108 protein-coding genes and 2 tRNA genes (1 of these 110 running past the window's edge) are annotated in these 113,654 nt (G+C 62.2%); 54 read left to right on the plus strand and 56 right to left on the minus strand.

The window, feature by feature from the left end; translation table 11 throughout:
* Positions 1–434 precede the first annotated feature (434 nt).
* On the plus strand, positions 435–1,043 hold the full coding sequence (locus GO014_RS14540; RefSeq protein ID WP_343030976.1) for a CDP-alcohol phosphatidyltransferase family protein: 609 nt from the start codon (positions 435–437) through the stop codon (positions 1,041–1,043).
* Here GO014_RS14540 and GO014_RS19660 read toward each other — a convergent pair.
* The 9 genes from GO014_RS19660 to GO014_RS14580 form a co-directional block, all read right to left on the minus strand.
* On the minus strand, positions 994–1,305 hold the full coding sequence (locus GO014_RS19660) for a chloride channel protein (protein WP_425482088.1): 312 nt from the start codon (positions 1,303–1,305) through the stop codon (positions 994–996). The two genes, GO014_RS14540 and GO014_RS19660, sit on opposite strands and share 50 nt — an antisense overlap.
* A 3-nt stretch (positions 1,306–1,308) precedes the next feature.
* Positions 1,309–1,506 (minus strand): hypothetical protein, encoded by a 198-nt coding sequence (locus GO014_RS14545; protein ID WP_157291057.1) that lies wholly within the window; start codon positions 1,504–1,506, stop codon positions 1,309–1,311.
* A 110-nt stretch (positions 1,507–1,616) separates the two neighbouring features.
* The gene (locus GO014_RS14550) at positions 1,617–1,877 is read right to left on the minus strand and encodes a hypothetical protein (RefSeq protein WP_157291058.1); all 261 of its coding nucleotides are present in this window, start codon (positions 1,875–1,877) and stop codon (positions 1,617–1,619) included.
* Between the two features lie 186 nt (positions 1,878–2,063).
* On the minus strand, positions 2,064–2,903 hold the full coding sequence (locus GO014_RS14555) for an alpha/beta fold hydrolase (RefSeq protein ID WP_210252461.1): 840 nt from the start codon (positions 2,901–2,903) through the stop codon (positions 2,064–2,066).
* The gene (locus GO014_RS14560) at positions 2,900–4,021 is read right to left on the minus strand and encodes a branched-chain amino acid ABC transporter permease (protein WP_157291059.1); all 1,122 of its coding nucleotides are present in this window, start codon (positions 4,019–4,021) and stop codon (positions 2,900–2,902) included. The genes GO014_RS14555 and GO014_RS14560 overlap by 4 nt, the downstream gene beginning before the upstream one ends.
* Positions 4,022–4,034: 13 nt before the next feature.
* A complete protein-coding gene (locus GO014_RS14565; protein ID WP_157291060.1) occupies positions 4,035–5,054 on the minus strand; it encodes a branched-chain amino acid ABC transporter permease in 1,020 nt (339 codons plus the stop codon).
* 7 nt (positions 5,055–5,061) lie between these two features.
* On the minus strand, positions 5,062–5,778 hold the full coding sequence (locus GO014_RS14570) for an ABC transporter ATP-binding protein (RefSeq protein ID WP_157291061.1): 717 nt from the start codon (positions 5,776–5,778) through the stop codon (positions 5,062–5,064).
* Positions 5,778–6,548 carry an ABC transporter ATP-binding protein gene (locus GO014_RS14575; protein WP_157291062.1) on the minus strand — a complete coding sequence of 257 codons (771 nt, stop codon included), beginning with the start codon at positions 6,546–6,548 and terminating at the stop codon, positions 5,778–5,780. Before GO014_RS14575 ends, GO014_RS14570 begins: the two co-directional genes overlap by 1 nt.
* Before the next feature lie 80 nt (positions 6,549–6,628).
* A complete protein-coding gene (locus GO014_RS14580) occupies positions 6,629–7,819 on the minus strand; it encodes a substrate-binding domain-containing protein (RefSeq protein ID WP_157291148.1) in 1,191 nt (396 codons plus the stop codon).
* A 216-nt stretch (positions 7,820–8,035) separates the two neighbouring features.
* Here GO014_RS14580 and GO014_RS19025 point away from each other — a divergent pair, with 216 nt between their 5' ends.
* The 15 genes from GO014_RS19025 to dxs all read left to right on the plus strand — a co-directional run bounded on the left by GO014_RS19025 (position 8,036) and on the right by dxs (position 24,909).
* The gene (locus GO014_RS19025; protein ID WP_116589967.1) at positions 8,036–8,593 is read left to right on the plus strand and encodes a helix-turn-helix domain-containing protein; all 558 of its coding nucleotides are present in this window, start codon (positions 8,036–8,038) and stop codon (positions 8,591–8,593) included.
* A 5-nt stretch (positions 8,594–8,598) separates the two neighbouring features.
* Positions 8,599–9,993 (plus strand): sigma-54 interaction domain-containing protein, encoded by a 1,395-nt coding sequence (locus GO014_RS14590; protein WP_157291063.1) that lies wholly within the window; start codon positions 8,599–8,601, stop codon positions 9,991–9,993.
* 170 nt (positions 9,994–10,163) lie between these two features.
* Positions 10,164–10,946 (plus strand): 3-hydroxybutyrate dehydrogenase, encoded by a 783-nt coding sequence (locus GO014_RS14595; RefSeq protein WP_343030983.1) that lies wholly within the window; start codon positions 10,164–10,166, stop codon positions 10,944–10,946.
* Positions 10,943–11,701, plus strand: coding sequence for an ABC transporter ATP-binding protein (locus tag GO014_RS14600; protein ID WP_116589965.1), 759 nt, complete (start codon positions 10,943–10,945; stop codon positions 11,699–11,701). Before GO014_RS14595 ends, GO014_RS14600 begins: the two co-directional genes overlap by 4 nt.
* Positions 11,694–12,431, plus strand: coding sequence for an ABC transporter ATP-binding protein (locus GO014_RS14605; RefSeq protein ID WP_157291065.1), 738 nt, complete (start codon positions 11,694–11,696; stop codon positions 12,429–12,431). The genes GO014_RS14600 and GO014_RS14605 overlap by 8 nt, the downstream gene beginning before the upstream one ends.
* A 40-nt stretch (positions 12,432–12,471) precedes the next feature.
* Positions 12,472–13,668 (plus strand): ABC transporter substrate-binding protein, encoded by a 1,197-nt coding sequence (locus tag GO014_RS14610; protein WP_207785279.1) that lies wholly within the window; start codon positions 12,472–12,474, stop codon positions 13,666–13,668.
* Between the two features lie 98 nt (positions 13,669–13,766).
* Positions 13,767–14,654: a branched-chain amino acid ABC transporter permease gene (locus tag GO014_RS14615; protein WP_116589963.1), complete on the plus strand. Its 888-nt coding sequence runs from the start codon at positions 13,767–13,769 to the stop codon at positions 14,652–14,654.
* Position 14,655: 1 nt separating this feature from the next.
* Positions 14,656–15,636: a branched-chain amino acid ABC transporter permease gene (locus GO014_RS14620; RefSeq protein ID WP_157291066.1), complete on the plus strand. Its 981-nt coding sequence runs from the start codon at positions 14,656–14,658 to the stop codon at positions 15,634–15,636.
* Positions 15,637–15,707: 71 nt separating this feature from the next.
* A complete protein-coding gene (locus GO014_RS14625; RefSeq protein ID WP_116589961.1) occupies positions 15,708–16,421 on the plus strand; it encodes a CoA transferase subunit A in 714 nt (237 codons plus the stop codon).
* Positions 16,421–17,077, plus strand: coding sequence for a 3-oxoacid CoA-transferase subunit B (locus GO014_RS14630; RefSeq protein ID WP_157291067.1), 657 nt, complete (start codon positions 16,421–16,423; stop codon positions 17,075–17,077). The genes GO014_RS14625 and GO014_RS14630 overlap by 1 nt, the downstream gene beginning before the upstream one ends.
* Entirely contained in the window at positions 17,074–18,246 is a 1,173-nt protein-coding gene (locus GO014_RS14635; protein ID WP_157291068.1) for an acetyl-CoA C-acetyltransferase, read from the plus strand. The genes GO014_RS14630 and GO014_RS14635 overlap by 4 nt, the downstream gene beginning before the upstream one ends.
* Before the next feature lie 166 nt (positions 18,247–18,412).
* Positions 18,413–18,826, plus strand: a complete 414-nt coding sequence (locus GO014_RS14640) for a VOC family protein (protein ID WP_157291069.1) — start codon at positions 18,413–18,415, stop codon at positions 18,824–18,826.
* Between the two features lie 467 nt (positions 18,827–19,293).
* On the plus strand, positions 19,294–20,991 hold the full coding sequence (locus GO014_RS14645; RefSeq protein ID WP_157291070.1) for a L,D-transpeptidase family protein: 1,698 nt from the start codon (positions 19,294–19,296) through the stop codon (positions 20,989–20,991).
* Between the two features lie 199 nt (positions 20,992–21,190).
* A complete protein-coding gene (mepK, locus tag GO014_RS14650) occupies positions 21,191–22,840 on the plus strand; it encodes a peptidoglycan L,D-endopeptidase MepK (protein WP_343030977.1) in 1,650 nt (549 codons plus the stop codon).
* Positions 22,841–22,980: 140 nt separating this feature from the next.
* Complete coding sequence (dxs, locus tag GO014_RS14655) at positions 22,981–24,909, plus strand: 1-deoxy-D-xylulose-5-phosphate synthase (RefSeq protein WP_157291071.1); 1,929 nt, start codon at positions 22,981–22,983, stop codon at positions 24,907–24,909.
* Between the two features lie 36 nt (positions 24,910–24,945).
* Here the strand turns inward: dxs and GO014_RS14660 are convergent, their stop codons facing one another.
* On the minus strand, positions 24,946–25,407 hold the full coding sequence (locus tag GO014_RS14660; protein WP_157291072.1) for an Lrp/AsnC family transcriptional regulator: 462 nt from the start codon (positions 25,405–25,407) through the stop codon (positions 24,946–24,948).
* 149 nt (positions 25,408–25,556) lie between these two features.
* Here GO014_RS14660 and GO014_RS14665 point away from each other — a divergent pair, with 149 nt between their 5' ends.
* Both GO014_RS14665 and GO014_RS14670 read left to right on the plus strand, forming a co-directional pair.
* Positions 25,557–26,267 (plus strand): aspartate/glutamate racemase family protein, encoded by a 711-nt coding sequence (locus tag GO014_RS14665; RefSeq protein ID WP_157291073.1) that lies wholly within the window; start codon positions 25,557–25,559, stop codon positions 26,265–26,267.
* Between the two features lie 84 nt (positions 26,268–26,351).
* The gene (locus GO014_RS14670) at positions 26,352–26,579 is read left to right on the plus strand and encodes a flagellar basal body rod C-terminal domain-containing protein (protein WP_157291074.1); all 228 of its coding nucleotides are present in this window, start codon (positions 26,352–26,354) and stop codon (positions 26,577–26,579) included.
* 7 nt (positions 26,580–26,586) lie between these two features.
* Here the strand turns inward: GO014_RS14670 and GO014_RS14675 are convergent, their stop codons facing one another.
* On the minus strand, positions 26,587–26,850 hold the full coding sequence (locus tag GO014_RS14675) for a DUF2312 domain-containing protein (RefSeq protein WP_061907597.1): 264 nt from the start codon (positions 26,848–26,850) through the stop codon (positions 26,587–26,589).
* A gap of 268 nt (positions 26,851–27,118) precedes the next feature.
* Between GO014_RS14675 and GO014_RS14680 the strand changes: the two genes are divergently transcribed.
* From GO014_RS14680 to GO014_RS14690, 3 genes are all read left to right on the plus strand, one after another.
* Positions 27,119–27,664, plus strand: coding sequence for a DUF1036 domain-containing protein (locus GO014_RS14680; RefSeq protein WP_343030978.1), 546 nt, complete (start codon positions 27,119–27,121; stop codon positions 27,662–27,664).
* Positions 27,661–29,100, plus strand: coding sequence for a pyruvate kinase (gene pyk, locus GO014_RS14685; protein WP_157291076.1), 1,440 nt, complete (start codon positions 27,661–27,663; stop codon positions 29,098–29,100). The genes GO014_RS14680 and pyk overlap by 4 nt, the downstream gene beginning before the upstream one ends.
* 125 nt (positions 29,101–29,225) lie before the next feature.
* The gene (locus GO014_RS14690) at positions 29,226–29,915 is read left to right on the plus strand and encodes a L,D-transpeptidase (RefSeq protein ID WP_157291077.1); all 690 of its coding nucleotides are present in this window, start codon (positions 29,226–29,228) and stop codon (positions 29,913–29,915) included.
* A 742-nt stretch (positions 29,916–30,657) separates the two neighbouring features.
* Here the strand turns inward: GO014_RS14690 and GO014_RS14695 are convergent.
* The 3 genes from GO014_RS14695 to ykgO all read right to left on the minus strand — a co-directional run bounded on the left by GO014_RS14695 (position 30,658) and on the right by ykgO (position 34,148).
* Positions 30,658–30,867, minus strand: a complete 210-nt coding sequence (locus GO014_RS14695) for a hypothetical protein (protein ID WP_157291078.1) — start codon at positions 30,865–30,867, stop codon at positions 30,658–30,660.
* Between the two features lie 591 nt (positions 30,868–31,458).
* The gene (locus tag GO014_RS14700; RefSeq protein ID WP_157291079.1) at positions 31,459–32,721 is read right to left on the minus strand and encodes an O-antigen ligase family protein; all 1,263 of its coding nucleotides are present in this window, start codon (positions 32,719–32,721) and stop codon (positions 31,459–31,461) included.
* Positions 32,722–34,022: 1,301 nt separating this feature from the next.
* Positions 34,023–34,148, minus strand: coding sequence for a type B 50S ribosomal protein L36 (ykgO, locus tag GO014_RS14705; protein ID WP_046105532.1), 126 nt, complete (start codon positions 34,146–34,148; stop codon positions 34,023–34,025).
* 182 nt (positions 34,149–34,330) lie between these two features.
* On the opposite strand from ykgO, the gene GO014_RS14710 reads away from it, so the two are divergent.
* A complete protein-coding gene (locus GO014_RS14710; RefSeq protein WP_157291080.1) occupies positions 34,331–34,834 on the plus strand; it encodes a response regulator in 504 nt (167 codons plus the stop codon).
* A gap of 17 nt (positions 34,835–34,851) precedes the next feature.
* On the opposite strand, the gene GO014_RS14715 is transcribed toward GO014_RS14710, so the two are convergent.
* The 9 genes from GO014_RS14715 to GO014_RS14755 all read right to left on the minus strand — a co-directional run bounded on the left by GO014_RS14715 (position 34,852) and on the right by GO014_RS14755 (position 46,803).
* Positions 34,852–35,871 (minus strand): ABC transporter ATP-binding protein, encoded by a 1,020-nt coding sequence (locus GO014_RS14715; protein ID WP_104893079.1) that lies wholly within the window; start codon positions 35,869–35,871, stop codon positions 34,852–34,854.
* Positions 35,871–36,857, minus strand: a complete 987-nt coding sequence (locus tag GO014_RS14720; RefSeq protein WP_116589946.1) for an ABC transporter ATP-binding protein — start codon at positions 36,855–36,857, stop codon at positions 35,871–35,873. Before GO014_RS14720 ends, GO014_RS14715 begins: the two co-directional genes overlap by 1 nt.
* Position 36,858: 1 nt before the next feature.
* The gene (locus GO014_RS14725; protein WP_116589945.1) at positions 36,859–37,779 is read right to left on the minus strand and encodes an ABC transporter permease; all 921 of its coding nucleotides are present in this window, start codon (positions 37,777–37,779) and stop codon (positions 36,859–36,861) included.
* The gene (locus GO014_RS14730) at positions 37,779–38,702 is read right to left on the minus strand and encodes an ABC transporter permease (RefSeq protein WP_116589944.1); all 924 of its coding nucleotides are present in this window, start codon (positions 38,700–38,702) and stop codon (positions 37,779–37,781) included. The genes GO014_RS14725 and GO014_RS14730 overlap by 1 nt, the downstream gene beginning before the upstream one ends.
* A gap of 182 nt (positions 38,703–38,884) precedes the next feature.
* Positions 38,885–40,459 (minus strand): peptide ABC transporter substrate-binding protein, encoded by a 1,575-nt coding sequence (locus GO014_RS14735; RefSeq protein WP_157291081.1) that lies wholly within the window; start codon positions 40,457–40,459, stop codon positions 38,885–38,887.
* 313 nt (positions 40,460–40,772) lie between these two features.
* Positions 40,773–40,931 carry a hypothetical protein gene (locus tag GO014_RS14740; protein WP_157291082.1) on the minus strand — a complete coding sequence of 53 codons (159 nt, stop codon included), beginning with the start codon at positions 40,929–40,931 and terminating at the stop codon, positions 40,773–40,775.
* On the minus strand, positions 40,928–42,211 hold the full coding sequence (locus tag GO014_RS14745; RefSeq protein WP_157291083.1) for an acetyl-CoA C-acetyltransferase: 1,284 nt from the start codon (positions 42,209–42,211) through the stop codon (positions 40,928–40,930). The genes GO014_RS14740 and GO014_RS14745 overlap by 4 nt, the downstream gene beginning before the upstream one ends.
* Before the next feature lie 13 nt (positions 42,212–42,224).
* Positions 42,225–44,186, minus strand: coding sequence for a 3-hydroxyacyl-CoA dehydrogenase NAD-binding domain-containing protein (locus tag GO014_RS14750; protein ID WP_157291084.1), 1,962 nt, complete (start codon positions 44,184–44,186; stop codon positions 42,225–42,227).
* 151 nt (positions 44,187–44,337) lie between these two features.
* A complete protein-coding gene (locus GO014_RS14755; RefSeq protein ID WP_157291085.1) occupies positions 44,338–46,803 on the minus strand; it encodes an acyl-CoA dehydrogenase in 2,466 nt (821 codons plus the stop codon).
* Between the two features lie 369 nt (positions 46,804–47,172).
* Between GO014_RS14755 and GO014_RS14760 the strand changes: the two genes are divergently transcribed.
* Both GO014_RS14760 and GO014_RS19440 read left to right on the plus strand, forming a co-directional pair.
* Positions 47,173–48,888 (plus strand): long-chain-fatty-acid--CoA ligase, encoded by a 1,716-nt coding sequence (locus tag GO014_RS14760; RefSeq protein ID WP_157291086.1) that lies wholly within the window; start codon positions 47,173–47,175, stop codon positions 48,886–48,888.
* Positions 48,885–49,277 carry a MerR family transcriptional regulator gene (locus GO014_RS19440; protein WP_343030979.1) on the plus strand — a complete coding sequence of 131 codons (393 nt, stop codon included), beginning with the start codon at positions 48,885–48,887 and terminating at the stop codon, positions 49,275–49,277. The genes GO014_RS14760 and GO014_RS19440 overlap by 4 nt, the downstream gene beginning before the upstream one ends.
* On the opposite strand, the gene GO014_RS19665 is transcribed toward GO014_RS19440, so the two are convergent.
* From GO014_RS19665 to GO014_RS14780, 3 genes are read right to left on the minus strand one after another with little or no spacing between them, the layout of a single operon-like run.
* Positions 49,274–49,543 (minus strand): UvrB/UvrC motif-containing protein, encoded by a 270-nt coding sequence (locus GO014_RS19665; protein ID WP_210252462.1) that lies wholly within the window; start codon positions 49,541–49,543, stop codon positions 49,274–49,276. The two genes, GO014_RS19440 and GO014_RS19665, sit on opposite strands and share 4 nt — an antisense overlap.
* A 3-nt stretch (positions 49,544–49,546) precedes the next feature.
* Positions 49,547–51,112 carry a cisplatin damage response ATP-dependent DNA ligase gene (locus GO014_RS14775; protein WP_157291087.1) on the minus strand — a complete coding sequence of 522 codons (1,566 nt, stop codon included), beginning with the start codon at positions 51,110–51,112 and terminating at the stop codon, positions 49,547–49,549.
* Positions 51,109–52,110: a ligase-associated DNA damage response exonuclease gene (locus tag GO014_RS14780; protein WP_157291088.1), complete on the minus strand. Its 1,002-nt coding sequence runs from the start codon at positions 52,108–52,110 to the stop codon at positions 51,109–51,111. The genes GO014_RS14775 and GO014_RS14780 overlap by 4 nt, the downstream gene beginning before the upstream one ends.
* A 161-nt stretch (positions 52,111–52,271) precedes the next feature.
* On the opposite strand from GO014_RS14780, the gene GO014_RS14785 reads away from it, so the two are divergent.
* The gene (locus tag GO014_RS14785) at positions 52,272–53,279 is read left to right on the plus strand and encodes an alpha/beta hydrolase (protein ID WP_157291089.1); all 1,008 of its coding nucleotides are present in this window, start codon (positions 52,272–52,274) and stop codon (positions 53,277–53,279) included.
* Positions 53,280–53,362: 83 nt separating this feature from the next.
* On the opposite strand, the gene GO014_RS14790 is transcribed toward GO014_RS14785, so the two are convergent.
* The 5 genes from GO014_RS14790 to GO014_RS14810 form a co-directional block, all read right to left on the minus strand.
* Positions 53,363–56,269, minus strand: a complete 2,907-nt coding sequence (locus tag GO014_RS14790) for an insulinase family protein (RefSeq protein ID WP_157291090.1) — start codon at positions 56,267–56,269, stop codon at positions 53,363–53,365.
* 114 nt (positions 56,270–56,383) lie between these two features.
* The gene (locus GO014_RS14795) at positions 56,384–56,740 is read right to left on the minus strand and encodes a ribbon-helix-helix domain-containing protein (protein ID WP_157291091.1); all 357 of its coding nucleotides are present in this window, start codon (positions 56,738–56,740) and stop codon (positions 56,384–56,386) included.
* A 26-nt stretch (positions 56,741–56,766) separates the two neighbouring features.
* A complete protein-coding gene (locus tag GO014_RS14800) occupies positions 56,767–57,360 on the minus strand; it encodes a DJ-1/PfpI family protein (protein ID WP_157291092.1) in 594 nt (197 codons plus the stop codon).
* 84 nt (positions 57,361–57,444) lie between these two features.
* Positions 57,445–58,419, minus strand: coding sequence for an aldo/keto reductase (locus tag GO014_RS14805; RefSeq protein WP_157291093.1), 975 nt, complete (start codon positions 58,417–58,419; stop codon positions 57,445–57,447).
* Positions 58,420–58,523: 104 nt separating this feature from the next.
* The gene (locus tag GO014_RS14810) at positions 58,524–59,189 is read right to left on the minus strand and encodes an FCD domain-containing protein (protein WP_133244553.1); all 666 of its coding nucleotides are present in this window, start codon (positions 59,187–59,189) and stop codon (positions 58,524–58,526) included.
* Between the two features lie 248 nt (positions 59,190–59,437).
* On the opposite strand from GO014_RS14810, the gene GO014_RS14815 reads away from it, so the two are divergent.
* A complete protein-coding gene (locus GO014_RS14815; protein ID WP_157291094.1) occupies positions 59,438–60,718 on the plus strand; it encodes a Gfo/Idh/MocA family oxidoreductase in 1,281 nt (426 codons plus the stop codon).
* Between the two features lie 73 nt (positions 60,719–60,791).
* On the opposite strand, the gene GO014_RS14820 is transcribed toward GO014_RS14815, so the two are convergent.
* Positions 60,792–61,247: a heme-binding beta-barrel domain-containing protein gene (locus GO014_RS14820; RefSeq protein ID WP_157291095.1), complete on the minus strand. Its 456-nt coding sequence runs from the start codon at positions 61,245–61,247 to the stop codon at positions 60,792–60,794.
* 241 nt (positions 61,248–61,488) lie between these two features.
* On the opposite strand from GO014_RS14820, the gene GO014_RS14825 reads away from it, so the two are divergent.
* Both GO014_RS14825 and GO014_RS14830 read left to right on the plus strand, forming a co-directional pair.
* The gene (locus tag GO014_RS14825) at positions 61,489–62,280 is read left to right on the plus strand and encodes an ATP-binding cassette domain-containing protein (protein WP_157291096.1); all 792 of its coding nucleotides are present in this window, start codon (positions 61,489–61,491) and stop codon (positions 62,278–62,280) included.
* Positions 62,280–64,826, plus strand: a complete 2,547-nt coding sequence (locus GO014_RS14830; protein ID WP_157291097.1) for an ABC transporter permease — start codon at positions 62,280–62,282, stop codon at positions 64,824–64,826. Before GO014_RS14825 ends, GO014_RS14830 begins: the two co-directional genes overlap by 1 nt.
* A gap of 4 nt (positions 64,827–64,830) precedes the next feature.
* On the opposite strand, the gene GO014_RS14835 is transcribed toward GO014_RS14830, so the two are convergent.
* Entirely contained in the window at positions 64,831–65,709 is an 879-nt protein-coding gene (locus tag GO014_RS14835) for a LysR family transcriptional regulator (protein ID WP_157291098.1), read from the minus strand.
* A gap of 107 nt (positions 65,710–65,816) precedes the next feature.
* Here GO014_RS14835 and GO014_RS14840 point away from each other — a divergent pair, with 107 nt between their 5' ends.
* Both GO014_RS14840 and GO014_RS14845 read left to right on the plus strand, forming a co-directional pair.
* Positions 65,817–66,440 (plus strand): class I SAM-dependent methyltransferase, encoded by a 624-nt coding sequence (locus GO014_RS14840; protein WP_157291099.1) that lies wholly within the window; start codon positions 65,817–65,819, stop codon positions 66,438–66,440.
* Between the two features lie 129 nt (positions 66,441–66,569).
* A complete protein-coding gene (locus GO014_RS14845) occupies positions 66,570–68,093 on the plus strand; it encodes a helicase HerA domain-containing protein (protein ID WP_157291151.1) in 1,524 nt (507 codons plus the stop codon).
* On the opposite strand, the gene GO014_RS14850 is transcribed toward GO014_RS14845, so the two are convergent.
* Positions 68,094–68,960: an aldose 1-epimerase family protein gene (locus GO014_RS14850; protein ID WP_157291100.1), complete on the minus strand. Its 867-nt coding sequence runs from the start codon at positions 68,958–68,960 to the stop codon at positions 68,094–68,096.
* A 155-nt stretch (positions 68,961–69,115) separates the two neighbouring features.
* Between GO014_RS14850 and hrpB the strand changes: the two genes are divergently transcribed.
* Positions 69,116–71,566, plus strand: a complete 2,451-nt coding sequence (gene hrpB / locus GO014_RS14855) for an ATP-dependent helicase HrpB (RefSeq protein WP_157291101.1) — start codon at positions 69,116–69,118, stop codon at positions 71,564–71,566.
* A 54-nt stretch (positions 71,567–71,620) separates the two neighbouring features.
* On the opposite strand, the gene msrB is transcribed toward hrpB, so the two are convergent.
* The gene (gene msrB / locus GO014_RS14860; RefSeq protein ID WP_157291102.1) at positions 71,621–72,025 is read right to left on the minus strand and encodes a peptide-methionine (R)-S-oxide reductase MsrB; all 405 of its coding nucleotides are present in this window, start codon (positions 72,023–72,025) and stop codon (positions 71,621–71,623) included.
* A gap of 104 nt (positions 72,026–72,129) precedes the next feature.
* Between msrB and GO014_RS14865 the strand changes: the two genes are divergently transcribed.
* Entirely contained in the window at positions 72,130–72,744 is a 615-nt protein-coding gene (locus GO014_RS14865; protein ID WP_157291103.1) for a pyridoxamine 5'-phosphate oxidase family protein, read from the plus strand.
* Positions 72,745–72,909: 165 nt separating this feature from the next.
* Here the strand turns inward: GO014_RS14865 and GO014_RS14870 are convergent.
* From GO014_RS14870 to cpdR, 3 genes are all read right to left on the minus strand, one after another.
* A tRNA-Val gene (locus GO014_RS14870) sits at positions 72,910–72,984 on the minus strand.
* A gap of 46 nt (positions 72,985–73,030) precedes the next feature.
* A tRNA-Val gene (locus tag GO014_RS14875) sits at positions 73,031–73,105 on the minus strand.
* A gap of 151 nt (positions 73,106–73,256) precedes the next feature.
* The gene (gene cpdR / locus GO014_RS14880) at positions 73,257–73,616 is read right to left on the minus strand and encodes a cell cycle two-component system response regulator CpdR (protein WP_046105558.1); all 360 of its coding nucleotides are present in this window, start codon (positions 73,614–73,616) and stop codon (positions 73,257–73,259) included.
* A gap of 218 nt (positions 73,617–73,834) precedes the next feature.
* Here cpdR and GO014_RS14885 point away from each other — a divergent pair, with 218 nt between their 5' ends.
* Entirely contained in the window at positions 73,835–74,731 is an 897-nt protein-coding gene (locus GO014_RS14885; protein WP_343030980.1) for an N-formylglutamate amidohydrolase, read from the plus strand.
* 320 nt (positions 74,732–75,051) lie between these two features.
* Positions 75,052–75,846 (plus strand): inositol monophosphatase family protein, encoded by a 795-nt coding sequence (locus GO014_RS14890; RefSeq protein ID WP_157291104.1) that lies wholly within the window; start codon positions 75,052–75,054, stop codon positions 75,844–75,846.
* Here GO014_RS14890 and GO014_RS14895 read toward each other — a convergent pair.
* Positions 75,843–76,781 carry an alpha/beta fold hydrolase gene (locus tag GO014_RS14895; protein ID WP_157291105.1) on the minus strand — a complete coding sequence of 313 codons (939 nt, stop codon included), beginning with the start codon at positions 76,779–76,781 and terminating at the stop codon, positions 75,843–75,845. The two genes, GO014_RS14890 and GO014_RS14895, sit on opposite strands and share 4 nt — an antisense overlap.
* A gap of 438 nt (positions 76,782–77,219) precedes the next feature.
* On the opposite strand from GO014_RS14895, the gene GO014_RS14900 reads away from it, so the two are divergent.
* Entirely contained in the window at positions 77,220–77,675 is a 456-nt protein-coding gene (locus tag GO014_RS14900) for an Hsp20 family protein (protein WP_116589916.1), read from the plus strand.
* Between the two features lie 134 nt (positions 77,676–77,809).
* Here GO014_RS14900 and GO014_RS14905 read toward each other — a convergent pair whose 3' ends face one another.
* A complete protein-coding gene (locus GO014_RS14905; protein WP_157291106.1) occupies positions 77,810–78,160 on the minus strand; it encodes an ArsR/SmtB family transcription factor in 351 nt (116 codons plus the stop codon).
* A gap of 45 nt (positions 78,161–78,205) precedes the next feature.
* Here GO014_RS14905 and GO014_RS14910 point away from each other — a divergent pair, with 45 nt between their 5' ends.
* From GO014_RS14910 to hpt, 6 genes are all read left to right on the plus strand, one after another.
* A complete protein-coding gene (locus GO014_RS14910) occupies positions 78,206–78,718 on the plus strand; it encodes a DUF6428 family protein (protein ID WP_210252463.1) in 513 nt (170 codons plus the stop codon).
* A gap of 25 nt (positions 78,719–78,743) precedes the next feature.
* Positions 78,744–79,976: an arsenite efflux MFS transporter ArsK gene (arsK, locus tag GO014_RS14915; RefSeq protein ID WP_157291108.1), complete on the plus strand. Its 1,233-nt coding sequence runs from the start codon at positions 78,744–78,746 to the stop codon at positions 79,974–79,976.
* A gap of 102 nt (positions 79,977–80,078) precedes the next feature.
* The gene (gene dps / locus GO014_RS14920) at positions 80,079–80,552 is read left to right on the plus strand and encodes a DNA starvation/stationary phase protection protein Dps (RefSeq protein ID WP_157291109.1); all 474 of its coding nucleotides are present in this window, start codon (positions 80,079–80,081) and stop codon (positions 80,550–80,552) included.
* Positions 80,553–81,054: 502 nt separating this feature from the next.
* Positions 81,055–85,785: a glutamate synthase large subunit gene (gene gltB, locus GO014_RS14925; protein WP_157291110.1), complete on the plus strand. Its 4,731-nt coding sequence runs from the start codon at positions 81,055–81,057 to the stop codon at positions 85,783–85,785.
* Between the two features lie 111 nt (positions 85,786–85,896).
* Complete coding sequence (locus GO014_RS14930; protein WP_116589910.1) at positions 85,897–87,324, plus strand: glutamate synthase subunit beta; 1,428 nt, start codon at positions 85,897–85,899, stop codon at positions 87,322–87,324.
* A 241-nt stretch (positions 87,325–87,565) separates the two neighbouring features.
* A complete protein-coding gene (hpt, locus tag GO014_RS14935; protein ID WP_116589909.1) occupies positions 87,566–88,108 on the plus strand; it encodes a hypoxanthine phosphoribosyltransferase in 543 nt (180 codons plus the stop codon).
* A gap of 14 nt (positions 88,109–88,122) precedes the next feature.
* On the opposite strand, the gene GO014_RS14940 is transcribed toward hpt, so the two are convergent.
* Together GO014_RS14940 and GO014_RS14945 are read right to left on the minus strand one after the other, a co-directional pair.
* Positions 88,123–88,746 carry a class I SAM-dependent methyltransferase gene (locus GO014_RS14940; protein ID WP_343030981.1) on the minus strand — a complete coding sequence of 208 codons (624 nt, stop codon included), beginning with the start codon at positions 88,744–88,746 and terminating at the stop codon, positions 88,123–88,125.
* The gene (locus GO014_RS14945; RefSeq protein ID WP_425482087.1) at positions 88,743–90,281 is read right to left on the minus strand and encodes a UxaA family hydrolase; all 1,539 of its coding nucleotides are present in this window, start codon (positions 90,279–90,281) and stop codon (positions 88,743–88,745) included. Before GO014_RS14945 ends, GO014_RS14940 begins: the two co-directional genes overlap by 4 nt.
* 135 nt (positions 90,282–90,416) lie before the next feature.
* Between GO014_RS14945 and GO014_RS14950 the strand changes: the two genes are divergently transcribed.
* The 4 genes from GO014_RS14950 to GO014_RS14965 all read left to right on the plus strand — a co-directional run bounded on the left by GO014_RS14950 (position 90,417) and on the right by GO014_RS14965 (position 94,434).
* Positions 90,417–91,166: a GntR family transcriptional regulator gene (locus tag GO014_RS14950; RefSeq protein ID WP_157291112.1), complete on the plus strand. Its 750-nt coding sequence runs from the start codon at positions 90,417–90,419 to the stop codon at positions 91,164–91,166.
* Between the two features lie 19 nt (positions 91,167–91,185).
* A complete protein-coding gene (locus GO014_RS14955; RefSeq protein WP_157291113.1) occupies positions 91,186–91,620 on the plus strand; it encodes an RbsD/FucU family protein in 435 nt (144 codons plus the stop codon).
* 79 nt (positions 91,621–91,699) lie between these two features.
* Positions 91,700–92,551 carry a fumarylacetoacetate hydrolase family protein gene (locus GO014_RS14960; protein ID WP_157291114.1) on the plus strand — a complete coding sequence of 284 codons (852 nt, stop codon included), beginning with the start codon at positions 91,700–91,702 and terminating at the stop codon, positions 92,549–92,551.
* A gap of 296 nt (positions 92,552–92,847) precedes the next feature.
* On the plus strand, positions 92,848–94,434 hold the full coding sequence (locus GO014_RS14965) for an L-aspartate oxidase (protein WP_157291154.1): 1,587 nt from the start codon (positions 92,848–92,850) through the stop codon (positions 94,432–94,434).
* Here GO014_RS14965 and GO014_RS14970 read toward each other — a convergent pair whose 3' ends face one another.
* From GO014_RS14970 to GO014_RS14985, 4 genes are all read right to left on the minus strand, one after another.
* Positions 94,435–95,310 (minus strand): c-type cytochrome, encoded by an 876-nt coding sequence (locus GO014_RS14970; RefSeq protein ID WP_157291115.1) that lies wholly within the window; start codon positions 95,308–95,310, stop codon positions 94,435–94,437.
* A gap of 70 nt (positions 95,311–95,380) precedes the next feature.
* Entirely contained in the window at positions 95,381–95,791 is a 411-nt protein-coding gene (locus tag GO014_RS14975) for a thioredoxin family protein (protein ID WP_157291116.1), read from the minus strand.
* Positions 95,792–95,803: 12 nt separating this feature from the next.
* Positions 95,804–96,520 (minus strand): cytochrome c biogenesis CcdA family protein, encoded by a 717-nt coding sequence (locus tag GO014_RS14980; RefSeq protein ID WP_157291117.1) that lies wholly within the window; start codon positions 96,518–96,520, stop codon positions 95,804–95,806.
* 85 nt (positions 96,521–96,605) lie between these two features.
* On the minus strand, positions 96,606–97,550 hold the full coding sequence (locus tag GO014_RS14985) for a carbohydrate kinase family protein (protein ID WP_157291118.1): 945 nt from the start codon (positions 97,548–97,550) through the stop codon (positions 96,606–96,608).
* 189 nt (positions 97,551–97,739) lie between these two features.
* Between GO014_RS14985 and GO014_RS14990 the strand changes: the two genes are divergently transcribed.
* The 3 genes from GO014_RS14990 to GO014_RS15000 all read left to right on the plus strand — a co-directional run bounded on the left by GO014_RS14990 (position 97,740) and on the right by GO014_RS15000 (position 100,541).
* The gene (locus GO014_RS14990) at positions 97,740–98,318 is read left to right on the plus strand and encodes a TRAP transporter small permease subunit (RefSeq protein ID WP_116589897.1); all 579 of its coding nucleotides are present in this window, start codon (positions 97,740–97,742) and stop codon (positions 98,316–98,318) included.
* The gene (locus tag GO014_RS14995) at positions 98,318–99,706 is read left to right on the plus strand and encodes a TRAP transporter large permease (protein ID WP_157291119.1); all 1,389 of its coding nucleotides are present in this window, start codon (positions 98,318–98,320) and stop codon (positions 99,704–99,706) included. The genes GO014_RS14990 and GO014_RS14995 overlap by 1 nt, the downstream gene beginning before the upstream one ends.
* Before the next feature lie 121 nt (positions 99,707–99,827).
* Positions 99,828–100,541, plus strand: a complete 714-nt coding sequence (locus GO014_RS15000) for an SDR family NAD(P)-dependent oxidoreductase (protein ID WP_157291120.1) — start codon at positions 99,828–99,830, stop codon at positions 100,539–100,541.
* An 8-nt stretch (positions 100,542–100,549) separates the two neighbouring features.
* Here GO014_RS15000 and GO014_RS15005 read toward each other — a convergent pair whose 3' ends face one another.
* Both GO014_RS15005 and GO014_RS15010 read right to left on the minus strand, forming a co-directional pair.
* Positions 100,550–102,172 (minus strand): ABC-F family ATP-binding cassette domain-containing protein, encoded by a 1,623-nt coding sequence (locus GO014_RS15005; protein ID WP_157291121.1) that lies wholly within the window; start codon positions 102,170–102,172, stop codon positions 100,550–100,552.
* A 169-nt stretch (positions 102,173–102,341) separates the two neighbouring features.
* On the minus strand, positions 102,342–103,445 hold the full coding sequence (locus GO014_RS15010; RefSeq protein ID WP_157291122.1) for a TRAP transporter substrate-binding protein: 1,104 nt from the start codon (positions 103,443–103,445) through the stop codon (positions 102,342–102,344).
* A 255-nt stretch (positions 103,446–103,700) separates the two neighbouring features.
* On the opposite strand from GO014_RS15010, the gene GO014_RS15015 reads away from it, so the two are divergent.
* The 3 genes from GO014_RS15015 to GO014_RS15025 are packed head-to-tail and all read left to right on the plus strand — an operon-like array spanning position 103,701 to position 105,431.
* Positions 103,701–104,093 (plus strand): COG4315 family predicted lipoprotein, encoded by a 393-nt coding sequence (locus GO014_RS15015; RefSeq protein WP_157291123.1) that lies wholly within the window; start codon positions 103,701–103,703, stop codon positions 104,091–104,093.
* A gap of 31 nt (positions 104,094–104,124) precedes the next feature.
* Positions 104,125–104,631, plus strand: coding sequence for a sigma-70 family RNA polymerase sigma factor (locus GO014_RS15020; RefSeq protein WP_343030982.1), 507 nt, complete (start codon positions 104,125–104,127; stop codon positions 104,629–104,631).
* Entirely contained in the window at positions 104,628–105,431 is an 804-nt protein-coding gene (locus GO014_RS15025) for an anti-sigma factor family protein (RefSeq protein WP_157291124.1), read from the plus strand. The genes GO014_RS15020 and GO014_RS15025 overlap by 4 nt, the downstream gene beginning before the upstream one ends.
* On the opposite strand, the gene GO014_RS15030 is transcribed toward GO014_RS15025, so the two are convergent.
* From GO014_RS15030 to eda, 5 genes are all read right to left on the minus strand, one after another.
* Positions 105,428–106,600, minus strand: a complete 1,173-nt coding sequence (locus GO014_RS15030) for an alpha-hydroxy acid oxidase (protein WP_157291156.1) — start codon at positions 106,598–106,600, stop codon at positions 105,428–105,430. The two genes, GO014_RS15025 and GO014_RS15030, sit on opposite strands and share 4 nt — an antisense overlap.
* A 176-nt stretch (positions 106,601–106,776) precedes the next feature.
* Positions 106,777–107,463, minus strand: coding sequence for a molybdate ABC transporter permease subunit (modB, locus tag GO014_RS15035; RefSeq protein ID WP_157291125.1), 687 nt, complete (start codon positions 107,461–107,463; stop codon positions 106,777–106,779).
* On the minus strand, positions 107,463–108,164 hold the full coding sequence (gene modA / locus GO014_RS15040) for a molybdate ABC transporter substrate-binding protein (RefSeq protein WP_157291126.1): 702 nt from the start codon (positions 108,162–108,164) through the stop codon (positions 107,463–107,465). Before modA ends, modB begins: the two co-directional genes overlap by 1 nt.
* Before the next feature lie 61 nt (positions 108,165–108,225).
* Positions 108,226–108,621: an endonuclease domain-containing protein gene (locus GO014_RS15045; protein ID WP_246204654.1), complete on the minus strand. Its 396-nt coding sequence runs from the start codon at positions 108,619–108,621 to the stop codon at positions 108,226–108,228.
* A gap of 174 nt (positions 108,622–108,795) precedes the next feature.
* Complete coding sequence (eda, locus tag GO014_RS15050; protein WP_116590122.1) at positions 108,796–109,431, minus strand: bifunctional 4-hydroxy-2-oxoglutarate aldolase/2-dehydro-3-deoxy-phosphogluconate aldolase; 636 nt, start codon at positions 109,429–109,431, stop codon at positions 108,796–108,798.
* A gap of 202 nt (positions 109,432–109,633) precedes the next feature.
* On the opposite strand from eda, the gene nadA reads away from it, so the two are divergent.
* Positions 109,634–110,701, plus strand: a complete 1,068-nt coding sequence (gene nadA, locus GO014_RS15055; RefSeq protein ID WP_157291127.1) for a quinolinate synthase NadA — start codon at positions 109,634–109,636, stop codon at positions 110,699–110,701.
* Here nadA and GO014_RS15060 read toward each other — a convergent pair.
* The gene (locus tag GO014_RS15060) at positions 110,698–111,084 is read right to left on the minus strand and encodes a RidA family protein (protein ID WP_165836914.1); all 387 of its coding nucleotides are present in this window, start codon (positions 111,082–111,084) and stop codon (positions 110,698–110,700) included. The genes nadA and GO014_RS15060 overlap by 4 nt on opposite strands.
* A 126-nt stretch (positions 111,085–111,210) precedes the next feature.
* Between GO014_RS15060 and GO014_RS15065 the strand changes: the two genes are divergently transcribed.
* Both GO014_RS15065 and GO014_RS15070 read left to right on the plus strand, forming a co-directional pair.
* A complete protein-coding gene (locus tag GO014_RS15065) occupies positions 111,211–111,777 on the plus strand; it encodes a tetratricopeptide repeat protein (protein ID WP_157291128.1) in 567 nt (188 codons plus the stop codon).
* A 23-nt stretch (positions 111,778–111,800) separates the two neighbouring features.
* Entirely contained in the window at positions 111,801–112,097 is a 297-nt protein-coding gene (locus tag GO014_RS15070) for a GNAT family N-acetyltransferase (RefSeq protein WP_116589883.1), read from the plus strand.
* Here GO014_RS15070 and GO014_RS15075 read toward each other — a convergent pair.
* Both GO014_RS15075 and GO014_RS15080 read right to left on the minus strand, forming a co-directional pair.
* Positions 112,094–113,146: a DUF3298 domain-containing protein gene (locus tag GO014_RS15075; protein WP_157291129.1), complete on the minus strand. Its 1,053-nt coding sequence runs from the start codon at positions 113,144–113,146 to the stop codon at positions 112,094–112,096. The genes GO014_RS15070 and GO014_RS15075 overlap by 4 nt on opposite strands.
* Positions 113,147–113,197: 51 nt before the next feature.
* Positions 113,198–113,654, minus strand: the 3' end of a protein-coding gene (locus GO014_RS15080; RefSeq protein ID WP_116589881.1) for a sensor domain-containing diguanylate cyclase. It continues 1,301 nt past the right edge of the window; the window shows 457 of its 1,758 coding nt (coding positions 1,302–1,758); its start codon lies beyond the right edge, outside the window; its stop codon occupies positions 113,198–113,200.

The following is a 113,654-nucleotide window of genomic DNA, read 5'->3' on the forward strand; positions in this document are numbered from 1 at the left end:
ATATTAACGACGGCAAAGGGAAATACGGGCGCGAGCCGCAGCGCCAGAAGATAGCTGAAGGCATTGGCCTCGAAACCTTTCGCAACCTTGCCGGCAAATCCGTCCACGCGCGAACGCAGCCAACTATTCCGGTCAACGTCAGGTCTGTCCCATCAACTCTTTAGGAGCCACCCTGAGGCAAGAGCGCTCACGGTGCAGCAGAATGCAGCAATTTGGCCTCGCTGACTTCAAGGATCGTGCAGGATTCATCGACCGATAGACCTTCGAGATCACGAAGTGCCACGAGCTGTCTCTCTTGGTTTTGCCTTCCCGTTCGCATCATTGTGACCACAGGTTACAAAAAAGCGGCGGCACTGTAGCAAGAGGTAGGCTCAATCTACCAAGTATGGCGTGCTGCGGTCGTCGTCTCTTTTCGTCTAGGAAGTGATTTTAGCGTGCTCGACAGTTACATCGTTCCAACGCAGGAGCGGCTGCTGCGCCCCCTGGCGGGGTGGCTCCTGGCGCGGGGTGCCACTGCGAACCGAATTACAATCATCGGCTTTGCTGTGGGATTGGGGGCTGTTCCGGCTATTGTGGGCGGCCAGTTTCTGCTCGGCCTGCTGCTCATCGCGCTGAACCGCATTCTGGATGGACTCGATGGCGCGGTCGCACGACTGGCTGGTCCGACCGACCGGGGCGCCTTCCTTGATATTGCGCTCGATTTCTTCTTTTACGCCGCGGTTCCATTTGCCTTTGTCCTGGCCGACCCCGCGGCGAATGGCGTAGCTGGATCCTTGCTGTTGTTCTCCTTCGTTGGCACGGGGTCGAGCTTTCTGGCGTTTGCCGTAATTGCCCAACGCCGAGGCCTGAATTCGCTGAGTATGCCAAAAAAAGGCCTCTACTATCTCGGCGGGATAACCGAAGGTACCGAGACCATCGCCTTGTTCCTTCTGATCTGCCTTTTCCCCCAGCACTTTGCCGTCCTGGCCACCGTGTTTGCCGCCCTCGCCTTCGTCACCACGCTGGTTCGTTGGTGGTGGGGCTGGAAAGCCTTTGCAGAATGAGGTCTGAGCGCAACCTGGGCCACGCCAAAACCCTCGGGCAGCGAATCGCTGACGATGGGTGGCCATGACCAAACAACGAATTGACCAGCACGGTGGCGATAGCACCGGCGACCCTGCATCCCACCGGTTTGCGCAGGTCACCCCGCCGCAGTCGAAGGGCGTCTCCAAGACGGGATGCCAGGCTACTACCCATTTGCATATACGACGCTTCCAGGCCAACTGAGGCGCCAAAGCCATTCGAAAGCGCTGTCTGCGCTGTAATGACCTAGCTGTCCCATAGCGATAGCTTGGTGTCATGCAGCGCAATGGCCTCGACCAGATCAATCGAGCGATTTCTAAACCTGCGCACCATGAACAGCGAGACGCCGAGCAGGACACCGCCGACTGCAGGCAGCAGGCCATATCCACAAAGATGAACTCGACGGCGCTGAGCCTCTGCCCGTCGGGCAACCGGTAGAGTCACCGACCAAGCCAATAGGCCAGCTCACGCAGACCAAGAATGAGGAGACCGGCCACAACGCCGATAAGGCTGCCGAGAACCAGCAGCCATATTTCCGCCTGTCCGACCGACATTTAGCCAGAGTAAGCCAGCCCTGTCGAAGCAGGCCGGCGCGCGCGAACCTTGCCCATACGGCCAGCCTGCTTCCACAGATGGCCAAAACTGTTGCGGTTCAGATCACACGGCGCTCTGTGGCGCATGCGGCCCTCCCGATCCAGAAACAGCCGGATTGCCCAGACCTGCCAGACCTTGAGCGCCCGTTCGGCGCCGACCTGCCGACCGTCGTGCCACGCCGGCCAACCTCTGACGGCGGGATCATATTGTGAGATACCCATTTCGCTCTCCTTTGGCCATTTTCGGCCAGTCAGAGAACGGCTAGGGCGAGCGGTTCTTCAGCCAGCGCAGTGCTGCCTCGCGAACATGCCCCCTGCCCTGCTATCCTTATCGCCAATGCCTTGACCGGGGCCGTCAGCGGTCGGTCCGGATTTGTGCGTGGGACAGAATAGCCGCGGCAGCGCCGCTCATTCCCTTAGAAACGATCGCAGTAGGTCGATCTGCTTTTCATCTGAAAAGGTCGGCGCATGGCCGCAATCAGGGATGGTGACAAGTTCGGGACATGGGCCACGCATGCGCATGGCGCTGGCAACGGTCGGCGGTAGCACGTCCGATTGCGCGCCCCTGATCAGCAGGGTATGCGCCGTCACCGCGTCATAGGCGTTCCAGACATCCAGATCGGCCTTGTTCTCGACCATGGTCGAGACAATCGCTGGATCGTAATGCACCGTGACCTGCCCCTTGTCTGTGCGGCGCATCGAGGTATCAACCATCCGTCGCCAGAAGCTTTCCGAGTTCTCACCAAACGGAGCATAGGTCCGTCGCAACCAGAATTCGTAGTCGGCAATGGTGTCGAAAACCGGCGGATTTCCGACATATTCGGCAATACGCCGGGCACTATCATAGGGAATATCAGGACCGACATCGTTGATGACGAGATGGGTGATCCGGTCGCTCAACGGACCGGCGGCCAGTGTGATCCCCAGCAACCCACCCATCGAGGTGCCGACCCAGCCGAACTGACCAACATCATAATGCTTGAGCATGGCGCTGGTCATGGCGCCATAAGTGGCAAAAGTGTAGTCGGCGGCACCGCGTCGCGCCCAGGCTGACAGCCCGCGGCCCAGCGTGTCAGGGCAAAGCACGAAAAAGTCGGCAGACAAGGCCCGCGCCGCTTCGTCGAAATCGCGCCCCGTGCGGGCCAGGCCATGCCACATGACCAGAACCGGATTGGCGCGATCACCCCATTCGGTCACATGCATCTCGAAACCGGCGGCGTCGATGTAGGTGGAGCGTGGAAGCGTCACTTCTGACCTCCCTTGCCCAGCAGGGTGCCGACAATGCCGGAGGGGAAGAAATAGACGAGCAGGATAAAACCAAGGCCCAGCCAAAGCAGCCAGCGCTCGGGGTAAAGCAGGTCGGGCACCAGCGGCAAACTGCCCGTCGCCTCGGCTCCCAGCGCCATCAGATCTTTCAGGTAGTATTGCGCCAGGGTCATCAGCACGACGCCGATGACTGCGCCGAGCATGGTCCCCATGCCCCCGATCACCACCATGAGCAGGATGTCGATCATGATGTCGAAGGAAAGCACCACGTCCGGCCCGGTATATTTGAGCCAGACAGCCCGCAGAATGCCGGCGCAGGCCGCAATGCCGGCGGCGATGCAGAAGATGGTGGTGCGATAGAACACCACGCGATAACCAATGGCTTCGGCCCGCAACTCGTTTTCACGAATGGCCTTGAGCACCGAACCGAGTGGCGAAGCCACGATGCGCATCATTGCCAGGAACAGCACCAGCGCGGAAATGAAAACGAAGTAATAGAGCGCGATCTTGCCGTTGAGTGGCACGCCGAACAGGCGCACCGCCTTGCCCTCGGCATCGCTCAACAACTCGAACGCCGGCGAAAACAGGCGCGGAATGGAATAGGTGATGCCGTCCTCACCCCCGGTAAAGTCCGAAAGCTGGCTGGCCAGCACCATCATCACCGAGGCGGCCGAGAGCGTTACCATGGCAAAGAAAATCGCCTTGACCCGCAGCGAGAGCAGCCCGATCAGCAGCGCCAGCACCAGTGCCGCCACCACGCCGAGTCCACCGCCAAGCAATATGGCCTCGAACCCGGGGCCCATGGTCTTGAGCGCGATGGCCGTGCCATAGGCGCCCAGGCCGAAGAACATGGTGTGGGCAAACGAAACGATCCCGGTATAGCCAATAAGAAGATCGTAACTGGCCACCAGCACGATGAAGACGCAGATGCGGGCGGCCACCTCCTGGCTGCGCACGTCGGGGAACAGGAACGGCGCCAAAGCCAAAGCCAGCCCGATCAGCGCCACCGCCCCATAGACGACAAGGCGACCGGGCCAGGTGGCCGATATTGCCGATCCGCGAAGGGATTTGGACGCGAGGGCGGAACTGTTGCGTGCCATGCTCATCTCCGCCTCACCGCTTGACCGCTGGTAGCAGCCCATAGGGACGCCAGAGCAGGATTGCCATCATCAGCAGCATGTTGGAGGCCAGCGCCATCTTGGGGACGAGAAAGGCGACGTAGTTCGCCATCAGCCCAACCAGCAGCGCCCCGAGCAGCGATCCCTGGATCGAACCCAGCCCGCCGATGATGACCACGATGAAGACCAGGATCATCATCTCCGAGCCGAGCGCCGCCGTTATCAAGCCCTGATAGCCGGCCCACATGGCGCCCCCCATGGCCGCCAGAGCCGAGCCGGCCATGAAGACAAGAATGAACAGCCGGTCGATACGAAAGCCCAGCGCCTCGACCATTTCTCGGTTCTCGACACCCGCCCGGATCAGCAGTCCGAGCCGCGTGCGGTTGAGCACCAGATACATGGCGACGTAGACCACAAGGCCAAGCAGGAATGCGAAGATGCGGTAGATCTCAACCGAGACACCGGCAAACACGATCGAGCCGGTCAACACCGCGGGACGTGGCACCGGAATGGGCGCGCCGCCCCAGATAAGAAGGATCAGTTCCTCGGCCACGATCAGCGCACCCACGGTAATCAGGATCTGGCGCAAATGATCCTGATAGACCGGCTTGATCACCACCCGTTCGAAGAACCAGCCGGCCAGCGCCCCAAATATGGTCGCCGCCGCGATGGCCAGCAGCAACCCCGCCAGATTGAGAGCCGGATTGCCGCCCGTGACCCAGAAACCGAGCCAGGCCAGCACGGTGGCGCCGATAAAGGCTCCCGCGGTCACGAAGGCGGAATGGCCGAAATTGAGCACGTCCATCAGCCCGAAGATCAGCGACAGGCCCGAGGCCATCAGAAAGATCATCATGCCCATGGCCAGTCCAGCAATGGTCAGGGTTGCCCAGGTCGAAGGCTGCCCGATCAGCACAAAAGCGATGAAGGCAAGGACCACCGGCAGCAGCATCACACCGCCGAAACGGTCGATGCCGGCGCTCATTCGGGTCCGAAAAGGAATGGAAGTATCGCTCATTTCGTCCTCAATGGGCTTCCAGCGAGAGGCTGAGAAAGCGGCTTTGCAGGCCCGCATCCTCCACCAGCTCGGTCATGCTGCCGCGGTGCACGATGCGTCCGTCATCGATCACCGCTACCGTTTGGCCAAGCGCCTTGGCAAAATGGAAGTTCTGCTCGACCAGCAGGATCGTGGTTTCCTCGGCGATCTCGCGAAAGGCGACAATCATGTTGCGGATGATCGAGGGCGCCAGCCCCTTGGTCGGCTCGTCGATAAGGATCAGGTCGCGCTTCTCGATAATGGCGCGGGAAACCGCCAGCATCTGCTTTTGCCCGCCAGAGAGCGCATGCGCCGGCTTTGCCCAGAACTGCTTGATGGCCGGAAAAATGGCATGGATGCGCGCTAGCCGCTCCGTATCGAAGCTGCCGTCATGGGTGGCAAGGCGCATGTTCTCCTCGACCGTCAGGCCGCCGAATATCCCCATATTCTCGGGCACGAAGGCAATGCCGAGCCGCGCAATATCGGGTGTGCCGAGCTGGGCAATGTCCTGCCCGCGAAACTGGATCGTCCCAAGTCGGGCCTTCCACAATCCCATGATGGTGCGCAGCGTGGTGGTCTTGCCCGCACCATTGCGGCCCAGAATGACATGCACTCCACCCTCGGGCACATCCAGGCTCACCCCATGCAGCACCTGATATTGGGCGATATTGGTATGGACGCCCTCGAGGCGAAGGATGGCCGACATCACGCCACCTCGTCGGCACCGGTGCCGAGATAGATGTCGCGGACCAGCGCCATATCCATCACCTCGGCCGGATCGCCATCGGCAACCAGTTCGCCATTGTGCAGCACCACAATGCGGTCCGCCAAAGCGCGCACCACATCCATCTTGTGCTCGACTAGGAGGATCGTCCGCGAAGCGTCCTCCTTGATCCGCGCGATGAGATCGAGGATCACCGGCGCCTCATCCACCGACATGCCGGCGGTCGGCTCGTCAAACATGAAAATGTCCGGCTCCATGGCCAGCAGCATCGCCACCTCAAGCTTGCGCTGATCCCCATGTGGCAAGGCCGTCGCCGGCAGTTCCGCCACCGCAGCAAGATTGGTCTGCTCGAGAAAATGCATCGCCTTGTCTTTGAGGCCCGACAGCGCCGCTGTCCGCGCAAACATGCGATGCCCCTGCCGCGCCTTGCCCTGCACGGCCAGCCGCACATTCTCGAACACCGACAGCTTGGGAAACAGATTGGTCAACTGAAACGCCCGCCCAATACCGGCTCGCGCCCGCTGCGAAGGCGAGAGCGTCGTGATGTCCCGCTCGCCCAGAAAGATGCGGCCCTGGGTGGGCCGGAGCTGCCCCGACACCAGGTTGAACCAGGTCGTTTTGCCCGCGCCATTCGGCCCCACAATCACCGTCAGCTCGCCCGGGTGAAAGGCGCAGGTAACGTTGTTGACCGCGGCATGCCCGCCGAAATGGATCGACAAATTCTCGGTTCGGATCGAAGGCGAATTGGACAAATCAGTTCCCCACGCAATTGAAACGTCCGGCGAGGAGGAGGACCCTCGCCGGGCGTATCGTCAAGGTGCGAATGCGCAGCCTATTCCTGGTTGTTGCGGCCGACGGGAATATCCATCTCGTCCGGCTCGATCACCCGCACCAGCTCGGGAATGGCCCAGTCGACGCCATCCTCGACCTTGATCTTGAAGTGATACATGGCCTGCAGCGCCTGATGGTCCTCGGGGCGGAAGGTCATGGTGCCCTTCGGCGTCTCGAAGCTCATCCCTTCCATGGCCTCGATCAGGGTCTCGGTCTCCCAGTCGGGAGCGGTTTCGAGCGCTTTGACAATTGCCATGGCCGAGGCCATGCCACCGGCGGTGAAGAAATCCGGCGGCGTGCCGAAACGCGCCATATGCTCCTCGACCAGCCAGTCGTTCACTTCATTGTCCGGGGCTTCATAATAATAATATATCGCCCCTTCCATGCCCGGCACCTGCTTATAGGCGGCGAGCGCGGGCAGAATATTGCCACCCGTAGACAGCTCGATCTCGAACCGCCCCGGATCGGCCGAAGCCAGCGGCGTCATGGCGTCGATCCCGGCGACATAGATCATGATCACCTTGCGGCCCGGCTGGTCCTTGAGCGCGTTGAACAGGCGCTCGATGGTGGCAGTGAAGTCGGTGGTCTGCTGCGGCACGTATTCTTCTGCCACCAGATTAGCGCCCGTTCCCTCAAGTGCGCTCTTGAACGCAGCAACGCCGTCGCGACCAAATGCGTAGTCCTGCGCCAGGGTCGCCACATAAAGGTTTTCGTCCGGCGCCAGCGCCAGCGCCTGTGCCTGCATGTCCATCGACGAATTGCGCGAGGTCTTGAACACATAGCGGTTGGAGTCCGGCCCGGTCAGACCGTCGGCCACAGCCGGCTCGACTAGCAAGATGCGCTCATATTCCTCAGCCACCGGCAGCATGGACAGCGCCACGCCCGAGGACGTGTCTCCCACGGCGATCAGCGCATCGTCATCACCATAGGCTTCGGCGAGCAACGCCCGGGCGATGTCCGGCTTGAACTGGGTGTCCTTGATGATCAGCTCGATGGGCTTGCCCTTGACCTCCATCGTGCCGTTGGTGGCATATTCCAGCCCCATCTCGAAGCCGGTATGAGTCTGCTTGGAATAGGCTTCCAGCGGGGATCCCGAGAGCCCATGCAGCAGCGCAATGCGCGCCGCATCCTGGGCAAAGGCTGCACCACTCAGCGCCGTCGAAATGGCCAAGGCGGCCAATATCGTCTTCATCATTCTTCCTCCCTCAACAGGTCCCGCCGGACACTGCGCGCCCGAGCCAAGCCTATGCGATCTTTATGAGAATCGTGCATCCGGTCTGTCCGGCCACAATTCCCTCCTCCGGTTCCCCCCGGGCATGCCGATTTCGGCTTTGACTGGCGCGGAGCGAATTGGTGTCTATTATCCCCGTGCTCTTGAAGCTCGGACAATACCGTAGAAACACACCACATGATCGATCCCCACGACCTCAGCGTCATAGCCTTTCAGAACGCGCCGATCGGCTTGGTGGTCACCGAGAGCCGCGTCATCAAGGGATGCAATCCGGCCTTTGCCGAGATGTTCGGCTATGCTGTCGAGGCGTTGCTGGAGCAGTCCTTCGCCATCCTCTACCCCTCCATGGAGGAATTCGAGCGCATTCGCGACGTCGGGGTGGAACCGCTCAAGCGCACAAACCGCTACTCGGACGAACGCATCATGGCCCGCAAGAATGGCACGCTGTTCTGGTGCCGTGTGCGTGGTCATTCCCTGACCCGCGACGATGACCCGCTGCGCCGGGCGGTATGGAGCTTTGCCGATCTCTCCGAAACGCGCAACGTGCTCAACCTCTCCGGCCGCGAGCGGCAGATCGTCATGCATCTTGGCGAAGGCCGCACTTCCAAGGAGATCGCCCGCACCCTCGATATCTCGCCCCGCACCGTCGAAAGCTACCGCGCCCGGCTGCTCAAGAAATACAATGCGCACAATGTGGCTGAGCTGCTCTCCCATCTCAGCTCGATGCCTGGTTGACCGCCATGTCGCAACAACGCTCGCTGCCCAAATCCGTCGCGTCCGTCCTCAACGCCTTTGACTCCCTGGGCGACAGTTTCAAGGGCGCCATAACTGTGGATGCCGAGGCGCGGATCACCTGGATCGACGACCGCTATCGCGAATTGCTGGGCATTCCAGCCGCTGCGGACCTGATTGGCCAACGGGTGGAAGAAGTCATCCCCCATTCCCTGCTGCGGCGGGTTGTGGAAACCGGCCGCCCCATCCTGATCGACATCATGGCCTTTGACGACAAGCAATTCGTCGTCTGCCGCCTGCCGCTGCGCAATGAGGAAGGGGAAATCCAGGGCGCTGTCGGCTTCGTGTTCTACGAGGAGATCGACTATCTGGCGCCCATTCTCGATAAATTCGAGACCATGCAGCGCCAGCTCTCCCGTGCTCAGGCCGCGCTAAACCGCGAGCGGCAGACCAAATATTCGCTGTCCAGTTTCGTCGGCGCGTCCGAGGCAGTACGCGACCTGAAAACCGTCGTGCGCCGCTATGCCCTGCGCGATGGCGCAGCGCTCATCCTTGGCGAGACCGGCACCGGCAAGGAACTTCTTGCCCATGCCATCCATCAGCAATCTGATCGCGCAGATGGTCCATTCGTGGCGGTCAACGTCGCCGCCATCCCCGAAGCACTGCTGGAAGCCGAGTTCTTCGGCGTGGCGCCCGGCGCGTTTACCGGTGCGGACCGCAAGCCGCGCAAGGGCAAGTTCGAACTGGCGCATGGCGGCACGCTGTTTCTCGACGAAATCGGCGACATGCCAGCGGCCCTTCAGGCCAAGCTCCTGCGTGCTTTGCAGGAAGGCGAGTTCGAGCCGCTTGGCTCCAACACCGTCAAGAAGGTCGATGTCCGCATCATCGCCGCCACCTCGCAGCCGCTCGAACAGAAGATCGAAGACAAAAGCTTCCGCGCCGACCTCTATTATCGCATCGCCGTATTGGCCATCCATGTGCCGCCCTTGCGCGAACGGCTGGATGACATTGGCCTCATCGCCGAAGCCCTGCTCGAAACCATTCCGCGTCCGCGCGACCAGCGCGGCTGGCTGATCACGCCTGAAGCCATTGACCAGCTCACCCGTTATCGTTGGCCGGGCAATGTGCGCGAATTGCGCAATGTGCTCGAGCGCGCCGCGGCGATGGCCCCCTCCGAGGTGATAGACTTGGCTCTGATCGCCAAGGCCTTGCCGCGCGAGGCAACCCCAACGGGCGCGCCTCCTATTGCCGGGGACTTGTCGGCCAGGCTGGCAGACGCGGAACGCGCGGCCATGCTCGAAGCCCTTGCTGCAGAGGACGGCTCGAAATCCGCAGCCGCCCGGCGACTGGGCGTGTCTCGCTCGCAATTCTACGAAAAACTCAAGCGGCACGGAATCGATTGATGGGAAATGTCCGGATCTCCGGACAGAATCTGTCCGGCTCTTCCAGAAAACCGGACAGCCTCGTCGTTCCGGCATAGCAAAACCACCGGGAAACCGGCACTGGCACGCTTCGTGCAATGTCTTGCCCAACAATCAAGGCCACAAGGCCGACGACAGGGTGGAGGCAAGGGATCGTGTCAAAGCGCGTTGCGCTGGTGACGGGATCGACGAGCGGTATTGGGCTCGCGATCGCGCATAAATTTGCCGAGATGAACTATTGCGTGGCGCTCAACAGCTTTGAGCCCGCCGAAAGCCATGCGGCTCTCATCGATGAGCTGGACGTCCTGGGCACAGGCGAGATCGTCTATTTTCCGGCTGACCTTGCCAACGCGCCGGCCAGCCGGGCGCTGGCTGAAGCGGTCATTGCCCACTTCGGTCATATTGACGTGCTGGTCAACAATGCCGGCATCCAGAAGGTCGCGCCAATCGAGGATTTTCCCGATGAGGATTGGCGGCGCATCGTTGCGGTGAGCCTCGATTCAGCATTTCACGCCATCCGCGCCAGCTTGCCGGGCATGACCGCGCGGGGCTGGGGCCGGATCATCAATATCGCCTCGGCCCATGGCCTGCGTGCCTCCCCTTTCAAATCGGCCTATGTCGCCACCAAGCACGCCGTTGTTGGCCTCACCAAGACCGTGGCGCTGGAGGCCGCCGAGAAGGGCGTCACCGTCAATGCCATCTGCCCCGGCTATGTCTGGACCCCACTGGTGGCCAAGCAGGTTGCAGACCAGGCCCGCGTCCACGGCCTTACCGAAGACGAGGTGATCCGGCAGGTGATCCTGGCGCCACAGCCGACCAAGCAATTCGTGCAACCCGAGGAGATCGCCGAAATGGCCGCCTATCTCTGCTCGGATTGGGCGCGTTCGATCACCGGCTCGACCATTTCCATCGACGGAGGCTGGACCGCCAAATGAGCGCCCCCGACATCATTCTGTCCGCCCGACAACTGACCAAGCGGTTCTCCGGCTTTACTGCAGTCAACGGCGTCGATCTCGACGTCGAACGCGGCACCATTCATGCGCTGATCGGGCCCAATGGAGCGGGCAAGACCACCTGCTTCAACCTGCTGACAAAGTTCCTGCAGCCCAGCGCGGGGACCATCAAGTTCAATGGCCGTGACATCACCAGCATGGCCCCCGCGGCCATTGCCCGGCTCGGCGTGGTCCGTTCCTTCCAGATATCGGCGGTGTTTCCACGCATGAGCGTGCTCGAAAACGTCCGCATCGCCCTGCAGCGCCGCCGTGGCGACAGTTTCGACTTCTGGCGCAACCAGAAGGTGCTCAACGATTACGACGCTGAAGCCCGTGAGCGGATCGAGGAAGTGGGGCTGACCGAATTTATCGGCGAGACTGCCGGCGAATTGAGCTATGGCCGCAAGCGCGCGCTCGAAATCGCCACGACCCTCGCGCTGGAACCGGAAATGCTGCTGCTCGATGAGCCGATGGCCGGCATGGCGCAGGAAGACGTGTCCCGCATTTCAGCCCTGATCCGCCGGATATCGGCCAAGCGCACCATCCTCATGGTCGAGCACAATCTTTCGGTGGTCGCTGACCTCTCCGACAAGATCACCGTGCTGGCGCGCGGCGAAGTGCTCGCCGAAGGCCCTTATGAAACCGTCTCCAAGGACCCACGGGTCATTGAAGCCTATATCGGAGCTGGTCATGGCTGACGCTGCCCGCAAGATCGATCCCGCACCAGCCGCTCATGCTCTCGCCGTCCGCGACCTCCAGGCCTGGTATGACGAGAGCCACATTCTGCACGGCATCAATTTCGATGTCGCGCCAGGCGAAGTGGTCACCCTGCTCGGCCGCAATGGCGCGGGCAAGACCACGACACTGCGCGCCATCATGGGGTTGATCGGCAAGCGCACTGGATCGGTGCAGTTCGAAAACCGGGAACTCATTGCCTTGCCGGCACGCGCCATCGCCAAACTCGGCATCGCGTTCTGTCCTGAAGAGCGCGGTATCTTTTCCTCGCTCTCGGTCGACGAGAATCTGATGCTGCCACCGGTAATCAAGCCGGGCGGGCTCAGCCGCGAGGACGTGCTCACCATGTTTCCGAACCTGCGCGAGCGCCTATCGAGCCAGGGCACCAAGCTTTCGGGCGGCGAACAGCAGATGCTGGCCATTGCCCGTATCCTGCGCACCGGCGCCAAATTCCTGCTTCTGGACGAGCCGACCGAGGGCCTTGCCCCGGTCATCGTACAGCAGATCGGCCGCACACTGGCCACGCTCAAGAACCAGGGCTTCACCATCGTCCTGGTCGAGCAGAACTTTCATTTCGCCGCCTCGGTCGCCGATCGCCACTACGTGGTCGAACAGGGCCGGGTCATCGACATGATCCCCAACACAGAGATCCAGACCAATCTGGGCAAGCTTCACGCCTATCTTGGCGTGTGAGGAAACCGGTCCGGGAGAGGACCCTAGGAGGAGAGAACCAATGAACTTCAAGACAGCAACCCTGGCGGGTCTTGCCGCCATGCTGATGACGGGCTCCGCCATGGCGGTGGACGTCAAGCTTGGCGTGCTCAACGACCGCTCGGGCATTTATGCCGACCTTTCGGGCGAAGGCTCGGTGGTGGCGGCCCGCATGGCCATCGAGGACTTCGACGCCGCGTCCAAGGGCATCAATGTCGAGGTGATTTCAGCCGACCACCAGAACAAGCCCGACGTGGCCTCCACCATTGCGCGCCAGTGGTATGACGAGGAAGGTGTGGACGCCATCGTCGATGTGCCGACATCTTCGGCCGCGCTTGCCGTCAGCGAGATCACCCGTGAGAAAGGCAAGATCTTCCTCAATTCCGGCGCCGCTTCGACTGACCTGACCGGCGCACAGTGCGCACCGGGCACCGCCCACTGGACCTACGACACTTACGCCCTGGCCAACGGCACTGGCCGCGCCATGGTCGAATCCGGCTACAAGAACTGGTACTTCCTGACCGCCGACTACGCCTTCGGCCATTCGCTCGAAGCCAACACCTCCAAGGTGGTTGAGGAAACCGGTGGCTCTGTGGTCGGCTCCGTCCGTCACCCCTTCCCGGGCACCGATTTCTCCTCGTTCCTGCTGCAGGCCCAGGCCTCGGGCGCAGACGTGATCGGCCTGGCCAATGCCGGCGGCGACACCGTCAACTCGATCAAGCAGGCCGCCGAATTCGGCATCACCCAGGCCGGGCAGGCACTTGCCGGGCTGCTGATCTTCATCACCGATGTGCATGCGCTGGGCCTTGAAACGGCGCAGGGCCTGGTGCTGACCGAAGCCTTCTACTGGGATCTCAACGACGATACCCGCGAGTGGTCGGCACGTTTCTCCGAGGAAATGGGCGGCTCCAAGCCGACCATGGTCCATGCTGGCGTCTATTCGGCCGTCACCCACTATCTCAAGGGCGTGGAAGCGGCCGACAGCAAGGAAACCGAGGCGGTCATGGACTGGATGAAGTCCAACCCGTCTCAGGACCAGGTCTTTGGCGAAGGCTCGCTGCGCGAAGACGGCCGCCACCTGCACGACATGTACCTGTTCCAGGTCAAGTCGCCTGCAGAATCCGCCGGCGACTGGGATTACTACAAGCTCCTCTCCACCATCCCGGCTGAAGTCGCCTTCATGCCGCTTGAAGACGGCGGCTGCGCACTCGTCGAGTAGTTCTTCGTCCTCCTGGCGTCCCGGTTCCGGCCGGGGCGCCGCCCAATGTCGCCGGAGCGGTTCCGCTGCTGCGGATCCGCGAAATTAGGTAAGAGAACATGTTCGAGCTCTTGGGAATTCCCCCACAGGCCCTGTTCGGCCAGCTCCTTCTGGGGCTGATCAACGGCTCCTTTTACGCCCTGCTCAGCCTTGGGCTGGCCGTCATCTTCGGGCTGCTCAACATCATCAATTTCAGTCACGGGGCCCAGTACATGATGGGCGCTTTCGTGGCCTGGATGGGTCTGACCTATCTCGGCATTCCCTATTGGGGGGCACTGATCGTAGTACCACTGGTCGTGGGGGCGACCGGCGTCGTGATCGAGCGATTAATGATCTCGCGCCTCTATCATCTGGACCATCTCTATGGCCTGCTGCTGACCTTCGGCCTCGCCCTGATCATCCAGGGACTGTTCCGCAATGGCTTCGGCGTTTCGGGCCTACCGTATTCTATCCCGTCCCAACTCAGCGGGGGGACAAATCTCGGCTTCATGTTCCTGCCCAACTATCGCGCCTGGGTCGTCGTCGCCTCGCTCCTTGTCTGCTTCGGCACCTGGTTCGCCATTGAGCGCACCCGGCTTGGCGCCTATCTGCGCGCCGCCACGGAGAACCCCACTCTGGTGGGCGCCTTTGGCATCAACGTGCCGCGCATGATCACCCTCACCTACGGCTTCGGCGTGGCGCTGGCCGCCTTTGCCGGCGTGCTGGCCGCGCCGATCTATTCGGTCAATCCCAATATGGGCGCCGACCTCATCATCGTGGTCTTCGCAGTCGTGGTGATCGGTGGCATGGGCTCGATCCTGGGGGCCATTCTCACCGGCTTCGGTCTCGGCATCGTCGAAGGCCTGACCAAGGTCTTCTACCCCGAAGCCTCCTCGGTGGCGATCTTTGTCATCATGGCCATCGTCCTGCTGGTTAAGCCCGCTGGCCTGTTCGGAAGGACCGCCTGAGATGAGCGTTACGACAGAAACCACCTATTCCAGCGCGTCCCAGGCCATGCCCATCGGCACGCCGCGCCACCACATCATCATCTTCGCCGTCCTCCTGGGGCTGCTGCTGATCGCACCCTTCCTGCTCTACCCGGTCTTCATCATGAAGATCCTGTGTTTTGCGCTCTTTGCCTCTGCCCTCAACCTGCTGCTCGGCTTTGGCGGACTGCTTTCATTCGGTCATGCCGCCTTCTTCGGATCGGCCAGCTACGTGACCGCCCACGCCGCCAAGGTCTGGGGCCTGACGCCCGAAGTTTCGATCCTGCTCGGCACCGGTTCAGCAGCGATCCTTGGCCTTTTGATCGGCGCGCTGGCCATCCGTCGCCAAGGCATCTATTTCGCCATGGTGACGCTGGCCTTTGCACAAATGGTCTTCTTTTTTGCCCTCCAGGCCCCCTTCACCGGTGGCGAGGATGGCATTCAGGCGGTTCCACGCGGCAACCTGTTCGGCGTGCTCTCGCTGGCCGATGACCGTACCCTCTACTTTGTGGTGCTGGCGATCGTGTTCGGCGGGCTGCTGGCGATCTACCGCATCATCCATTCGCCCTTCGGGCAGGTGCTCAAAGCCATTCGTGACAACGAGCCGCGCTCGATTTCGCTGGGCTACAAGGTCAACCGCTACAAGCTGGCCGTGTTCGTGATGTCCGCGGCCCTCGCCGGGTTGGCGGGCTCGACCAAGTCCCTGGTGTTCCAGCTCGCCTCGCTGACCGACGTTTACTGGACCATGTCCGGCGAGGTCGTGCTGATGACGCTGCTGGGTGGCATGGGCACCATATTCGGGCCGTTCGTGGGGGCTGCCGTCATCGTCACCATGCAGAATTATTTCGCAAGCTTTGGCGCCTGGGTGACCATTCTTCAGGGCACGATCTTCGTGATCAGCGTGTTGCTGTTCCGCGAAGGCATCGTTGGCGTGCTGTCCAAATGGATCAAGAAGCCCCTCTAGCGGCTCCATAAAAAATTCGCCATGCCGCAACAGGCATGGCGACCTTACCACCAGTTCAGGGAGAGACCCGCATGCGCAAGGTCAAATCCAGTGTCGCCGAAGCAATGGCCAATGTGCTGGCCGACGGTATGACCATCATGTCCGGCGGCTTTGGCCTCTGCGGCATTCCCGAGGCGCTCATCGAAGGCATCGAAGCGTCAGGTGCCAAGGACCTCACCGTCATTTCCAACAATGCGGGCGTGGACGGCATTGGCCTTGGGCGCTTGCTGGCGACGCGACAGATCAAGAAGATGATCTCGTCCTATGTTGGCGAGAACAAGCTGTTTGCCGAGCAATACTTGTCCGGCGAGCTGGAGCTTGAGTTCAATCCGCAGGGCACACTGGCCGAGCGCATACGGGCCGGCGGAGCCGGCATCCCGGCCTTCTTTACCAAGACCGGTGTCGGCACGCTGATTGCCGAGGGCAAGGAAGTTCGCCGCTTTGGCGAGGACGACTATGTCATGGAAACCGGACTGGTCGCCGATGTCTCGGTGGTCCACGCCTGGAAAGGCGATCCCGAGGGCAATCTGGTCTATCGGATGACGGCGCGTAACTTCAATCCGATGATGGCGACCGCCGGCAAGGTCACGATCGCCGAGGTGGAGGAACTGGTTGAGACCGGCAGCCTCGACCCGGACCATATCCACACGCCCGGCATTTTCATCGACCGGCTGGTCCATGTCCCCAACCCCGCCAAGCATATCGAAAAGCGAACCGTGCGGCAGCGCGACGAGGAGGTGGCATAATGGCCTGGACCCGCGATCAGATGGCGGCGCGCGCCGCACGTGAACTCGAAGACGGTTTCTATGTCAATCTGGGCATTGGCATCCCGACGCTGGTGGCCAACTTCATTCCCGATAACATGGATGTGCGGCTCCAGAGCGAGAACGGCATGCTCGGCATGGGTCCCTTCCCCTATGAAGGGGAAGAGGACGCCGATCTTATCAATGCTGGCAAGCAGACCATCACCGCATTGCCCGAAACCAGCTTCTTTTCAAGCGCCGACAGCTTCGCGATGATCCGGGGCGGGCACATCGATCTGTCCATTCTGGGCGCCATGCAGGTGGCTGAAAATGGCGACTTGGCCAACTGGATGATCCCGGGCAAGATGGTCAAGGGCATGGGTGGCGCGATGGACCTGGTAGCCGGGGTCAAACGCGTCGTCGTGGTCATGGAACACGAGGCCAAGGGGCAGGCCAAACTGCTCCGGGAATGCACGCTGCCGCTCACGGGGAAGCGTGTCGCTGATCTGGTCATCACCGATCTTGGGGTGTTCTCCATCGCGCGCCGCGGTGAAACCGACATGCGGCTGATCGAGCTGGCCGATGGGGTTTCAGTTGACGAAATCACCGCCAAGACCGAGGCTCGGTTCACGGTAGCACTGGGAGAGAAGGTGGCATGAGTGGAATAGTCATTGTCGGTGCCGCCCGTACACCGGTCGGCAGTTTCATGGGTCCGCTTAGCACGGTCCCTGCTCACGACCTGGGGGCCACCGCCATCACGGCTGCGCTGGAACGGGCCGGCGTGGCGCCGGACGAGATCAACGAAGTCATTCTGGGCCAGGTGCTCACTGCCGGGGCCGGTCAAAATCCAGCGCGCCAAGCGGCGGTGAAGGCCGGCATTCCGAAAGCCGCAACGGCCTTCGGCATAAACCAGGTCTGTGGCTCTGGGCTTCGCGCCGTGGCCATTGGCATGCAACAGATACTGTGTGGCGACGCTGACGTCATCGTCGCCGGCGGGCAGGAGTCAATGTCGCTTGCCCCGCATTGTCAGTCGCTCCGCGCCGGCGCCAAGATGGGCAATATCAGCCTGGTCGACACCATGGTCGTCGACGGCCTGCTGGATGCCTTTGGCGGCTATCATATGGGCATCACCGCCGAGAACATGGCCCGCCAGTTCGAGATCACCCGCGAGCGGCAGGACGAATTTGCTCTTGCCAGTCAACGCAAGGCGGCCAAGGCCCAGGCCGATGGCCACTTCTCCCGCGAGATCACCCCGGTCAGCATCGAGACGCGCAAGGGCACGACCATCGTCGATAGAGACGACCACCTGCGACCCGAGACCAGTTCGGACGCGCTGGCCAAGTTGCGCCCGGCCTTTGACAAACAAGGCACGGTGACGGCTGGCAACGCATCAGGTCTCAATGACGGCGCCGCGGCACTGGTGCTGATGCGCGAGGAAGAGGCCGCCCGACGCGGTCTGACACCCCTCGCCCGCATTGCAGCCTGGGCGACCGCCGGGGTCGATCCCGCCATCATGGGCACGGGTCCCATTCCGGCTTCCCAGAGGGCGCTCGAGAAGGCCGGCTGGTCGATCCAAGACCTTGATCGCATTGAGGCCAATGAGGCCTTTGCCGCGCAGGCCTGCGCAGTCAATGCGGGCATGGGCTGGAACCCCGACATCGTCAATGTCAGCGGCGGCGCAATTGCCCTGGGCCATCCCATTGGCGCATCGGGCGCGCGCATCCTGGTCACCCTGCTGCATGAGCTTGAGCGCAACAACCTCAGCAAAGGCCTCGCCACCCTTTGCATCGGAGGCGGTATGGGGGTCGCCCTCTGCGTCGAGCGGTGAAGCGGCGAGCGCCTGCGGACTGTCGGCAATCGGGAAAAACGCCCCCGGTTGGAGCGGCAGAAATTGGGCGCACTGCTGAAGGCAGGCGCCGACCCCCTTATTGACCCCTTGATGCCCTGCCTCGCGTGCCCGATAACGGACACGGATTAAGCCCGTGGTATTGGTGATGAGCACGAGCGTAAGCGGACTAAACCATATTACCCTAGCGGTCGCTGACGTCGAGCGATCACTAGAGTTCTATCGTGACGTGCTCGGCTGTGCCGTCAGAGCGATATGGTCAGATGGTGCCTATTTGGAAGCAGGATCGCTTTGGCTATGCTTGTCTCGCGATGAGGAGGTGAGGTCTGCACCTCACCCGGATTACACCCACATCGCGTTTAGCGTACCTGAAGAATCCTACAGTGAACTAAGCGCTCGGGTGTCTGCGACTGCTACAATATGGAAAGACAATCGGAGCGAAGGTGCTTCGACTTATTTTTTGGACCCTGACGGGCATAAGCTCGAGTTGCACGTGGGGTCACTGCAATCGCGACTTGCCTACTATCGAGAGCACCCGGGTAAGGGCGTAACAATCCTCTAGCGGCGGCTTTATTATCTGCCAGGGCAAAAGCCGACTGACAGCAAGCCACCCCAAATCAGACCAAGAAGTTGGCCGCTCTGAAAAGCCGGTCGCTGCCAGCCAATCCATTCTGTTCGCAACCCAAAGCATCACCCTACGCACACGGAGGCAGACATTGGCTGATAGCCATCCTTTGTGAGCTCGCGTCACGTCCGCGCATCCCGGTACGCATTTCTCTCTCTTGAGCGCTCTTCAGCCCTGCGATTTCACAAATTTACGCGCCATAACAAGCGACTAACTTGGCGCGACCAATGGAAGAAATCACGCGGCTATTTGGAAACGCAGACCGTTGCAGACCGGCCACAGCGCCGTTTCACGAATCTGCGAGCAATTGCTCCTGTTAAGAATTGCGGGCTATTGATTTTTTTGGCATGCGCGGACGCGTTGGGATTCGTGCCGGTTGTGGCTGATTGTTGTCGGGAGCAAGCATGAACAAGGTTCTGGTCAGTCTGGTCGCCCTGGTTGCCACCACACTTGTGGTTTCTCCGGGATCGGCCCAACAGCTTGCCAGCCTTGAAACCAGCCGCATCGTCATTGCGCCGCCGCAAAGCGCCCTGGCGCGCACGATCAAGTCAGGCCTGTCCGCCGCTTATTACGGAGCCCGCCCGGACACGCGCGCTCATGAGGAAGCTCAAAGGCTCTATTTTCTCTATGGTGAGCGCCATTTCGAGCCAATCTGGCTGGCCGAACAGGCTAATGGCACGGTCACCTTCTCGCCAGCGGCCACCAAGATCATCACCTTGTTTGAAAATGCTGCCAGCGAGGGGCTGGACCCGTCCGACTATCTGACCCCGCAGATTGATGCCGCCAGGCTGTCGGGCGACGGCATTGAACTGGCAACTCTGGAAACCGCCTTTTCGGCCGCGACCATGCGCTATGCCGATCACCTGCATAATGGCCGCATCGATCCCCAGTCGATCAGCACCCTGCTCGATCTCAAGCGCAAGCCGATCAACGAGGCCGCGCTGCTTGAGCAGCTCGCCCGGAGCAACGATCCCGCCGCGATCCTGATGCAGCTCGAACCCCAGCACCGGGAGTTCCAGGCGCTTAAGGCGGCCCTTGCCAATTTTGAACAATCCAGTGCCGCCCGCCCCACCCCGATTAGTGACGGCCCGGTGCTCCGTCCAGGCAATTCCGATGCCCGCCTGCCCGCCATTCGCGCGAGGCTGGAATTGGCTGCCTCGACCTCCCAGCTCTATGATGACCTGACCGTCGACGCGATCAGGTCCTTCCAGAAAGGCCAGGGGCTCGAAGTCGACGGCATAATCGGACCCGCCACGGTCGCCGCCCTCAACGGTGGGGTAGCCACGCGGCGCGAAGACATCATCGCCAATATGGAGCGCTGGCGCTGGATGCCTTCCGATCTGGGCGATTTCACCGTCTTCGTAAACATCCCCGAATTCCGCCTCTCCATCCTGCGCAATGGCCAGGAAGAATATACGACGCGGGTGGTTGTTGGCACCACCAAGAACCAGACGCCGATATTCTCGGACAGCATCCGCCACGTGGTGGTGAACCCCTATTGGAACGTGCCATCGTCCATTATTCGCGGTGAGATCGCCCCCGCGATCCTGCGCAATCCAGGCTATACCGACAGCCACAACATGGACCTGCTCTATAATGGCGCCACGGTCAGCCCCTGGCAGGTCGACTGGACCCAGGTTTCGCCGTCCAATTTCCCCTTCCGGGTGCGCCAGCGCCCCGGCGCCGGCAATGCCCTGGGGCAGATCAAGTTCCTCTTCCCCAACAAGCATGACGTCTATCTGCACGATACCCCGTCCAAGTCGTTGTTTGCGCGGTCCTATCGCGCCTTCAGCCATGGCTGTGTGCGGGTGCAGAACCCGATGGAATTTGCCGATGCGCTGATGGCCAATGAGCCAAACATTTCGCGCGCCTCGCTCGAATCCATGTTCGGCCCGTCGGAGCGCTGGGTGAACCCGCAGAAGCAGATCCCGGTGCATCTGGCCTATTTCACCCTCCGGGTCGAAGAGGATGGGACCATTCGCTCCTTCGGTGATCTCTATGGCCACAACGAAAAGCTGATCGCCGCGATGGGGCTCGATGCAATCGAGCCGCCAGCCATTGTCGCCGAGGCGGAAACAGCGCCCCGGGAACTCTCCCCCTGACGGGAAACGTCCTTGTCGAACCGAGATCGGTTAACGCCCAGGTAACAATTTCGCCTTGGTTGTGCCTGTTTTTGCCCTTAATAACGGAAGCGTGAGGGGATCTGCGGTCAGTTCACAACTGGTTAGCGTTAATCAATTCGAGCGAATTGGGCGCTAACGTCTCACCATTATCTGACGAGAGAGCCGGGCAGAGTTTGGCGTGACGGTCTTGGGGTTGATCAATTGGCGAGGTGCTGCGCGGGCTATTGCCGCCGCAGCTTTGTGCGTTTCCTCTCTGCTGCCGGTGGTGCCGGTTCAGGCAGCATCCGAGCGCGCCCTTTATCTCCATTATACCCACACCAAGGAAACGACCCGCATCGTCTTCAAGCGCAATGGGCAATATGTCCAGTCGGGCCTGAACGAGCTCAATCAGTTTTTGAGGGACTGGCGGCGCGATGAAGCCACCAAGATGGACCCGCGCCTGTTCGACCTGATCTGGGAAGTCTATCAGGATGTGGGCGGCACCCAGCCGATTAACATTGTGTCGGCCTATCGCTCCCCGGCCACCAACGCCATGCTGGCGTCCAAATCGTCCGGTGTCGCCGACAATTCCCAGCATATGCGTGGCACCGCGATGGACTTCTTCATTCCCGGTGTACCGCTGGCCAAGCTGCGCGCCGCTGCCATGAAAAAACAGGTCGGTGGCGTAGGCTATTATCCCACTTCAGGCAGCCCTTTTGTCCATCTGGACACCGGTTCCGTGCGCGCCTGGCCACGCATGACCCGCGCCCAACTCAAGGAACTGTTTCCAGACGGCAAGACCATGCACCTGCCCACCGACGGCAAGGTGCTGTCCCAGCAGGGCTACAATGTTGCCCTGGCCGAATGGAAACGCTGCCACGCCTTCCCCTGCAACGGCTCCGGTTCCAGCACTCAGGTGGCCAGCGCCTCGGGAGGCAGCGGCCGCACCCTGGTGGACCTGCTGTTTGGCGGAAACGAACAGAAGTCCGCCAGCGCGCCGCAAGTGCAGACCGCGTCCTTGGCCCCGCAGCGCACGACCCCGGTTGCCCCGGTCATGCCCGATCGCCGCCCGGCCGATCTGGGCGGGGCAGACTTCGCGGTTGCCTCGGTGTCCGATACCGCCCTTCCTTTTTCGACTAGCGGCAGCGCGCCGCTGACCGATGACGAGATGAATGAGAGTTCGCAAGTCGCGGTGGCCATGCCAGTGGCCATGCCTGAAGACCTGCGCAACAATGACGCCGTCATGGCCCTTGCAGCCCTGACTGAGCCGACCATGCCGACGCCGCGAGTCATCATGTCCGATCCGCCGACGGACATCCTGACGGCCTATGCTGCCGCAAGCCCGGCAGCTGACCCTGGCGCCCAGCGCGCGCTGGAAATGATAATCGAAGGCACCACAACCGCCAGTGCCACGGCAACGCCCCCCGCACCAACCGAACGTCTGCCGGTTCTGCCGCCCCTGCGCCCAGCAGCAACTATCCAAACCGCGTCGCTCGGCGGCAATCTGTCCGACCTGTTCGGCAGCACATTTGGAGCGACCGACGCCAATGCGCCCACGCCGCTGGCCCAAGCACTGGTGCAGCATGTCGCCGCCCGCCCTGATCCGAATGCCATGCGCCGCCCCGCTCTGGTGGCCCCCGACCTGGAACATGTCGCAGACATTTTCATCGATCCGGCAGCGATGTCTTCTGGCCGCTATGCCGTGATTTTCAATCACGATGAGGCCGACTTCGACCCGACCCCAGAAATGGGGCCCCATGTGCTGATCAAGAGCGTTGGCGATAGCGGTCCTCCGCCGGTCCACAACCGCTTCACGCGCACCGCGCCTCTGGTCTTGGCCAGCAACTGACGGCAAGTCTACGGCGCCCTGCAATTGCCTGAATGCTCTCCCATTAGTGGAGACCCATCGCCACATGGCCTTGGCTGGCATTGCAATGGCATGACCCTGCGCCTAAACAGGGACAAACCAGATATTTGACGGGGATACGCTTGGCCAACAAGCCCGATACGCCGCTGCTCGACACCGTTCAGACGCCGGCCGACCTGCGGAACATGCCGCGCGAGGAGCTGCGTCGGCTTGCCGATGAATTGCGAGCCGAAATGATCGACGCTGTCTCGGTTACCGGCGGCCATCTCGGCGCAGGCCTTGGCGTGGTGGAGTTGACCGTGGCCCTGCACGCTGTGTTTGACACGCCGCATGACCGCATCATCTGGGATGTCGGCCATCAGGCCTATCCGCACAAGATCTTGACCGGTCGCCGCGACCGCATGCGGACCCTTCGGCAGAAAGGGGGGCTCTCCGGCTTCACCCGTCGCGCCGAAAGTGAATATGACCCGTTTGGCGCCGGGCATTCCTCGACATCGATCTCGGCCGGTCTGGGCATGGCCGAAGCCAGCAAGCACATGGAAAAACCACGCAATGTCATTGCCGTCATCGGCGATGGTGCCATGTCCGCCGGCATGGCCTATGAGGCGATGAACAATGCTGGCGCCATGGATGCGCGGCTGATTGTCATTCTCAACGACAATGACATGTCCATTGCCCCGCCCACCGGGGCGCTGCGGACCTACCTTGCACGTCTGGTCTCCGGCCCGGTTTATCGCGGCACCCGAGAGGCGGCCAAGGCCGTGGTCTCGAAACTTCCGCCCTTCCTGCACGAGCCGGCGCGCCGCACCGAGGAATTCGCCCGTTCCTTCTTTACCGGCGGCACGCTGTTTGAAGAACTGGGCTTCTATTATGTCGGCCCGATCGACGGGCACAATCTAGAAGACCTCCTGGCCATCCTCGACAACGTCAAGGAATTTGGCGAGGGCCCTATCCTGATCCACGCCGTAACCAAAAAGGGCAAGGGCTATGCCCCGGCCGAGAACTCGGCTGACAAATATCATGGTGTGTCCAAGTTCAACGTCATCACCGGCGCCCAGGCCAAGGCGCCATCCAACGCGCCCTCTTACACCTCGGTGTTTGCCTCTTCACTGATCCAGGAAGCCCAGGTGGATCCGCGCATCGTGGCCGTAACCGCCGCCATGCCCTCGGGTACGGGCCTGGACAAGTTCGCCGAGATATTTCCAACCCGCATCTACGATGTCGGCATTGCCGAACAGCATGCCGTAACGTTCGCGGCGGGCATGGCCAGCGAAGGCATGAAGCCCTTTTGCGCCATCTATTCGACCTTCCTGCAGCGCGCTTATGACCAGGTGATCCACGACGTAGCCATTCAGGGCCTGCCGGTGCGCTTTGCCATCGACCGGGCCGGCTATGTTGGCGCCGATGGCCCCACTCACGCCGGCAATTATGACAATGCTTATCTCGGCGCCATACCGGGCATGGTGCATATGGCGGCCGCCGACGAAGCCGAATTGCGCCACATGGTGGCAACCGCGACAGCTTATGATACTGGCCCCATCACCTTCCGCTACCCGCGGGGTGAGGGCATGGGCGTGGACATGCCGGAACGCGGCCAAGTCCTGACGATCGGCAAGGGCCGCATCGTGCGCCAGGGCAGCACCATTGCGCTGCTATCCTATGGCACACGGCTCGGCGAAGTGCAGGCTGCCGCAGACAAGCTGGCCGCGCTCGGGCTCAACCCCACTGTGGCAGACGCACGCTTCCTCAAACCCTTGGACGAAGAGTTGATTGCGTCGCTCGCGCAAAGCCACGACGTATTGATCACGACCGAAGAGGGAGGACTGGGCGGCTTCGGCAGCCATGTTGCCACATTCCTCGCGAGCAATGGCCTGCTTGATGGCAAACTGCGGTTCCGCCCGCTGATGATCCCGGACACCTTTGTCGAGCACGCATCCCAGGCGGACATGTACGCCGATGCCGGCCTCGATCGCGCCGGCATCGTGGCTACCGCATTGACGGCGCTGGGATATGATCAGGCGGCCATGAAAGCGGCCCTGGCGAAGATATAGTGGCTCCGCTTCAAAGGGCGGAGGCATGTCCGGGAACTACGCGTAGTTTGTCGGCAGCCCCTGAGCGGCCTTGACCGTTTCCATCGAGATATAGGCCGACATGTCGAACAGTTCGATGCGTGAAACAAGTTGCTTGTAGACCACGTCGTAATGCTCCACATCGGGCAGAACGATCTTGAGAATGTAGTCGAAATTACCGGTTAGCCGGTGCACCTCGACAATTTCGGGGACGGCCGAAACGGCAGAATGAAACTTATCCAGCCAGTCAGCGGCATGTGAGCCGGTGCGCACGATGACAAAGACAGTGGTCGGCAAACCCATTTTGCGCCGGTCCAGTTCCGTTGTGGTGCGCAAGATGAAACCCTCATCCTTGAGCCGCGCAATGCGGCGGGAACAGGCCGATGGCGACAGCGCCACGGCTGCGGCAATGTCGTTGACGGGCTGCTCTGCATTCGCCTGCAACAGGCCCAAAATTTTCCGGTCGCGCTCATCCAGCATGAGTATTACTCCCTACGTGCAGAATACTAGCGCCTTTCCTTACGGAGACGCAATTTCCCCGCGCCACCCTTGCGGGAACGACCAAACTCTGCGCGCCGCGTGATCCTTAGACGCGGCATCATTTCGATGATGACCAGGAGGTAGCGGAAATGAAAACGATCGGTCTGATCGGCGGCATGAGCTGGGAATCGACTGCCGTCTATTATCGCCACATCAATCAAGAGATACGGCGTCTGCGCGGCGGGCTGGCCTCGGCCGACATCGCGATGCGCTCGCTTGACTTTACCGAAGTCGTGGCTCTGCAACAGGCCGGGCGCTGGGACCAGGCCGGCGCTTTGTTGGGCCAAGCCGGGGCGAGCCTGGCGCGCGCCGGTGCGGAATGCGTGCTGATCTGCACCAATACCATGCATCTGGTGGCCGAGCCGGTTGCTGCGATGTCAGGCATTCCACTGATCGACATCATCACCGAAACGGCCTCTACCTTGCAGGCGCATGGCCGCAAGCGCCCGCTGCTGCTCGCGACCCGCTACACCATGGAACACGGTTTCTATACCGAGCGGATGAAAGCCCAAGGGATTGAGGTGATGGTGCCGGCAGTAGACGACCGCAAAATCGTGCACGACATCGTCTTCAACGAACTCTGCCAGGGTCAGGTGCGCGCGGTAGCCCGCAGGGCCTATCTCAAGATCATTGATCGCGCCAAGGCCAATGGTGCAGACTGCGTCATTCTTGGCTGCACCGAGATCGGCCTGCTGATCGATCCGGACACACTGCCCTTGCCCGGGTTTGACTCGACAACCATCCACGCCGACGCCGCGATCCGCTTTGCACTGGGTGATGAAGCTGCCCGGGCCGCTTGAGCTTAAGGCGAGTTAGACCGTTTCGGCTAACTGATTGTTGAGAATTTTGCTGGCTTCCTGCCCCTGCAGACGAGAGGGCGGCCCATGACCATTTCCAGCATCTCCATCGGCGCCTACGGCATGCAGCGCGCCAGCGGCCAGCTCGAACAGAGCGCCGCGCGCATTGCTCGGTCAGACACCGAAGGCACCGCCCTCGACCTCTCGAGCGAAATGGTCAACGTTATCGGCGCCGAGGCCAACTTCAAGGCCTCGGCAAAGGTCGTCAGCGTGGCCAGCGATATGTCCAAAGCCCTGCTCGACATACTGGCCTGATCGCCGATTACCGCTCGGGCGGCGCTTCGACCATGCCCAGGGCGGACATGTAGAGCTCGAGCAGCGCTTCCTGCTCCATGCGCTCATTGGCGTCCTGCTTGCGGATGGTGACGATCTTGCGCAGGATCTTGGTGTCGAAGCCATTTCCCTTGGCCTCGGCATAGATTTCCTTGATGTCGGCAGCGATGGCTGCCTTTTCTTCTTCCATACGCTCGATGCGCTCGATGAAAGCGCGCAACTGATCCTGCGCGACGCTATCTTCAACGGCCATGCTTCGTCTCTCCTGGCGACCAGTTCCGGCCGGTCGAATACCGGACGGCTGACGCGAAATTGCTGCGGAATTGTCCGCGCTCCATCAACCCCAAGCCCGCCCCCCGTTCAACCCCCTTTACCCGCAATCCACACCCTGCCCGGTCTTGCCGCTTCCGCTCACGCCGCTTTTATGACCAGCACGGATTCTCGCCCGCATTTCCGTCAAATCGGCCCATTAGCCATTGACCTCCTCTCTGCCATACGATCAAAGAAGGGCACGTTTTCCGGTGATTTCCAGCGCAATGGTGAACCCCATCCGTTTTGGCTCGACCCTGTTGCTTGCCACCCTTGGTGGCCTGATGGCCATGGCCACGCCCGCACAGGCCGAACTGCGCATCTGCAATGAAACCGCCAATCTGGTTTCGGTCGCTCTGGGTTATCGCGCCGAGCGCGGCTGGATGAGCGAAGGCTGGTGGCAGGCCCCTCCCGGCGACTGCCGCACGATCTTCCAGGGCGATCTCGCCCGCCGCTTCTACTACCTCTACGCAGTGGACGATATCGGTGGCGGATCCTGGGATGGACAGGTCTTCATGTGCACCCGTGACGAAACCTTCACAATATTCGGGGTTGAGGATTGCCTCGCCCGGGGCTATGAGCGCACCGGGTTCTTTGAAATCGATACACAGAACCGTACCGACTGGACGCTGCAGCTCACCGAGAGCGCCGGCGCGCCAAGCATTGTCGGCCCGGACCTGGGCGAAGATCTCGAAGATCCGGCTTTCCTGGTCGACCCCGACGAGCCCTTAACGCCAGACAATACGGACACGCAATGAGACGGATCAGACGCGCAAAGATCCTTGCCACCCTCGGGCCCGCTAGCCACGAGGAGACCATGATCGAGGAACTGGCCAAGGCCGGGGCCGACGTCTTCCGCATCAATATGAGCCATGCCAGCCATGAGGTGCTGCACCAGACCGTCAAGCGCATCCGCGCGGTCGAAGCGCGGCTTAAGCACCCCATCGGCATTCTGGCCGACCTGCAGGGTCCCAAGCTGCGCGTATGGAAGTTCGCCGAGGGTTCGGTCAATCTGGTCGCCGGGCAGAGCTTTACCCTCGATAGCGAAGAAAACGATCAGGGCAACGCCCAGCGCGTTTACCTGCCCCATCCCGAAATCATCGAAAGCGTGTCTGTGGGTGACCGCCTGCTGCTCGACGATGGCAAGCTGCAATTGAAGGCCACCAAGGTCGGCAATGGCGCCATCGAGACCGAAGTCATCTATGGCGGCAAGCTCTCGGACAAGAAGGGCGTATCCCTGCCCGACACTCTGCTGCCCACCGGCGCCCTGACCGAGAAGGACCATGCGGACCTGCTCGAAGCGCTCAAGGCCGAGGTCGACTGGGTTGCGCTCAGCTTCGTGCAGCGCCCCGAAGACATCATCGATGTCCGCAAGATCGTGCAGGGCCGCGCCGGCGTGATGGCCAAGATCGAAAAGCCGCAAGCCATCGAGCGGCTCGAAGAAATCGTCAAGCTTTCCGACGCCATCATGGTCGCCCGTGGCGATCTGGGTGTCGAACTGCCGCTGGAGCAGGTCCCCGGGCTGCAAAAGCGCATGATCCGCATGTGCCGCCGGTTCGGCAAGCCGGTCATCGTCGCCACCCAGATGCTCGAATCCATGATCACCGCGCCGGTGCCGACCCGTGCCGAGGTCTCGGATGTGTCCATTGCCGTCTTTGAAGGCGCAGACGCGGTCATGCTCTCGGCCGAAAGCGCCTCGGGCCAATACCCGGTTGAAGCGGTCTCCACCATGGCCAAGGTGGCCGTGGCCGTGGAGAGCGACGCCAACTACAACAACATCATCCGTGCCGCGCAGACCGAGCCGGAGGCGACCGCCGCCGACGCCATCTCGGCCGCGACGCGTCAGGTTGCCGAAACCCTCGATCTGGCCGCCATCGTCACCTACACAGCCTCGGGCTCGACCGGCATCCGCGCCGCGCGTGAACGGCCCAACAAGCCCATCATCGCGCTCTCGCCCAATCTGCGCACCATTCGCCGTCTCTCGGTGGTCTGGGGCATTCATTGCGTGCAGACCGAGGATGCGGTGAGCCTGGAAGACATGGTCGATCGCGCCTGCGTCATCGCCTACCAGGAGGGCTTTGCCCGCCCCGGCGACCGCATCGCCATCACGGCCGGCGTGCCGCTGGGCACCCCCGGCGCGACCAACATGCTGCGCATCGCCTTCGTCCGCCAGGATGGCGCCGGCTCGAGCTAGGGTGTTACTCACCTGCATCAATGACCAAGGCCCCGACCCCGTCGGGGCCTTGTTTGTTCAAGCTTTGCTTGCAGCCATACCCTGCAAGGCCCAAGATCGAACAAGGCTGACAAGGGAGCAGGGTCATGCGTGCAGGTGATGGACGGACCACAAACAGCCCGGCGACACGCACTACGTCGATGGGCCGCAGGGGTTTCCTGCTCGGTTCCGCCGCGGCGCTGGGCACGCTGGCACTTTCCGGCTGCACCACGATCAAGGCCCTGAGCATGGCCGAGGCCGAACAGGTCTATGGCCCGCTGCCCGATGAGCGCTTTCCCATCGAGGCGGTCAACCTCAACAAGGTCGCCCCGAAATATTGGCGCCGCACCGTACGCTATGACAGTGCCGAAGTGCCCGGCACCATCATCGTCGATCCACGCAACTATTATGTCTATCGCATCGAGGGTGACAATGTCGCCACGCGCTATGGCGTCAATGTGGGGCGGGCCGGCTTTCTCTGGAGCGGAGACGCCTATATTGGCCGCAAGGCAGAATGGCCGGTCTGGACCCCGCCCAGGGAAATGATCGAGCGGCAGCCCGAAGTCGCTAAATATGCCGGCGGCATGGCCCCCGGCCTCGACAATCCGCTGGGCGCCCGCACGCTCTATCTCTACCAGGATGGCCGCTTTACGCTTTATACGCTCTACAGCACCAGACAGGCCGAAACCATCGGCAAGGGCATTTCAAGCGGCTGTATCGGCCTTTTGACCCAGGACATGATGGACCTTTACGAGCGCACACCGGTCAACACCAAGGTCATCGTGCTCAAGGCCTGATCCGAATTGTCCATGGAACCGCATAAGGTCGCCTTCCTGCGCGCAGCACTTTGCGCCGCACGACGCATTGGCGACGCGGGTTTTGGAAATGGACGTATCCCGAGGCGTGCGTCTCAATGAACTAAAATAAATAGAGACGCCGCCGCCCCATGGGCCGTGCGCGCGTAGCGCTTATGGCCTTCTCGCCTCAAATCTCTCCACCGGAGAGATTTGCCCTTCGGGACGGGTCGAAGGACACCGGATTTCTTCTGCTGTTGTGGCCCCCATTGATCGCTCGTCGCAAGGTGGCCCGATGAGCAGACGAGCCCTGGAGCGAATCCAGTCTCACCGGCTCCTCCCGCAATTGTTCGCTGCAGTCCGCTCATCGCGCGAGAGATGAAGGGAGGATAAGGGAGGTTTGTGTTGGGGGATAACTTTTGACCGCGGCAGACACCGACCCCATTTCTGCTGTAGCGAAAACCTTGGTCGTCCGCCAGAAGCGGACATCCTCGTTTCGCTCGAGGAACATTATGAGCTCGTTGGTTGCCAGTTGGTGTTTGGGTGTGGGTCCCAGCCTCAGCAAGCGCCCCAGGCTGGAGTGCGGGGATCAGGCCCGCCGCCCACCTTTTGGCCATCTCTTGATATGCAGCGTTAGTGGGGTGGTTCATGGCATTTGAGAACATAGAACGATCTGGATTCCCGTCCTCGCCAATGAATATCGAAGCCAAGTCGACGGTTCAAAACGTGACCGCGATGTAGTCGTTCAGATCAGCAACAGCCTGTCTTGTGCATAGGGGGCGATCTCCGCAGCCAATACGGTTGCCCCTGGCGCGAGCATTGCGAACTCCAGCCGGATGACATCAAGCATTCTGAGTGCAGCGCCGCTCACATGCTCTGTACCAACAGAGACATTGTTTATCCCCGGTTGGAAAACCACGATGTCTGGATCGTCGGACAGCAGCCAGACTGGCAAGACGGAAGCAATGACCCGGTAACCGAAGCCGCCGTAGCCTCGATGGCGATCTAAGTTTCCGGCCCGAAGATCTCGCCCTGCATGGAGATTGGGCGCTCCACTTTTGCCATTCCATAGCTCTGTCCAGTCCGGCTTGTCGGTACACCAACCAAAGTGGAGTCACCAATGAGCGCGTAGCGCACAGGCCCGCCATGCGGGATTGAATTGACGATTGCCCTCCCCGCTAGTCCGATCAGACCAATCAGAGCAAAACTTGCCGCTATAGCGAGGACGCGCTTCATACTCAGGAACTGCCCAAAAGATAACGGTTCAGCAATTTACAGTAGGGCCAAGCCGCTCCTAACGGGCATCGATGCTGATCTATCCAGAAAATTTGTTCGATTAAGAAGGGCGACAGCTAAGCATCATTCGTCTCAGCACATTACTGCTGCTCCGATAGACAGCCGATCAAGTTGGTTTAGTATTTCTATGAGATAAGCAGTGCGACTGCTTATTCATATTGCTTTCGGCATCGCATTCGGTCTTTTTGGCGGCCACTTGTGGGGCTTTGACTACTGGGTTGATGCGCCCCAGCTTCTGGCCGCTTTTGCCTTAGGCGAGGGCGGGGCGGGGGCGATGGCTCACTTCAAGTTGGCTTGATGACTGCTCGCCCTCCAGCGGCACCAAACGGACTGACCCCACAACCAAAAGCATGATCATGAACATGGTCGCCGCCGTTTGGTCGAGAAATCCAACGCTGGACGCCATACTGATCAGAATGCTCAGCGACAATGCGGCCACCATCGCGTAAGCCCCGCGATATGGTTTCAGGTTCTGCTTAATCCGCTTGTGCATCAACCAGGCCACGACAATACCGACTGTCAGAGTTGCCAACCCGGGCAACCCCAACTCTATGAAATACTCCAGAAACGCATTGTGCATCTCCAGTTGAAAGTAGCTGACGTCGCGTGCCTGACCGGGGCCGTATCCAATCAGCGGGTTCTCCCACGCGACATGATAGTGCATGACCCAGTTGACAATCCGCCAGGCCATTGAGCTGTCCACCAAGCGGTAGTCGTAACCTGTCGCATCAAATGCAGTATTTGCCAGAAATGCCGGGAGTGTAGTCAAATCCTCAAAACGTCCGCTGACAAACACCAGCCAAATGCCGCCAAGTCCCACACCCAGGACTGACGTTACCTTCCAGATGCCCTTGCTCCGCGCATAGACATAAGACACGCCAACGAGCGCGAGCATGACCCAGGCAGTCCGAGCCTGGGTAAAATAGAGAGCAACCAGGCTAGAAAGTATAACAGCCCTATAGGTCCAAGTGACACCCACTCCGGCACGCCTCCGGCAGACCTCGGCAAGAACCAATAGGATGACGACGATCATGCCATAGTCGACCGGGTGGAAGCCAATGCCATAAGCACGCAGCAGCTGATTGTCGCGCTCGATGAGACCGGTCCGTGTCACTATCTGGTAAACCGATGAAAAGGCACCGATGGCCAGGTAGACCACGCAGAAGTCATATAGCCAGCGGAGGTGTTGCTGGGTCCGGAACAACGCCGCTGTCCCCAACGCTACGCCAGCATAGAGGAGTGTCTGCACCACAAAACTGGACGCGGCGCCGGGGTTCCTCATCGGCTGGGCCACCATGGAAAACACACCTAACCCAGCAATGACAACGAAGACCCAAAACAACCCGATGCCAACATGCCGCAATCGAGCCTTGGTCAGGAAAACCAAGCAGATGAACCCCAGCGTCATCACCGAGACGAGCGGCGACGTAGAGACGCCAAAACGCATATCGACGATTGCCGCAGCGATCCGCAGATAAAGGAAAGCGAGAAACAACCTGGTTGTGTTCAGCATTTTTGCGCCGCTTGTTCCAAGAAGTCGATATCTGCCCCTTTCCTGTTAAGGGGCTCCGTAATCGGGGTCAATATTCGGGACATACGATCGATCCGCAAGTTGTCGGATCTGTTCCGGAATCGTTGTCGCACCGAAGTCCAGTGGCCGCATTGTCGTTTCATACAAACGCTGCCAATACGGTTGCACAGGCACCAGACTAGAGACAAAAGCATCACCGGCCGGAGGACTGGAGGGCGTGGAACGATAGTCCATCCCTGCTTGCGCAAGGATATTTCCCGGTTTGTTGCTCAAATCCAAACCGGAAGCCGAAATTAGTTTTGCCTCGAACACCGTCAATATCCCTGTTACCGCCCCCACCTCCGGAATTTGGTATTGATCTGCCGCTTGCCGACTAAGGAGGTGCAGAAACTTTCCGGTCGCCATGGGCGAAATAGTGAACTCACCATTGCCAGAATAGTTTGGTGTAGGCTCGGAGGAATTTGTCTCGAACGCTGCATCCTAATACGGCATGGCTGGTGAGCTGATCGCCTTGACCAGCCCCAGGCTGCCACTCGTTGGTTGCCAACATTGGTAGGGCTCGGACTTGCTGTCAAACGGATCCGGAGCAACGTATTGTCATAGCCAGCATAAACAGCTTCCTCTTGTATCGCTGACATGGACTGGACGCCAAAGAAGCCTTTGTTGTCATACTCAACATCGAGCGCCGTGGGGTTCAGCCATGACGACTGGGAGCTAAAACCAGTGCCTTGCCATGCGAGGTCAGCCGTGAACGACAGGTTGCCACCATCAATCTCGGAAAGGTCGTGGTTGGGATTGATCCAATCTAGCAGCGATGCCGCGCGATCACTCGCCGTCGTCTCTCTCGGGTCGATCAGGCTGAATGGCCGTGCAAGCGCCTCAAATTAGAGAAAAGGCCATAGTCTTTCCAGGCGACAAAGGTGTCTCTGAGAATACGCTTGCGCATCGCGCTTGGTTCGGTTGGAAGGTGCTCAAAAAACGCACTCTCATCCACGTCATACATCCCACCCTTACCTAGGGTGGCAGGTACCGAGCTTTAGGTACCGTAAGCAGCCTGCCAGAAAGCCACCCCGCTCGCACCACTCAAGTGCACAGCCCTCGGGTCAAACCCGGGGATCACGGTTGGTGGGAGGGGCGATGTCGATGCAGAAGCGTTTGACGTCTCAATAGCGATACGTCTGCTTGAGAGCGGTCAGTCCGCGCCCCGTTCCTACCCCCCAAACGCAACAAGGCCCGCAGTTTCGTGCGGGCCTTGTCGAAGTCACATCAGTGGAGCGAAGCGCTTAGCCCTGGCGGGCCTTGAAGCGCTTGTCCACCTTGTTGATGATGTAAACGCGGCCGCGACGGCGGACGAGCTTGTTCGCGCGGTGGCGAGTCATCAACGCCTTCAGCGAGTTGCGGATCTTCATCTTAGTAATCCTCGGTCAAACAAAAGGGGCGCCAAGGCGCCCGAAAACTGGCCTCTACATAAGGAAACCGAACCCGGCTGTCAACGCGCAATCGCGTCGCTTTCCCCCATTGCGCAGCCGTTAACGCACCAGTTATCGGCCAGGCTTATTCTGGTATGGAACCGAGTTCAGAATCGCCGCCCATGACCAGCGAACAGATCACCAAGTCCGGCATCTTGATCATCGACCCGCAGGCCAATATGGCCGCGCTGGTTGCCACCATGCTACGCGGTCTGAAACGCCGCGACATCCGCGAAGCCTATGACGCAAATCAGGCGCAGGTCGAACTCAATCGCCGCCCGTTCGAAATTGTCATCATCGATGACGGGCTTGCCAAGCCAGGTGCTGTGGAGATTGTCAGGCGGTTGCGCGCAGATGCGCGGAGCATCAACCGACTGACACCCATCATCATGATGTCGGCAGCGCCCGACGCCGCCCGCATTGCCGAGGCGCGCGATGCCGGGGTGACCGAATTCCTGCGCAAGCCTTTCGCAGCCAACCACCTCAAGACGCGGCTCGACAGCATTGCCGCCAATCCCCGCCCCTTCGTCGAGGCTGGTGGGTATGCCGGGCCCGACCGGCGACGGCAGGCCAAAGATGTCGGCGCTGCCGACCGGCGCAGCCCGCATGAGCCAGACGAGGCCTGACCCCGTCCGGGCAGCTCTCAGGCTTCGGCGAGGGCAGCCTTTTCCGCCTCAATCTCGCGCCAGCGGATACAGGCGACCAGCCGACCATTCTCAAGGGTTTCCAGGGGCGGCCTGGTTTCGGCGCATTGCGGCTGGGCATGGCGGCAACGGGTGCGGAAGGTGCAGCCCGAGGGCGGATTGATCGGGGAGGGAATTTCCCCCTTCAACGCATCAATATTGCGCTGCCGCGCCAGCTTGGGGTCGGGGATCGGCACCGCCGTCAATAGCGCGGTCGTATAGGGGTGCTTGGGATCCTCATAGATCTCGTCCCCAGTTGCCAGCTCCACGATCCGGCCCAGATAAAGCACCAGAATGCGGTCCGATACATGCCGCACCACGCTCAGATTGTGCGAGATGAAAATCAGCGTCAGCCCGAACTCGTCCTTGAGCTCGGCCAGCAGGTTCAGGATCTGTGCCTGGATCGAGACGTCCAGCGCCGAGACCGGCTCGTCGCACACGATCAGCTTGGGCTCGGTGATCAGCGCCCGGGCAATGCCGATGCGCTGCGCCTGGCCTCCCGAGAACTCGTGCGGATAGCGATTAATCATCTCGGGCAGCAAGCCGACCGATTCCATGATCCGCACCACGCGGGCACGGCGCTCGGTCTTGTTCATTTCCGGCCGCAGCGTGCGCAGCGGGTCCTCGATGATCTCGCCCACGGTCATGCGCGGGTTGAGCGAAGCGAGCGGATCCTGGAAGATGATCTGCAGATCGGCGCGGCGCTTGCGCATCTCCTCGGCCGGCACCCGCGTCAGGTCCTGGCCCAGCCAGAGCACCTGGCCCTCATCGGGGCTGATCAATTGCAGGATGCAGCGCCCCAGCGTGGATTTGCCACAGCCACTTTCGCCCACAATGCCCAGGGTTTCACCCTGGCGCACATTGAAATTGATATCGGCCAGCGCGGTCAGGGTCAGCTGCCGCGAGAACAGGCCGGTGGCGATGGAGAAGGTCTTTTTGAGATCGCGGATCTCGAGCAGATTGGCGGGGGTCTGGTTCATCAGGCCACCTTTTTCGATTGCAGCGGGCCCTCAAAGAAGCACGCCTTTTCGCGCTCGTCCCCCAACGGGGTCAGCGGCGGGCGTTCTTCCAGGCACCGGTCAAAACAGAAAGCACAGCGCGGATTGAACGAGCAGCCCTTGGGCAGGTGTTCAAGGCTGGGCGGCAGGCCCTGGATCGGGTCGAGCCGCGCGGCGCGATGCGCGATATGCGGGGTCGAATGCAACAGGCCCAGCGTATAGGGGTGGCGCGGATCGTAGAACAGGTCGTCGACCTTGCCCTTTTCGACGGCACGACCGCCATACATCACCATCATGCGGTCGGCCACGCCAGCCACCACGCCCAGATCATGCGTGATCATCACCAGCGAGGTGCCGAAATCCTCGGTCAGCGTCTTGAACAGGTCCAGCATCTGCGCCTGCACAGTCACATCGAGCGCCGTGGTCGGCTCGTCCGCAATCAGGATCTTGGGCTGGCACAATAGCGCCATGGCGATCATCACGCGCTGCCGCATGCCCCCGCTCATCTCGTGCGGATAGGCATTGGCGCGCTTGGCCGGCTCGGGGATGCCGACCCGCTCGAGCATTTCGATCGTCGTCATCTCGGCCTTGCGCGTGTCAAAGCCGCGATGCTTGACCAGCACCTCGGAAAGTTGCGTCTTGACCTTGAGACTTGGATTGAGCGAGGTCATCGGATCCTGAAAGATCATGGCGATGTCCTTGCCACGATAGGCATCGAGCCGCGACGGCGCCATGCCGAGCAGATTGACATCACCCAGCATGGCCTTGCCGGTGGCCCGGCCGTTCTTGGCCAACAGGCCCATGATCCCGAGAAAGGCCTGGCTTTTGCCCGAGCCGCTTTCGCCCACTACGGCCAGGGTCTCCCCGGCCCGAAGGTCGAAATTCATTTCGCGCACAGCCTGCACCTCTGTGTCATGCAAGGCGAAGGTGACCGACAGGTCCTGGATGGAAAGTACGTAATCGGACATGTCAGCGGTCCTTGGGGTCGAGCGCGTCGCGCAGGCCGTCGCCCACATAGGTCAGGCAGAACAGCAGCGACACCAGAATGATGCCGGGATAGATCAGCATCCAGGGCGTTACCTCGGCCACCGGCGCACCGGTGGAGATCAGCGTGCCCAGCGAGGTCTGGGGTTCCTGGATACCCAGGCCCAGATAGGAGAGGAAACTCTCCACGATGATGATCTCGGGAATGGTCAGCGTGGCATAAATCACCACCGGCCCGGTCAGGTTCGGCACGATGTGGCGGAAGATGATGGTCCAGGGCTTGGCACCGCCCGCCCGGGCCGCTTCCACGAATTCCTTTTCCTTGAGCGTCAGCGTCTGGCCGCGCACGATGCGGGCCATGGTCAGCCATTCGATCGCCCCGATGCCGACGAACAACAGGATCGGATTGCGGCCGAAAATCACCACCAGAATAATGACGAACAGGATATAGGGCAGCGCATAGAGCATATCGACGATACGCATCATCACCGCATCGACCCGGCCGCCGAAATAACCGGCAATGGCGCCATAGGCGATGCCGATCACCACCGACACGGTGGTGGCCACCAGCGCCACGATCAGGCTCATCTGCGTGCCGAACATGGTGCGGGCCAAAAGGTCCCGGCCATTATGATCGGTACCGAAGAAGTGCCCGGCCTCGAAATCGGGGGGCTTGCGGATGCTGGCCCAATCGACCTCTGAATAGCCCCAGGGCACGAAATAAGGTCCCACAAAGGCGAACAGCACAATGGCGGCCAGCACGAACAGCGACACCATGGCGGCCTTGTTGGCCAGCATGCGCCGGATCGCATCATCGGTCAGCGAGCGGCCCTTGGGGGCCTTGAGCGTGCTCAGCTTTTCCGCATAGCGGGTGAGCACCTCGTCTTTTTGAGTCAATCCGGCCATCAGCGGTACCTCACCTTGGGATCGAGCCAGGCATAGACGAGGTCCACGATCAGATTGAGCGCAATGATCAGCAGCATGTAGAAGAGCGTCGTGCCCAGCACCATGCCGTAGTCGCGATTAAGGGCGGCCTGAATGAAATAGCGGCCAATTCCTGGCAGGCCGAAGATCTGTTCGACCACCAGCGAGCCGGTGAGCAGATAGGACAGGCCCGGTCCGAGATAGCTGACGACCGGGATCAGGGCCGGCTTGATAGCATGACGTGCCAGCACCATCCGCTCGCCCAGTCCCTTGGAACGGGCGGTCCGCACATAATTGGTGCCCAGCGTCTCGATCATCGAGCCGCGCATCAGCCGCGAAATGCGTGCCGCATGCGCCCAGGACAGCACGGCCACGGGCAGCACCAGATGCGCCCAGCTCCCCGGCACCCAGCCGCCCGCAGGCAACCAGCGCAGATAGACGCCGAACCAGAGCTGAAGCAGTGCGCCGATAAGGAAATTGGGGACGATCACACCGATCATCACCACCAGCACCAGCAGGTAGTCGGGCCACTTGTTCTTGTAGACCGCTGCAATCATCCCGGTGAGCACGCCGATTGTCGTTGCGATCACGAAGGCGGTCAGCCCCAGTTGCAGCGAGAACGGCATGCCGATCGCCATCAACTCGGAGACCGAGAAGTCGTAGGACGACATGGACGGCCCCAGATCCCCGCGCAGCACCCCGCCGATATAGAGCAGGTACTGCATGAACAGAGGCTGATCGAGATTGTAATAGGCGCGGACATTGGCCAGCACTTCAGGCGGAAGTGGCCGGTCGGAGTCGAACGGCCCGCCCGGGGCGGCGCGCAGAATGAAGAAGCAGACGGTAACGGCGATAAAGGCGATCGGCAGCGCCGAAAGCACGCGCCGCGTTGCATAGCGCAGCATTTCTTTAGGGACCTGAGCGAGCAGAGCAACGCGGCCACTGGCCGACGGCTGGATCTGCCCTCGAATAAACTTGAACGTACGAACCCGTACAGCGGTCACCGGCGGTGAGGAATCAAGGCATCACGCCGGAGCAGAAAAAGTCCGGCCGCCCCTTGGGGCGACCGGACCTCGGATTGGCCCGATTACTCGGACTTGCTCATCCAGCGGGTGCGATGCACGTCGCGGGCATTGGGGACGAAGCCCTCAATGCGCGGCGAAACGGCATTGCGCGACACATAGAAGGCCAGCGGCAGGGCTGCATAGTCTTCCATGGCGATGGTTTCGGCCTTGGCCAGGATCTCGGCGCGGGCCTCGAGATCGAGCTCGGTGGCCGAATCACGCAGCAACTGGTCGAACTCCGGATTGCTGTAGCGACCATAGTTGTACTGGATGTCGCTACGCAGCAGTTCGAGCATGTTGATCGGATCGTTGTAATCCATCAGCCAGCCGGCTCGGCCGATCGAGTCGAAGTCGTTGTTCTGCAGCGCATCATAGTGCACGGCCACTTCGGCATTGGACAGCTCGGTGGTGACGTGGACCTGCTCCCACATCGAGGAAATCGCCACCGCAAGGCGCTGGTGATTGTCGTTGGTGTTGTAGTTGATCGTCAGCTTCAGCGGATTGTCTGCCGAATAGCCGGCTGCTTCCATCAGCGCGCGGGCTTCTTCAACGCGCTCGCCATATGGCGTATCGGCCCACTCATATTGGAAGGCGTCCTCGACATAGTTGGCCGTGCCGGGCGGGACCCAGGAATAGGCCGCCACTTCGCCCGTACCCCAAAGGTCGGGGCCGATCACTTCGCGATTGATCGCCATCGAGAGTGCCTTGCGGACATTGACGTCCTGCAGCTTCTCGGCATTCTGGTTCATCACGTAGTAGTGCACGCCCTGGAAGGCGGCGACGGCTGCGTCTTCACCCAGCGCGGTCACCTGATCGGCCGGGAAGTCGGTCAGGATATCGAACTCGCCGGCGCGGTAGCGGTTAACCGCAGCGGTCAGGTCGTCAAGCGCGTAGTACATGACCTCTTCGATCTGCACGTTTTCCGCGTCGTGATAGCTTTCGGACTTGACCGACTTGATGTGCGAACCGGGCACCCATTCGACCGGGGTGTAGGGACCATTGCCTACAATGTTCTGGGGCTGGATCCAGTCGTCGCCAAACTCTTCCACCGCATGCTGCGGCACGGGATAGGCGGTGTAGTGGGTCAGGGCGCCCAGGAAGAATGGCGCCGGATTTTCCAGCGTGATCTCAAGCGTCTTGTCGTCGATGGCAGCAACGCCGAGCTCGCTCAGCTCCATCTCGCCGGCATTGACGGCCTCGGCATTCTTGATCGGATACTGCAGATAGGCGTAGCCGGCTGCTGTCTCAGGGTTCATCAGGCGCTGGAAGGCGAAGACGAAATCACCTGCCGTCACCGGCTCGCCATCGGACCACACCGAATCTTCGCGGATCTTGAAGGTGTAAACCAGGCCGTCCTCGGACACCTCATAGGACTCGGCCGCACCCAGGATCGGCGCGCCTTCGGCATCTTCGGTCATCAGGCCTTCGATATAGTCGCCGACAATCCGGTTTTCCCAGTCGCCGGAAACGCGATGCGGATCGAGCGAAGCGGGCTCGCCGCCATTCATCATGTGCAGGGTCTGTGCCTGCACGGCGCCGAAGCTCAAGCTGAACACGCTGGCCAGCGCAACGGCCTTAAGGGCTGTTGTGAATTTCATTATCGTCCCATCTCCTTGTGGAATTCTTCGCGTTTCTCTGACTGGCCGCCTTCGACGTCGGGCAGCTCATTCTTCTTCGTCGCCAGGCAGGGCCCGGCGAGCAAGATGGTGGACGGTATTACGCAAATCCGTCCACTGACAAGCAAAAGATTGACCTAAACGTCATCTGACGGTCGACTGTGAATATCCTGCATTCAAACTGTTGGCAGGCATGAATTTTTGCCGGACAGGGCAATGTTGGATTCAGATACTATGGTGTCTGGATCAATCTTCGGCTCGCGCAAGCGCGTGCTAATTCGGCGCATCAAGCCGCTCAGCTCGGCTGCATGCCGCCCTGCACAAAAAATATGATGAGGGCCACACCAAACAGCACGGCGAAGGGCACCCAGCCCGGCAAAGGGCCGCGCGGTTTCTTCACGGGCGGCTCGGGCTTCTTCTCAGGCCGCTGGAATTTGATGACATTGTCGCTCATTGAGCGCTTTCTACCAGAGCTGCCACGCCCATGCCACCTGCCGTGCACACCGAAATCAGTGCCTTCTTGTTGGCCTGGTTCGACAGCATCTTGGCCGTCAGGCCCAGAATTCGCGCGCCGGTCGCGGCAAAGGGGTGGCCATAGGCCAGACTCGAACCCTTCACATTGATCTTGGCCGGATCGATCTCACCCAAGACGGTGTCGCGCCCGAGAACGTCCTTGCAATAGGCCGGATCCTTCCACGCCTTGAGCGTGCACAGCACCTGCGCGGCGAAGGCTTCGTGCAGTTCGAAATGATCGATGTCGTCAAAACCGAGACCGGCCTTTGCCAGCATCTCGGAAACCGCAATGGTCGGCGCCATCAGCAGGCCCTCACCATGGGCGAAGTCATTGCCGGCCACGCGGCCCGTGGTCAGGTACGCCAGGATCGGCAGGCCACGCGCTTTCGCCCACTCTTCGCTGGCCAGCAGCACCCCGGCCGCGCCATCGGTCAGCGGCGTAGAATTACCGGCCGTCAGCGTACCATGGCCGCTCGATTTGTCGAAGGCGGGCTTGAGCGTGCTCAACTTGTCCAGATTGGCATCGGCGCGGACATTATTATCCCGCACCAGACCTGCACAGGACACCAGGAGGTCATCGTGGAAGCCCTCGTCATAGGCCGCCGCCGCATTGCGGTGGCTGGCCACGGCCAGTGCGTCCTGATCCTTGCGGCTGATGCCCCATTCACGCGCCATCAATTCGCAATGCTGGCCCATGGACAGGCCGGTGCGCGGCTCGTTGACGGAAGGCGCCACCGGGGTCAGTTCGCCAAGGGAAAAGCCCTTGAAGGCACCCAGCTTCTGTCCCGTCGTCTTGGCGGCATTGGCATTGAGCAGGCGATGCTGGAACTTCGGGCCAAAGACGATGGGGCTATCGCTCACCGTGTCCGAGCCGGCGGCAATGCCGCTCTCGATCTGCCCCGAGGCAATCTTGCCGGCCAGCACCAGCGCCGCCTGCAGGCTTGTGCCGCAGGCGATCTGCATGGTGGTGCCGGGGGTGCGGGGACTGAGGCCCGCATCGAGCAGGGCTTCGCGGGCGATGTTGAAATCGCGCGAATGGTTGATCACCGCACCGGCGATCACCTCATCGACCTTTTCGCCCTTGAGGCCGAACTTGTCGGCCACCGCCCCCAGCACCGTGCCGAGCATGGACAGATTGGTTTCATCCGCATAGGCAGTGCCACCGCGGGCAAAGGGAATGCGAGCCGAGCCGACAATGGCAACGCGCTTGAGTTCAGTCATTGGTATTCTCCTCTTACGCGCGGCCATCGGCACGGGCCTTCATCGGCCCACCCAGGAAGGGGGCAAAACCGGTGCCCATGATGACGCCGATATCGGCCAGTTCGGGCGATGCAACCACGCCCTCGGCGACCACCACTTCGGTCATGTCGACCAGCGGCTTGACCAGTTCCTTGCCCAGGCCAGCGAGGTCGGGATGGCTGGGCGTTTCACCCTTCTGCGCTTTGCCCTTTTCCCACTTGTAGAAGCCCTCTCCGGTCTTGCGGCCGAGCTTGCCTTCGGCGATCAGCCTGGCAAACTTGCTGTCGGCGGGAATATCGTGACCCAGTTCGGTCGCGACCGATTTGCCGACATCCAAGCCGACGGTGTCCATCAATTCGATCGGCCCCATCGGCATGCCGAAAGCAACGGCGGCGGCGTCGAGCAATTCCTTGCTCTCGCCCTTTTCCACCCGCTCCACCGCGCCCAGCATGTAGGGCATGAGCACGCGGTTGACGAGAAAGCCCGGCGCGGACTTGACCACTACCGGCGACTTGCCGATGGCCTGGGCGAAACTGGCGCCCTTGCCGATCTCTTCATCGGTATTGAAGGTCGAGCGGATCACCTCCACCAGCGGTAGCTGCGCCACCGGATTGAAGAAGTGCAGCCCGATCAGCCGGGCGGGATCCTTCAGTGCCTCGGCGATGCGTTCAAGTTCGATCGAGGAAGTATTGGTGGCCAGGATCGCGCCGGGCTTGAGCCGGTCTTCAATGCCGGAAAAAATCTTCTGCTTGATCTCGAGCTTTTCCACCACTGCCTCGATGATGACATCGGCGCGGGAAACGCCGGTGCCCTTGGGGTCGGCGACAAGGCGCAGCATGGCCGCATCGACCTCGCGCTTCTTCTTGTAGCGCTTGCTGAACAGCTTCTTGGCCCGGTCGAGCGCTGGCTTGATGCGCTCCATATCGAGATCCTGCAAGGTGACACTCATGCCGCGATAGGCGCACCAGGCAGCGATGTCGCCGCCCATCACCCCGGCACCAATCACATGCACGCGGGAGAATTTGGCGCCTTTGAGGCCCTGTTTCTTGAGGCCTTCGGAAAGGAAGAACACGCGTCTAAGGTTGGTGGCGGTGGGCGAACCCATCAGCGGCACAAAGGCATCGACCTCGCCGCGGATCATGGCGCGCCAGTCATTGCCATGCTTTTCGAACAGGTCGATCAACGCATAGGGGGCAGGGTAGTGCTCCTTGCGGGCCTTCCTGCCGGCCTGCTTGCGCATCTGGTTGGCAATGGCCTCGCGCACCAGCGGCAAGGCAGCCGCTTTCTTGATCGCCGGCGCCGGGCTCGATTTCTTCCTTGCCAACACCGCCTTGCGGCCTTCCCAGCGCAGCTGGTCGCGATGGCGCACCAGCTTGTCGACGAGGTTGAGGCCGCGCGCGGCACCTGCCCGCAGCATCTTGCCGGTGAGCATGATGCCCATGGCATCGACCGGCCCCGCCTGACGGATCGATCGGCCGGTGCCGCCAAAACCGGGGAAGATGCCCAGGTTCACTTCCGGGAAGCCGATGCGGGTTTTCTCGTCATTGACGGCAATGCGATAATGGCAGGCCAAGGCCAGCTCGAGACCGCCGCCCAGGCAGAAGCCGTGAATGCCGGCCACCACCGGCACGGGTAGCGATTCGATGCGGGCAAACAGCGCATGAGTGCGCCGGAGGGCTTCGGGCAACACCGAAAAATCGCTCATCGCGTCGAACTCGCTGACATCGGCGCCAGCGATGAAGCCGCTATCCTTGCCCGACAGGATCACCACGCCCGCCAGTTCGTCGGAACCGGCCAGGTCCTCGAAGCGCGCCACCAGCGTTTCGAGCTCCATTATGGCTTCGCGGCTCAGCGTATTCACCGAGGACTCGGGAGTGTTGATGGTCAGCCAGCCGATCTTTTCAAGATCGGTGTGAAAACGCCAATGTCTGGTCTCGGTTGCCTGTGGGGCGATCATGTTCGTTCGGTCCTCCGTAGCCGCGCCCACGTCGTTCGAGGGTCGCTTTGCTCCCGCCTCACCATGAGGGCCATGGGAACACCGGTTAATCGTCGGCCCTCATGCCGAAGTGCTTCGCGCAGCAAAGCCTTCAAGCACGGGGCCTCTGTCACTACTCCGCCGCCTGGCGCGGCGCGGTTTCCTTAAGCACGTCCTGATCGAAATCATCGACATGCACGGCCCGGTTGGTGGCTTCATCAGCGGCCCGCATGATGCCAGCCTCATTGTCACTCAGCACACCGGCCTCGACCGCATCGGCAATCGCATCACGATCCAGCCGGCGCTCAATGACACCGCGGCGCGCGGCCTTGATGAACTTGGCTTCGATCTCCTCGGCCTCTGTCACCTTGAGCAAGGCATCTTCCAGAACGCCCGTCACGTCATTTGGGTCCATCGAGACAAAGACGCCCGTGGTCAGCCGGTCGCGGAACGCGCCGGGGCGCAGCACCGAACGAACGAAGCGGTAGTTGATGCGGTCCGAAGCGGGCTGGGCGTGACGGCCGAGCGGGAAGCAAAGGAACCGCATGGCCCAGGCAAACACCGGATTGGGGAAATTGGCAAACACTTCGGCGAACTTGCCTTCGAGCGAGGCGACCCGATCGGCCATGATGGCCTCGACCAGTTCCTTGTCCTCGGCGATCGCCCCTTCCTCCTCGAAGCGCTTGAGGGTCGCCGACATCAGATAGAGGTCGCCCAGGATATCGGCCATGCGGCCGGAAATCTTCTGCTTGCGCTTGAGCGCGCCGCCCAGCACGACCGTGGTCCAGTCAGCCACTAGGGCAAAGTCCTGGCTATAGCGGTGCAGGCGCCGGTACCAGCGAGCCATGGAGCCTTCATTGGGCGCCGAGGCGAAGGCGCCATTGGTCAGGCCATGCAGGAAACTCGCCACGATATTGCGCAGCATGAACCCGGTATGGCCACCAAAGGCCGCGTCGAACGCTTCGAGCCCGGCTTTTTTGTCTTTGTTCTGCGCCGCCTGAATTTCCTTGAGGAGATAAGGGTGCGCGCGCAGCACACCTTGGGCAAAGGTCATCAGCGTGCGGGTGAGAATGTTCGCACCCTCCACCGTGATGGCCACCGGCAGGGCCTGATAGGCGCCGAACAGATAATTGCCCGGCCCGTCCTGGATGGCGCGGCCACCCTGGATGTCGAAGGCATCGTCCATGCTCTCGCGCATGGCTTCGGTGGTGGTGTATTTCAGCAGGCCCGCGATAACGGCCGGACGCTGGCCTTCGTCGACCATGGAGGCAGTAAGGCGGCGTGTCGCCTCATACATATAGGCGCGCTTGACCATTTCGCCGAGCGGCTCGGCCACGCCCTCCATGATGCCCACGGGAATGCCGAACTGGCGGCGCACCCGCGCATAGGCCGAAGTGGCGCGCAAGGTCTGCTTGATCGACGTGGTGCCGATGGCCGGCAGTGAAATGGCGCGCCCAGTGGACAGGCACTCCATCAGCATACGCCAGCCTTGCCCGGCATAGTCGGTGCCCCCGATCAGGAAATCCATCGGCACGAACATGTCGGTGCCGCGCACCGGCCCGTTCATGAAGGCCTGGCGGGCCGGATAATGGCGTCGGCCGATATCGAGCCCCGGATGATCATGCGGGATCAGCGCCAGGGTGATGCCGATGTCGGGGCCACGCCCGAGCAGATTTTCCGGATCCTTGAGGATGAAGGCCAGGCCCACAAGGGTGGCGATGGGCGCCAGGGTAATGTAGCGCTTGTCAAAGCTGAGGCGCACGCCCAGCACTTCTTCGCCATTGTGCATGCCCTTGGTGACAACACCGATATCGCGCATACCACCTGCGTCAGAACCGGAATGCACGCCAGTCAGCGCAAAGCACGGCACCTCGCGGCCATCGGCAAGACGATGAAGGTACTTTTCCTTCTGCGCCGGCGTGCCGTATTTTTCCAGCAATTCGCCCGGCCCAAGAGAATTGGGCACCATGACGGTGATGCCGGCGGCAACCGAGCGGCTCGATATCTTGGAGACGATCATCGACTGGGCCTGAGCCGAAAAGCCCAAGCCGCCATGCTCCTTGGCAATCAGCATGCCCAGGAAACCCTTGGACTTGAGAAAGTCCCAGAGTTCGGGGCTGAGATCGGCGCGATTGTGGCGGATATCCCAATCGTCGATCATCTTGCAGGCGGTTTCGGTTGGGCCGTCGAGAAAGGCCTGTTCCTCTTCGGTCAGGGTGAGCGGCCGAATTCCGGTCAGCTTGCTCCAGTCCGGACGACCGGAGAACAATTCGGCATCCCAGCCAACAGTACCCGCATCGAGCGCTTCCTGCTCGGTACGGCTGACTTTGGGGAGAATGGATTTGACGGCGCCGTAAATCGGTCTGGTGAGCACAGCCATGCGGATCGGCTTGACCGAAAGAGTCAGCAATACGGCGCCGAAAACAATCAGCACCCAGGAGAACCAGCCCAAACCATACACAGCGCCGGATTGGGTGAAGTCGAGGCCCGACACCAAACCGATCACGGCGAAAGCGGCACCCCACTGCCAAAGCGGGCTTTCCCGCATGGCCAGAGCACCAAACGCCACCAGACTGATCGCAACCAGCAACAGGGTCATCGCCCACATCCTCCTCACGCAACATTGCCCCATGCTGGGGAGCAACGCCGTCTTCAACCAAATGCCGGGCCGCAACGAAAGTTTCGACCCGCTTTCCCTCGCCGCATGCAGCCTAGCGCCACCATGGGGATCTGTTGAAGACAGTTTACTCAGATTGACGCATACGTCAACAAGATGCCGGTTAGGGTGCCCCTCGACCCACGCTTGCCGATGCCTTGGGCAGCCAATTGACGCTAACGTAAACAAGTGGGATAGTTTCAAGGTGATGACAGGACAGGTGCCGAGAGAGGACCGGGGCGAGAAACGCTCCACTGCATCTAATAAAGGGAACGCCCGTTTGTCTGTTTCAGGCATAGGGAGGAGACATCAATGGACACGCCAGCCACCAGCAACGAAGGGCTTCGCCCCTGGATCGCGAGCTACCCCGAAGGCATAGTGTGGGACGACAAGATCGACACAACCCCGGTGCATGAACAGATCTTGGCTGCCTGCGCCAAAAATCCCGGCGCCATGGCCCTGGACTTTCTGGGCGGCACGACCAGCTTCGGCGAACTGGCCGAAAAAATCGTTGCCTTTGCCGGGGCGCTGCAAAGCCAGTTCGGCGTCACCAAGGGTACGCGCGTCGCCCTGATGCTGCCCAATACGCCCTTCTACCCGATTGCCTATTATGGCGTGCTGCGCGCTGGCGGCACGGTAGTCAATTGCAACCCGCTTTATACTGTTGCCGAGCTGGGCCACATCACCGCCAATGCCGGTGCCGACATCATGGTGACGCTGGATCTGCAGCAGATCTTTGAGAAGGCAGAGGCCCTGCTGGCCGCCGGCCATGTCAAGAAATTGGTTGTCGCCCATTTCCCCAATGCCCTGCCACTGGTCAAGAAAATCCTGTTCTCGGTTGCCAAGCGCAAGGATCTGGCCCACCCCGACCGCTCTGCCCATGCCGCTGTCATCAGCCGCTTCGAAGACCTGCTTGCCCGCAAGGACTCGCCAGCGCCGGTCACCATCGACCCGCAGACCGACATTGCCGTGCAGCAATATACTGGCGGTACCACCGGCATTCCCAAGGGCGCGCTGCTGACCCACGCCAATATCGCGGCCAATATGAGCCAGATCGACAAATGGGGATGCGGGCTGTTCTATCCGCCCTCCAAGGTGATCGCGGTCCTGCCCTTCTTCCACATCTTCGCCATGACCGTCTGCATGAACGTGCCGCTGTGCAATGGTACGCCGGTGATCATGCTGCCGCGCTTCGAGTTGAAGGCCCTGCTGGGCATCTTCACTCGAACCGGCGCCAATGTGCTCCCGGCCGTGCCGACCCTGCTCAGTGCGCTGGGTCGGTCCGATGCTGTGACCCAGGCTCAGATTGAGACCCTGGAAGTCGCCATCTCCGGCGGCGCCGCCCTACCCGACGAGGTGCGCCACGCCTTTTCGAAGAAGTCCAAGGCCCTGCTGGCCGAAGGCTATGGCCTGACCGAAGCGTCACCCGTGGTCTGCTGTGCGGCGCTCCGGGTGCCTTCCAAGCCCATGTCCATCGGCCTGCCTTTGCCCGGCACCGATATCCGCTTTGTCGATGTGGACAGCGGCAAGGTCGTCGGCATAGGCGAAAATGGCGAATTGCAGGTCAAGGGCCCGCAGGTCATGGCCGGCTATTACGAGAACCCGGAAGCCAGCAAAGAAGCCTTCATGGATGGATGGCTGCGCACCGGCGATGTCGGCCATATGGACGAGGACGGCTACGTGTTCCTGATCGACCGCATCAAGGACCTCATCATCTGCTCGGGCTTCAATGTTTACCCGCGCACCATTGAAGAGGCCATCATGACCCACGATGCCGTCGACGAGGTCAATGTGATCGGCGTGCCGGACGAATATCGCGGCGAGGCCCCGGTGGCCTTCGTTAAGCTCAAGGATGGCCACAGGCTGAGCGAGGCAGATCTGAAATCCTTCCTCGCCGAAAAGCTCAACAAGATTGAAATGCCCCGCCAGATCATCTTCAAGGAGGCCCTGCCCAAGACCCTGATCGGCAAGCTGTCCAAGAAGGAGTTGCGGGAGGAGTACGCCCAGATGAAAGCCGGAAAATCGTGACCAGCACGCCTCCCGAAAGCCAGGACCTCTTCGCCATTGCCGAACTCGCCCGCGAGTTCGGCATTTCGACCCGGGCCATCCGCTTCTACGAATCCAAGGGCTTGCTCTCGCCCGAACGTGTCGGAGCCACGCGCATCTTCCGCAAGCGTGACCGGGCCCGGCTGATCCTGATTCTGCGCGGCAAGCGGCTCGGCTTCACCTTGCGCGACATTTCCGACTATCTCAGCCTTTACGACGCCGACCGCACCCAGCAGGTGAACCTGTTGGCCGAGAAGGTCGACGAGCGCTTGGCCCTGCTCGAACGCCAGCGCAACGATCTCGAGACCACGATCCGCGAGTTGCGCGAGATCAAGCAGCTCGCGCAGGATCGGTTGCAGAAGGCGGGCTAACGCTCCCCGCGCCTCTTGTGGCTACTGGTCATCGGGCCTGGCTTTTTCGGCTTCTTCCAGCCCTTGGGCGGCTGTCGCACTGGCGCATTTGATCCCAATCCGATCTGTCCGGGCGGCGCCTGTCCGACGATATCTTCGCTTTCGCCCCTGAGCCGGGCGATCTCGTCGCGCAGTGCCGCAGCCTTGTCGAAATCAAAGGCGGCAGCCGCCGCCTCCATCTGCTTTTCCAGCGCCATCAGGCGCTGATGATTGGTCCGCGATGACATCGCTCACCCCACAAACGCATCCATGTCTTCAAGTCGCGCGGCCTCACTGGCCGGCTTGTCCCAGCGTATCCGGTTGATGCGCGGAAAGCGCAGCGCCACGCCCGATTTGTGCCGCGCACTGCGCTGGGCGCTGTCGAACGCCACCTCGAACACCAGCTCCTTCTTCACCTCGCGCACCGGCCCGAAACTGCCGATCGAATTGGCCCGAATCCAGCGGTCGAGCTGTTTCAACTCCTCATCGGTGAAGCCGAAATAGGCCTTGCCGATGGGTACGATCTCATTGCCTTTCCACACTCCGAATGTGTAGTCCGAATAGAACGAGCTCCGCTTGCCATGCCCGCGCTGGGCATACATCAGCACCGCATCGACCAGATTGGGATCGCGTTTCCACTTGAACCAGAACCCCTTGGGCCGGCCCGGCACATAGGGCGCGGTCCTGAGCTTGAGCATCACACCCTCATGGCCGTGGCTTTCCGCGCCCTGGCGCCGCAACCTGACAACGTCCTCCCATGCGGTGAAGCCAAGCACCTCGGAAAGATCCAGCCGGGTCTGCGGATTCTGGTCGAACCACGCCTCCAAACGTGCCCGTCGCGCTTGCCAGCCCAGCGCCCTGATGTCCTCGTCACCATCGAACAGCATGTCATAGACCCGCACAAAGCCGGGCAGCTCGGCCATTTGCTTTGGCGCCGCAACCTTGCGGTTCAGCCGCTGCTGCAGATCATTGAAGCTGCCCGGCGCGAAATCGTGCCCGACCAGCAATTCGCCATCCAGCACGGCCCACCCCATGGCGGCCTCGACCACGTCGGGAAAGCTGGCCGCTATGTCGTCGCCTGTGCGCGAAAACAGCGATGCCCCATCGCGCCCCAGCACAAGCTGCACCCTTATCCCGTCCCATTTCCATTCCGCGGCGAAGTCGCGCGGATCAAGCTTGTCGAAATCGCTCTCCTCGATTGGCGTGGAGAGCATCAGGGGATGAAACCGCGCCGTGTGATCCACCTCCGGCCGCCCGGTCTTGCCTTCCAGCCAAGCGAACAACTCGGCATAGGGCGGCTTCAATCCATGCCAGACCTCCTCGATGGCCTGCAGCTCCACCCCGCTCATCTCGGCCAGTGCAGTCTTGGCCAACCGCGCCGAAACGCCAATGCGCAGCGCACCGGTCGCCAGCTTGATCAGCGCCCAGCGCTCATGGATCGCTGCCTGCGACAAAAGCCCGCCGATCACCCTGGGCAGGTCCACCTTGCTGGTGGTGTTGAGCAGCTCTACCAGCACGTTCAGACGCGGCAGTTCCCCCTCACCGTGATGCGGCCAGATCAGCGCAATGGTTTCGCCCAGGTCCCCGACATAATCATAGGAGAGCGCAAACAGCGTTTCCTCCACTTCGGCCAGGACGGTTTGCTTGAGCAGGGCCGGCTTGACATTGGCAATGTCGAGTTCGCCGGTCAGCACGGCCAGCGCCACGCCGCGATCCGGGTCCGGCACCTCGGCGAAATACTGCCCCAGTGACGAGATTTTCCGCGTGCGCGAGGGGGTGAGCGCCAGGAGTTCGAGCAATTCCGCAAAACGCTTCATGCGCCGCCCTCTCCGCCATCATCATCCAGCCCCGGCAGGGCCAGCGGTTCGGCCGCAAGCCCCTGCTGCCGGCACCAATAGACCAGCGCATCCTCGCGCCCATGTGTCACCCAGACAGTCCCCGCGCCGCTCTCCAGGATCGACTTATTGAGTTCGCCCCAGTCGCAATGATCCGAGATGACCAGCGGCAGTTCCACCAGAGCCTGGCGGGCCCGCTGCTTGATGCTCATCCAGCCCGAGGCCTGGCACACCACCGGATCGGGGAAACGCCGGCTCCAGCGATCGCGAATAGCCGAGGGCGGCGCGATGACGATCTGCCCGGCCATGGCGGCTTTGGGCATGCCGGTGGCTGGCAACAACTCACCTAGGGGCACGCCCAGCTCCTCATAGAGCGCGCACAGCTCGATCATCGCGCCATGCAGGTAAATTGGCCGGTTCCAGCCCGCATCGCGCAACAGCGCAATCACCCGCTGCGCTTTGCCCAACGCATAGCAGCCCACCAGATGACAACGCTCGGGCTGATCGGCCACCGATTTCAGCAGCCGCGCGATTTCGTCCATAGGGTGCGGATGCTGAAACACCGGCAATCCAAATGTTGCCTCGGTCACCAGCAGGTCACATGCCACCGGTTCATAGGGCTCGGCTGTTCTGTCCGGCAGGCGCTTATAGTCGCCCGTCACCAGCGCCCGCTGGCCTTCGGCCTCGATTCTCACCTGCGCCGAACCCAATATATGGCCGGCTGGATGCAGGCTCACCTTGGCTCCGTCGATGCTCAACACCTCGCCAAAGCGCAGCGGCTCGAACCGCCCGGCACAGTCTGCGCCATAGCGCACCTGCATGATGGCGATGGTTTCCGGCGTGGCCAGCACCGCGCCATGGCCCGGCCGGGCATGGTCGGCGTGGCCATGGGTAATGATGGCGCGCGGCTTCGGCGCAACCGGATCAATCCAGGCGTCGATGGCGGGCACGTAGAGATCGCGGTCGAGGATGAAGCTCATAGTTCTACCAAAACGCAGCGATGCGAGACCCGGTTCACGCCATCACCGCCACTTTTGCACCCTGCCGTCGCCAGCCCGTGTCAGCATGGTGCCCGGACCAAGATCCGGCCTTGCCTTCCCGACCGCATTGTTTCAGACCGGATGAAAACGAGGAGCCAGATATGCGCAAGACGACCCACGCCCCCGGCACCATCCATCGCCTGACCGTCGAGAGCAAGGCGCTGGCCAATAACCGGCTCGGCGATGACACGACACGCCTTGTCGATGTCTATGTGCCGGCCGGCCATGATGGCAAGGATCTGCCGCTGCTGGTCGATCTTGTTGGCTATATGGCCGGCGGCCCGGCCCACACGGCTTGGAAGGCCTTTACCGAAAACGTCCCCGAACGCCTCGACCGGTTGATCGGTGAGGGCAAGATGTCGCCGGTGGTGGTCGCCTTCCCCGATTGCTTTACCCGCCTGGGCGGCAATCAATATGTGAACTCACCGGTCATGGGAAACTGGGAGGATTTCCTGGTCGAGGAAATGCTGCCGGCGGTCGAGAAGAAGTTCTTCTGCGGCGGCACGGGGCGGCGCGGCGTGTTCGGAAAGTCGTCGGGCGGCTTCGGGAGCCTGGTCCACGCCATGCGCCATCCGGACGTCTGGGCCGCAGCCGCCAGCCATTCCGGCGATGCCGGGTTTGAGCATCTTTACCTGGCCGGCTTCCCTGACGTCCTGATGGCCCTGGCCAAGAAGGAGAATTCCATCGAAGCCTGGATGAAGGCCTTCGAGGCCAAGCCCAAGCTCGATGGCAAGGACACCATGACGCTGATGGTCCTATGCCAGGCGGCCAGCTTCGATCCCGATCCCGACGCCTATCTGGGCCTGAGGCTGCCGGTGACGCTCGACACCTGCGAGATCATTCCCGAACGCTGGGAAAACTGGCTCGCCTGGGACCCGGCCCTGATGGTCAAGTCCCACGCCGATGCCATCGGCAAGTTGAAAGGCTTTTTCCTCGATTGCGGCACCGAGGACCAATACGCGATCCTTTACGGCACCAGACGCATCCACAAGGCGCTCGAGCAGCGCGGCATCGCCCATCGCTACGAGGAATTCCCCGACAACCATTCCGGCATCGACTACCGCATGGATGTCAGCCTGCCCTATCTGGCGGACGTGTTGAGCCAGTAGGTCGTGCTTGCAGGTTCCGGCTCTTTCCTCTCCCTCCCCCTCAGGGGGAGGGAGGCGCACGAACCGCCAACCACTATAGGGCTTCACACCACCTTGCTGACCTCAAGCAATCCAGGCTGCTTTTCATTGGCGGTGGTGATCGCCGCCTCGCCGCCCAAAACCACCACATGGCCCTTCTCGGCCACCAGATCGATGGCATCGGCCAGGGCCAGGAAATCAGCCCGGCTGGTGCCAAGGATTTCATCACGCCGCTGCTGGCGAATGTCGTCGGAGGTACCGTTGAGCAGGCGCCACATGGCCGAATACCCCTTGGCATCGGGGAATTCGGGCCGGTCGAGATCGCCGACCACACCGATCACCGAGCGCACCAGATCAGACTCGCCAATCTCGGCTCGCAAGGCCTTGGCGGCGCCGTCATAAACCTCGAGGGTCTTGAGCAGATTTGGGTCCCGGTAGGAGAGGAAGGCAAAATTGCCCGAGGACAGGTCGAACCGGCTCGACCCGCCATAGGCGCCGCCCTGCACGCGCACCTTGTCCCAGAGATAGGTGGTGTTGAGCAGCCGCAGCGCCACCGAAGATGCCGCTGAAAGCTCGACCCCGAGCGCCTTGAGATTGGCACCTTTGCCCACATAATTGACTTGGGCCGGGATCACCAGGCCCTCATTCTTCGGCGCGAAGGCGTGCCCCCAATCCGCATTGGCCAGCACAGCCTCTGGCAAACCGCCAACAAAGCTCTCAAGCGCGCCTTTGGCGCCATCCCAGAGTTCGCCATCGGCAGTGAGATTGACGATCATGCGGCCGCGATTGAACAGCTTGTCGCGGATGGCAAAGAGCTGGGCCGCGACGCTGTCCCAATCGCTGTCGATGCGCTTGACCAGGCCCTTGAGGAAGTCGAGATAACTGACCCCGCTCATCTGTTCGGCGATCCAGCCCGCTTCGGTCAGGCCCGCCTTGATTCGGGTGTCGACAATGGCATTGCCGCTGGGTACGAGCCGGGCCTCAAAGCCGGCCTTTTCTTCCAGGGCCATCTGCTTGAAACGCGCCTTGTTGGAAAGGTCAGCATCGAGCAGCACATCGCCCATAATGTCGAGCATGCCAGCGAACTTGTCAGCCACGGCCTTGCCGGACAGGAAGAACCAGGCGGCCGTGCCCGAGCCGTCCTGCATGCTGGCAAGACCACGGTGCTGGGCGATGCCGCCCGTGGTGCGACCGATCCGCTGGGTTAGCGAGACGAAATCTTCCTTGCTGGTGCCGGTCTGCAGCAAAGCCCGCCCGAACAGGGGCAGATAGGGCAGATCGGCCTTGTCGAGCACGTGCAGGTCAAACCCAAGATCGAGATACAAAATCCCCAGCGTCGGCAGGTCGTGATATAGTGTGCGCACGCCGGATATGGCGCTTTCCGCGGTCGGTACTGTTCGGATATCGCGGTCCAGATCATCCAGCGTCAGCGTCGGAATCCTGGCCAGATCCTCCGGCTTGTCGACGCTTTCCTGCAGCGCTCGCAAGCGACCGGTGCGCTCCATGACCCGGGCCAATTCGCTCTCGCTCAGGCCGGCCCGCACCGCCGCCAGCCTGTCAGCTTCGGCCTTGGCCTCACGCGCACCCTGCTCGGGATCGGCCTCGATCCGCGAGGTCACACGATGTGGATTGTCGAGGAACAGCCGCCGGATTTCTTTTTCGAAATGCCCGTTGGCTGCCTTCTCCTTGAGGCTAGACAGGGCATCTTCATAGACCAGCGGCGAAAGCGGATCGCCGCCGTGCAGCCAGCCGCCAAGCGCGGTGAACATATAGGTCATGCCGCGCGGATAGGAGCCGCTATTCTGCTCGCGCAGATTGAACTCGAAGGTATTGATCGCCGCTGCGCGCTGCTCCTCGGAAAACCCGGATTCGGCCAGCTCCGCCAGTGTCTCCAGCACCAGCTTTTCGACCTTCTCTGCATCAGCCGGATCGATCCCCTTGAGCCCGAACCCGCCCATGGGCTGGCGCAGATAGGAGGAGATACCACCTCCGATCATGCCCTCGCCCAGTCCGCTCTCATTGAGCTTTTTACGCAGCGGCGCGGCCGAATTGCCGGCCAGGAGATAGCTCAGCATGCCGTGGCTCAGCGTCTCTTCCCGGCTTTCAGGCGGATCGAGCATCCAGCTGACAGAAACCATGCCATCGCGGCGCTTGTCTGGATCAATTGAGCCGGCATAGGTGCCCGACACCTGACGCGGCGCATTCCAGCGCGGCTGCAGCTTCACCTCGGCATCCACCTCGAGCTTGTCGAATTGGCTGAAATAATCATCGAGAATCGCCAGCCGCCTCTCCGGCGCGTCATCGCCCGAAAACACCACCCGCGCATTGGAGGGGTGGTAATAGGTCTGGTGAAAGCGCTTGAACTGTTCATAGGTCAATTCGGGGATGACCCTGGGGTCGCCGCCCGAGCTCTTGCCGTAGGTGGTGTCGGGATAAAGCGCGGTCTGGGTCTGGGTGTGCATCACCGAATCCGGCGAGGAATAGACCCCCTTCATTTCGTTGAAGACCACGCCCTTGTAGACCAGCGGCGCATCGGGATCGTCGAGCTCATAGTGCCAGCCTTCCTGGCTGAACGTGTCCTCGGAAATCAGCGGAAACAGCACCGCGTCGAGATAGACATCGACCAGGTTGTAGAAGTCCTTGAGGTTCTGGCTGGCCACCGGATAGGCGGTCTTGTCCGGAAAGGTCATGGCGTTGAGGAAGGTGTGCATCGACCCCTTGAGCAGCTCCACGAACGGCTTCTTGACCGGATATTTGCGCGACCCGCACAGCACCGAATGCTCAAGGATATGCGCAATGCCGGTGGAATCCTCAGGCGGCGTCTTGAAGGTGATGCCGAAAACCTTGTTCTCGTCCTCATTGACGAGACTGAGTACCTCCGCCCCGGTTTTCTTGTGCCGATAGAGTTTTGCCTGGGATTTGATCTCGGCAATGGTCTCGTCGCGGACAAGCTCGAAGGCGGGATGGGACATGGATACTCTCGACAATGCTTCTGGTTGATGGGCTCAACCTAGGCATGCGAGAGGGCCAACGCTAGGGGTGCTTGGCACAATCCCCCCGGCTCAGGCGTCAACGATTGTCGATATTCAATGAAACCGCTTGCGCTCGCGCTCACGCGCCAGAATGCCCGGGGCGTTCAACCTCGCAATCGGTTGACCGGCATCGGTAGGAATATCGCCAGAAAGCTGCAGATCGAGGTAGCGCGCGCAGCAGACCCTGAGAAACGAAGTGAAATTGCCCAGATCGTGCCCGGCATCGATTGATTCGTGATGCAGCCGGGTAATCAGCTGCACCACATTCATCGCGTCACGTTGCGCAATCTCCTCGAGCTTGCCCCAGAAGAAGTTCTCCAGCCTGATACTGGTCACCATGCCGTCGATCCGCAATGAGCGCGTCGTCGACTCCCAGAGCCGGGCATCTGCCTTGATGAAGAGTTCGCACATTCGCTGCCTCCTGCGTCTGACGCCGATCAGGCCGCCTTGTTCACGCTTTCGGACTGCGCAGCCAGCACGGCCATGAACTGCTTGAGCCAGGCCGGATGAGCCGGCCAGGCGGGCGCCGTCACCAGATTGCCATCGCTGACCGCGCCGTCAATCGCTATGTCGGCATAATGTCCGCCTGCCAGCTCGACTTCCGGACGGCAGGCCGGATAGGCCGAGCATTGACGGCCCTTGAGGACGCCGGCCGCTGCCAGCAATTGCGCCCCATGACAGATCGCCGCAACCGGCTTGTTGGCGTCAAAGAAATGCCGCACCATCTCGAGCACTTTTTCATCGAGCCGCAGATATTCGGGAGCCCGCCCGCCAGGCACCACCAGCGCATCATAGGCGGCAGGGTCGATCTGCTCGAAGCTGGCGTTCAGCGTGAAATTGTGGCCGCGCTTTTCCGAATAGGTCTGGGCGCCTTCAAAATCGTGGATCGAGGTTGCAACCTGCTCGCCGGCCTTCTTGCCGGGGCAGACGGCGTGTACCTCATGGCCGCAGGCCAGCAGCGCCTGGAACGGCACCATGGTTTCATAGTCTTCGGTATAGTCACCGGTGACCATCAGAATCTTTGCGCACATCTTTGGTTCTCCTCCCGAGTTCGCGGGAGGAGGATAGGCCAGCTCTGCCAGCCAGTGGTATTAAGCCGCTACTACGTTGACCAATTACACCCCGCCCCGGATTTCCGGCTTTACTTCGTCGCGATACCATTCGCCCAATTGCTTCATCAGCGCGGGGAACAGGCTCTTGCGTTCGGAAGCAGCGACATTGTCGGCGATTTGTTCGGGCTTTGAGACGCCGGCGATGACCGTCGAGACCTGCGGGTGATCGAGAATCCAGCGCAGGGCGAACTGGCTGAGCGGCACGCCTTCTGGGGCATAACCCTTGAGCGTCTGCACCAGTTCGACGCCGCGCTCAAAAGGTATGCCGGAAAAGGTTTCGCCCACCGAAAAAGCCGCCCCGTCGCGATTGTAGCTGCGGTGATCGCTGGCATCGAACTGGGTGTTCTTGTCATATTTGCCGCTCAGCAGCCCGCTGGCCAAAGGCAGGCGCACGATGATGCCGACATCTTTTTCGGCTGCCCTGGGCAAGAGCTCGTCAACCGCGTCCTGGCGGAACAGGTTGAAAATGATCTGCAGCGTGGCGCAGCCGGGCTGGTCCAGGCAGATCAGGCCTTCCTCTATGGTTTCAACGCTCGCCCCCCAATGGCGCACCAGCCCCTCGGCCTTGAGCTCGTCCATCCAGCCAAAAATCGCGCCATCGCGCAGCACTTCGGTCGGCACGCAGTGTAACTGCGCCAGATCGAGCGTATCGACACCCAGGCGCTTGGCAGAACCGACGAGGCTGTCGCGAATGGCCTGTTTGGAATAGCCATCGGGATAGAGGCCAGCCCCGCGGCCCAGCTTGGTGGCGATGGTGACATTGGGGCCCTTGGCATGGGCGCCGATGCGGCTTTCGCTCAGCCCACCGCCATAGACATCGGCCGTATCCCAGAAGCTGATTCCGGCATTGAGAGCATGGGTCAGGATCGCGTCGGCGGTCTCGTCGCCCACCGGCCCGAAATCGCCACCAAGCTGCCAGCACCCCAGGCCAATCTCGCTGACCTCATAACCCGTCTTGCCCAGCCGCCGCGTTTTCATGCGTTTGTCTCCCGATCCAGTTATCTGCGGCGCAACCTATTGGCGCACCCGCTCAAGAACAAGGGCGCCGCAGCGCCCCGGTTCCAACAATCCTGCACACAGGGCTATTCGAAATAATCGGGAAAGTCTTCAATGGTCTGGCTGAGCAGCACTTCGGCCCGGGCCAGATGCGCCCGCATGGCCGCTTCCGCCGCCACCACATCGCCCTTGCTGACGGCCTTTGCGATCTGCTTGTGTTCGGCAATGGCGCGCTGGCTCGACGACACGCCCAGGGTCAGATAGCGCACCCGGTCGAGCTGCATCTTGTGATCGTCGATCAACTGCCACGCATATTCGACGCCCGCCAGCCGGGCGAGGGTGCGGTGAAACAATTCATCGAGTTTATGGAAACGTCGGCTGTCATTGGCCGAGGAAGCCGCTTCCTGATCGGCAATCAGATCGTCCAGGATCTGGCCGGTCTCCGGCTTGGGGTCGGTGGCCACCCGGCGGATGATCTCGACCTCGATGCTCTCTCGGATGAACCGGCTCTGCCGCACCCCATCGGGCGAAATCTTCTTGACCACGGTGGCGCGCTTGGGACGGATCAGCAGCAGGCCCTGCTGGGCCAGGCGAATGAAGGCTTCGCGCACCGGTTGGCGCGAGACACCATAGCGGGCCGCGATGTCGCTCTCCGAGATGACGTCGCCAGGCTTGAGCACCATGCTGACAATGTCGTCGCGCAAGGCGCCGACGACGCGAAATGCGATGGTTCCTTCGAGCGTTTCGCCCACCTTGCCTCCAGCCCGGGCTGATTCCGTTTCAGGACCATGTGACGAATAGGTCGCGCGCGGCTTGCCTCGTTTGCTGTCTTCCACAGGATTCTGGCCCTTTTTCGCCACATGCGGCCCCAACAGGCGCCGTGCCGCACAATTGTAGAAAGAAACAGTACATTTCCGCAATCTTGTATGGTAGATGCATTTTCGCCCGGCTCCGGCAAGGAGACGGCGCACCGATTTGTATCGAGACTGGAGAAGATCGAATGGCCAAGACTTACGCGCTGGTGGGAACGGGAGGCCGCGCACGGATGTTTTACGAGGCCATTCTGGGGCCGCACCGCGAACAGTCCCGGCTGCTGGCCCTGTGCGACACCAATCAGGTCCGCATGGATTTCACCAACAAGGTAATGGTCGAGGAACTCTCCGGTCAGGCCGTGCCCACCTACAAGGCTGCCGATTTCGGCAAGATGATCGCCGAGCAGAAGCCCGACACCATCATCGTCACCTCTATCGACCGCACCCACCACAACTACATCATCGCTGCGCTTGAAGCCGGTTGCGACGTCATCACCGAAAAGCCGATGACCACCGACCCGGAAAAGTGTCAGGCCATTCTCGACGCTGTCGAGCGTACCGGCAAGAATGTCCGCGTCACCTTCAACTACCGCTATGCCCCGCACAATTCGGCTCTGCGCGAACTGATCGCCGAGGGCGCCATCGGCAAGGTCACCTCGGTGCATTTCGAGTGGCTGCTCGACACCCGCCACGGCGCCGACTATTTCCGCCGCTGGCACCGCGACAAGCGCAATTCGGGCGGCCTGATGGTGCACAAATCGACCCACCATTTCGACCTGGTCAATTTCTGGCTTGGCACCGAGCCCGACACCGTCTTCGGCATGGGCGATCTCAAGTTCTACGGCCGGGCCAATGCCGAGGAACGCGGCGTCTTCACACCCTATACCCGCACCACCGGCGTGGAAGCGGCCAAGGATGATCCCTTCGCCATCGACCTCACCAGCAACCCGGTCCAGAAGGGTCTCTACTGGGACGGCGAGAAGGAAGACGGCTACCAGCGCGACCAGAACGTGTTCGGCGACGGCATTTCCATCGAGGACACCATGAATGTCCTGGTGCGCTATCGCAACAAGGCGGTGATGACCTATTCGCTCTATGCCTACGCCCCCTGGGAAGGTTTTAACGTGGCCATCAATGGCACCGGCGGGCGTCTCGAGCTTACCGTGCACGAGAATTCCTACATCAACGCCGGCGCAGGCTCTGAAACCGAAGGCGCCGCCAAGGGAGTCAAGCTCTACCACTTCCCCCTGCATGGCGAACCGCGCGTCGTTCCTGTCCAGCATGGCGAGGGCGGTCACGGCGGCGGCGACAAGATCATGCTCGAGGAAATTTTCGGCAACGCCACCCCGCGCCCTGGCTATGGCGCCAACCACCGCGATGGCGCACTCTCGATCCTGACCGGCATCGCCGCCAATAAGAGCTTCGACACCGGCCTGCCGGTTGACGTGAAGACGCTTGTGAAGTTCTAGGACGAGTGCGCAATCAAACCAAAAAGCCCGGCATGTGCCGGGCTTTTTTATCGCCAATGCAATTCGGAAGAACCTACCGGTCGAACGGTACCGATGCGGTCAGTACGTCGCCCGAATTGTTGAATTCGACTTCGAAGTCCACGGTGATGCGGTCATCGACCAGCAGGATGCGTGCGCCAATGCGGACATCGCCGCCGGCCCGGTCTTTCTGTTGCTCGCGCAAATCGAAGCTGATCCGGCCGCCCGACTGCCGGCCAATGGCAAGGCCGGTATATCCTGCATTGGAGCTCATGGCCGCTTCGTAGCGCCCCGCATCGTTATTATAAGCGATGGTGCCGCTGATCGAGAGCGTCGCGTTTACCAGGCTGCAGCGGCCGGTATAGTTGATCTTGAGCAGATTGCCCTGCGCCACGCTCAACCGGCAACGGAATGGTTCGGGCTGGTCGCCCCCCACCAGGGCCCCCTCACCGCGCCAGTCCCCGATATAGGAGGAGAGCAGATCCAGCTCCCGCACGCCCGCCTGCGCCATGCCCGCGCTCAAAGTCGTTGCCGCAATCACAAAAGCCAACAAAACTGTTCGCAGCCAATAAGTCACGTCCTACCCCCTCAGGTCCGCCTGCGGTTCATGTCTGCCAGCACTCTAGGGCAAGAACCAGTAAAAAAAGTCCAGCAATTGACGGCATTGTTACGAATCACCCAACCACTATTGGATAATGAGGCCAACAGAATGAAAATATGCCAGCCTGGCCATTGAGGGGAATAATGCGGGTATGAGTGCCGGATCGATCATCGACGCGCGCGACGTCGACTACACGTTGGACGTCGCCGGACGCCCGCTGCATATCCTGCGCAAGGTGTCGCTTTCTGTCGCTCCGGCCGAAGTGGTGGCCATTGTCGGCCCTTCGGGCAGCGGCAAAACCTCCCTGCTCATGCTGCTGGCGGGCCTCGAAAAGGCCACTGACGGCCAGGTAGTGGTCAATGGCCGCGACCTCTCTGACATGAACGAGGACAATCTGGCACGCTTCCGCCGCCATACCCTGGGCATAGTGTTCCAGAGCTTTCACCTGATCCCCTCACTCAGCGCCCTCGACAATGTAGGCCTGGCGCTTGAGATCGCCGAGCCCGGCCTCAGCATGGCGCAGGTGCGCGAAAAGGCGGCTGCGGCCCTGGCCGCTGTCGGTCTTGAAGGCCGGCTCGATCACCGTCCCTCGGCCCTTTCGGGTGGCGAGCAGCAACGCGTAGGCCTGGCCCGCGCCAGCGTCGCCAACCCGCCTTTGCTGCTGGCCGACGAACCAACCGGCAATCTCGACCAAAAGACCGGCGCCATTGTCGTCGACCTGATGTTCGACCTGGCCCGCAAGAACAATACCGCCGTGGTGCTGATCACCCACGATCCGGCGCTGGCCGCCAAGGCAGACCGCGTGTTCACCATGACCCAGGGGCAACTGACCGAAACGACCGTCCCAAAGCCGGCCACAGCCAGTGCATCCTCCGCGCGAAAAGCACCGGCCCGCAAGCCGGCGGCCAGAAAACCGGCAGCCAAGAAACCGGTGAGCAAGTGATGCGCGGCGTCTGGGCCGCCACCCGCATCGGCCTGCTCGACATGCGCGGTGACTTGCGGCGCTTCCTGCTGCTGGTGATCTGCCTGGCCGTCGGCACCGCCCTGATTGCCGGCGTCAATTCGGTCGGCACCAGCATTACCCGCGCCATTGAAACCGGCGCCGCCGAGATCATGGGCGGCGATATCGAACTCTCCCGCGCCGACCGCCTGGCCACCCCGGATGAACGCGCCGCGATGGAAGACATGGGCCGGGTGGCCCAGGTGATCGACACCAATCTGCGGGCCGAGACCTTCTACGAAGAAGCCTTTGCCGATGTCAGCGCCGTGGGCGAAACCTATCCCCTGCTCGGCCAGGTGCGCAGCCCGCAATTGACTGAAGGCGAAGACCTTGCTGCCTTGCTGGCGGAAGTCGATGGGGCGCACGGCGCGCTCATCGATGGCATCATGCTCGACCAGCTTGGCCTCTCCATTGGCGACAGCTTCGGGCTGGGCGGCACCGAATTTCAGGTCCGTGGCACGCTGATCGGCCTGCCCGACGGGCCGGTGCGCGGCTTCCGCCTCGGGATACCGACCCTGATCTCGACCAATGGCTTCGCCGTGGTCAGCGACCGCACCTCGCCCTTGCCGGGCCTGGGCACATGGTACCGTTACAAGATCCATCTGAGCGACCGCGATATCGATGCGGGGCTCGCCAGCGCCGTCGAGCAATTCGGCAGTGCCGGCTGGACGGTGCGCTCGGCCCGCGACGGGCTGGGGCAGATGGTACGCTATTATGATCTCTTCATGCGCTTCCTGCTCATTGTCGGTCTCGGTTCGCTGCTGATCGGCGGCGTCAGCGTTTGGACCGGCATGCGCGCCTATATTGCCGAGCGCTCCGGCGTCATCGCTGTGCTGCGTTCCATCGGCGCCGACCGGGCGCGCGTGTTTGTGCATTTCCTGGCTCAGGTGGCCGCCCTTGCCCTGGTCGGGGTCAGCATCGGACTGGTCATTGGCGCCAGCACCGCCTGGTTCATCCTTCCAACCATTGGCGCGGCGGTCGGCATCGCGCTGGCGCCTGCCATCCATCTGCAGGCTCTGGCCATCGCAGCGGGCACCGGCATGGTCACCGCCTTTGCCTTTGCCTATCTCCCGCTGGTCCAATCCCAGGCCATCCGGCCGGTGCTGCTGTTCCGCTCCAAGGGGCTCGACGCCCCGCCGGTCGACTGGCGCGCACTTCTGCTGTCCTGGCAGATCCTGCCGCTTGTAGCCGCGGTTCTGGCCTTCTTCGTGCTGGCCTGGCTGATGACCGGCGATGCGCCACTGGTGCTTGGATTTGGCCTTGCCAGTGCGTTGGGCGCCATTCTGTTCCAGGGCTTTATTCGTCTGGCGCAGCTTGGCCTCAAACGCCTGCCCGAAGCCGGCCCGCGCGTCCTGCGCCACAGCTTCCGCAATATCTCTGCCGCCGGACAGAACGCCGCCGCCGTCGCGGTATCTGCCGGCATGGCGCTGACCATGCTGATTATTGTTCTGGTCATGCAGACCAATCTGCAGCAGGAGTTCCTTGGCGCCTCCGCCTTTGATGCGCCCACTCTGGTCGGTTCGGATCTATTCCCGGACGAGGTCGAAGCGCTTGAAGCCATGACCCTTGAAGGCAATGGCATTACCCGCTTTGTTTCCACCCCGATGCTGCGCGGGGCGCTCATCGAAGTGGCCGGCACCCCGGCCGATGAGCTGGTGACGCGCGGCCCGGAAGCCACATTCCTCCTCGCCGGTGAAGTGCCGCTGACCTATCGCACCCATCTGCCCGCCTCGTCACGGGTGACAGCGGGCGAATGGTGGGCCGCTGACCATGCCGAACCCGCCCTGGTCAGCCTGCACCAGAGCCTGCGGCACGGCCTCGGAGTTGAACTGGGCGACACGCTGACCTTTTCGATCTTTGGCGAAGAGGTGAGCGCCACCATTGCCAGCTTCCGCGACTATTCCTGGCAGGGCGGCATCGATTTTCTTGCCACCTTCTCACCGGGCGTGATCGAGAACTACCCCACCACACTGTTTGCCGCCGTCACCGCCGCGCCCGGCGCGGAAGAAGACGTCACCCGGCTCTTGGCGTCTGAACTGCCCGATATTCGCTTTATTTCCGTGGGCGATACACTCAAACAGGTCACCGATGCGCTGAGCCAGCTCTCCTTTGCCGCCAGCCTGATCGGGGGCCTGGCCGTCGGCAATGGCCTGCTCGTTCTGATCGGCTCGCTCTCGACCGGACGCCGCCAGCGCGAGGCCGATACCATCATCACCAAAGTGCTGGGCGCCACCCGGTCCGAACTGATCGGCTCGGCCTTCCTGCAATATCTGGTGCTGGCAGTGCTGGCCGCAATTCCCGCCCTGCTGCTGGGCATCGGCATGGGCCGCTTTGTCAGCGGCCTGCTGCTGGCGGTCGAATTTAACCTCAAGCTCGACATCATCGTCGTGGTCCTGGCCGTCGCCATCGCCATCACCGCCATTCTGGGCGCCATGACGATCCTGCGCGCAGCCTCCGCCAGACCAGCGCGATTATTGCGCGACCTCTAGCCGATCAAGAGAAATGCTCGACCAGCATGTCGAACACCAGCCGGATCCGCCGGCTGGTGTGCAACTCCCGATGGGTCACCAGCCAGACCGGCACCGGGATAGGGTCGATGGCGGGCACGGCGATCTCGACCTCCGGAGTTTGCCGGGCGACCGCTTCGACCATCGGCCCGACGCATATGCCTCGGCACACCCATTCCCAGCCAGTCATCCCGCTCTGCGTCAATAGAGGGAAATTGGCCCTGCTCAGGGGCACCCCGCGCTGCCGCATCTCGGCGATGAAGGGCTCGATTCCGTCTATCGCACCACTCATTTCGCAACGAGCCAGTTCAACGCCATTGCTCGGTCGCCCCAGCCGGTCGAGCAAGTCCGGCGTGCCATAGACATAAGCCGCCGTGTCCCGGCACCGCCTCGCGATCAGGCCATCCTGGTCGGGCCGGACATGGCGGATGGCAATGTCGGCTTCACGCCGCAGCAGGTCACTGATCGACCCTGTCGCCAGCACCTCCAGGGTAATGCCCGGCGCGGCCTTGCGCACCTTGGCCAGAAGGGGCGGCAGAACATGCCCTGCATAGATGTCGGCGGCGGTAATCCTTACGACGCCCTCCACCGATTGCGACTGTGCCGCAGCCGACATCGCGACGCGGTCCGCAGCCGCGCCCATCTCGCGCAGATCGGCGACCAGCCGCTGCCCCGCCTCTGTCAAAATCAGGCGCCGCCCCACCCGCTCGAATACGGCAATGCCCAGGTCTTCCTCGAGCGCCGCCACCTGTCGCCCGAGCGTCGGCTGGGTCAGGCCGAGCCGCTGCGCCGCCGCCGATAGCGAGCCGGCCTCCACCGTCGCCAACAGCGCGCGCATCTGGTTCCAGTCAATCGGCCCGGGCATTTCCTTCATGCATTTACGTATAGTTCTTGTGCCAAATTCTGCAATTTTGTTTTCTTGAGCCCCCGGTTATCCTGCTGCCAGTATTCCTGGGGACGAGCAGTTAGACCATGGCCGAGCCAAGCGCCTTCTGGGACCGGATGGCGGACCGCTATGCCGCCCAGCCTATCAGCGACGAGCAGGCCTACCGCACCAAACTGGCCAAAACCCAGTCCCACTTCACACCGGACATGGACGTCTTCGAGTTCGGCTGTGGCACCGGCGGCACCGCCATTATCCATGCCCCACACGTCCGCAGCGTCCGGGCGGTGGATTTTTCCGAGCGTATGTTGGAAAAGGCCCGCATCCGCGCCGCCCAGGCCGGGGTCGACAATGTCACCTTCGAAAAGGGCGACATCACCACCATGGCCATCGCACCAGCCAGCTACGACGTCGTGTTGGCCATGTCCGTCCTGCACCTGCTACAGGACCGGCAGGCCGTCATTCAGCGCGTCTTCGACATTCTCAAGCCAGGGGGCATTTTCGTCTCCAGCACCGTCTGCATTGCCGAGACCGCCAGGTGGTTGGGCTACATCGCCCCGCTTGGCCGTGCTCTTGGCCTGCTTCCGGTACTCACCGTCATGGACCGGGACCAGTTGCGCCAGGACATCACTCGCCCAGGCTTTACCATTGAGCATGACTGGCGCCCCAAGCCCCGGGCAGCCGTCTTCATCATCGCGCGCAAGCCGGACTGATTGCCCTGTGGAACCGGGCTTTTCCCGATTGGGCGAATCGGTGAGGCTATGTGCTATCACTCGCAAATAGTCAGTTAGCCGTGCGTCTGCCTTCCCGCTGGAGATGAGGCGCATCCAGCCGGAGAGATGATGCAGGTCGCCATCGACATGGGAGAAAGCCGGGGATCCGGCCCAGCCCACATGGATCTTGAAGAATTGCTCGCCACGCGCCTTCTGGTGCAGGGCAATTCAGGGTCCGGCAAATCCCATCTGCTGCGCCGCCTGCTGGAGCAATCTGCCCAATGGGTGCAGCAGTGCATCATTGATCCCGAGGGTGATTTCGTCACCCTGTCCGACAAGTATGGGCATCTGGTGGTCGACGCCACCCGCACCGAAAGCGAATTGACCCGCATTGCCAATCGCGTGCGCCAGCACCGTGTCTCGGTGGTGCTCAACCTCGAGGGGTTGGACGCCGAACAGCAGATGCGCGCCGCCGCCGCCTTTCTCGGCGGCATGTTCGATGCCGACCGGGATTTCTGGTATCCGGTGCTGGTCGTGGTCGACGAGGCCCAGCTCTTTGCGCCGGCCGCAGGAGGCGAGGTCTCGGACGAGGCGCGCAAGCTCTCGCTGGGCGCCATGACCAATCTGATGTGCCGTGGCCGCAAGCGCGGTCTGGCGGGCGTCATCGCCACCCAGCGCCTGGCCAAGCTGGCCAAGAACGTGGCAGCGGAAGCCTCCAACTTCCTGATGGGCCGCACCTTTCTCGACATCGACATGGCCCGCGCCGCCGATCTTCTGGGCATGGATCGCCGGCAGGCCGAACAGTTCCGCGATCTGGCTCGGGGCCATTTCGTGGCCCTCGGGCCCGCCATCTCGCGCCGCCCCTTGCCCATCGTCATCGGTGCGGTGGAAACTTCGGCGCGCTCGACCAGCCCCAAGCTGACCCCATTGCCCGAGGCGCCGGCCGATGCGGCCGATCTGATTTTCACCCAGGACCCCGAGGAACTGGCCCGGCCGGTGGTGCGTCGTCCGGCGCCGCCCCCGCCGCCGTCGACAAATGAATTGCTGGCCCAGGTCGCAGAGGCCCGTGCCAAGGCCCGCGCCGAAGCACCGGAAGAACCCGCTTCACTGTTCCCTGAGATCGACGAGGCCGAGCGCGACGCCATGATCCAGGCGGTGATGGTTGAACTGATGAGCGACCCCGACGCGGGTTTTCGCAACACCGCGCAGCTTTATCAGGATTTTCTTGTCCGCTGTCGCATCCGCCGCATTCCGGGTGATCCACCGGCCCTGCCCGCCTTCAAGCGCCTGCTTGCCGTAGCTCGGGTGGCGCCCGATGAACAGACAGCCGCCTCCGACGGCTGGCAACAGGCCCTGAGCCTCTCCGAAACGCTGACCGATGATGTGCAGGGCGTGTTCCTGGTCATTGCCCAGGCCGCGTTGACCCGGGCCCCCTGCCCCTCCGACGCCACGCTGGCCCGGCTTTACGGCACTCATTCATCCAGCCGTGCCCGGCGCCTGCTGACCTGGTTCGAGGAGCGTGGGCTAATCGTCTTGCGCACCGATTTCCGCGGGGCACGCATCGCCGCCTTCCCTGATCTTGGCGCGGAAACAGCGCCAGGCGATCCCAATGGCCCGGACGAATTGATCGAGGAACGCGGCGCAGCGGAGTGACTAACCGCGCAGCTCCGCCCTGAAGCTGTAGCGCGCCGAAGCACCCGGCCCCAGCAGTTCCGTAAAAGGCCGTTCGCTCAACTCTTCCGAGCCGCCCACTTCCGCCGCCGTGCCGTGCCAGGGCTCAAGGCAGATGAACCCCGCGCCCGGCTTGGTCCAAAGGGCAAAATTGGGCAGGTTCTCCCAGGTGAAGTGCACGCTTGGCCCTGCGGCCGGGCCATAGACCAGTCCGGCGCCCGCACCTTCGGGAAACAGCATGGCATCATCGGTAAACTGGCTGTGATCCAGCGTCATCTGCCCCGCGTCAAAGGGCGAGGGCAGCGCCTTGGGGTGCACCAGACCGCCCGACAAACGACGCAATGCCGGGGCGCCGCCTTCATCCAGCTCAATACTATGCGGCTTGCCCTCGGCACCCGGCAGCGGCCAGGAAAAGGCCGGGTGAAAGCCAATGCCGAAGGGCATGATCTTGTGGTCATGATTGGTGACTGTGGCGCTGACCACCACGGCGCGCCCCTCCAACCGGTGCTCGACATCGAGCTCGAAGTCGAACGGATACATGGCCCGGCTCGCTTCAGAGGCGGTCAGCCGATAAACGCAGCGATCGGACTCCTCGACCAACAGCTCGAAATTGCTGCGCCGGGCAAAACCATGCTGGCTCATCTGGAACGGAACACCGTCCACTGTCACCGTGTCATTGGGCGCCTTGCCGACAATGGGAAACAGGATCGGCGACCGGCCGGTCCAATAGGCAGCATCGCCATGCCAGAGCCACTGCCGGCCATCGCGTGTCTGGATCGACTGCATCTCCGCGCCAAGCGCCGCGATATCGACGGTGATCTGGTCGTTGGCGATACGGGTCAGTTGCATGCGCCACTCCGGGACGGTGCTGGAACGGCGTGCACCCTAATCCACTCTGGCGCAGGAGAGAACCCGCAAGTACGCTTGCGATGAACAAGCGCCTAAGGGCGCCTAGAAGCGACGGCCTCTTGCTTCGTCACCATGTCAGGGGCTATCGCCTAGCCATGTCCAACGCCTTGCCCCCGCTGCCCATTGATGCCGCCTTGCCTGCCCTGGCCGACGCCCTGGACAAGGGGATTTCCGCCGTGCTGGTGGCCCAGCCGGGCGCGGGCAAGACGACGCGCGTGCCGCTGGCCCTGCTCGATGCCCCTTGGCGGGACGATGGCCGCATCATCATGCTCGAACCCCGACGCCTCGCTGCCCGTGCCGCCGCCCGGCAAATGTCCCGGCTGTTGGCTGAAGAGGTGGGTCAAACCGTGGGCTATCGCGTGCGCATGGAGACGAAGGTGTCCGCCCGCACCCGCATCGAAGTGGTGACGGAGGGCGTGTTCACCCGCATGCTGCTTGATGACCCGGAACTGAGCGGCGTCGCGGCCGTCATTTTTGATGAGTTTCACGAGCGCAGTCTCGATGGTGACCTGGGCCTTGCACTGACCCTCGACGCCCGCGCCCTGCGGCCCGATTTGCGCATTCTGGTCATGTCCGCCACCATCGATGGTGCGCGCGTCGCCAGGCTGCTTGATGACGCACCGGTCATTGACAGCCCCGGGCGCACCTTTCCGGTCGAAACCGTTCATCTTGAACCCGACCCGCTGCAGCGCCTCGAAGACCAGGTAGCCAGCGCCACACTCGCTGCCCTGCGCGAACATGAAGGATCAGTGCTCGTGTTCCTGCCCGGCCAGGGCGAGATTACCCGCACTGCCTCACGGCTCGCCACGCGCCTGCCTGCCGATACGGATCTGGCGCCGCTCTATGGTCAGCTTGCGCCCGCCGAGCAGGATCGCGCCATCCAGCCGGCCCCCGAAGGCCGCCGCAAGATCGTGCTGGCGACATCGATTGCGGAAACCTCGCTGACGATTGAGGGCGTGCGCATCGTCATCGACAGTGGATTTCGTCGTGTGCCGGTCTATGAACCATCGACGGGCATGACCACCCTGGCCACCCGCCGCGTATCCCGCGCCGGCGCCGATCAGCGCCGCGGCCGGGCTGGCCGCACCAGCCCCGGCGTCTGCATAAGGCTCTGGCACCAGGGCCAGAGCGCCGCGCTCGAACCGTTCGAAACCCCGGAAATCCTCGCCGCTGATCTCTCCGGCCTGTTGCTCGACCTTGCCAGTTGGGGCGTTAGCGATCCGCAGGCTCTGGCCTTCCTCGATCCCCCGCCCGCCCCAGCCTGGGCCGAGGCCAAGGCGCTCCTGTCTCGCCTCGACGCCACAGACGAGGCAGGGCACCTCACGCCAGCCGGCAAGGCCCTTGCTCGCCTCCCCCTGCATCCGCGCCTGGCTCATATGGTGGTCGCCGGCGCCGAAGACGGCGATGCACAGACCGCCGCCGAATTGGCCGTGCTGATCGGAGAGCGCGGGCTGGGTGGCGACGATACCGACCTTGCCCGTCGCCTGGAACGCTTCCGCACCGATCGATCGCGCCGCGCCGACGAGGCCCGCAACCTGGCGCGGCGCTGGACGAAGCTGGCCGGTGGGTCCTCCGGCGAAGACCTGTCGCCTGGCCATCACCTGGCGCGCGCCTTTCCCGACCGGGTCGCGCAATCAGCCGGTGCCCGCGGCCGCTTCCGCCTCGCCAATGGCAGGCAGGCCCAGCTCGACGAGACACACGCCCTGGCCGGCGCGCCCTTCCTAGTCGTGGCCGATGTCACAGGCAGCGCCACGCAGGGCCGCATCCGTTCGGCCGCCGCGCTAAATACCAGTGAACTTGAGGCCCTGTTCGCCAACCATATCCGCACCGAAACCACCCTGACCTTCGATCCCGCGAGCGGCGCCGTGCGCGCCCGCCGTCAACGACGGCTCGACGCCCTGCGGCTGGCCGACGAAACCGCCCCTGTGACCGATTTTGACGCCGCCGCGAAGCTCCTTGCCGAAGCCGCCATCAAGCGGGTCGAGGCGCTGCCCTGGAGCAAGGACCAAAAGGCCCTGCGCGCCCGCGCCACCTTCCTGCACCTGAGCCTTGGCGCAGATTGGCCCGACCTGACGGACACCGCCCTGTCTGCCGACCCCGCCTGGCTGGTCCCGCACATATTGGGTGAAACCCGGTTATCCGCGCTCACTGCCGAGCATCTGGGCGCGGCACTGGAAGCCCTGCTGCCCTGGGCAAAAAAGCAGGAAATGGAAAAGCTCCTGCCCAGCCATTTTCACGCCCCCTCGGGCAGTCATTTGCCGATCGATTACGCCGCCGAAAATGGCCCGGCGCTCGAAATCCGGGTGCAGGAGCTGTTCGGGCTCGACCGGCACCCCAGCATTGCCAATGGCCGGATACCGCTTCTGCTGGTCCTGCTTTCGCCGGCCCACCGGCCGATCCAGACCACGCGGGATCTGCCCGGTTTCTGGCGCGGCAGCTGGAAGGACGTGGCGCGCGACCTCAAGGGCCGCTATCCGCGCCACCCCTGGCCCGACGATCCAATCGCCGCCCCGGCCACCAATCGCGCCAAGCCGCGTGGCACCTGACGCTCCTTGCCCAGCCATCCACAAAAAACCCCGGACTTTCGTCCGGGGCCTGGTTCACTCGCTTGGCTCGAAGTTCAACGCGACCCCGTTGATGCAATAGCGCAGGCCGGTCGGCGGCGGCCCATCGGGGAACACATGGCCCAGATGACCGCCGCAGGTGGCGCAATGCACTTCCGTGCGCACCATGCCATGCGAACGATCGGTTGTGGTCTCCACCGAGCCAGGGATCGGGTCGTTGAAGCTGGGCCAGCCGGTACCACTTTCGAATTTCAGCGTCGCGGCAAACAGCGGGCTGTCGCACCCGGCGCAGGAAAAGGTGCCGGGGCGTTTCTCGTGCAATAACGCGCAGGAACCCGGCCGCTCGGTGCCGTGCTGGCGCATGATGTAATATTGCTCTTCGCTCAGCCGCGCGCGCCACTCGGCATCGGTGCGGGTCACGGGGAAAGTTTGCGCATCCATGGCAACACTCCTTGTCTCGACCTGTGTTTCGTTTGTCATATAGGCTTGGTTACACATCAATCCCAGCGCGCGTTCCATCACGACGCGGTTCCCAGGCGTTTTGCATGACCAGGATCACCACCCTCGACCAGCTTGAGGCGCTTTATCAGCCCGCCCCTGCCCCCGCTGCCACCGCCAAGGTGGCACGTGCAATAACGCCAGACTACCGACGCCTGATCGCAGCGAGCCCCTTTGCCGCGCTCGCCACCATCGGCCCCGAAGGCATTGACTGCTCGCCACGCGGCGACAAGCCTGGTTTTGTGCGCATCCATGACGACAACACCCTGATGATGCCCGACCGGCGCGGCAACAACCGCATCGACAGCCTGCGCAACATCGTACGCGACCCGCGCTGTGCCCTGCTCTTCCTCATTCCCGGCTCGGGCACCACGTTGCGCGTCAATGGCCGCGCGCATCTCTCCATCGATCCGGCCTTGCTCGAAAGCTTCGCGGTTGAGGACAAGGCGCCGCGCTCGGTGATCGTCCTCGATATCGATGAGGTCTATTTTCAATGCGCCCGGGCCATCATCCGCTCCGAGCTCTGGAACCCCGAACGCCATGTCGACCCGGAAAGCCTTCCCACCCCCGGCCAGATCCTGGCGGCGATGACGGCCGAAGAAGTGGGTGGCGAGAGCTATGACAAGGCCTGGCCCGAACGGGCGAAACAGACAATGTGGTGAGCAATACTAGCGCGAGTTCAAGGCAACATTTGCCTTTGAGCCGGTCAAGATGAGGCGACAATGCCCGTTGCCGAGAACCGGCACGCAGCGTGCGTTTGGCACGTGAGCACCGGAAGCGGAGGGTATGGGGATTTGCAGACCGCCTTCATCGGAAACGAAGGCAAATGGTGGGAGTAACAAGGATTGAACTTGTGACCCTTCGCGTGTGAAGCGAATGCTCTCCCGCTGAGCTATACTCCCACATCGCCCATGTCCTAATAGAAGGACCAAGCGAACCGGAAAGAGATGGTGGGCGTAACAAGGATTGAACTTGTGACCCCCTCGATGTCAACGAGGTGCTCTCCCGCTGAGCTATACGCCCATCTCTCCGGGACCGGACTGGCTGCGCCGTTCCGGTGGCGCGGATAGACCATAAAATCCCCGTTGGGGTCAAGAGCCAATCAGCAAGCTGTGAATTCTTGCTCGACAAAGCCCCCGCATCCGCCCGTTTCCGCGTCTTTGAAGGCTTTGGATCAGGCCGCCAGCAGGCGCTCCACTTCGTTGACCAGATCCTTGAGGTGAAAGGGCTTGGACAGCACAGAGGCATCCTTGGGCGCGTCGCTGTCGGGGTTGAGCGCCACGGCGGCAAAGCCGGTGATGAACATCACCTTGAGGTCGGGGTCGAGCTCGGTGGCGCGGCGCGCCAGTTCGATCCCGTCCATTTCCGGCATCACGATATCGCTCAGCAGCAGGGAGAACGGTTCTTCGCGCAGCCGCTCATAGGCCGACAGCCCATTGTCGAAGGACACAACCTCATAGCCGGCATTCTTGAGCGCCCGCGTCAGGAACTGGCGCATATCATTGTCGTCTTCGGCGAGCAGGATTCGCTTCATCAAGGGTCCTCTTGGGGCAGAGCCAGCGGCTGAGTCGGTATTTGCGCCGATGTTTATGCCACCGTACCGCTTTCGCAACCTCTCACTGCATCCAGTGCGCCCTTTTCCGCGTTGTTCGCACAAATGCAACAATTCTGGACAATCGCGCCGCCGCGCGCGAAACTTAACTCCAGCAAATCACTTTCGGGCGGACCATACCGCCATATGGGGGAGACGGCGTGCGGTCCGACTACTGGGATCAACCGGCATTTGAGACGATCCGTCCACGACGGCTGGTCGCGCCTGTCGTGTTCAACTCGCCCCATTCGGGCCGGATCTATCCCGAGCGGTTCCTGGCCATGGCGCGGCTTGACCACCTCTCGATCCGCCAGTCCGAGGACGCCTTTGTCGACGAATTGTTCGGCCGGGCGCCCCATCTTGGCGCGCCGCTTCTCAGGGCGCATTTCCCCAGGGCCTATCTCGACGTCAATCGCGAACCCTGGGAACTGGACCCCACAATGTTCGTCGAACCGTTATCGGACCGGTTCAACACCAGCTCTCCCCGCGTCGCGGCCGGGCTGGGCACGCTGGCCCGCGTGGTGGCCGAAAACAAGCCGATCTATCGCGAACGCCTGACGCTGGAAGACGCGCGCATGCGCATCGAGGGCATCTACCACCCTTATCACGCGGCGCTGCAAAAGCTGCTGTCCGAAAGCGTGGCCAAATTCGGCCTTGGCGTGCTGATCGATTGCCATTCCATGCCGCGGCTGGGCCGCCATGGCGAGCGGGCCACACCCGACATCGTTCTGGGCGACCGCTATGGCACCACCTGTGCCGGTCCGCTGGTCGATCTGGTCGAAACCGTATTTGCCTCGGCGGGCCTGCGGGTTGCCCGCAACCGCCCCTATGCCGGGGGCTTCTGCACCCGCGCCTATGGCCGCCCGCAACATGGCGTTCATGCCCTGCAGATCGAAATCAGCCGTCATCTCTATATGAACGAGGTGACGCTGGAGAAAAACGCCGGCTTTGACACCATCAAGGCGCTGATCGAGCGGCTGGTCATGACCCTGGTGGGGATCGATCTGGTGGCTCTGGCCGGCATCGCCGCCTTGCCAGAGCAGGCTGCGGCAGAATAAACCCTGACAAACAAAAGGGGCCGCCCCCAAAGACGGCCCCAGTCAAGGGAGGAACGATGTTCACCGAACGCGGCACCCAGATGCCGGGCCGTTCGGCAACGCACCATGCCCCTTTTCGATGAACCCATTTACGCCGTTGGACAAGGCTTTCCGCCTCTGTCCACAGCAGTTCCCGCCCGCCTTGTTGCAAAAATGAATCAGAAACGACACAGAAAATCCGGGATAAATTATGGCATCTCTGCCGCTCAACTAAGAGTGTTCGCAAGTAAATCCTTGTCAGATTTGTCTTTTGTCTGACCCACAGCCTCGAAAGCTCCGATATGCCCGCCACCTCGATCGATTTTGCCCGGATTGAAGCGGTTCTGCGCCAGGCCAGCGCGGCAGCCGCGCAGCACACCCTGCCCCTGTTCCGCACCCCGCTTGCCATCGACAACAAGCTCGATGCCGGCTTCGACCCGGTCACCGAGGCAGACAAGGGTGCAGAAACCGTCATCCGCGACATCATCGCCCAGGCCTTTCCCGATCACCAGATCATCGGCGAGGAATGGGGCACGACCGGGCAAGGACACCATAGCTGGATCATCGACCCGGTCGATGGGACGCGCGCCTTCATTTCAGGCGCACCGGTCTGGGGCACGCTGATCGGCTTTGCCATTGATGGGGTGGCGGTGGCCGGGCTGATGAGCCAGCCCTTTATCGGCGAGGAGTTCATCGCCGTGCCGGGCCGCTCGACCTATCGGCGCGGCGAGCTGTTGCGCACCAACCAGACCAGCGGCCAGACCGAGCTGGCCGCCGCGCGCGTCTTTACCACCACCCCGAACCTGTTTTCTGGCGAACACTGGAGCAAATGGCTGGCGGTGGAGCAGGCCACGCGCCTGCAGCGCTTTGGCATGGATTGCTATGGCTATGCGCTGCTGGCTGCCGGGCAGGCGGACCTCGTCATCGAGCCCTATCTCAACACCTATGATATCGCCGCTTTGGTGCCGATCATCCGCGAGGCTGGCGGCGCCATCGCCTGCTGGGACGGCTCCGAACCCAGCGGCGGCGGCAATGTAGTGGCCGCCGCAACCCCCCAACTGCTCGACAGGGCGCTGGAGCTGATCAACGCCGCCTAGCGGCTCTGCTCGGTAATGAAAGCGTCGAATGCGGCAAACACCTGACCGCGCACTGGATCGGCCTCCATGAACATCTCGTGGCGCGATCCGGCGATCACCATATGCCGCCCTGTGCGCAGACGCAGGCCCAAATGCTCGATGGCCGGGGTGGAAACGATCCGCTCCCGCGCCGCCGCCAGGATCAACAGGGGGATGCGGATTTCGCCGGGAAACCGGTCATGCCGGGTTTCCAGCATGGCCCGCATGGAAGCCCCAAGCCAGCGGAAGCTTGGCGAGCCGACATAAAGCCCGTCATCGGCCCTGATGGTTTCGACCATGCGCTTGTAGCGCAGCATGTCGGAGGTCAGGGGATTGTCCGGATACATGCTTTCGTCCGGCCGCCGGTCGCCCTTGCGCTTGAGCGGCAAATGCCCGAGCCCGAAAAAACTCACCGTTTCGGCCACAGCCGCCCAGCGATGCAGGCTGTGATCCAGGCCATGCAGGCCCACCATGGGCGCGCTGAGAAACACCCGGTCGAACATCATCCGGTCGCGCGTCGTCGCGATCAGGCTGGCCAGCCCGCCCATGGAATGGCCCACCAGATAGAAGGGCGGCGGACAATCGGGCAGCAGGATCCCGGCGTGAAAACAGCGCAGATCGGTCCAGTAATCCTCGAAGCGATCGACATAGCCGACATGCGGGTTGCCGATCAGCCGGTCCGAGCCGCCCTGGCCGCGCCAATCGAAAGTCGCCACGGCAAAGCCGCGTTTGCGGAAGTCGGCGATGGTCTCGAAATATTTTTCGATATATTCGGTCCGCCCCTGCACCAGGCACACCGTGCCGCGTTGCGGCCCCTCGGTTTTCGGCCACAGCGCATAGCGCAGCCGCACCTTGTCCGAGGTGGTGAAATAGCCCACCCGCGCGCCCTCGGGCACCGGATTGGTCGGGATGGACACCAGCCTGGGTCCGTTTGGTTCGACTTGCGCTGACAATGCGTGCCCTCGTTTCCGCTTTGGCGGCGACCTTAATCGGGCATTGTGAAAAAAGAAAAGCCAGCAACCGGTCTGGCTGCTGGCTTTCCTTGTCTGCGCGGTCCCATGCGGGGGGCGGGTTGACGGGACCGTCAGGGGTGCGAGCGCTTCCGCCGGAGCTGTCCGGCCACGTTCACATGCCCCTTTCTAGGCCAATGCACCTGAACCGGAACGGAGCGGATCATTCATCTTGGGTTCATCTCGCCAGGCTCTTGAACCGGCTCTGGCCGCACCTACATCAATGCTGTTCGCCGGGCATACCGGGGACACCGGCCCTGTCCAATCGGTCTCGCCTATGCAAGGGAGCACCGCCACAGGCACCGGTCGACACTCAACCACGTTGCTCAATCGGAGAATGTGAAAATGCAGACCATCGATTTTTCCCCCTTCTACCGCTCCACTGTCGGCTTTGACCGGCTGTTCAACCGGCTCGACAGCCTGGGCGCTCAGGAAACCAAGACCTATCCGCCCTACAATATCGAGCGCACCGGCGATGACACCTATCGCATCTCGATTGCCGTAGCCGGCTTCTCCAATGGCGACATCGCCGTGGAGACCAAGGAAAACAGCCTCGTCGTCAAGGGTGCCAAGCCCTCAGAGAGCGGTGAGGACAAGCGTGAATTCCTCCATCGCGGCATTGCCGAGCGCGCCTTCGAGCTGCGCTTCCAGCTTGCCGACTATGTCGAGGTGCAAGGCGCAACCCTTGAGAACGGCCTGTTGCATCTGGAGCTGAAGCGCGAACTGCCCGAAAGCAAGAAGGCGCGCACCATCCAGATCAATGGCGGCACCGCCACCATCGAGGACAAATCCGTGAACTAGGCCCGGCGCTTGCGCAAAATCGCCCGGGTGGAGCAATTTTAAGGGTCTAGGCCATGAAAGCTGCGCTCGAAAGGCGATAGTTGCCGAGTCCGTCGGAATGATGAAGGCGCGGTCCGCAAGGGCCGCGCCTTTCTTCATGCGCCGGGATCTGGAGCACAACATGCCGCGGCTGCATCGTTGACCCCGGCCACCATTGCCGGATGCCCCTGGCAGCAATCGCGCATCAGAAAATCCACCAGCCCCGAAAGACCGGCGAAATTGGCCGTATAGCGGATCGAGCGCGCTTCGCGGCGCGAGGCAATCAGACCGGAGCGCTCCAGATGCGCCAGGTGAAACGAGGTGCGCGAGGACGACGCCCCCACCGCCTCGCTAATGGCCCCCGCGGCCATGCCACCGTCACCCGCCATGACCAATGCTCGCACGATACGCAGCCGCGTGTCCTGCGAGAGCGCGCCGAAGGCATCGAGGGCTTGCTTTTCGTTCATTCTCATTTCAATATCTCTTGAAACATTGAGATAATGGTAGAACCAATGAACGCGCCTGTCACCACCATGATCCAGCCCGACCACACCTTGAGCCAGTTGCGCGCTCGCCTGGAGCCGCACACCGCCCTCCCATTGGCCCTTACCTATGCCGGACGAAACATTCAGCCCAGCTACCATGTCACCGAGATCAAGGCGGCGTATTTTTCTGCCCTCGACTGCGGCGGCAAGCCGGACCAGTGGGCCGAGACCGTCCTGCAGGTGGAAGACCTGCCGGCCCGGGAAGGACAAGACCCGATGAGCGTGGGAAAGTTCCTTTCCATTCTTGCCCGCGTCGAACAGGCCCTGAGCATGGAGCCTTCATCCCGGGTCACCATCGAGATCAGCCGTCCCGGCGAAGCCATGCAAGTTTTCGACATCGCCCGCGTTGAAGCGGGGCGGGAGAGCGTGATGCTGCAGCTGGCAATGCGCCCCGCCATCTGCAAGCCCCGTCATCGCGCCAGTCAGCCGCAGGCAAGCTGCTGCAACCCGACACCCCAGTCGGCCGCCTGCTGCACCTGACCGACACGCCAAGCGAGCCCTCATCATGTCCAGGCCCGTTCCCGCATCTGCCGTCTGGTCGCTCGGCATCACCCAGATCGTGGGCTATGGCTCGCTCTATTATTCCTTCAGCGTGTTGGCCCCGGCCATCGGGGACAGTTTTGGCCTGTCCGCCGAATGGATCTTCGGCGCCCTGACTGTCGCACTGCTGATCGGCGGACTGGCGGCGCCATGGACCGGGCGCATGCTGGACCGGTTCGGCGCCGCCCGGAGCATGAGCCTTGGCTCTTTGTTGGTCAGCGTCTTTTTGCTGCTTATGGCCATTGCACCCAACGGCATGTTCTTTGCGCTGGCCCTGGCCGGCATGGAAATCGCGTCCACTTTGGTGCTCTATGCCGCCGCCTTCGCTGTGCTTGTGCAATTGGGTGGGCGGAAGGCGCAGGCCAGCATCACCCATCTGACCCTGATCGCGGGTTTCGCTTCGACCCTGTTCTGGCCCGTAACGGCATGGCTCGAAGACCTGGTCGGCTGGCGTGGCAGCTATGTGGTTTTCGCCGCCATGAACGTCCTGGTTTGCCTGCCACTGCATCTCTGGCTGGGCCGATTGTCGAACCGCCCCGCGCACGGCCCGTCCGACGCCGCCACGACCCCACCGCCGGCAATTGCCCTGTCAGATCATCCCAAAAGCAAATGGCTCTTTCCGCTGGTGCTGGTCGGGTTTGCCCTGCAAGGACTGGTGCTGGCTGCAGTCACCCTGCAAATGCTGCCGCTGCTGCAGGCACTCGACCTTGGCACGCACGTCCTGTTGATCTCGAGCATTTTTGGACCGGCTCAGGTTCTGGCGCGGCTGGTCAACATGGTGTTCGGCGGACGCCTGCGCCCGACGGCCCTGGCCATCATCGCCGCCGCGACCCTGCCGATAGCTCTGCTGCTGCTCGCCGTTTCGGCTCCCGCTCTGGCCGGTGCAATGGCCTTTGCCCTGCTCTTTGGACTGGGTTCGGGGCTCACCAGCATTATCTCCGGCTCCCTGCCGCTGCACTTGTTCGGCCAGCACAATTATGGGGCCCGCCAGGGGCTGATCTCTGCAGCCCGCCAGATGGCCGCGGCCACGGCCCCTTTTGCCATGGCCCTGGCCATTGGCCAGTTTGGCGTTTCCGCAACGCTCTGGTCCTGGACCGCTCTGGCGCTACTGCCTATGGCCTGCTTCATCCTGATCCTGCCGATCACGCGCCGCGCCGCATCCGCGCTGCCAAATCCGAAGCCCGCACCAGCCGAATAGCGTGCTCGCTCATCGGTATTGGAACGAGTCCGCGTGCTGCGCAGTTGATTGGGTAAGGCCCCGCGCCGTCTCAATCAATTCAAGCGTCAGGATAGGAAACCGATGAAAACTCCAAGCATCGACCTCAAGGCCAATGCCAAGTCTGCTGTGATCGACGTGCTCAATGCACGCCTTGCCGACAGCATCGATCTGGCCCTCGTCACCAAGCAGGCTCACTGGAATTTGAAAGGCCCCAACTTCATCGCCGTGCATGAAATGCTCGACCCCATGCGCGCCGCCATTGATGGCCATGTCGATGTGATGGCCGAGCGCATCGCCCAGCTCGACGGCACGCCGGATGGCACCAGCCAGACCGTTGCCAAGACCACCAGCCTTGACGCCTATCCCACCGACATCAAGAAGGTGCCTGATCATCTCGCTGCCCTGGCTGATCGCTATGGCAAGCTGGCCAACCAGGTGCGCAAGGACATCGACGCGACCGACGAGGCCGGCGATGCCGACACCGCCGATATTCTGACCGCCTTTTCGCGCGACCTTGACAAGAATCTGTGGTTCATCAAATCCCATCTCGAATAGGATTTCCAGACGGAACGGATAGAGATTGGGCGCCCCATCCGGGCGCCCAATGCGTTTGGGGCCCATTGTCCTATAGTTTCCTATTGCTTTTGCGGCCAAGTCCTATTTTTTGTGTCGGTCTGGTGGCAAAATGGCTTGCCCCTAGTTTTGAATTATGCAAATGTGCAGGCGTTAGGGCAGCATCTCTGTCCTATCTCACGCGTCGCCCCGCTCTCCGCGGTCAGCGCGCACGCTGGTCCGGCTGGACCGCTAGTCGATAGCGGAAACGGACAGGCGGGGCTAAGATAGAGCCCGAATATGAGCGGCCATTTGGATGCAGTGCCGCTCCCCATGCAGGAACGCAATTTGCTCATTCGAGCCGTACTCGTGTAGTACGACCCGGCTGAACACTGCGCCCCAGAGGAAACCATGCATCCGACCGGCCGGCCCCGTCGGCAACAGCAGGATGCGCAAGACGAAACATTGGCCCCAGTTCAGGGCCCGAACAGAACGAGGTTAAGCAATGGCAAACGTACGGACCGGCATCACCGCCCAGACCGAAACAGCCAATCGCAAAACCCTGATTCTGGATGGCAAGCGCGTCGACGGCCGCCCCCAGGCCCAGGGTCTTTATGATCCGGCCCATGAGCATGACGCCTGCGGCATCGGCATGATCGCCAACATCAAGAACAAGCCCAGCCACGAAGTGGTGCAGAAGGGTCTCGAAATTCTCGAGAACCTGGAGCATCGCGGTGCCGTGGGCGCCGACCCGCTGATGGGCGACGGCGCCGGCATTCTGGTGCAGACCCCGCACGCCTTTTTTGCCAAGGTGCTGCCCTTCGCCCTGCCTGAAAAGCAGCACTACGCCGTGGCGATGGTGTTTTACCCCAACGAAGTCGCCCTGCGGGACAAGTGCGCCGCCGTGGTCCGCCGGTGCCTTGAGACCGAGGGCCTCGAACTGCTCGGCGAACGCACTGTCCCCACCGACAATTCGCGGCTGTCCGAAGGCGTCATTGCCACCCAACCGATCATCGAGCAGATGGTCATTGCGCGCCCCGAAGGTCTGACCATCGACGAGTTCGAGCGCAAGCTGCTGATCGTGCGCAAGGTCATCTCCAACTCCGTCTATAAGGAGATCCCCGAGAGCGACAGCGATAACGGCTTCTATGTCGTCTCCATGTCGGCCCGCACCATTGTCTATAAGGGCATGTTCCTGGCCGACCAGCTGGGCGCCTTCTATACGGACCTGCATGACGAGGCGTTTGAAAGCGCCATCGCGCTCGTTCATCAGCGCTTCTCGACCAATACCTTCCCCTCCTGGAAGCTGGCCCACCCCTATCGCATGACCACCCACAATGGTGAGATCAACACCATTCGCGGCAACGTCAACTGGATGGCGGCCCGTCAGGCTTCGGTCTCTTCGCCCAAGTTCGGCGATGACATCACCAAGATCTGGCCGATCTCCTATGAGGGTCAGTCGGATACGGCCTGCTTCGACAATGCGCTCGAATTCCTCGTGCGCGGCGGCTATTCGCTGCCGCACGCAGCCATGATGCTGATCCCCGAAGCCTGGGCCGGCAACTCGCTGATGGATGAAGAGCGTCGCGCTTTCTACGAATATCACGCCGCCCTGATGGAGCCCTGGGATGGCCCGGCCGCCATGTCGCTGTCGGACGGCCGTTATGTCGTGGCCACGCTCGACCGCAATGGGCTGCGCCCCGCGCGCTATCTCGTCACCAGGGAGGGCCATGTTGTCCTCGCCTCGGAGTCCGGCGTGCTCGATATCCCCGATGAGGACATTGTCGAGCGCTGGCGCCTGCAGCCGGGCCGCATGCTGCTGATCGACCTCGAAGAAGGCCGCATTGTCTCGGACGAAGAGGTCAAGAAGCACCTCGCCACCAAGAATCCCTATGCCGAGTGGCTCGCCCGCAGCCAGATCGTGCTCGAGGACCTGCCCGCCACCGAGCCGCAGGCCCCCAAGAGCTCTGAAAGCCTGCTCGACCGCCTGCAGGCCTTTGGCTACACCCAGGAAGACTTCAAGCTGTTGATGGCCCCCATGGCCACCACCGGCCAGGAAGCCGTGGGCTCGATGGGCACCGACACGCCGATCTCGGCGCTCTCGAACAAGTCCAAGCTGCTCTATACCTATTTCAAGCAGAACTTCGCGCAGGTCACCAACCCGCCCATCGACCCGATCCGCGAGGAATCGGTGATGAGCCTGGTGAGCTTCATCGGCCCGCGCCCGAACATTCTCGATCTTGAAGGCTCTTCGCGCGAAAAGCGCCTGGAAGTGCGTCAGCCCATCTTGACCAATGAGGATCTCGAAAAGATCCGCGCCATTGGCGACATGCGCGACAACCAGTTCAAGACCAAGACCATCGACATCACCTATATGGCCGACAAGGGCGCCGCCGGCATGGAAGCCGCCCTGGCCGACATCTGCGCCATTGCCGAAGAGGCGGTGCGGGGTGAATACAACATCATCATCCTCTCTGACCGCCTGGTTGCAGCCGACCGCATCGCCATTCCCGCGCTGCTGGCGACCGCTGCCGTGCATCACCATCTGATCCGCAAGGGCCTGCGCACCTCCTCGGGCCTCGTGGTGGAAACCGGCGAAGCCCGCGAAATGCACCATTTCGCCATGCTTGCCGGCTATGGCGCCGAGGCGATCAACCCCTACCTTGCCTTCGAAGCCCTGGCGGCGCTGCATGCCGAAGGCGAATATCCGCCCGAGGTTTCGGCAGACGAAGTGGTCTATCGCTATATCAAGAGCGTCGGTAAGGGCCTGCTCAAGGTCATGTCCAAGATGGGCATTTCCACCTACCAGTCCTATTGCGGCGCCCAGATATTCGACGCCATCGGTCTCAATTCCGAATTTGTGAAGAAGTACTTCTTCGGCACCGCGACCTCCATCGAAGGCGTTGGGCTGGCCGAAATCTCGGAAGAAACCGTGCGCCGCCATAGTTCGGCCTTCGGCGACGATGCCGTGCTGCGCAAGGCCCTCGATATCGGTGGCGAATATGGCTTCCGCATTCGCGGCGAAAAGCATGCCTGGTCGCCTGACGTGGTCGCCGATCTGCAGCACGCCGTGCGCACCGCAAGCGACAGCCCGGAAACCGCCCAGGAACGTTATGACAGCTTTGCTGCCCATGTGAATTCGGGCGATAATGGCTACCTGGCGATCCGCAACCTGTTCGATATCAAGCCGCTCGGGCCTGCCGTCGAACTAGATGAGGTCGAACCGGCCGCCAATATCGTTCGTCGCTTCGTGACGGGCGCCATGTCCTTCGGCTCGATCAGCCGCGAGGCGCATACGACCCTGGCCATCGCGATGAACCAGATCGGCGGCAAGTCCAATACCGGTGAGGGCGGCGAAGAACCCGACCGCTACAAGCCCCTGCCCGGCGGCTCGCGCAATCCATTGCGTTCGGCCATCAAGCAGGTTGCGTCGGGCCGCTTTGGCGTCACCACCGAATATCTGGTCAATTCCGACCAGATCCAGATCAAGGTTGCGCAGGGCGCCAAGCCTGGCGAAGGCGGTCAATTGCCCGGCCACAAGGTCGACTGGATCGTTGCCAAGACCCGTCACTCGACCCCGGGTGTGGGCCTGATTTCGCCCCCGCCGCACCACGACATCTATTCGATCGAAGACCTGGCCCAGCTCATCTACGATCTCAAGAACGTCAATGAGCAGGCCGATATCTCGGTCAAGCTGGTCAGTGAAGTCGGTGTCGGCACAGTGGCTGCCGGTGTTGCCAAGGCGCGCGCCGACCACATCACCATTTCCGGCTATGATGGCGGCACGGGTGCCTCCCCGCTGACCTCATTGAAGCATGCCGGCGGTCCTTGGGAAATCGGCCTGGCCGAAACCCACCAGACCCTGGTGCTCAACCGCCTGCGCTCCCGGGTGCGCCTGCAGGTCGATGGCGGTCTCAAAACCGGCCGCGACGTGCTGATCGGCGCCATTCTGGGTGCGGACGAGTTCGGCTTCTCGACGGCGCCGCTGATCGCGGCCGGCTGCATCATGATGCGCAAGTGCCACCTCAACACCTGTCCGGTTGGCGTTGCCACCCAGGATCCGGTGCTGCGCAAGCGCTTCAAGGGCACGCCCGAGCACGTCATCAACTACTTCTTTTTCGTGGCCGAAGAGCTGCGTGGGCTGATGGCCTCGCTCGGCGCCAGGACACTCGACGAGTTGATTGGTCGCTCCGACCTGCTCGACCAGCGCCGGGCCACCGATCACTGGAAGAGCGAGGGCATTGATCTCTCCAAGGTGTTCTACAAGCCCGAGCCGCTGGGCGGCGACAGCCTCTATCACACCGAAACGCAGAACCATCACCTCGAAGCCGTGCTCGATCGCAAGCTGATCGAACTGGCCGCTCCGGCGCTGGAAAACGGCACCCCGGTGCAGATCGAGTTGCCCATCAAGAGCCGCGACCGCTCCGCCGGCGCCATGCTCTCTGGTGCAGTAGCAAAGAAATATGGTCATGCGGGCCTGCCCGAGGACACCATCTCGATCACCCTAAGGGGCACGGCCGGCCAGGCCTTTGGCGCCTTCCTGTCCAAGGGCATCTCGATCGACATGATCGGTGACGCCAATGACTATGTCGGCAAGGGCCTCTCGGGTGGTCGCATCGTGGTGCGTCCGTCGGACAAGGTCGGCATCGTGCCGGAAGACTCGATCATCGTCGGCAATACCGTGCTCTATGGCGCCATTTCCGGTGAGTGCTATTTCCGCGGCGTCGCCGGTGAACGCTTCGCCGTTCGCAATTCGGGCGCCATCGCGGTTGTCGAAGGCACTGGCGATCACGGTTGCGAATACATGACCGGCGGCCTTGTCGTCGTCATTGGCAAGACCGGACGCAACTTTGCTGCCGGCATGAGTGGCGGTGTCGCCTATGTGCTGGACGAGGATGAGACCTTCCGCTCGCGCTGTAACCTGGCCATGGTCGATCTTGAGCCGGTGCAGGAGGAGGAAGACCTCATGCGCAAGCTCCACCATCATGGTGGCGACCTCGAATGGCACGGCCGCGTCGACATTTCGGGCGACATGACCAAGCACGACGACGAGCGCCTGCATCAGCTCATCTCCAACCATCTCCATTACACGGGCTCCACCCGTGCCAAGCAGATCCTGGAGAATTGGGTCGAGATGCGTCCCAAGTTCGTCAAGGTCATGCCGGTCGAGTATCGCCGCGCCATCCTTGAGATGGAAAAGAAACGCAGCTCTGGCGCGCAGGCGGCGGCAGAGTAGCGGCCCTTTTTTCACCTCCCCTTCGGGGGAGGCCGGGAGGGAGGGGAGCCGGGCTCCGCTCTCTCAGTTGAGATCAATTCCGCGCGCAGCGCGACCTAAGGGGAGACAAGCATGGGCAAGGTTACCGGCTTTCTCGAAATCGAACGTGAAGAACCGCGCTACGAGCCGGCCTCCGACCGCATTCGCCATTTTGGCGAGTTCACCATTCCGCTGACCGAAGGCCGGGTGGTCGATCAGGCTGCCCGCTGCATGGATTGCGGCATTCCCTTCTGTCATGGCGACACCGGTTGCCCGGTGCACAACCAGATCCCGGACTGGAATGACCTGATCTATAATGGCGATTGGGAAGAGGCTTCGCGCAATCTCCATTCGACCAATAATTTCCCCGAATTTACCGGCCGCATCTGCCCCGCGCCTTGCGAGGAAGCCTGCACGCTCAACCTCGAGGACGTGCCCGTTGCCATCAAGACGGTGGAACAGGCCATTGCCGACAAGGCGATCAAGGCCGGCTGGGTCAAGCCGCACCCGCCAAAGGCTAAAACCGGCAAAAAGGTCGCCGTGGTCGGTTCGGGGCCGGCCGGCATGGCCGCTGCCCAGCAACTGGCCCGCGCCGGACACGATGTGCATGTCTATGAGCGCGAGCCCAAGGCAGGCGGCCTGATGCGCTATGGCATTCCCGACTTCAAGATGGAAAAGGGGCATATCGACTTCCGCGTCACCCAGATGGAAGCCGAGGGCGTCACTTTCCACTACGGCGTCAATGTTGGCGTGACCACGCCGCTCTCGGACCTGCAGCGCGACCACGATGCGGTGCTGCTCTGCGGTGGCGCCGAGCGCCCGCGTCCGGTCGATGTCGAAGGCAACCAGTTTGCCGGCGTGCACTTCGCCATGCCATTCCTGGTGCAGCAGAACCGCCGCGTGGGTGGGGAAGACGTCAGCAATGAATTCCAGCTCACCGCTGCCGGCAAGCATGTCGTGGTGGTGGGCGGTGGCGATACCGCGTCTGACTGCGTCGGCACCAGCTTCCGTCAGGGGGCCATTGCCGTAACTCAGCTCGACGTCCGCCCCATGCCGCCCGAGTTGGAGAACAAGCTGACCAACTGGCCCAATTGGGCAGTCAAGATGCGCACCTCGTCCTCCCAGGCCGAAGGCGCCATCCGCGAATTCTCCGCCGGCACGATGAAGATCATCGCCGACGCCAATGGCCATGTCACTGGCGTTGAATGCGCCCGCGTCGACCGCAAGCGCCAGCCCATTCCAGGCACCGAATTCGTCATCCGGGCGGATCTGGTGCTGCTCGCCATCGGTTTTGCTGGTCCAGTTGCCGAAGGCATGCTGACCGAACTGGGCGCCGACCTCGACCAGCGCGGCAATCTGTTTGCCGACACCATGAGCTACAAGACCTCGGTGCCCGGCGTCTATGCCGCCGGCGACATGCGCCGCGGCCAGTCGCTCGTCGTCTGGGCCATTCGCGAAGGTCGCCAGGCCGCCCGCTCCATCGACTTCGACCTGATGGGCAAGACGGATCTGCCTCGCTGAGAGCCAACCCGCAGGGCAAATCGCGCCAGTGGCGCGATTTGAGGCGAGCGGGCCATGAGGCCTGTGGCCGAATGGCCCGGACCCGCCGCATGCTGGAGGGCCCCCCCCTATCAGGGGACTTCGGAACGGCCGAAGGCAAAATCACGCCAGTGGCGTGATTTTAGATTCGAAGGCCGGAAGGGCTACGCCCGCACGGCAGGTGGGGCTATGGTCCCGCAAAAGCGATTCCGCGGAGCCTTACATGCCCCAAGCCCCCTACACCGTCGACCAGCTGATTTCCGCCAAGGCCATTGCCGCCCGCGTCGAGGAACTGGCCGCCGAAATCACCGAAACGTTCCGCGACACCGACAAGCTCGTCGTCGTTGGCCTCTTGCGCGGCTCCTTCATCTTCATCGCCGATCTGGTGCGCGAGATCGACTTGCCGGTGGAGGTCGATTTCCTCGAAGCGTCCTCTTATGGCGACGCCATGGAATCGAGCCGCGAAGTGCGCATCCTCAAGGATTTGCGCGGCGAAATACACGATCGAGACGTGCTGGTGGTGGAAGACATCATCGACACCGGCCACACGCTCAAACACGTGCTCGAAATCCTCGAAACCCGCCACCCGCGCCGCATGGAAGTCTGCGCCCTGCTCAACAAACCATCGCGCCGCGAGACCGACGTCCCGGCCCGCTGGATCGGCTTCGACATCCCCGATGAATTTGTCGTCGGCTATGGCATTGACTACGCACAGCGCAATCGCAACCTGCCCCATATCGGCAAGGTGCGTTTCGTCGGGGAATAACGGACGGCGCGGTACTACGCTGCGTTCTGTCGCTTGCGGAAGGTGCTGAACTGGAATTTCTGCACGCTTCCCCATGGGGTAACATGCTCGTGCCGGGCATGGCCGATAAGCGAGAAGCGGTCGCCGAGCAGTGCCGAAAGGCTCTCCCCGTCATGCCGCACCACCGGCAAGCCACTGCATTTTTCCGGGCCATCCGGCGCAAACGTTCCGATGACGGCGACGCCCCCGGCGACCAGCGCCCGATCGATGGCCCTGGCATAGCGCGCCTGATCATCCGTTTCCGTAAGGAAATGCAACGCGGCCCGGTCATGCCAGAAGTCATAGGGGCGATCAGGCTCCCATTGGGTGACATCGGCAGCGATCCAGCCGACATTTTTGGCTTCAGGCAGGCGAGCACGGGCGATGTCGAGTGCCGCCTGCGAAAGGTCCAGCACGCTCACCCATGCCTGGCCACGCGCCACCAACGCATCCACCAGCCGCGAGGCACCACCCCCGATATCGACAAGGGCGTGCTCCTGGCCAAGGCCTGCGGCATCAAGAAGTCCAAGCGAATAGGCGGGGCTCTCCTCGAACCAGGACACCTCCTCCTCGCCCTTGGTGGAATAAACGCCCTGCCAATGGTCTTGGCGCTCGCTCACATCACCGCCCCGACCTGCCAGGGCACAAATTCATTGTCGCCATAGCCCAGCGTCTCGGACTTGGTCCGCTCGCCCGAGGCAACCTTGAGGATGTGCTCGAAGATTTCCTGCCCCTTGGCCTCGATGGAAACACCCTCGACGATATCGCCGCAATTGATGTCCATATCCTCGCTCATGCGGGCATACATGTCCGAGTTGGTCGCCAGCTTGATCGAGGGAACAGGCTTACAGCCATAGGCCGAGCCGCGCCCGGTGGTGAAGGTCAGCACATTGGCCCCGCCGGCCACCTGCCCCGTTGCCGAAACCGGATCGAAGCCCGGCGTGTCCATGAACACAAAGCCCTTCTCGGTGACCTTTTCGGCATATTCATATACCGCCGTCAGCGGCGTCGAACCGCCCTTGGCGGTGGCGCCGAGGGATTTTTCCAGAATCGTTGTCAGCCCGCCCAGCTTGTTGCCGGGAGACGGATTGTTGTTCATCTCCCCGCCATTGCGACGCGTGTAGTCTTCCCACCATTTGATGCGCTCGATCAGCTTTTCGCCCACTTCGCGCGTCACCGCGCGGCGGGTCAGCATATGTTCGGCGCCATAGACTTCCGGCGTTTCCGAAAGAATCGCCGTACCGCCATGCTTGACCAGCGTATCGACCGCCACGCCCAGCGCCGGATTGGCGGTAATGCCCGAATAGCCATCCGAGCCGCCGCATTGCAGCGCCAGGGTGAGATGACTGGCATCCACTGTTTCGCGTCTCGCCTTTGCTGCCACAGGCAGCATCTCCTTGATGCGCTCGACCCCCCACTCGATCATCTTGCGCGTGCCACCGATCTCCTGGATCGTCATGGTCTGGAAGGTGTCGGTCTCCGAAAGGTTATAGGCTTCCTTCATCCGGTCGATCTGGAAAGCCTCGCAGCCCAGCCCCACCAGCAACGCCGCGCCCAGATTGGGATTTGAGGTATAGCCCCACTGCGTGCGCCGGAAAATCTGATAGCCCTCGCCGCTCAGGTCCATGGCGCAGCCGGTGCCATGAACGAATGGGATCACCCCATCAATCTCCGGATAATCGTTCAAAACGCCCGAGCGGTTGATCGCTTCGGCCATGAATTTGGCAACGGTCGCCGAGCAGTTCACCGACGTCAGGATACCGACATAATTGCGCGTCCCCACCGAGCCATTGGCGCGCTTGAAGCCTTCAAAGGTCGCCCGCTGGCTGGCCTCGACCATCTCGACCGGTACCGCGCCTTCGGCAAAGGCATAATCATGCGCGAGCGACCCATCGGGGCCACCCATGCCGCAATTGTGCTCATGCACCCAATCGCCCGGCGCGATCCCTTCCTTGGCAAATCCGATGATCTGCCCGAATTTTACCACAGCCTCGCCCGCCGCAATCGGGCGCGTGGCGAATTTGTGCCCGCGCGGCACCCGGCGGATGATGGCAACACCCTCGGGCGTGCCGGTGCCCACCTCGAGATTGGCCAGCGCTACCGCAATATTGTCGGCGGCGTTCAGCACCAGGGTCTTGCCTTGCGGCTGCGTCACTTGCTCATTCATCAATAGGGGGCCTTTGGCAGTCGGTTCTCAACGCTTTACGCCGGCGGATATTCTCGTCAGATTGCGCCCGCAATAGAGAGGTCCGGCATTGTCATTCAAGACATCACTAACTAACATGTTAGCATGAAAACGGAAGCCAGTCCCTACCAATTTCTAGGACAAGCAGGCGATTTCTCGCGCGGCACGGTTACGCTGGACGTGACCAATGCCCTGCGCCAGGCCATTGTCACCCTGGCTCTGCCGCCCGGCACCATGCTGGACAAATCCGCCATTTGCAGCCAATTGGGTGTCTCGCGCTTCCCGGTCAGCGAGGCGCTGGCCCGGCTGGCCGAGGAAGGGCTGGTCGATATCGCGCCGCAGCGCGGCTCTACCGTGTCACTGGTCAAAATCGCCGATGTGCGAGAATACATGCTCATCCGCAAGGGGCTCGAAAGCGAGGCCCTGCGTGTTCTGATCGGCAAGCACGACACCGAGGTCATTGCGGCGCTGCACGCCAATATGGCAGCCCAGCGCGATGCCGCCTCGCGCGACGATGCCGAAACCTTTCACCAGATCGACGTAGAATTTCACGACATCATCTTCCGCTCCATGCGGCTGACCAAGGTCAAATCGATTATCGACAAGGCCCGCGCCAATCTTGATCGCGCCCGGCGCCTGATCATCACCCCGCGCCGGCTCAACCACACCATTGCTGAACACCAGGCAATCTTCGATGGCATCCTGGCCGCTGACGCGCCTCAGGCCATTGCCGCCATTCGCGCCCATATCGACGCGGTCATGATCGAGCTGTTCGCCTTCGCCCAGGAGCAACCGGCGCTGTTTGCCGACGGCGCCGAATTCACCACCAAAGACAATGATTTCCCCTTCGGCTAACCGCGAGACCTTTCTATCCATGCTCAAGAATATCCCGGCCTTGCTCGGCCCCGAATTGCTCTCCACCCTGCGCGCCATGGGCCACGGCGACGAAATTGTCATTGCCGACGCCAATTTCCCGGCCGAATTCCTCGGGCCCATGGTGATCCGCGCCGACGGCATCTCGGCCACCGACATGCTCGATGCAGTGCTCACGCTGCTGCCACTCGACCAATTTGTGGACGAAACCGCCATCGGCATGGAAGTGGTTGGCAACCCGGCAGCCCGCCAGCCCATCGACGATGAATTCGAAGCCGCAATCGCCCGGCATGAGCCCGAAAAGCGCTACACCAAGATCGAGCGCTTTGCTTTTTATGACCGCGCCAAGAAGGCAGCGGCCGTGATCCAGAGCGGGGAAACCCGACTCTATGGCAATATCATTCTCAAGAAGGGCGTCATTCGCGCCGAAGCCTGACGGATTCCGTCCGGGCTGCCCTCGACAGGCTAACATGTTAGCTCTATGACGCCGACAAACCACTTGGAGGACTCCTGCAATGAAACTGCTTCGCGTCGGCGCCAAGGGCGCTGAAAAGCCCGCCATTCTTGCTGAAGACGGCTCGATCCGCGACCTCACCGGCGTTGTGGCGGACATTGGCGGGGCAACCCTGCTGCCCGAGGGTCTGGAGATTATTGCCGGCACCGACATCGCCTCGCTGCCCACGCTGTCTGCCGATGAGCGCATCGGCCCCTGCGTGGCCAATGTCGGAAAGTTCATCTGCATCGGGCTGAACTATGCCGACCATGCCGCCGAAACCGGCGCGCCGATCCCTGAAGAGCCAATCATCTTCATGAAGGCCACCAGCGCCATTATCGGCCCCAATGACGAAGTCGTCATTCCCAAGAACGCCATCAAGCCCGATTGGGAAGTTGAGCTGGCCATCGTCATCGGCAAGGAAGCCCGCTATGTCGAGGAAGCCGATGCCATGGATCACGTCGCCGGCTATTGCGTCTGCAACGACGTCTCCGAGCGCCACTTCCAGACTGAGCGCGGCGGCACCTGGGACAAGGGCAAGGGCGCCGACACCTTCGGCCCCATTGGCCCCTGGCTGGTGACCAAGGACGAGGTGGCCGATCCGCAGAACCTCAAGATGTGGCTCGAAGTCGATGGCAAGCGTTATCAGGACGGCTCGACCAAGACCATGATCTTTGGCGTTGCAAAAGTCGTGTCCTACGTCTCCCAGTTCATGAGCCTACAGCCGGGCGACATCATCACCACCGGCACCCCGCCGGGCGTCGGCATGGGCATCAAACCCGAGCCGGTCTGGCTTCAGCCGGGCAATGTGATGCGCCTTGGCATCGAAGGCCTCGGCGAGCAGACCCAGAACGTCAAGGCCTATAGCGCCTGAGTTCTGCTGTTTGCCCATCCCTTTAACGGGAGGGACAACACGCGCAGGGGACAAAATCTGCGGGCCCGTCAGGCGGGTCCGCACCTTGCTCACCTCTGACGACCCCCGCAAAGTGCCCGGCGCCTCGAACGGCGCCTGTCAGCTCCTCCTGCTGGCCCCACCTGCCTTTCTGCCCCTAGGCGGCGACAGAAGACTGGCAGAGAATTTTTCGCACCGGCGCACGACGGGGGCCAAGGCTTGCCTTGTGGCCGGACCGCAGGACCGCTATGGCCCTCACTCGGGAACTGGGGGAGACCATGACCATTTTCGACAACACGCTCGATGCCGATGGCGCGCTCATCGTCGGTGCCGGCCTTGCCGGACTGTTTACCGCGCTCAAGCTGGCGCCTCGCCCGGTCACGGTGCTTTCCCCCAAACCGCTCGGCATGGGCGCGTCTTCAGCCTGGGCCCAGGGTGGCGTCGCTGCCGCGATTGGCCAGGGCGACAGCCCCCGTGCCCACGCCCAGGACACCGAAATGGCCGGCGCCGGCATTGTCGATCATGGCACCGCCGAAGGGGTCACCGCGGAAGCCGTGGCCCGTATCGAGGATCTGGCCCGCTGGGGCACACCATTCGACCGCGATGATTTCGGCAATTTCGAGCTGGGCCGCGAAGCCGCTCACTCAGCCAACCGCATCGTCAAGGTCGAAGGAGACCGCGCCGGCTGGGCCATCATGCAGGCCATCATTGCCGAGGTCAGGCGCACCCCATCGATCCGCGTTGTGGAAGGCATTACCGCCCTCAGCCTTGCCCGCGACAATGGCCGTATCGTTGGCGTCTATTGCCGACGCCTGGGCGACCGCTATTCCGAGCCCATCTATATCCGCGCCCGCGCCACCATTCTGGCAGCCGGCGGGCTGGGCGGGCTCTATGCCGTGACAACTAATCCGCCAGGCGTGCGGGGCCACGCCATGGGCATGGCGGCCCGCGCTGGCGCCATCATCGCCGATCCTGAATTCGTCCAGTTCCACCCCACCGCCATTGCCACCGGCGCCGATCCGGCGCCGCTTGCTACCGAGGCCTTGCGCGGCGAAGGCGCCATCCTGCTCAATGATCTGGGCGAGCGCTTCATGCCCGCCATCCATCCCGACGCAGAACTGGCACCGCGCGACATCGTTGCCCGCGCCAATTTCCGCCAGATCCAGGCCGGCCGCCGGGTGTTTCTCGACACAAGGCAAGTGCTCGGCGCCGATATCCTCACCCGCTTCCCCACCGTCTCGAAATATTGCCACGACGCCGGCATAGACCCGGTCAATGATATGATCCCGGTCACCCCGGCGGCTCACTTTCACATGGGCGGCGTCAAGGTGGATGAGCGCGGCCGCTCTTCCCTGCCCGGCCTCTGGGTCTGCGGCGAAGCCAGTTGCACCGGCCTGCACGGGGCCAATCGGCTGGCCTCAAACTCCCTGTTGGAGGCGGTCGTCTTCGGCGCACGCATCGCCGAGGACATCGGCGGGCTCGAGCCGGCGCGTAGTCTGGCGCCCTTTGAGGGCATCGAATGGAACGAGGCCGAAGGCAACAAGGCCGAGGAAGTGCTGCGCAACACGATCGCGGTGCAGGAACTGCGCCGCATCATGGGCGATCTGGTGGGCGTGGAGCGCGATGAAGCGGGGCTGAAGGCAGCACTGCGGCAGATCGCCCATCTCGAGGCGACGGCTGAACAGGTCACCAGCGCCTTTCTCAACATGACGACTTCCGCTACGCTGGTCGCTGCGGCGGCGCTAAGGCGAACCGAAAGCCGCGGCGGTCACTTCCGCCTCGATTTCCCCGAACCAAGCGGGGACTGGGAGCATCATACGGAGATAACTTTGGGCGAGGCCCTCGCCATCCGCGCCGGGGCTTGACTATTCCGCCAGCAGATAGGTCGCCAGCGCTGTCAGGTCTTCATCGGTCCAGTGCGATGTGGAATCGCTAATCACCTCGCCCATCGAGCCGCCCAGCACATCGAAACCCGGCGTGAACCCGTCCTTGAGCGTCTGCACCAAGGTTGCCACGTCATAGCCCTCCGCCACAAGCGCATCAGCGGTAATGGCCGGCGCCCGGCCTCCGGTGCCGCCGGGCGACCCGGTCAGCGCCTTATCCCACTCCAGCGCGCCAAGCGCATTGCGCGGTGAGTGACAGGCCACGCAGTGGGCCGGCCCATAGGCCAGGTATTTACCCCGGTTGTAGATTTCGGACTGCCCCTCTTCGGGCTCGAAGCGGTTGGGCGAAAAGAACAGGTTCTGCCATCCGGCCATGGCCAGGCGGATATTGAACGGAAACGGGATCTGGCTTTCGGCGGCAGGCGTGGCGACCGGCTCGGTGGCCATCAGGGCTGCATAGAGATCGGCGATCTCCTGGTCGCTCATCAGCGTGTAGTTTTCGTAGGGAAAGGCGGGGTAGAGGTGCCCTTCCGGACCCATGCCATTGCTCATGGCGTCGGCAAATTCGGCCAGCGTCCAGGCGCCAATCCCGGCCTCGGGATCGGAGGTGATATTGGGGGGCACAAAGGTGCCGAACGGTGTCTCCAGCCCCGCTCCGCCAGAGAGCATGGCACGCCCATTTTCAGCATCGGTATGGCAGGCCACGCAGCCGCCCAGCCGGATGAGATAGTCGCCGCGCGTCACATCTCCGACCAGGTCCAGCTCACGTGCCGGTCCGGCCACCGGCTTGAGCAGAAAGGCCCCGGTCCCGACCCCGATTACGGCAACGGCAATCGCCGCCCACCACCGTTTTCTCATGCCCGTCCCCGCTGCTGTCTGCTGGCCGGATCAGACCAGAACCATTTGCAGCGCGCAATCGGTGCCTCAATCAAGACGCTGCGAGATTGAGCAGGCCGGCAATCCTGTCCTTGCGTGTTTCGGCCACCAGCCGGCCCAACTCGCTGGTGCCCCGCATCAGCACCAGCGTCGAACGGCGCGGAATGGCCATGTTCCGGGCCAGTTCGCTATTGCCGTAGCTGTCCCAGTCCACCCGCAGGATAGGGATGGCCGCATAAGCCGCGCTTTCACCCTGCAGGGCGTCGAGCACGCGCTGCTGGGCCGCACAGGTCGGGCACCAGCTTGCATGGAAATTGATCAGATAGGGCGCGCCGCTATCGACAAGCCCCTCGAGTTCGGTTCCGGTGTAGTCGATGAACTCCAGCGCTCCAGCGGCTCCCGCCACAAAACCTGAAACGCTGATACCGGCCAGGCCGGCCAATAGGTGTCGACGTGTGATCATGCACTTGTCTCCTTAGATGCTCACGGACAGATCGACCAGCCAGGCGGGCAACACGCCCAGCGCCCAGGCTTCCAGCAAACGGTCGATACGGAAAATGATCGCCAGGCCCACCAAGGCCAGGCCCACGCCCAGCGCCGTCTTGGCGTGTGGCGCGAACTGCAGCAGCAATGCACGGCGTCCGGATAGCGCGGCGCGCGTGCCATAAGCCAATCCCAGCACGATGCTTGCCGAACCCAGCGCGAAGAACGCCATAATCAGCCCGGCATAAAGCAGGTCGTCGCCCTGCGCGGCAAGCCCGATGGCGCCACCCAGCGTCGGGCCGATACAGGGTGACCAGGCCAGCCCCAAAAGTGCACCGGCTGCCGCCTCACCCCACAGCCCGCGCCCCTCGACCTGACCGAGCAGACGCGTGCTGCCGCTGGCCGTGGCCCCGGCAAGGCGGGAAAATTGGGTTTGCAGGGGTGGGGTCAGCATGACCAGGCCAAAGCCGAGCATGGCCCAGCCGGCCCCCAGCGCAATGGCCTCCTGCGGCAGGCCCAGTGCACGGGTCAGCGCAAAGGCGCCCAGTCCGGCCAGGGTAAAGCTCAGAGCCATGCCGCCGGCCATCGCCAATGGGGCCAGCCGATGCCGCGCCAGCGCACTGGCGCCGATCAGCGGCAACAAGGGCAAAACACAAGGGTTGATCAGCGTCAGCAGGCCCGCTGCAAAGGCCAGAACCAGATCGAGCAATCCCGCGCTCCCATTCCGCTCTCTTCGAGAAACTATACTGGAGCGCCGGGCGCAAAGTTACAGCACCGCGATGAACAGCCCGTGATCAGGCCGAGAGCACCGCATCCACTTCCGCCCGGCTGGGCGGCTGGCAGCCGATCCGGCCGCAATTAATGCCGGCAACCACGGCGCCGAACTGCAACATGGTTTTCAGTTGTGCGGCATCAAGGGTGGCTAGTCCCCCCGGTTTGAGGGCTTTCGCCTCGCCCAGCCAGGTCAGGATGCCCGCCATCAGGCTATCTCCGGCGCCGACAGTATCGCCGAACACTGCGGGCCTGTAGATCGGTGCGGCCGCACTGGCAGTGCGCGAAAAGGCGCGCGAGCCTTCTTCGCCCATTGTCACCACGACCAGCTCACAATTGGGCCGCGCCAGCAGCTCGGCGGCATGGTCTTCCACGCTCTCGCCCGGCTCAAGCCAGGCGTGGTCTTCATCCGAAAGCTTGATCAGATGCGCCTTGTCGAGAAACTGGCTCAGCCGCGCCCGGTAACCGGCCTCGTCCTCTATCAGCTTGTCGCGCACATTGATGTCGATGGAAATCGTCGCGCCGCGCTCTGCAGCAGCATCGACCACATCGGCCCACACCACCGCGTCCTCTTCCAGGATCGGCGAGAACCCGCCGATCTGATAGAGCTCCACCTGTCGAGGTAGCCCCGCCAGGAGGCCATTCCGGGTGAAGGCCCGGTCGGCGCCGCGTTCGAACACGTAGCTTGCCTGCATTTTTGCATTGAAGCTGACGATTGCCTTGGTGGTCGGCGCCGTGACGCGCTCTTCGAGCAGCACCGAAACCCCGGCCTCGGCCAGCGGTGCCAGCAGCACATCGCCATACTCGTCCTGGCTGATCGGGCACAGAAACCCTGTCGGGTTGCCCAGCTTGGATAGAGCAATAGCGCAGTTGAAGGGCGATCCGCCCGCATGCGCTACCCGCTCCGCGCCCGGCTCGGCCGAGACCGGCACCAGATCGATCAGGCTTTCGCCACCGACAACGAACATGCATTCCTCCCAAGCACCGGCATTGGCCCGCTGCTTACCACTTTCGTATCAGATGTCACCAGCCAGATGCGGCAAACTCCCGCATTTCCGCCACAATCACGTTGACCCACCGAACGGATAATGCTCAATCGGTTCTGGAAATAAGCGCGGATTAGCGCGGCTTTTTGAACTCTGGGGAGGCGCATTCACATGCAAGCGCTTGCCGTGCTGGTCCGGATGATCAGCGCCATCAATTGGCTTGTGGGGCAGATACTGTCCTGGCTGGCCTTGGCCTGCGTGCTGGTGTGCTTCACCGTGGTCGTGCAGCGCTATGTGTTCAACACTTCGACCCTTTGGATGCAGGACCTCTATGTTTGGATCGGCGGCGCCATGTTCACTGGCGTGGCAGGCTTTGCCTTGCTGCGCAACGACCATGTGCGGGTTGACGTATTCTACCGTCCCGCTTCGGTCCGCCGCAAAGCCATTGCCGACCTGATCGGCGTGCTGCTGTTCCTGCTCCCCTATGTCTATGTCGTCTGGACCTACACCTTTACCGCCGTCGCCCGCTCCTGGGGCTTCATGGAAGGATCGGCCAATATTGGCGGCATGCCCGGCCTGTTCATCCTGAAAAGCTTCATCCTGCTCTTTGCCATTCTGGTCGGCTTGCAGGGCCTGGCCATGGCCGCGCGCGCCATTCTGGTGCTGGCCGGCAAGGAAGAGCTTCTGCCCCAGCATCTGCGCTATGAGCAGCAGAACGATGACACCCCACATACTGGAGAGATCGCCTGATGGATCCCGTGCTTCTCGGCGAGATCCTCTCCGCCGTCATGTTCTTTGGTGTCATTGGCGTGCTCATGCTGGGCTTTCCGGTGGCCTTCTCGCTGGCAGGAACAGCGCTGATCTTCGGCCTGGTCGGCTGGTGGCTGGGCGTTTATGACCCCTCCAACTATGGCTCGCTGGCCGGACGCTATATCGGGCTGATGACCAATGAAGTGCTGGTCGCCGTGCCGCTCTTCATCTTCATGGGCGTCGTGCTCGAGCGCTCCGGCATCGCCGAGCAGTTGTTGCTCACCATGGGCAAGCTCTTTGGCAATCTGCGCGGCGGGCTGGGCCTGTCGGTCATCGTCGTTGGCGCGCTCCTGGCCGCCTCCACCGGTGTCGTCGGCGCCACCGTCGTCACCATGGGCCTGATTTCCCTGCCTGCCATGCTGCGTGCCGGCTACGATCCTAAACTGGCCACCGGCGTCATCTGTGCCTCGGGCACGCTGGGCCAGATCATTCCGCCTTCGACCGTGCTCATCTTCATGGGCGACATGCTGGCCGGCATCAATTCCCAGGTGCAGATGGAAAAGGGCAATTTCGCCCCCGAGCCCGTCTCGGTCGGCGCGCTGTTTGCCGGCGCCATCCTGCCCGGCCTGCTGCTGGTCGGGCTCTATGCCGCCTTCATGGTCTTCAAGGCCATCACCGATCCCAAATCCTGCCCCGCCACCCCGGTCCCCGAAGACGAAAAAGCCGGGCTGATGCGCGAAGTCTTCGTTGCCCTGGTGCCGCCGCTGCTGCTGATCGTGGCCGTGCTCGGCTCAATCCTGGGCGGCGTCGCCACCCCCACCGAAGCGGCCTCGGTCGGCTCGGTCGGCGCCATGCTGCTGGCCCTTCTGCGCCGCCGCATCAACTTCTCCATCCTGCGCCAGGCCGTCATTTCCACCGCCACCATCACCTCGATGGTGTTCATCATCCTGTTCGGTGCGGCGGTGTTCTCCATCGTCTTCCGCATGATGGGCGGCGACAATCTGGTGCATGAATTCCTCTCCTCCATGCCGGGTGGGGCCATCGGCGCCATGATCGTCGTCATGTTGATCATGTTCCTCCTGGGCTTTATCCTCGACACGTTCGAGATCATCTTCATCGTCATCCCGATCACCGCCCCGGTGCTTCTGGCGCTCGATGTCGATCCGATCTGGCTCGGCGTCATGGTGGGCGTCAATTTGCAGACCAGCTTCCTCACCCCGCCCTTTGGCTTTGCCCTGTTCTACCTGCGCGGTGTCGCCTCCAACGCGGTCTCGACGGGTGCCATCTACCGTGGCGCCGTACCCTTCGTGATCCTGCAACTGATCGGCATTGCCCTGCTGTTTGCCTTCCCGCAGCTCATAACCTGGCTGCCCGATGTGCTGTACTAGAGGACCATCTGTACTGAGGTCGTGATAGGGGCTGGAGGGTCATTCGACCCTCCTCCCCATGCCGACAGGCAAATGAACTGCCCACCCTCGGCTTGCGTAGTGCAGGCAAGGAGGCGCAGTCATGACTGATTTGAAGTCTTTTCCGGTGGGTGGCCTTGCCGTGGTGATTGGTGCCAACGGCGGCATTGGCAGGGCTCTTGTCCAGGCCCTGTCAGACGGCAATCAATTTGGTGCTGTGTTGGGCTTTTCGCGCCGCGCCGATGGCCTTGACCTGACCGATGAGGCCTCGATCGCCAAGGTTGCTCACCGCGTTCATCAAGGCAACATTCCAATCCGGCTCGTCATCGTCGCTACGGGGCTTCTCCATGATGATGAGGGATTGCAGCCCGAAAAGAGCTGGCGCCAGCTCGATGCGGACCGGCTGGCCCGCAACTTTGCCGTCAATGCCACCGGCCCAGCGCTCGTGGCCAAGCATTTCCTGCCGCTCCTGCCGCGCGAGGGCAAGGCGGTCTTTGCTGCCATTTCCGCCAAGGTCGGCAGCATCGGCGACAATCGCCTGGGCGGCTGGTATGGCTACCGCGCGGCCAAGGCGGCGCTGAACCAGTTGATCCACACTGCCGCCATCGAACTGCAACGCAACCGCCCCGACGCCTTCGGTGTGACGCTGCATCCGGGGACGGTCGCCACGCCGCTCTCGGCCCCCTTCACAGCCTCCGGCCATGACCCCGTAACCGCAGAATTCGCAGCCGCACGGCTGCTCGGCGTCATCGACAATCTTCGCGCCGCGGACAATGGCCGCATGCTCGACCACACAGGTCAGCCACTGCCCTGGTAGGATCTGGACTAGCCGCGCAGCCCCGGCGCTTCCTGCCCGGTCGCCTGGACATACTCGCTATAGCCCCCGCCATAGGCATGAACGCCTTCCGGCGTCAGCTCCAGCACGCGATTGGAGAGGGCGGCGAGGAAATGCCGGTCGTGGCTGACAAACAGCATGGTGCCTTCGAAGTTTGACAGCGCCTCGATCAACATCTGCTTGGTCTGGATGTCGAGATGGTTGGTCGGCTCGTCCAGCACCAGGAAGTTCGGCGGATCGAACAGGATCAACGCCATGGCCAGCCGCGCCTTTTCCCCGCCCGAGAGCACCCGGCATTTCTTTTCAATGTCGTCGCCGGAAAAGCCGAAACACCCGGCCAGCGCGCGCAGGGGCGCCTGCCCCGCCTGCGGAAAGGCGGCTTCCAGCGTCTGGAAAATCGTCATGTCGCCGTCGATGCCATCCATGGCGTGCTGCGCGAAATAGCCCAGTTTCACGCTCGGACCGCGCAACACTGACCCCGCATCGGGTTCGGCCGCTCCGGTCACAAGCTTGAGCAGCGTCGACTTGCCCGCGCCATTGACCCCCAGAATGCACCAGCGCTCGCGCCGCCGCACATGGAAATCCAGCCCGTCATAGATCGAGCGGCTGCCATAGGCTTTCTTGACCTTCTCGATGCGCACGATGTCCTCGCCCGAACGCGGCGCCGGGCGGAATTCGAAGGCCACGGTCTGCCGCCGCTTGGGCGGCTCGACCCGGTCGATCTTGTCGAGTTTCTTCACCCGGCTCTGCACCTGCGCGGCGTGGCTGGCGCGCGCCTTGAACCGCTCGATAAAGGCGATTTCCTTGGCCAGCATGGCCTGCTGCCGCTCGAACTGGGCCTGCTGGTTGCGATCGGCGATCTCGCGCTGACCCTGGTAGAAGTCATAATCGCCGGTGTAGCTGGTCAAGACCCCGGCATCGATCTCGATGATCTTGTTGACGATCCGGTTCATGAAAGCCCGGTCGTGCGAGGTCATCAAGAGCGCGCCGCTGTAATTGTTGAGGAAGCTCTCCAGCCAGATCAGGCTTTCAAGGTCGAGATGGTTGCTCGGCTCATCGAGCAGCAGCACGTCGGGCTTCATGAGCAGGATACGCGCCAGCGCCACACGCATCTTCCAGCCGCCCGACAGCGCGCCGACATCGCCATCCATCATCTCGGCCGAAAAACCCAGCCCCGCCAGCACTTCGCGCGCCCGGCCATCGAGCGAATAACCGTCCAGTTCCTGAAAGCGTCCCTGCACCTCGCCATAGCGCTCGATAATCGCATCCATGGCGTCGGCCTTGTCCGGATCGGCCATGTCAGCTTCCAGCACGGCCATCTCAGCCATCAGCTCGCTGACCGGTCCGGCCCCGTCCATCACCGCACTGACCACCGATTGCCCGCTCATCTCGCCCACATCCTGGCTGAAGTAACCAATGGACGTGCCCCGATCGACCGACACCTGCCCCTCATCGGGCGGCTCCTCACCGGTGATCATCCGGAACAGTGTGGTCTTGCCCGCCCCATTGGGGCCCACCAACCCGATCTTTTCGCCCTTCTGCAGCGCGGCGGAAGCTTCGATAAAGATAATCTGCTTGCCGTTCTGCTTGGAGATATTGTCGAGTTTGATCATGGAAAGGCCTGGGATGCGCGGCGCATTGACGCCGAAGAAAACGAAGCGCTCCTAAAGCATCCCCGACCGCTCCGGGCAAGGGACCTGGCCGGTCACCAGCCATGCCCAAACAAAAAACCCCGCTGCGGGCGCAGCGGGGTCGCGATTTGGCCGCCGGAGCGTCCTGCGCTTAGTCGTACTTGATGTACTTTTCGCGGGCCACCAGGAATGGCATGTCGGTGCCCTCGGTGCGGGAACGCAGCAGGTTGAAAGCGGAGATGAAGCTCTCGGCCGCTTCCTTGGTCAGCGCATCGCCGCCTTCGCGGATTTCCGAAATCAGTTCCATCGAAGCATTGGCGCCGGCCTCGATGATTTCCTCGGGGAACTGACGGACATTGACGCCATGCTCGTTGACCAGAGCCTGCAGCGCGCGCGGGTCATTGGCATACATATCCGAGGACACATCGTCATAGGAGGCCTGGGCCGCAATGCGGACGATTTCCTGCAGGTCTTCGGGCAGTTCGGCCATCTTGGCCTTGTCGACCACGACTTCGGTGGCCAGGCCCGGCTCGACGAAGCTGGGGAAGTAGTAGTTCTTGGCAACCTGGTGGAAGCCGAGCGCCAGATCGTTATAGGGACCGACGAATTCGGCGGCATCCAGCGTGCCGGACTGCAGCGCGGCAAAGATTTCGCCCGCGGCAAGATTGGTCACCGAAGCGCCCAGCTTGGCCCAGACCTGACCACCCAGACCCGGGGTCCGGAAGCGCAGGCCCTGCACATCGGCAACGCCGGTCAGCTCGTTCTTGAACCAGCCACCCGCCTGGGTGCCGGTATCGCCCGAAAGGAAACCCTGCAGGCCGAACTGGTCGTAGATCTTGTCCCAGATTTCCTGGCCGCCCAGATAGCGCACCCAGGCACCAAGCTCGCGATTGGTCATGCCGAAGGGCACGCCGGTGAAGAACGACAGCGCCTGGCTCTTGTTCTGCCAGTAGTAAGCAGCGCCATGGCTCATTTCGGCCGAACCATCGATCACCGCGTCCAGCGCCTGCAGGCCGGGAACCATTTCACCAGAGGCAAACACCTGCACGGTCAGACGGCCGCCGGATGCCTTGGTAATGCGGTCGGCCAGCTTCTGCGCGCCAACGCCCAGGCCCGGGAAGTTCTTGGGCCAGGTGGTGACCATGCGCCAGGTAATATTGCCCTGGGCAATCGCCGGCGTGGCCAGCGTGGTGGCCGCTGCCGCAGCGCCAATGGTGGCGACCGAAGCCTGCTTGAAGAATTCGCGTCTTTTCATGGGTGTCCTCCCGGTACACTGATGAGAATTGTTGTTTCACCGTACGATCTGGAACCAGCCGCCCGGTGCTTGGGCGCTAACAAATCAATCCGCGCTCATTCTGTCCAGCATCTTGTTGCCGGATATAGCGAATTCTCGGCGGCGTTCGGGTTGCGCCAAGAAAACTCACGCAGGCTAGGGATTAAATACTGCATGCCGGTGTGTGTCCTGATAGCGGGCCCGCAACCGCGGTCCGTCAACAGGAGGGATAATCCCATGCATTTCCGTTCGCTTCTCGCCGGCGCCGCAGCGCTGGCTTTGCTGTCCACCCCGATTCCGGCCGCCGAATATCTGGGCGGCGCGGTCATGTCGACCGACATTGGCGGCCAGATGGTTCTGACCGATGCCAATGGCATGACGCTCTATATTTTCGACAAGGACGAGCCAGGCGTCTCCAATTGCTATGAGACCTGCGCGGAAAAATGGCCGCCGCTCTTTGCCGATGACGCAGCCATGGCTGAAGGCGATTTCTCCATCGTCGAGCGCACCGACGGCACCAGAATGTGGGCCTATAAGGACATGCCGCTCTACTACTGGGTCGAGGACATCAACCCCGGCGACACCACGGGTGACGGCGTCGGCGGCGTCTGGCATCTTGCCGTTGAATAAATAGGGCGATTTAGCTCCGGATAACTTTGGCGTGGTCGATTTTCTCGATGAGCTCGAAGCCTGCGTACCGGCCCTGCGCCGCTATGCCCGCGCGCTCACGCGCAATATCGACCACGCCGATGATCTGGTGCAGGACTGCCTGGAGCGCGCCATTTCCCGCCGGGGCCTGTTTCGCCCCAGCGGCCCCATGCGCCCCTGGCTTTTTACCATCCTCGTCAATCTGCATCGCAATGCGCGCCGCACCGCACAACGCCGCGGCAAGCATCTGGACGCCGACAGCCTGCCCGATCTGGGCACGCCGGCGCCGCAACACAGTCATCTGGCACTGGCCGAACTCTCCCGCGCCATCGATGACCTGCCGCTCGAACAGAAGGAAACGCTGCTACTGGTTACCCTCGAAGGCATGGCCTATGCCGAGGCCGCAGGCATTCTCGATATTCCCCTGGGCACGCTGATGAGCCGGCTGGGCCGCGCTCGCGCCAGTCTGCGTCAATCGACCGGTGAGGACCAGCAACCGCACTTGAGGTCGGTCAAATGATGGACGTCACCCGCGATACGCTGATGGCCTATCTCGACGGCCAGCTCGATGGTGACGCCCGCGCCGCCGTCGACGCCTGGCTGGCCGACAATCCCGATGCCGCCATCGAGCTGGCGCAATTGCAGCGACAGAACGAAGCCATCAATGCCCTGTTTGGCCCGGTCGCGACCGAGCCGGTCCCGCCTCGCCTCAATGCCCACCGCCTCGCCCTGACCCAGTCCCGGCGGCGTTGGCAGAGTGTGGCGCGGACCGCCATGATTGTAGGCGTATTGGGCATCGGCATCGCCACCGGCTGGCTGCTGCGCCCCGCCTCCGACACTCCCGCTCTCTACAATCGCCTGATTGCCGACGCCGTCAGCGCCCACACGGTCTATGTCGCCGAAAACCGCCACGCCGTCGAAGTGGCCGGCACCGAAACCGACCATCTGGCAAGCTGGCTCTCCAATCGCCTCGGCACCGGGCTGGCCATGCCCGACCTGGCCACCGCTGGCCTCAGTTTTCTCGGTGGCCGCCTGCTGCCCGCGCCCGCCATTCCCGGCGGCCGCGCAGCCCAATTGATGTATGAGGATAGTGCCGGCGAGCGGGTGACGCTCTACATCACCCCCAGGAGCGGCATCGATGGCCCCAATCTCGAACTGGTGCGCCTGGGCGGCGACAACGCGCTTTACTGGGCCGGCGCCACCATCACCTGCACCATTGTCGGCCCACAATCCGCCGAGACCCTGCAAGCCCTCGCCGACAGCGTCTTCGCGCAATTGACACCGTCTTCGCCGCCGGGCGCCGGCTATCGCCCCATCTAGCCGCGCTTGGGCGCGTTGCGCGGTGGAATGTCGTTCGAATAGATATTGTGCAACCCGACATTGAGAATGTCACGCTCGCCGCACAGCGCCATGGTGGTATCGAGCTCCTTGCGGATGATCTCGAGCACGCGGGTCACACCCGCCTCACCACCCGCACCGAGCCCATAAAGCATCGGGCGGCCGATAAAGGTCGATTTCGCCCCATAGGCCAGCGCCTTGATCACATCCTGCCCGCTGCGAATACCGCTATCGAGATAGACCTCGGTCCTGTGGCCGACACGTTCCACGATCTCCGGCAGCACGCGAATGGTCGAGGGTGCGCCATCAAGCTGGCGACCGCCATGATTGGAGACCACGACGGCATCGGCGCCATTGTCCACCGCCGCCTGCGCATCATCGGCGTCAAGCACGCCCTTGACGATGACCGGACCGCCGAAGCGCTCCTTGATCCATTTGACGTCGCCCCAGTTCAGCGTCGGATCAAACTGGCTCGCCGTCCAGGCCGAAAGCGAGGCCAAGTCATGGTCACCGCCCACATGACCCACGATGTTGCGAAATGTGTGCCGCTTGGTGCCCAGCATGCGCAGGCACCAGAGCGGATGCTGCATCATCTGCCAGACCGAATATGGCGTGAACTTGGGTGGCGTCGCCAGCCCGTTCTTGATGTCCCGGTGCCGCTGCCCGAGGATCTGCAGATCCATCGTCAGCACCAGCGCCGAGCACTTCGCCGCCTTGGCCCGGTCAATAAGGCGATTAATGAAGTCGCGGTCGCGCATCACATAGAGCTGGAACCAGAACGGCGCCGAAGTGTTTTCGGCAATATCCTCGATCGAGCACACGCTCATGGTGGAGAGCGAAAAGGGGATGCCAAACTTTTCCGCTGCCTTGGCCGCCTTGATCTCGCCATCGGCTGTCTGCATGCCGCCGGTTGCGGCCGGCGCGATCGCCACGGGCATGGCGATCTCCTGGCCCAGCATCTTGACCTTGAGATTGCGCCCCTCAAGGTTCACCGCCACCTTTTGATTGAGCTTGATCTTGCCAAAATCGCTCTCGTTCTCGCGATAGGTCCCCTCGGTATAGGACCCGCTATCGGCATATTCGAAGAACATCTTTGGCACACGCCGATGAGCCAGCCGCTTCATTTCATCAACGGTAAGGACCTTGTCCATGGCGGTCATAAGCGGCGCTCCGGTGTGGTTTCCGGCTTGCTCTAGCAACTAACATGTTAGTCTTCAAGCCGTGCCTTGGGCCAAATCTCTCCTACGGAGAGATTTAAGGCGAGAAGGCCACGAACCCGCCTTATCAGCCCCTTCCCCTGTTTCGGGGGAGTGTGGAGGGGTGCAGTTCATCGCGCGGCGTCACCGCCCCTCCTTCCCCGCCCCACCACGAGGGTCGAATATATCGTCACGAAGCCGAACAGCACCATGGCGCCGGCCAGCACATGCGCCTTGTCCCAGTCGAGCCGCTCGACAAAGTCGTAAATGGCAATGGAGAGCACCTTGGTCTGGCCTGGAATATTGCCACCGATCATCAGCACCACGCCAAACTCGCCCATCGTGTGGGCAAAGGCCATGATGGCGCCCACCAGATAGCCTGGGCGCGCCAGCGGCAGCGCAATGCGGATAAACCGCTGCGAGCGGGAAGCGCCCAGCGTGTCGGCCACTTCCAGCACTTCGGTTTCGATGGCGGCAAAGGCATTGCGCAGCGGCTGCACCATGAAGGGCAGCGAGGCGATCACCGAGCCGATCACCAGGCCGGCAAAGGAAAAGGCCAGCGTCCGCGCACCCCACAAGCCAGCCAACCAGCCGCCCGGCCCGTTTGGCCCCAGCGCCAGCAACAAATAGAACCCCAGCACCGTGGGCGGCAGCACCAGTGGCAACGTCACCAGCGCGCCCACCGCTTCGCGCCCCCGCCCCCGCCCATGCGCCAGCCACCAGGCAATGGGAGTCGCAACCACGATCAGGATCACTGTGACGCAAAGCGCCAAGGCCAATGTCAGAAGGATTGGTGAGATCAGTGGGTTGAGGTCCATCAGGGGACAGAATATCCCGACGCCTCGATCACCGCTACTGCTGCATCACTCCGCAAAAAGTCCAGAAAAGCCAGCGCTGCCGGATTGTCCGCGCCCCGGTTGAGCAGCGCGGCCCCCTGCGCGATAGGCCCGTGTAGTGCCGCTGGCACCAGCCAGATGTCGTCCTTGCCCAGCACCTGGCTGGCCGCGACAAATCCCAGCTCGGCATTACCGCTTTCGACAAATTGCAACGTCTGCGAGATGTTCGCGCCGGTGACCAGCCTGGCTGCGATGGCGTCATAAAGCCCCAGCGCGTCCAGCGTTTCTACCGCCGCCTGCCCGTAGGGTGCCGCATCCGGCTCCGCGATGGCGATCCTGGAGAAGTCGCCGGAAAGAAGCGTTGGCTCGGCGTCCAGACCGGGCCCGTAAAGCGCCAGTCGCCCCTCGGCATAAACAAAGAAGCTATCCGCGACCGCCAACCCTTCAGCGATCGCCCTCTCCGCACGCGCCGTATCGGCGGCCAGGAACACATCAAACGGTGCCGCCTGGCTGATCTGCGCATAAAGCTGCCCGGTCGCGCCAAAGCTGAGAACCGCCTCATGGCCCGCCTCAGCCTCGAACAGCGCCGCCAGTTCTTCTGCTACCGCGGTGAAGTTGGCAGCCACGGCAACATGGGCGGTCTCGGCCCCGACGGGGACCACACCACCCGATAGCGTGAGCAAAGCAAGAAATACGATACTAGGGACGTTTGTCTTGGTGCTCCGAGCCACCGCTACAACCGGCTCAGCACCCTCCCCCTTGCGGGGAGGGTTGGGGAGGGGGGCTCGCGCGATGATTGCCCGAGCGCCGTTCCAATACGGCAACGATCGCGTGATAGACGCCCTCCCGATTTGTCAGCACATCATTGTTCGAAAATCGCAGAACCTGAAACCCACGATCCGCTAGATACTGATCTCGCGTCGCGTCATTGCGTTGCACGACAGGTTGCCCGTGCGTGTCGCCGTCGATCTCAACGACCAGCCCGGCATGGAGACACGCGAAGTCAACAAAATAGGGACCAATCTCAACCTGCTTCCGGAAGTGCCAACCATTGGTCCGGAGCCCATAGATGGCCCGCCAGAAGACGCGCTCGGCCATTGTTGGGTTTGCCCGCAGTTTTCGGCGAAGCTGCTTGCTCAACAGACCCCCTCCCCAGCCCTCCCCGCAAGGGGGAGGGTGTCGCACTGTGCGTGCCACAATATCATGGCCAATACCGAAGCAGCATCTCCTCCCTTGACGGGGAAATTGGGAAGGGACGCCCACACATTCAGACTCGGACGCTCCAACTTGCTCCGATACCGAGCTCTGCCCAACCTACCCCCCCAGCGCACTCGCTTCCTTGGCCAGCGCCTCGATCCGCGCAAAATCACCGCTCGCCAGCGCATCTGCAGGCATGATCCAGGAGCCCCCTACGCAGATCACATTGGGCAGCGCCAGATAAGTCTTCGCCTTGGCCGGATCGATGCCGCCCGTTGGGCAGAAGGTGATATCGGGCAGCGGCGAGGCGAACGCCTTGAGTACGGGAGCACCGCCCAGCGCTTCGGCGGGGAAGAATTTGAGGAAGCTGTAGCCGCGCTCGGCTGCCGCCATCGCCTCGGTCGGCGTGCCAATGCCGGGAAGCAAGGGAATGGCCACATCCTCGGCCGCATCGAGCAGGCGCGGCGAGGCACCGGGCGACACCATGAAACGGCATCCCGCGTCCACCGAACTCTTCATATGCGCCGCGTTGCGTACCGTGCCCGAGCCGACGATCGCCCCGCTCACCTTCGCCATTTCTTCCATCACCTTGAGCGCATTGGGCGTGCGCAGGGTCACCTCCAGCACCGGCAATCCGCCGGCGACCAGCGCTTCGGCCAGCGGCCGCGCCTGGGCCACATCATCGAGAATGATCACCGGCACCACCGGAGCAAGCGAAAGGATGGAGCGAATGGCGTTGGCGTCCTGCGGCATGGCTTTGATCTCCCGGTGCACTAAAGCTGGTCTGAGGGTTAGGCGGATGGCGAATTTCTCGCAAGACGATTCATTGAAATGAAAGTCAAAAATACCTAGGTTCCGCCACGCGCTGTGAGGCGCACACATTTATCGGGCCTTCAAGCAGCAAAAGTGACGCCCACTTTTCCTGAAAGCCGGAAGATGCGACGGGAGGCCCATCATGGTGCAGACGATCAATGCGGTGACACCGCTCACCGAGGCCCGCGCCATTCTGGCCGACAGCTTTGACCTGAAATATTCCAAGGCGGTCGAGCGCGCCACCGACAGGATCTTCGATCGGGTCAAGGACAAGATCCCCGAGATCGAGTGGCCCTTTTATGCGCCGCTGATCTTCCAGATCAATCGGCTCAAAAAGGAAAAAGACGCGGTCATTCTGGCCCATAATTACCAGACGCCGCAGATCTATCACGGCGTGGCCGATGTGGTGGGCGACAGCCTGCAACTGGCCGTGGAGGCCACCAAGGTCACCCAGTCGGTCATCGTGCAATGCGGCGTGCACTTCATGGCCGAGACTTCAAAACTGCTGAACCCCGAAAAGACGGTGCTGATCCCCGATAGCCGGGCCGGCTGCTCGCTTTCGGAAAGCATCACCGCCGAGGATGTCGTGGCCATGCGCGAACAATATCCCGGCGCCCCGGTCGTGACCTATGTGAACACATCGGCCGCCGTCAAAGCCGTCACCGACGTGTGCTGCACCTCCTCCAACGCGCTCGACATCGTCAATCGCGTCGAAGGCGACACGGTCATCATGATCCCCGATCAATATCTGGCCGCCAACACCGCCAAGAAGACGAAAAAGAAGATCATCACCTGGGCCGGCGCCTGCGAGGTCCACGAGACCTTCACCGCCGAAGACATTTCCGAGCTCCGCCACGCCTATCCCACGGCCAAGATCATTGCCCATCCCGAATGCCCGCCCGAGGTGATCGACGCGGTCGATTTTGCCGGCTCTACCGCCGCCATGATCGACTGGGTCAAGACCACCAAGCCGCCTCGCGTGGTCATGGTCACCGAATGCTCCATGTCCGACAACGTGGCCAGCGAAACCACCGGCGTCGACTTCCTGCGCGGCTGCAATATCTGCCCGCACATGAAGCGCATCAATCTCGAAAACGTGCTCTGGTCGCTACACACCGGCACGGAGGAAGTCACCATCCCAGAGGAGATCATCGCCCCGGCCCGGCTGGCCGTCGAACGGATGATCGAGCTGAGCCGCAAGGGCGACTAGGGCCGCTTGGCGATCAGATCGATCTCCACCAGCGCCCCCACGGCCAGCGCTGTGACCCCGATGGTCGTCCGCGCGGGCAGTTTTCCTGGTTCAAAGAATGTCGGCCACAGCGCGTTAAGCGCTGCATAGTCCCGCTCGAACTGGGTGAGATAGATCCGGGCCATGGTCACATGCTCGAGCCCCAGCCCGATCCCATCGAGCACGATCTTCAAATTGTCCATCACCCGCGCCGTCTGGGCCTCGATACCCTCTGGCAGGGGCGCATCAGGCGCCGCCGGGTCGGTTGGCATCTGCCCGGTGATAAAGACAAAGCCATCGGTTTCGACCGCATGGCTGAACGGCGCAACGGGGCGGGGGCCGGCGGAAATCATGTGATAGAGCAGTTCACTCATGGGCAGCGTAACCTTCTGCGGATCAGACCCGCAAACGAGCCTGTGCCATGGCCTCCTGTCAACCACCCGTGAGCAGGCTTGCCCCGGCCCGTTGAACCGGTCAGACTTGTTCTTGCCATGAGCATACACCGACTGGTTTTTGCTGCACTGCTGCTGGCCCCGGCGCCTATCACCCCCGGCCTGGCCCAGCCCTATGGCCAAAGCCAGGCACAGTCCGCCCAGCTGGATAGGCTCTTCTCCCAGCTCTCCGCCTCAACCGACGCACAAGCCGCCCGCACCATAGCCAACGATATCTGGCAGATTTGGATTCATCCCGATGATCCAGTGCTCGACGCGCGGGTGTCCGAAATCATGACGGCGGGGGGCTTTGCCGGGCCGGCCAGCCAGCTTCCCCTGATTGATGCGCTGGTTGCCGACTATCCCGACTATGCCGAGGGCTGGAACCTGCGCGCGACAGCACACTTTCTCAATGGCGCCTATGAGAAGTCGCTGTCCGATATTGCCGAGACGCTCAAGCGCGAACCGCGCCATTTTGGCGCCCTTTCCGGCCGTGCCCTGATCTATCAAGCCCAGGGAAAGCGCGAGCTGGCCCTTGAAGCGATCACGCAGGCGCTCGATATCCATCCTTTCCTCGCAGAACGCGCCTTGTTTCCCGAACTGGGCCCGCCCCCCATTCGCAGCTGAACCCGAATAGGACAGACGACACCATGAGTGATGGCGACCACACCATTCATCACGAGCAGGGCCCGACGCGCGGTCGTTATTTCATACGCCTCGCCCCCGGCGCCGAAGCGGAAATGACCTATAGCAAGACCGGCGACGGACCGATGATCATCGATCACACCGGCGTGCCACCCGATTTCGAAGGACGCGGCATCGCATTGCAACTGGTCAAGGCCTCGATCGCCGATGCCCGCGAGCAGGGCTTCAAGATCACCCCCGTGTGCTCCTATGTGGTGGCGCAGTTCCGCCGTCACCCAGAATGGCGGGATTTGCTGGCTTAGTAGCCGAAGCGGTATCGATCGGCCGTATCCGCCAGGATGGGCGCCAGCGCTTCCCAACTCACCCGGGCGGTTGGAGCACCATAGGCATAGGCCGAGATTTCATAGGGCTGAAACTGCACCACCAGACCATAGGGGTCGGACAGCGCCCACCGATCCGGATCGGTAACCACCTCGACCAGATCATCAGGACTGTCGAGCCAGAGCGCATCACCATGCTCGGCCTTGGCGGCCGTGAGGACCATGTCGAGCAGCTTTTTCTTCCACCCCTTGCCGGCAAAGACATCCTTGGCCTCCAGCCAGCGCGTCTCGTCTTTCACAAAATGCCGGTAAGTGATGGTATAATTGCCATGTGCGGCGCCATGCCCGTACCAATAGGTATTCACCTCCAGCGACAGGCGATTGCCAGATACATCCTTGAGCGTGATGGTATTGGTTGAATCGCTGGAGCTGTCGTTCTCGACGCTTTCGGGACCGCCCTCTTCGCCGAACCCGCCAGAGATGGACTGCCCTTCCGCCGTCACCAGGGCGTTGAATTCTCTTGCGAACCCTGCCTCATCATCGATCTGCACCACGGCCAGTTCGTGTTGCGCCACTGGCCAGTTGGAATCAGGATTCTCCGCCTCATAGGGGTCGGGCAACGCAGTGTAGCGGGCGTCAGGATAGACCCGCATTCCGTCGATCATCCGGCTCGTCTCAAGCACGCGGCTGCGGCTGTTGAACAGATCGTTGAGACAATAAAGCCCGCGTTCGTCATATGCGCCGCTGGTCAGCGCTTCGGCATTGCGCGTACAGGCGCGCCGCGCATAATCCAGCCAATCCCGCTGGCTGGCGCGCAATTGGCTCAGCGCCTGCTCGGACAAGCCGCCGCTGGCGGTGGCATAGGTCTTGGCCAGTCGTTCATCGGCCAGCGACAGGTCCGGATCGGCGCAGATCGCCTCTTCGAATGGGGTTGCGGCCTTGGCGCAATCAAAGCTGGCAGCACTTGCCGCGCCCGGCCCGGCAATCAGTCCCAACGCGACGGCGAGAAGCGGAGAAAGGATGCGGTTCATATCTGCTCCTGGGATGCGGCAGGCTGACGATATCGTCAGATTTGCCGCACGTCACCCTCGTGCACTGTGCGGCGGCTGCATCAACTCGGCGTCGAACACCACGACCATGTTGCGGCCGCGCGCCTTGGCCATGTAGAGCGCGGTGTCTGCCATGTCGGTGGCAATCTCCAGGCCGTCTCCGGCCTCCGCCAGACAGGCGCCGGCACTGACTGAAACAGCAATGTCCCGCGCCTCCTCGATGCGCACGGGATTTTCATCAATGGCCAGCATCACCGCATGGGCCATGCTGCGCAGCCGTTCCGGATCGCATTCGGGCAACAGCACGATGAACTCGTCGCCGCCCCAGCGCGCGCAACTGTCCTTCGGCCCGAGCGCGCCGGCAATGCGCCGCGCAACTTCGCACACCACTGTATCGCCGGCCGCATGGCCATAGGTGTCATTGGTCGCCTTGAAGCGGTCGATATCAACCAGCAACAGGCCATAGGCGCCCGATCGGCTGGCATCGGCA

Origin of the sequence: Devosia marina (genome assembly GCF_009758415.1) — a bacterium.
Lineage (GTDB): Bacteria > Pseudomonadota > Alphaproteobacteria > Rhizobiales > Devosiaceae > Devosia > Devosia marina.

Excerpts from the sequence above, each read along its gene's own strand:
- GO014_RS14820 (WP_157291095.1), bottom strand. The coding sequence starts at position 61,247 with ATGGCGCAGGCGGGCGTGCGGGAGCTGGATCTGCTCTCCTCCTATATC.
- GO014_RS14640 (WP_157291069.1), top strand. The coding sequence starts at position 18,413 with ATGAGCACGAGCGTAAGCGGACTAAACCATATTACCCTAGCGGTCGCT.
- GO014_RS19025 (WP_116589967.1), top strand. The coding sequence starts at position 8,036 with ATGATCGATCCCCACGACCTCAGCGTCATAGCCTTTCAGAACGCGCCG.
- GO014_RS14745 (WP_157291083.1), bottom strand. The coding sequence starts at position 42,211 with ATGACTGAACTCAAGCGCGTTGCCATTGTCGGCTCGGCTCGCATTCCC.
- GO014_RS14755 (WP_157291085.1), bottom strand. The coding sequence starts at position 46,803 with ATGACCCTGTTGCTGGTTGCGATCAGTCTGGTGGCGTTTGGTGCTCTG.
- hpt (WP_116589909.1), top strand. The coding sequence starts at position 87,566 with ATGCCCCAAGCCCCCTACACCGTCGACCAGCTGATTTCCGCCAAGGCC.
- GO014_RS14580 (WP_157291148.1), bottom strand. The coding sequence starts at position 7,819 with ATGAAGACGATATTGGCCGCCTTGGCCATTTCGACGGCGCTGAGTGGT.
- GO014_RS14830 (WP_157291097.1), top strand. The coding sequence starts at position 62,280 with ATGCGCGGCGTCTGGGCCGCCACCCGCATCGGCCTGCTCGACATGCGC.
- GO014_RS14625 (WP_116589961.1), top strand. The coding sequence starts at position 15,708 with ATGCGCAAGGTCAAATCCAGTGTCGCCGAAGCAATGGCCAATGTGCTG.
- GO014_RS15030 (WP_157291156.1), bottom strand. The coding sequence starts at position 106,600 with ATGGACAAGGTCCTTACCGTTGATGAAATGAAGCGGCTGGCTCATCGG.
- GO014_RS14600 (WP_116589965.1), top strand. The coding sequence starts at position 10,943 with ATGAGCGCCCCCGACATCATTCTGTCCGCCCGACAACTGACCAAGCGG.
- GO014_RS14840 (WP_157291099.1), top strand. The coding sequence starts at position 65,817 with ATGGCCGAGCCAAGCGCCTTCTGGGACCGGATGGCGGACCGCTATGCC.
- GO014_RS14570 (WP_157291061.1), bottom strand. The coding sequence starts at position 5,778 with ATGTCGGCCATCCTTCGCCTCGAGGGCGTCCATACCAATATCGCCCAA.
- GO014_RS14825 (WP_157291096.1), top strand. The coding sequence starts at position 61,489 with ATGAGTGCCGGATCGATCATCGACGCGCGCGACGTCGACTACACGTTG.
- hrpB (WP_157291101.1), top strand. The coding sequence starts at position 69,116 with ATGTCCAACGCCTTGCCCCCGCTGCCCATTGATGCCGCCTTGCCTGCC.
- ykgO (WP_046105532.1), bottom strand. The coding sequence starts at position 34,148 with ATGAAGATCCGCAACTCGCTGAAGGCGTTGATGACTCGCCACCGCGCG.
- GO014_RS15010 (WP_157291122.1), bottom strand. The coding sequence starts at position 103,445 with ATGAAAAGACGCGAATTCTTCAAGCAGGCTTCGGTCGCCACCATTGGC.
- GO014_RS19665 (WP_210252462.1), bottom strand. The coding sequence starts at position 49,543 with ATGTCATCGCGGACCAATCATCAGCGCCTGATGGCGCTGGAAAAGCAG.
- cpdR (WP_046105558.1), bottom strand. The coding sequence starts at position 73,616 with ATGAAGCGAATCCTGCTCGCCGAAGACGACAATGATATGCGCCAGTTC.
- GO014_RS14730 (WP_116589944.1), bottom strand. The coding sequence starts at position 38,702 with ATGCTGCGCTATGCAACGCGGCGCGTGCTTTCGGCGCTGCCGATCGCC.
- GO014_RS14615 (WP_116589963.1), top strand. The coding sequence starts at position 13,767 with ATGTTCGAGCTCTTGGGAATTCCCCCACAGGCCCTGTTCGGCCAGCTC.
- GO014_RS14740 (WP_157291082.1), bottom strand. The coding sequence starts at position 40,931 with ATGAGCGACAATGTCATCAAATTCCAGCGGCCTGAGAAGAAGCCCGAG.
- GO014_RS14715 (WP_104893079.1), bottom strand. The coding sequence starts at position 35,871 with ATGAACCAGACCCCCGCCAATCTGCTCGAGATCCGCGATCTCAAAAAG.
- GO014_RS14845 (WP_157291151.1), top strand. The coding sequence starts at position 66,570 with ATGCAGGTCGCCATCGACATGGGAGAAAGCCGGGGATCCGGCCCAGCC.
- msrB (WP_157291102.1), bottom strand. The coding sequence starts at position 72,025 with ATGGATGCGCAAACTTTCCCCGTGACCCGCACCGATGCCGAGTGGCGC.
- GO014_RS14720 (WP_116589946.1), bottom strand. The coding sequence starts at position 36,857 with ATGTCCGATTACGTACTTTCCATCCAGGACCTGTCGGTCACCTTCGCC.
- GO014_RS14930 (WP_116589910.1), top strand. The coding sequence starts at position 85,897 with ATGGGCAAGGTTACCGGCTTTCTCGAAATCGAACGTGAAGAACCGCGC.
- GO014_RS15065 (WP_157291128.1), top strand. The coding sequence starts at position 111,211 with ATGAGCATACACCGACTGGTTTTTGCTGCACTGCTGCTGGCCCCGGCG.
- pyk (WP_157291076.1), top strand. The coding sequence starts at position 27,661 with ATGAGACGGATCAGACGCGCAAAGATCCTTGCCACCCTCGGGCCCGCT.
- GO014_RS14960 (WP_157291114.1), top strand. The coding sequence starts at position 91,700 with ATGAAACTGCTTCGCGTCGGCGCCAAGGGCGCTGAAAAGCCCGCCATT.
- GO014_RS14790 (WP_157291090.1), bottom strand. The coding sequence starts at position 56,269 with ATGTCCCATCCCGCCTTCGAGCTTGTCCGCGACGAGACCATTGCCGAG.
- dps (WP_157291109.1), top strand. The coding sequence starts at position 80,079 with ATGAAAACTCCAAGCATCGACCTCAAGGCCAATGCCAAGTCTGCTGTG.
- eda (WP_116590122.1), bottom strand. The coding sequence starts at position 109,431 with ATGCCGCAGGACGCCAACGCCATTCGCTCCATCCTTTCGCTTGCTCCG.
- GO014_RS14865 (WP_157291103.1), top strand. The coding sequence starts at position 72,130 with ATGACCAGGATCACCACCCTCGACCAGCTTGAGGCGCTTTATCAGCCC.
- nadA (WP_157291127.1), top strand. The coding sequence starts at position 109,634 with ATGGTGCAGACGATCAATGCGGTGACACCGCTCACCGAGGCCCGCGCC.
- GO014_RS14635 (WP_157291068.1), top strand. The coding sequence starts at position 17,074 with ATGAGTGGAATAGTCATTGTCGGTGCCGCCCGTACACCGGTCGGCAGT.
- GO014_RS14990 (WP_116589897.1), top strand. The coding sequence starts at position 97,740 with ATGCAAGCGCTTGCCGTGCTGGTCCGGATGATCAGCGCCATCAATTGG.
- gltB (WP_157291110.1), top strand. The coding sequence starts at position 81,055 with ATGGCAAACGTACGGACCGGCATCACCGCCCAGACCGAAACAGCCAAT.
- GO014_RS14795 (WP_157291091.1), bottom strand. The coding sequence starts at position 56,740 with ATGTGCGAACTCTTCATCAAGGCAGATGCCCGGCTCTGGGAGTCGACG.
- GO014_RS14690 (WP_157291077.1), top strand. The coding sequence starts at position 29,226 with ATGCGTGCAGGTGATGGACGGACCACAAACAGCCCGGCGACACGCACT.
- modB (WP_157291125.1), bottom strand. The coding sequence starts at position 107,463 with ATGGACCTCAACCCACTGATCTCACCAATCCTTCTGACATTGGCCTTG.
- GO014_RS14850 (WP_157291100.1), bottom strand. The coding sequence starts at position 68,960 with ATGCAACTGACCCGTATCGCCAACGACCAGATCACCGTCGATATCGCG.
- GO014_RS15000 (WP_157291120.1), top strand. The coding sequence starts at position 99,828 with ATGACTGATTTGAAGTCTTTTCCGGTGGGTGGCCTTGCCGTGGTGATT.
- GO014_RS15005 (WP_157291121.1), bottom strand. The coding sequence starts at position 102,172 with ATGATCAAACTCGACAATATCTCCAAGCAGAACGGCAAGCAGATTATC.
- GO014_RS15075 (WP_157291129.1), bottom strand. The coding sequence starts at position 113,146 with ATGAACCGCATCCTTTCTCCGCTTCTCGCCGTCGCGTTGGGACTGATT.
- GO014_RS14955 (WP_157291113.1), top strand. The coding sequence starts at position 91,186 with ATGCTCAAGAATATCCCGGCCTTGCTCGGCCCCGAATTGCTCTCCACC.
- GO014_RS14805 (WP_157291093.1), bottom strand. The coding sequence starts at position 58,419 with ATGAAAACGCGGCGGCTGGGCAAGACGGGTTATGAGGTCAGCGAGATT.
- GO014_RS14610 (WP_207785279.1), top strand. The coding sequence starts at position 12,472 with ATGAACTTCAAGACAGCAACCCTGGCGGGTCTTGCCGCCATGCTGATG.
- GO014_RS14905 (WP_157291106.1), bottom strand. The coding sequence starts at position 78,160 with ATGAACGAAAAGCAAGCCCTCGATGCCTTCGGCGCGCTCTCGCAGGAC.
- GO014_RS14700 (WP_157291079.1), bottom strand. The coding sequence starts at position 32,721 with ATGCTGAACACAACCAGGTTGTTTCTCGCTTTCCTTTATCTGCGGATC.
- GO014_RS14605 (WP_157291065.1), top strand. The coding sequence starts at position 11,694 with ATGGCTGACGCTGCCCGCAAGATCGATCCCGCACCAGCCGCTCATGCT.
- GO014_RS14815 (WP_157291094.1), top strand. The coding sequence starts at position 59,438 with ATGGCCAAGACTTACGCGCTGGTGGGAACGGGAGGCCGCGCACGGATG.
- GO014_RS14675 (WP_061907597.1), bottom strand. The coding sequence starts at position 26,850 with ATGGCCGTTGAAGATAGCGTCGCGCAGGATCAGTTGCGCGCTTTCATC.
- GO014_RS14965 (WP_157291154.1), top strand. The coding sequence starts at position 92,848 with ATGACCATTTTCGACAACACGCTCGATGCCGATGGCGCGCTCATCGTC.
- GO014_RS14725 (WP_116589945.1), bottom strand. The coding sequence starts at position 37,779 with ATGGCCGGATTGACTCAAAAAGACGAGGTGCTCACCCGCTATGCGGAA.
- GO014_RS14975 (WP_157291116.1), bottom strand. The coding sequence starts at position 95,791 with ATGATCACACGTCGACACCTATTGGCCGGCCTGGCCGGTATCAGCGTT.
- GO014_RS14775 (WP_157291087.1), bottom strand. The coding sequence starts at position 51,112 with ATGAAGCGTTTTGCGGAATTGCTCGAACTCCTGGCGCTCACCCCCTCG.
- GO014_RS14785 (WP_157291089.1), top strand. The coding sequence starts at position 52,272 with ATGCGCAAGACGACCCACGCCCCCGGCACCATCCATCGCCTGACCGTC.
- GO014_RS14950 (WP_157291112.1), top strand. The coding sequence starts at position 90,417 with ATGAAAACGGAAGCCAGTCCCTACCAATTTCTAGGACAAGCAGGCGAT.
- GO014_RS15070 (WP_116589883.1), top strand. The coding sequence starts at position 111,801 with ATGAGTGATGGCGACCACACCATTCATCACGAGCAGGGCCCGACGCGC.
- GO014_RS14735 (WP_157291081.1), bottom strand. The coding sequence starts at position 40,459 with ATGAAATTCACAACAGCCCTTAAGGCCGTTGCGCTGGCCAGCGTGTTC.
- GO014_RS14550 (WP_157291058.1), bottom strand. The coding sequence starts at position 1,877 with ATGGGTATCTCACAATATGATCCCGCCGTCAGAGGTTGGCCGGCGTGG.
- GO014_RS14665 (WP_157291073.1), top strand. The coding sequence starts at position 25,557 with ATGAAAACGATCGGTCTGATCGGCGGCATGAGCTGGGAATCGACTGCC.
- GO014_RS14590 (WP_157291063.1), top strand. The coding sequence starts at position 8,599 with ATGTCGCAACAACGCTCGCTGCCCAAATCCGTCGCGTCCGTCCTCAAC.
- GO014_RS14900 (WP_116589916.1), top strand. The coding sequence starts at position 77,220 with ATGCAGACCATCGATTTTTCCCCCTTCTACCGCTCCACTGTCGGCTTT.
- GO014_RS14670 (WP_157291074.1), top strand. The coding sequence starts at position 26,352 with ATGACCATTTCCAGCATCTCCATCGGCGCCTACGGCATGCAGCGCGCC.
- GO014_RS14760 (WP_157291086.1), top strand. The coding sequence starts at position 47,173 with ATGGACACGCCAGCCACCAGCAACGAAGGGCTTCGCCCCTGGATCGCG.
- GO014_RS14910 (WP_210252463.1), top strand. The coding sequence starts at position 78,206 with ATGAACGCGCCTGTCACCACCATGATCCAGCCCGACCACACCTTGAGC.
- GO014_RS14645 (WP_157291070.1), top strand. The coding sequence starts at position 19,294 with ATGAACAAGGTTCTGGTCAGTCTGGTCGCCCTGGTTGCCACCACACTT.
- GO014_RS14780 (WP_157291088.1), bottom strand. The coding sequence starts at position 52,110 with ATGAGCTTCATCCTCGACCGCGATCTCTACGTGCCCGCCATCGACGCC.
- GO014_RS14890 (WP_157291104.1), top strand. The coding sequence starts at position 75,052 with ATGCCCGCCACCTCGATCGATTTTGCCCGGATTGAAGCGGTTCTGCGC.
- GO014_RS14835 (WP_157291098.1), bottom strand. The coding sequence starts at position 65,709 with ATGCCCGGGCCGATTGACTGGAACCAGATGCGCGCGCTGTTGGCGACG.
- GO014_RS14630 (WP_157291067.1), top strand. The coding sequence starts at position 16,421 with ATGGCCTGGACCCGCGATCAGATGGCGGCGCGCGCCGCACGTGAACTC.
- GO014_RS14750 (WP_157291084.1), bottom strand. The coding sequence starts at position 44,186 with ATGATCGCCCCACAGGCAACCGAGACCAGACATTGGCGTTTTCACACC.
- GO014_RS14970 (WP_157291115.1), bottom strand. The coding sequence starts at position 95,310 with ATGAGAAAACGGTGGTGGGCGGCGATTGCCGTTGCCGTAATCGGGGTC.
- GO014_RS14985 (WP_157291118.1), bottom strand. The coding sequence starts at position 97,550 with ATGTTCGTTGTCGGTGGCGAAAGCCTGATCGATCTGGTGCCGGTCTCG.
- GO014_RS14800 (WP_157291092.1), bottom strand. The coding sequence starts at position 57,360 with ATGTGCGCAAAGATTCTGATGGTCACCGGTGACTATACCGAAGACTAT.
- GO014_RS15025 (WP_157291124.1), top strand. The coding sequence starts at position 104,628 with ATGATGGACGTCACCCGCGATACGCTGATGGCCTATCTCGACGGCCAG.
- GO014_RS14660 (WP_157291072.1), bottom strand. The coding sequence starts at position 25,407 with ATGCTGGATGAGCGCGACCGGAAAATTTTGGGCCTGTTGCAGGCGAAT.
- arsK (WP_157291108.1), top strand. The coding sequence starts at position 78,744 with ATGTCCAGGCCCGTTCCCGCATCTGCCGTCTGGTCGCTCGGCATCACC.
- GO014_RS15015 (WP_157291123.1), top strand. The coding sequence starts at position 103,701 with ATGCATTTCCGTTCGCTTCTCGCCGGCGCCGCAGCGCTGGCTTTGCTG.
- GO014_RS14710 (WP_157291080.1), top strand. The coding sequence starts at position 34,331 with ATGACCAGCGAACAGATCACCAAGTCCGGCATCTTGATCATCGACCCG.
- GO014_RS14620 (WP_157291066.1), top strand. The coding sequence starts at position 14,656 with ATGAGCGTTACGACAGAAACCACCTATTCCAGCGCGTCCCAGGCCATG.
- GO014_RS14560 (WP_157291059.1), bottom strand. The coding sequence starts at position 4,021 with ATGGCACGCAACAGTTCCGCCCTCGCGTCCAAATCCCTTCGCGGATCG.
- GO014_RS14995 (WP_157291119.1), top strand. The coding sequence starts at position 98,318 with ATGGATCCCGTGCTTCTCGGCGAGATCCTCTCCGCCGTCATGTTCTTT.
- GO014_RS14565 (WP_157291060.1), bottom strand. The coding sequence starts at position 5,054 with ATGAGCGATACTTCCATTCCTTTTCGGACCCGAATGAGCGCCGGCATC.